Origin of the sequence: Bacteroides oleiciplenus YIT 12058, assembly GCF_000315485.1 — a bacterium.
In the GTDB taxonomy this organism is placed as follows: Bacteria; Bacteroidota; Bacteroidia; order Bacteroidales; family Bacteroidaceae; genus Bacteroides; species Bacteroides oleiciplenus.
The window spans coordinates 740740-822401 of sequence record NZ_JH992942.1 but is presented as its reverse complement, the minus strand read 5'-3'; the positions used below and the strand labels follow the sequence as shown (position 1 = coordinate 822401).

72 protein-coding genes and 1 tRNA gene (1 of these 73 running past the window's edge) are annotated in these 81662 nt (G+C 43.6%); 20 read left to right on the top strand and 53 right to left on the bottom strand.

The features are described 5' to 3' along the window. Window positions 1-213, top strand: a 213-nt coding sequence (locus HMPREF9447_RS28925; protein WP_208860739.1) for a hypothetical protein, incomplete at its 5' end; no start/stop codon positions are given. Here the strand turns inward: HMPREF9447_RS28925 and HMPREF9447_RS16585 are convergent. The 27 genes from HMPREF9447_RS16585 to HMPREF9447_RS16465 all read right to left on the bottom strand — a co-directional run bounded on the left by HMPREF9447_RS16585 (window position 200) and on the right by HMPREF9447_RS16465 (window position 29737). Further along, window positions 200-2263 carry a tetratricopeptide repeat-containing sensor histidine kinase gene (locus HMPREF9447_RS16585; RefSeq protein ID WP_167549125.1) on the bottom strand — a complete coding sequence of 688 codons (2064 nt, stop codon included), beginning with the start codon at window positions 2261-2263 and terminating at the stop codon, window positions 200-202. The two genes, HMPREF9447_RS28925 and HMPREF9447_RS16585, sit on opposite strands and share 14 nt — an antisense overlap. A gap of 139 nt (window positions 2264-2402) precedes the next feature. Beyond that, complete coding sequence (locus HMPREF9447_RS16580) at window positions 2403-2876, bottom strand: N-acetylmuramoyl-L-alanine amidase (RefSeq protein ID WP_009130908.1); 474 nt, start codon at window positions 2874-2876, stop codon at window positions 2403-2405. Window positions 2877-2889: 13 nt separating this feature from the next. Then, window positions 2890-2991, bottom strand: coding sequence for a smalltalk protein (locus HMPREF9447_RS28505; RefSeq protein WP_009130907.1), 102 nt, complete (start codon window positions 2989-2991; stop codon window positions 2890-2892). Window positions 2992-3124: 133 nt separating this feature from the next. Continuing rightward, window positions 3125-3625 (bottom strand): HU family DNA-binding protein, encoded by a 501-nt coding sequence (locus HMPREF9447_RS16575; RefSeq protein WP_009130906.1) that lies wholly within the window; start codon window positions 3623-3625, stop codon window positions 3125-3127. 145 nt (window positions 3626-3770) lie between these two features. Further along, window positions 3771-5147 (bottom strand): replicative DNA helicase, encoded by a 1377-nt coding sequence (gene dnaB / locus HMPREF9447_RS16570; RefSeq protein WP_009130905.1) that lies wholly within the window; start codon window positions 5145-5147, stop codon window positions 3771-3773. Window positions 5148-5176: 29 nt separating this feature from the next. Continuing rightward, window positions 5177-5794 carry a hypothetical protein gene (locus tag HMPREF9447_RS16565; RefSeq protein ID WP_009130904.1) on the bottom strand — a complete coding sequence of 206 codons (618 nt, stop codon included), beginning with the start codon at window positions 5792-5794 and terminating at the stop codon, window positions 5177-5179. A 296-nt stretch (window positions 5795-6090) separates the two neighbouring features. After that, a complete protein-coding gene (locus tag HMPREF9447_RS16560) occupies window positions 6091-6351 on the bottom strand; it encodes a DUF4248 domain-containing protein (protein WP_009130903.1) in 261 nt (86 codons plus the stop codon). Window positions 6352-6497: 146 nt separating this feature from the next. Then, complete coding sequence (locus tag HMPREF9447_RS16555; RefSeq protein ID WP_009130902.1) at window positions 6498-6899, bottom strand: hypothetical protein; 402 nt, start codon at window positions 6897-6899, stop codon at window positions 6498-6500. Between the two features lie 151 nt (window positions 6900-7050). Next, window positions 7051-9183: a DUF4906 domain-containing protein gene (locus tag HMPREF9447_RS16550; RefSeq protein WP_009130901.1), complete on the bottom strand. Its 2133-nt coding sequence runs from the start codon at window positions 9181-9183 to the stop codon at window positions 7051-7053. A gap of 617 nt (window positions 9184-9800) precedes the next feature. Continuing rightward, window positions 9801-10535, bottom strand: a complete 735-nt coding sequence (locus HMPREF9447_RS16545; protein ID WP_009130899.1) for a DUF3990 domain-containing protein — start codon at window positions 10533-10535, stop codon at window positions 9801-9803. Further along, a complete protein-coding gene (locus HMPREF9447_RS16540; protein WP_009130898.1) occupies window positions 10529-10804 on the bottom strand; it encodes a DUF3791 domain-containing protein in 276 nt (91 codons plus the stop codon). Before HMPREF9447_RS16540 ends, HMPREF9447_RS16545 begins: the two co-directional genes overlap by 7 nt. 307 nt (window positions 10805-11111) lie before the next feature. Continuing rightward, entirely contained in the window at window positions 11112-13367 is a 2256-nt protein-coding gene (locus tag HMPREF9447_RS16535; protein WP_009130897.1) for a DUF4906 domain-containing protein, read from the bottom strand. Continuing rightward, window positions 13354-13638, bottom strand: a complete 285-nt coding sequence (locus HMPREF9447_RS28495; RefSeq protein WP_009130896.1) for a hypothetical protein — start codon at window positions 13636-13638, stop codon at window positions 13354-13356. Before HMPREF9447_RS28495 ends, HMPREF9447_RS16535 begins: the two co-directional genes overlap by 14 nt. Window positions 13639-13788: 150 nt before the next feature. Further along, complete coding sequence (locus tag HMPREF9447_RS16530) at window positions 13789-15339, bottom strand: ATP-binding protein (RefSeq protein WP_009130895.1); 1551 nt, start codon at window positions 15337-15339, stop codon at window positions 13789-13791. Window positions 15340-15440: 101 nt separating this feature from the next. Next, on the bottom strand, window positions 15441-17777 hold the full coding sequence (locus HMPREF9447_RS16525) for a DUF4906 domain-containing protein (protein WP_009130894.1): 2337 nt from the start codon (window positions 17775-17777) through the stop codon (window positions 15441-15443). Between the two features lie 13 nt (window positions 17778-17790). Continuing rightward, window positions 17791-18954 carry a DUF4906 domain-containing protein gene (locus HMPREF9447_RS16520; protein WP_244267634.1) on the bottom strand — a complete coding sequence of 388 codons (1164 nt, stop codon included), beginning with the start codon at window positions 18952-18954 and terminating at the stop codon, window positions 17791-17793. Window positions 18955-18975: 21 nt separating this feature from the next. Beyond that, a complete protein-coding gene (locus HMPREF9447_RS16515; protein WP_009130892.1) occupies window positions 18976-20040 on the bottom strand; it encodes a fimbrillin family protein in 1065 nt (354 codons plus the stop codon). A gap of 23 nt (window positions 20041-20063) precedes the next feature. Beyond that, on the bottom strand, window positions 20064-21023 hold the full coding sequence (locus tag HMPREF9447_RS16510) for a fimbrillin family protein (RefSeq protein WP_009130891.1): 960 nt from the start codon (window positions 21021-21023) through the stop codon (window positions 20064-20066). A gap of 35 nt (window positions 21024-21058) precedes the next feature. Then, a complete protein-coding gene (locus HMPREF9447_RS16505) occupies window positions 21059-21922 on the bottom strand; it encodes a hypothetical protein (protein ID WP_009130890.1) in 864 nt (287 codons plus the stop codon). A 36-nt stretch (window positions 21923-21958) separates the two neighbouring features. Further along, window positions 21959-22810, bottom strand: a complete 852-nt coding sequence (locus tag HMPREF9447_RS16500; protein ID WP_009130889.1) for a fimbrillin family protein — start codon at window positions 22808-22810, stop codon at window positions 21959-21961. Between the two features lie 58 nt (window positions 22811-22868). Then, window positions 22869-23924, bottom strand: a complete 1056-nt coding sequence (locus tag HMPREF9447_RS16495) for a fimbrillin family protein (RefSeq protein WP_009130888.1) — start codon at window positions 23922-23924, stop codon at window positions 22869-22871. Window positions 23925-23971: 47 nt separating this feature from the next. Continuing rightward, window positions 23972-24982: a fimbrillin family protein gene (locus tag HMPREF9447_RS16490; protein WP_009130887.1), complete on the bottom strand. Its 1011-nt coding sequence runs from the start codon at window positions 24980-24982 to the stop codon at window positions 23972-23974. A gap of 33 nt (window positions 24983-25015) precedes the next feature. Then, entirely contained in the window at window positions 25016-25999 is a 984-nt protein-coding gene (locus HMPREF9447_RS16485; protein WP_009130886.1) for a fimbrillin family protein, read from the bottom strand. 20 nt (window positions 26000-26019) lie between these two features. After that, window positions 26020-27033, bottom strand: a complete 1014-nt coding sequence (locus tag HMPREF9447_RS16480) for a fimbrillin family protein (RefSeq protein ID WP_009130885.1) — start codon at window positions 27031-27033, stop codon at window positions 26020-26022. A gap of 66 nt (window positions 27034-27099) precedes the next feature. After that, window positions 27100-28041: a fimbrillin family protein gene (locus tag HMPREF9447_RS16475; RefSeq protein ID WP_009130884.1), complete on the bottom strand. Its 942-nt coding sequence runs from the start codon at window positions 28039-28041 to the stop codon at window positions 27100-27102. Beyond that, entirely contained in the window at window positions 28038-28412 is a 375-nt protein-coding gene (locus tag HMPREF9447_RS16470) for a hypothetical protein (RefSeq protein WP_009130883.1), read from the bottom strand. The genes HMPREF9447_RS16475 and HMPREF9447_RS16470 overlap by 4 nt, the downstream gene beginning before the upstream one ends. 374 nt (window positions 28413-28786) lie before the next feature. Next, the gene (locus tag HMPREF9447_RS16465; protein ID WP_009130882.1) at window positions 28787-29737 is read right to left on the bottom strand and encodes a tyrosine-type recombinase/integrase; all 951 of its coding nucleotides are present in this window, start codon (window positions 29735-29737) and stop codon (window positions 28787-28789) included. Between the two features lie 201 nt (window positions 29738-29938). On the opposite strand from HMPREF9447_RS16465, the gene sppA reads away from it, so the two are divergent. The 5 genes from sppA to HMPREF9447_RS16440 all read left to right on the top strand — a co-directional run bounded on the left by sppA (window position 29939) and on the right by HMPREF9447_RS16440 (window position 34883). Continuing rightward, the gene (gene sppA, locus HMPREF9447_RS16460) at window positions 29939-31708 is read left to right on the top strand and encodes a signal peptide peptidase SppA (RefSeq protein WP_009130881.1); all 1770 of its coding nucleotides are present in this window, start codon (window positions 29939-29941) and stop codon (window positions 31706-31708) included. 13 nt (window positions 31709-31721) lie between these two features. After that, window positions 31722-32825, top strand: a complete 1104-nt coding sequence (gene lpxK, locus HMPREF9447_RS16455) for a tetraacyldisaccharide 4'-kinase (RefSeq protein ID WP_009130880.1) — start codon at window positions 31722-31724, stop codon at window positions 32823-32825. Continuing rightward, the gene (locus HMPREF9447_RS16450; protein WP_009130879.1) at window positions 32782-33591 is read left to right on the top strand and encodes a purine-nucleoside phosphorylase; all 810 of its coding nucleotides are present in this window, start codon (window positions 32782-32784) and stop codon (window positions 33589-33591) included. The genes lpxK and HMPREF9447_RS16450 overlap by 44 nt, the downstream gene beginning before the upstream one ends. Window positions 33592-33593: 2 nt before the next feature. After that, on the top strand, window positions 33594-34667 hold the full coding sequence (gene thiL / locus HMPREF9447_RS16445) for a thiamine-phosphate kinase (RefSeq protein WP_009130878.1): 1074 nt from the start codon (window positions 33594-33596) through the stop codon (window positions 34665-34667). A gap of 143 nt (window positions 34668-34810) precedes the next feature. After that, a tRNA-Phe gene (locus HMPREF9447_RS16440) sits at window positions 34811-34883 on the top strand. Window positions 34884-34932: 49 nt separating this feature from the next. On the opposite strand, the gene HMPREF9447_RS16435 is transcribed toward HMPREF9447_RS16440, so the two are convergent. From HMPREF9447_RS16435 to HMPREF9447_RS29140, 3 genes are all read right to left on the bottom strand, one after another. Beyond that, window positions 34933-35205, bottom strand: a complete 273-nt coding sequence (locus HMPREF9447_RS16435; RefSeq protein ID WP_044138293.1) for a zinc ribbon domain-containing protein — start codon at window positions 35203-35205, stop codon at window positions 34933-34935. Window positions 35206-35262: 57 nt separating this feature from the next. Further along, window positions 35263-35475: a VOC family protein gene (locus tag HMPREF9447_RS29145; RefSeq protein ID WP_244267633.1), complete on the bottom strand. Its 213-nt coding sequence runs from the start codon at window positions 35473-35475 to the stop codon at window positions 35263-35265. A gap of 62 nt (window positions 35476-35537) precedes the next feature. After that, the gene (locus HMPREF9447_RS29140; protein WP_009130875.1) at window positions 35538-35702 is read right to left on the bottom strand and encodes a VOC family protein; all 165 of its coding nucleotides are present in this window, start codon (window positions 35700-35702) and stop codon (window positions 35538-35540) included. Window positions 35703-35909: 207 nt separating this feature from the next. Between HMPREF9447_RS29140 and HMPREF9447_RS16425 the strand changes: the two genes are divergently transcribed. Continuing rightward, window positions 35910-37913, top strand: a complete 2004-nt coding sequence (locus HMPREF9447_RS16425; RefSeq protein WP_009130874.1) for a sensor histidine kinase — start codon at window positions 35910-35912, stop codon at window positions 37911-37913. A gap of 45 nt (window positions 37914-37958) precedes the next feature. Here HMPREF9447_RS16425 and HMPREF9447_RS16420 read toward each other — a convergent pair whose 3' ends face one another. Next, window positions 37959-39248, bottom strand: a complete 1290-nt coding sequence (locus tag HMPREF9447_RS16420; protein ID WP_009130873.1) for an MATE family efflux transporter — start codon at window positions 39246-39248, stop codon at window positions 37959-37961. A 565-nt stretch (window positions 39249-39813) separates the two neighbouring features. Here HMPREF9447_RS16420 and HMPREF9447_RS16410 point away from each other — a divergent pair. Continuing rightward, window positions 39814-41442, top strand: a complete 1629-nt coding sequence (locus HMPREF9447_RS16410; protein WP_009130872.1) for a glycoside hydrolase family 43 protein — start codon at window positions 39814-39816, stop codon at window positions 41440-41442. A gap of 46 nt (window positions 41443-41488) precedes the next feature. Then, complete coding sequence (locus HMPREF9447_RS16405) at window positions 41489-42256, top strand: response regulator transcription factor (protein ID WP_009130871.1); 768 nt, start codon at window positions 41489-41491, stop codon at window positions 42254-42256. A gap of 26 nt (window positions 42257-42282) precedes the next feature. Here HMPREF9447_RS16405 and HMPREF9447_RS16400 read toward each other — a convergent pair whose 3' ends face one another. Beyond that, window positions 42283-42867 carry a nucleotidyltransferase domain-containing protein gene (locus HMPREF9447_RS16400; protein WP_009130870.1) on the bottom strand — a complete coding sequence of 195 codons (585 nt, stop codon included), beginning with the start codon at window positions 42865-42867 and terminating at the stop codon, window positions 42283-42285. A gap of 135 nt (window positions 42868-43002) precedes the next feature. On the opposite strand from HMPREF9447_RS16400, the gene HMPREF9447_RS16395 reads away from it, so the two are divergent. Both HMPREF9447_RS16395 and HMPREF9447_RS16390 read left to right on the top strand, forming a co-directional pair. Then, entirely contained in the window at window positions 43003-45069 is a 2067-nt protein-coding gene (locus HMPREF9447_RS16395; RefSeq protein WP_009130869.1) for a HelD family protein, read from the top strand. Window positions 45070-45187: 118 nt separating this feature from the next. After that, window positions 45188-45625, top strand: a complete 438-nt coding sequence (locus tag HMPREF9447_RS16390) for a PepSY-like domain-containing protein (RefSeq protein ID WP_009130868.1) — start codon at window positions 45188-45190, stop codon at window positions 45623-45625. Window positions 45626-45718: 93 nt separating this feature from the next. Here the strand turns inward: HMPREF9447_RS16390 and HMPREF9447_RS16385 are convergent, their stop codons facing one another. The 3 genes from HMPREF9447_RS16385 to HMPREF9447_RS16375 all read right to left on the bottom strand — a co-directional run bounded on the left by HMPREF9447_RS16385 (window position 45719) and on the right by HMPREF9447_RS16375 (window position 48411). Then, window positions 45719-46495, bottom strand: a complete 777-nt coding sequence (locus HMPREF9447_RS16385; RefSeq protein ID WP_009130867.1) for a GNAT family N-acetyltransferase — start codon at window positions 46493-46495, stop codon at window positions 45719-45721. A 47-nt stretch (window positions 46496-46542) separates the two neighbouring features. Then, window positions 46543-47601, bottom strand: a complete 1059-nt coding sequence (msrB, locus tag HMPREF9447_RS16380; protein ID WP_009130866.1) for a peptide-methionine (R)-S-oxide reductase MsrB — start codon at window positions 47599-47601, stop codon at window positions 46543-46545. Between the two features lie 81 nt (window positions 47602-47682). Then, the gene (locus HMPREF9447_RS16375; protein ID WP_044138289.1) at window positions 47683-48411 is read right to left on the bottom strand and encodes a DUF5131 family protein; all 729 of its coding nucleotides are present in this window, start codon (window positions 48409-48411) and stop codon (window positions 47683-47685) included. 210 nt (window positions 48412-48621) lie between these two features. Between HMPREF9447_RS16375 and HMPREF9447_RS16370 the strand changes: the two genes are divergently transcribed. From HMPREF9447_RS16370 to HMPREF9447_RS16360, 3 genes are read left to right on the top strand one after another with little or no spacing between them, the layout of a single operon-like run. Next, on the top strand, window positions 48622-49728 hold the full coding sequence (locus HMPREF9447_RS16370) for an AAA family ATPase (RefSeq protein ID WP_009130864.1): 1107 nt from the start codon (window positions 48622-48624) through the stop codon (window positions 49726-49728). Between the two features lie 33 nt (window positions 49729-49761). Continuing rightward, the gene (locus tag HMPREF9447_RS16365) at window positions 49762-50130 is read left to right on the top strand and encodes an MmcQ/YjbR family DNA-binding protein (protein WP_009130863.1); all 369 of its coding nucleotides are present in this window, start codon (window positions 49762-49764) and stop codon (window positions 50128-50130) included. Next, on the top strand, window positions 50130-50522 hold the full coding sequence (locus HMPREF9447_RS16360; protein WP_009130862.1) for a DUF3795 domain-containing protein: 393 nt from the start codon (window positions 50130-50132) through the stop codon (window positions 50520-50522). The genes HMPREF9447_RS16365 and HMPREF9447_RS16360 overlap by 1 nt, the downstream gene beginning before the upstream one ends. 139 nt (window positions 50523-50661) lie before the next feature. On the opposite strand, the gene HMPREF9447_RS16355 is transcribed toward HMPREF9447_RS16360, so the two are convergent. The 7 genes from HMPREF9447_RS16355 to HMPREF9447_RS16325 all read right to left on the bottom strand — a co-directional run bounded on the left by HMPREF9447_RS16355 (window position 50662) and on the right by HMPREF9447_RS16325 (window position 56705). After that, complete coding sequence (locus tag HMPREF9447_RS16355) at window positions 50662-52140, bottom strand: IS1182 family transposase (protein WP_009129824.1); 1479 nt, start codon at window positions 52138-52140, stop codon at window positions 50662-50664. A gap of 133 nt (window positions 52141-52273) precedes the next feature. Then, complete coding sequence (locus tag HMPREF9447_RS16350; RefSeq protein ID WP_167549128.1) at window positions 52274-53605, bottom strand: MATE family efflux transporter; 1332 nt, start codon at window positions 53603-53605, stop codon at window positions 52274-52276. 49 nt (window positions 53606-53654) lie between these two features. Next, entirely contained in the window at window positions 53655-53930 is a 276-nt protein-coding gene (locus HMPREF9447_RS16345) for a putative quinol monooxygenase (RefSeq protein ID WP_007667714.1), read from the bottom strand. A 57-nt stretch (window positions 53931-53987) separates the two neighbouring features. Continuing rightward, complete coding sequence (locus HMPREF9447_RS16340) at window positions 53988-54365, bottom strand: VOC family protein (protein WP_009130860.1); 378 nt, start codon at window positions 54363-54365, stop codon at window positions 53988-53990. Between the two features lie 94 nt (window positions 54366-54459). Continuing rightward, on the bottom strand, window positions 54460-55263 hold the full coding sequence (locus HMPREF9447_RS16335) for an AraC family transcriptional regulator (RefSeq protein ID WP_009130859.1): 804 nt from the start codon (window positions 55261-55263) through the stop codon (window positions 54460-54462). 159 nt (window positions 55264-55422) lie between these two features. Continuing rightward, window positions 55423-55986, bottom strand: coding sequence for a nitrilase-related carbon-nitrogen hydrolase (locus tag HMPREF9447_RS16330; protein WP_009130858.1), 564 nt, complete (start codon window positions 55984-55986; stop codon window positions 55423-55425). A gap of 14 nt (window positions 55987-56000) precedes the next feature. Then, window positions 56001-56705, bottom strand: coding sequence for a TIGR02757 family protein (locus HMPREF9447_RS16325; RefSeq protein WP_009130857.1), 705 nt, complete (start codon window positions 56703-56705; stop codon window positions 56001-56003). 185 nt (window positions 56706-56890) lie between these two features. Between HMPREF9447_RS16325 and HMPREF9447_RS16320 the strand changes: the two genes are divergently transcribed. Beyond that, entirely contained in the window at window positions 56891-57751 is an 861-nt protein-coding gene (locus HMPREF9447_RS16320; protein ID WP_009130856.1) for an AraC family transcriptional regulator, read from the top strand. Window positions 57752-57861: 110 nt separating this feature from the next. Here HMPREF9447_RS16320 and HMPREF9447_RS16315 read toward each other — a convergent pair whose 3' ends face one another. Further along, entirely contained in the window at window positions 57862-58296 is a 435-nt protein-coding gene (locus tag HMPREF9447_RS16315) for a GNAT family N-acetyltransferase (protein WP_009130855.1), read from the bottom strand. A 133-nt stretch (window positions 58297-58429) separates the two neighbouring features. Between HMPREF9447_RS16315 and HMPREF9447_RS16310 the strand changes: the two genes are divergently transcribed. After that, window positions 58430-58870 carry a DUF2867 domain-containing protein gene (locus HMPREF9447_RS16310; RefSeq protein ID WP_009130854.1) on the top strand — a complete coding sequence of 147 codons (441 nt, stop codon included), beginning with the start codon at window positions 58430-58432 and terminating at the stop codon, window positions 58868-58870. Here the strand turns inward: HMPREF9447_RS16310 and HMPREF9447_RS16305 are convergent. After that, a complete protein-coding gene (locus tag HMPREF9447_RS16305; protein ID WP_009130853.1) occupies window positions 58863-59717 on the bottom strand; it encodes a DUF6845 domain-containing protein in 855 nt (284 codons plus the stop codon). The two genes, HMPREF9447_RS16310 and HMPREF9447_RS16305, sit on opposite strands and share 8 nt — an antisense overlap. Window positions 59718-59883: 166 nt before the next feature. On the opposite strand from HMPREF9447_RS16305, the gene HMPREF9447_RS16300 reads away from it, so the two are divergent. Further along, window positions 59884-60765, top strand: coding sequence for a DMT family transporter (locus HMPREF9447_RS16300; RefSeq protein WP_009130852.1), 882 nt, complete (start codon window positions 59884-59886; stop codon window positions 60763-60765). Window positions 60766-60774: 9 nt separating this feature from the next. On the opposite strand, the gene HMPREF9447_RS16295 is transcribed toward HMPREF9447_RS16300, so the two are convergent. Then, a complete protein-coding gene (locus HMPREF9447_RS16295; RefSeq protein WP_009130851.1) occupies window positions 60775-61833 on the bottom strand; it encodes an N-acetylmuramoyl-L-alanine amidase family protein in 1059 nt (352 codons plus the stop codon). Window positions 61834-61951: 118 nt separating this feature from the next. On the opposite strand from HMPREF9447_RS16295, the gene HMPREF9447_RS16290 reads away from it, so the two are divergent. The 3 genes from HMPREF9447_RS16290 to HMPREF9447_RS16280 all read left to right on the top strand — a co-directional run bounded on the left by HMPREF9447_RS16290 (window position 61952) and on the right by HMPREF9447_RS16280 (window position 67585). Next, window positions 61952-63232, top strand: a complete 1281-nt coding sequence (locus HMPREF9447_RS16290) for an O-acetylhomoserine aminocarboxypropyltransferase/cysteine synthase family protein (RefSeq protein ID WP_009130850.1) — start codon at window positions 61952-61954, stop codon at window positions 63230-63232. 366 nt (window positions 63233-63598) lie between these two features. Further along, the gene (locus tag HMPREF9447_RS16285) at window positions 63599-65887 is read left to right on the top strand and encodes an NADP-dependent malic enzyme (protein WP_009130849.1); all 2289 of its coding nucleotides are present in this window, start codon (window positions 63599-63601) and stop codon (window positions 65885-65887) included. Between the two features lie 360 nt (window positions 65888-66247). Continuing rightward, window positions 66248-67585, top strand: coding sequence for an NADP-specific glutamate dehydrogenase (locus HMPREF9447_RS16280; protein WP_009130848.1), 1338 nt, complete (start codon window positions 66248-66250; stop codon window positions 67583-67585). 112 nt (window positions 67586-67697) lie between these two features. On the opposite strand, the gene HMPREF9447_RS16275 is transcribed toward HMPREF9447_RS16280, so the two are convergent. The 8 genes from HMPREF9447_RS16275 to HMPREF9447_RS16240 all read right to left on the bottom strand — a co-directional run. Further along, the gene (locus tag HMPREF9447_RS16275; RefSeq protein ID WP_009130847.1) at window positions 67698-69785 is read right to left on the bottom strand and encodes a DUF5054 domain-containing protein; all 2088 of its coding nucleotides are present in this window, start codon (window positions 69783-69785) and stop codon (window positions 67698-67700) included. A gap of 29 nt (window positions 69786-69814) precedes the next feature. After that, window positions 69815-72214 (bottom strand): glycoside hydrolase family 2 protein, encoded by a 2400-nt coding sequence (locus tag HMPREF9447_RS16270; RefSeq protein ID WP_009130846.1) that lies wholly within the window; start codon window positions 72212-72214, stop codon window positions 69815-69817. A gap of 22 nt (window positions 72215-72236) precedes the next feature. Beyond that, window positions 72237-73736, bottom strand: a complete 1500-nt coding sequence (locus HMPREF9447_RS16265) for a glycosyl hydrolase family protein (RefSeq protein WP_148374837.1) — start codon at window positions 73734-73736, stop codon at window positions 72237-72239. A gap of 46 nt (window positions 73737-73782) precedes the next feature. After that, window positions 73783-75282 (bottom strand): RagB/SusD family nutrient uptake outer membrane protein, encoded by a 1500-nt coding sequence (locus tag HMPREF9447_RS16260; RefSeq protein ID WP_167549124.1) that lies wholly within the window; start codon window positions 75280-75282, stop codon window positions 73783-73785. Between the two features lie 62 nt (window positions 75283-75344). After that, on the bottom strand, window positions 75345-78470 hold the full coding sequence (locus HMPREF9447_RS16255; protein WP_009130843.1) for a SusC/RagA family TonB-linked outer membrane protein: 3126 nt from the start codon (window positions 78468-78470) through the stop codon (window positions 75345-75347). 21 nt (window positions 78471-78491) lie between these two features. Next, entirely contained in the window at window positions 78492-79643 is a 1152-nt protein-coding gene (locus tag HMPREF9447_RS16250; RefSeq protein ID WP_009130842.1) for an MFS transporter, read from the bottom strand. Window positions 79644-79683: 40 nt separating this feature from the next. After that, complete coding sequence (locus tag HMPREF9447_RS16245) at window positions 79684-80790, bottom strand: ROK family protein (RefSeq protein ID WP_009130841.1); 1107 nt, start codon at window positions 80788-80790, stop codon at window positions 79684-79686. A gap of 33 nt (window positions 80791-80823) precedes the next feature. Then, window positions 80824-81662, bottom strand: partial view of a class I mannose-6-phosphate isomerase gene (locus HMPREF9447_RS16240; RefSeq protein ID WP_009130840.1) — the final stretch only. The gene runs 892 nt beyond the window's last position; the window shows 839 of its 1731 coding nt (coding positions 893-1731); its start codon lies off the right edge, out of view; its stop codon occupies window positions 80824-80826.

Sequence of the window (81662 nt, the reverse complement as noted above, 5' to 3'; positions counted from 1 at the left end):
ATTCGCTCCAAATATATCTACCATTTTTTCACTATATTTCGGAAACTAATTTGTAATACGCTGAGTGATAAGGATGTTGTAGAACATAATTTTAAGGAAGGACGTGAACGGGCACAAGGCACTACACATAATTATATTATGCGCGCGTGCGAAAGGCGGAAGTTACTGTGCTTCTCCCTCTACTTCCGAAACCGCAGGATTACGCCGGAATAAATGGCAATGTCAGCACAAAACGACAACCTGCAGTATATTCCGCATCAATACAAAGCGTACCACCTAATTTTGTAGCCATAGCGCAAGCAATCGAGAGCCCAAGTCCTGAACCTTGCGAAAAGTTATCCAGTTTCTTGAAACGTTCAAAGACTATTTTCTGTTGATCGACCGGAATACCAATACCCGTATCAGTTACTGAATACCGAATCACTCCTTCTGATGGAGAGATAACATAGTCGAGTGTAATGCTCCCGGACTGAGTAAATTTGGCAGCGTTATGTAATAAGTAGTCAAGTATCAGCGTCACGTAGGAAGGATTAGTATATATGCGTACCTCATCTTCCGAAGGATGGAAAATAAGTTCCACCTCACTCTTCACGAAAGATTTAGCTCCATCTATAGCAGAATTACAACTCGAATTGATATTATCTACCACATCATACAGCAAATGTTCTATCTGGTCAATATTGGAGAGTTCCAATACATCATTAAACAGTCGCAACAGGTAACTACTGTTCACAGTAATAAGTGAGGCAAATTCCTCTGTTTCAGATTCCTGATAAAACTCCACCAACACTTGAGAGAAACCAACGATAGCATTAAGCGGAGTTCGCACTTCATGCGTTATATTTTGAATAAACTGGGTTTTCATCTGGCTGGCATCTTCCGCCCTATCTCTGGCTTTACGAAGTTCCTCGCTCGACTGCAACAGTTCGCTATTCTGGCGCACTACCACCTGTTTAGACTCTTTCAGTTGGCGATTGAGCCTATATATGTGAATAATAAAGAGAGCCGCAATAATCAAAATGCCAATTAAGGTACCGATTGCCCAATAGGTTGTCGTCAGCCGGCGATCCTGAATATCAATCAGCAACTGCTGCTTCTCATGTTCCAATTGTCGCAGGTTAAACAGACCCGCTATTTCATCGGCAGACTTCTGCATGGAGAGCTTACGGACGGAGTCGTTTGCATAAATATAATTACGATAATATTCTGCAGCAGCAGCCCGGTCATTCATCTCCCAATAGATATCCCCTTTCTTATTCAGGGTGAGAAGGTTTGACTCAGAAGAAGGATTATTAGTTCTGATAGAATCGATCACAGCGAGCGCTTTATCATATTCTTTAACGCTCATATAATAGTGCAGTTGGGATTCACGCAAATAGGCTGAATAAATAGCCAATTCCTCAGAAGTGGCAAATAACTGCTCTATCTTATCAATAGTCCTTTTGGTGCGGGCAGCATCTCCCTTTTTTATATAAAGCCTCAGAAACCCCTGTGCCAGACAAAGTCTCTGATAAGCCGTAACCGTATCAAGATTAGCCAGGAAAGTTTCCGCCCTATTCAATGTTTTTCCGGCCTCATCCAGACGGCCACTCTGCATCTGGTTCTCTGCCAACGAATAATAATAGACAGGAAGATTGATATCCACGGGCTCCTCTTTTTCTGCTATTTCAATCAACTTCTGAAAATTCAAGGCAGCCTGTTCCGGATTAGATTGAATAAGATAAATATTAGCCATAGCCTTATAACATTCTGCAATCCCGAGCAAATAATTATCGCTTTGCGCCTCATGAAGCATGTTCTGCGCTTCAAGAAGTGCATGATTCGGCAATCCGCTTTTTAAGTAGAAGGTAATCAGACGGCTTCCCCAAACAAAATAATATGATTCCAGTTCATTGTATTCGCGGCTCATACGCTTCACTTCATCCACCAGTTGCAGAATCTTATCTTTATTTCCCTGAAAGTAGTAATAATCGAGCACAACAGAACGCGCAATTACCTGAAAATGCTTATTACCCAACTGACTGGCACGATTGTATAGTGTATCTGCCATTTGCAAAACATCAGCCGAATGAAGCTGCGAAGCACATTTATAAAAATACTGCCTCAACGCTGCATCCTGCTCTGTCGATACATCAGCAACAGCATTCAGGCTGGGCGACAATAGAAAAAAGAATGATAGCAATATGCGGCTGGTTAATGAAATACGCTGTTTCATCCAACCTGTCGTCTTTTGTTTGTTAGTGTTAGGACAATGTGTCATCATGATTATATAATTCACAGATATACTGATAGTTAGTTTCATCTACACATTACCGCCATACTATCGGGAGCTAAAATACTGAAATTCTACTTACCAGCGGCAAATCTCACCAAAAATATTTTTACTATCCCCCTTGGCTATCCTATCTATAAGCCGGATTCGGAGGTGGCGGATTATACAAAATTGTTGCAGCATCAAAACAAGGACATTCTTTTATCCACTCTTCCGGTTCTATTTCACCATTATGATTCAGGTCGGGACTGAGATCGCGGTGCCCCACTACCCTACTACCGGGATAATCTCTTAACAGCAGCATGACCAACACGCGCAGAGAATGCTTCTGAAAATCAGTTCTTGTATCAGCAGCCCGACCATTCACATCCAAACCGCCTTCATAACAAATGCCAATGCTGTTAGCGTTGTGACCTTTTGCATGGGCACCGGGCTTCTCAACGGAACGAAGACTTTTGATATCCCCGTTCTTCCTGATATAAAAATGATAGCCTGCGCCGGAGAAGCCCCGGCACAGGTGATCAGTGGTTAAGTCAAATTCCGTATAGCAACGGTCAGCGCGGGTGGCGCTGCAATGAATGACAAGTAAATCAATCTTTCGCATGATTATGAATTTATCAGCGGACGCCTGTCATGGCATGTGCACTCAGCACGCCAACCAAAGCAGAAGCCACAGCAATAATTACTTTCAAAATCTTGTCCCAAGTCGTTTTTTTCATAATGAGGTGAGTTTAAATATTAATTATTAATTGGCTGCGCAGTGTATATCGGGCGAAATTTGTTTCGCCCCCTACAACCTGATGCCTTCACACCGCGCAGCCATTTCTCAATTTTTAATTTTTAATTTTCAATTTACCCCAGCGGATCTTCTTCAAGCCCTCCTTCTCCATCAGAACTGCCGCCTCCGTCTGATGATCCACCGTCTTTGTCTTCCGGTTTCTCTAATGCAAACATCACATTAGCCGGGCTCCTCGTCTGCGCATGACTGTTATTCACCAGTTTTAACTCCTTGTCCGGAACAAAACGAATATTCACCCGCTTGATATTCTTCACAGTACATTCTGCCGAAGTTGCCACACCCGGACAGCAGAACGTCATGTGAAACGTACCGAACAGATTCAGTTTCACCTTGTTTCCGTTCGCCAGATTTTCCTGAACTTCCTCCACAAGTGCCTCGATCACATGTTTCACATCCCCTTTCGTCATTGCACAGCTTTTCTGTATGGCAGCGGCAAGGGTATCAATATCTACGGTCTTGCACGTACCGACCTTCTGACGAAGATAAAAGAACTTGGGAGAATCGGGATCAGTCACGATTTTTCTGCGCATATAGCGCTCTACGGTTACATCCATAAGTAAAACAAATTAAGTTAAGGTTTAAGTTATAATCGCCCTTCCGAGCACATCACAAAGATACAACATCGCGAAGCGGAAGTCAATCCTTTTGCCAATTATTTTCGTACCACATACAACCGATTTACACCCATTGGCACCCATATCATTTTGCATGCTTCATCAGCCATTCGCAAGGCGGAACATAGTCTCCCATTTTCGTCAGACTGGGGTTGTGTCCAAAGTAAACATCGCCTGTTTCTCCATTTCTATGTTTTGCCACAATCACTACTCCAAGTCCCTCGGAAGGATACTTACTCTTATGCTCCGTTTTCAAGCCATGCAGAGCAGGACGATACAGTAGCATCACCATATCCGCATCCTGTTCAATTGCCCCGCTTTCGCGCAAATCGCTCAGGAGCGGGCGGCAATCGGGACGTCCTTCACTCATGCGGTTCAACTGGCTGAGCAACAATACCGGTACATCCAGTTCCTTTGCCATCAGCTTAGCCTTTCGGGTGGCTTGTGCCACTTCCTGCTCACGGTTGCGGTTATTCTGGTCGGACTTCATATCACAAAGTTGCAGGTAATCCAAAATAATCATGTCACACTCTCCCTTGCTTTTCAGCATACGAGCCACCGAGCGCACATGATCCATACTCACCACCGGACTATCGTCCACACGGATGGAAAGTTGTGAAAGCTGCCGGGAAGCCTCACGCACCTGCCGCAATTCCCCCGTATCGAGCTGTCCGCGGCGCATATGCGAAGCATCCACATCTTCAGTAGCGGCAAGCAACCAGCGATCTCCCAAACGTTCACCCTGCATTTCCAAACTGAAAACCACCGTATGATAACCGCTTGCAGCAGCCGTCTTTGCCAAGTGCAGGGCGAAAGCCGTTTTTCCCACTGCCGGACGCGCAGCAATGATATCCAAATCTCCCCGTTGCCAGCCCGAAGTCAGCTTGTCCAAATCGGAGAAGCCAGTAGGGATACCTGTAATACCATTCCGGCTACTCTCAACACGGGCTTCCACTTGCGTCAGGGTATCTTCCATTAGTTGCCCCATAGTACGGAGATGGTCGGCAGCTCCCATTTCGCCCTCAAGGCGGTCCAGCAAATCGTGCATGCCCACCAGCACATCCGTGATGTCTACCGATTCATCGGCAGCGGCAGCCAGTTGTTTATACGAACCGAGAATCACCTCACGACGGATAAATAGTTCCCGAAGTATACACGCATGGTACTCCAGATGGGCACTCGACGCTATGCGCGAAGCAAGCCGCATCAGATTATAAGGTCCGCCCACCTTCTCCAGATTGCCGCATGAAGCCAGTTCATTCTTTACCGTAAGAATATCAATCACTTTTCCTGCACGAAACATAGCCAGAATAGCAGCATAAACCATCCGATTCTGATCGTTGTAGAACATTTCCGGCCGCAATTTATCGGCAATCAAGGATATAGCTTCGCTCTCTACCAAGCAAGCACCCAGCACAGCTTCTTCCAGTCCGGCATCCTGTGGATTTAAAGTTTCATTCATCTCTCTTTTATTCTCTGTTATACTCATCATTAATTGTCATATTCATCCTGAAACAGCTTGTTAGCCAGATATTTCGCAGCCTGACAGCAATACTTCGTATTCCGCAAATGGTAGTAATATTCTTCAATGTTCTCCTGAGCCAGCTTTCTCTCTTCGAGCGACATCTTCTTCCACTCCCTGAGAGTCTCCTCCCTGCTTTTGCGGGGCATACGGGTGATTTCATGATATTCGTCCCAGAATGTTCCGAAACCCTCCTCAAGAGTGGTGGCCGCATCCGCCTTTCCGGCCATCCTTTTGCCTACCCATGCATCGTAGCCCGGTATACGAATATGGCTGACGCAGTCTCCCTTCACCAACTCTATGCCGCCGTCGGCAATCAGTCGGTTGAAGAAACGCCGGGTACGCCCGATAGTCCAGCCCAGAATTTCCGCCCAATGACTGAAGGATATCACCGATTCTCCCCGCCGACAAGCCACCTCGGTATTGCAACATTTCGTCATCGCTTCGGCATAATTGACATAGGTCAGCACCCGCAGAAATGCATTCATATCTCCCACCGCCTCACGATGCTCCTCAAAAGTCCTCAAAAGCAGGGCACGCGGAATCATGACGTAACCTGCCACCTGCAAATCTTTATTCAAATTCATAATTCATCTTCTTTGTTTACAGCAACAAAGGTATGGCAATAAACCGGGTTCTGTTCTCGCCATGTTCCGACTGGTTACATTCGGTGGTTCATGGTGAATTATTGATACAATCCGTGTACATTTAGACCGGTCTGCGAACCGTACAGCCCGGCGAACAGAAAAACTTGCTGATAATAAACAGCTTAGTTACGGAAGCGAACAGGCAACCAGACAGCCAACCGTACACAATATAATAATATAAAGAAAAAAAGAAGGATATATAAATATATCCTTCCTGCTTTGACGGAGCCGCGTTCTTACTGTTCCATCTCTCTACGTGCCTGATTGGGAAGCCCCAGATGGCGGATCAGCACCGCAATCTGTAACGGGGTCAGAATAGTAATCTGATCAGTGTACCCCACTTCCAACAGCCCGGCATACAAGTCGACAATTTCCTTGACGTGCTTCCGGAACGAGCGCACAGCCGAACTGTTGTGCATACATGGAAAATACGCCTGTGCCACTTCGGACAAAGGATGGCAACCTTGAAGCAGCCAGTCAAAATTCACTTCTTTCATTGTTTTTCTTTAAGTTTATAATAGGGTAGCCCGTCGGGGAATAAGACCTTAATCATACTTTGCGACCCACCCGTTTGTTAATAAATCGGTTGCGAAATTATAAAAATAATATCACATATAAAGAACAAGAGTGACAAGGGTGGTATTCAACTTCCACGTTTCTTTTTAAAGTAGGAAAACACGGTGGCGAAACCAAGGAAACGGCGGTTGGGCAGACGTACACGGCTCTCGAACAGATAGCGGGTAGAGATGATGTAGCAAAAAAAGGAATAACTCAGATTCAGATGCAGGCGGGCTTGCAGACGGTCGTAGACGGCGGAAGCTCCGTCAAAGAAACTATCTACCTCAGCATGAGGGATGATGCGATGCCTGCGGTGCAGACGAATGATTCGTTCCAGTGACTGCAATGCATACTCCAGGTTTTCTATGTTTTGCCGCGTGCGCTGCATCCTGCGCAATAAAAGTTCTTCCCGTTCTTGCTGCCGGACATAGCGTTGTTTTTCATTTTCAAGGCGTTGTGCCAATCGATGTAAAGTCATTAATTCCATACTTTCTTTTTTTTGTTTTAGATGTTCATTGTTATTATTTACAGAACGCAAAAAACGCAAAGGAAACAGACGAGCGCCACCGTTATGGGGGTGGATTCGTCTGCAACCTCTGCGTTTTCCCTGGTTTCGGGGGATATGGTATGTTATTCTACTATTCTATTTTTTCCTGAACGCAACGAGTGGTGTGGGCGTCGTAATCTCTCATTGACCCTATTTCAGGTTTGGTGCCTCCCAGGCCTAGCACTCTAAAAATCGCCTCATTTTCAGACGCAGACATATATCCCATTGTCCCAACATTATTCAATTGAGTTATATTGGGCGGGTATCCGGTAAATCGCATATAAAATATACTTCCCGTGTTATCATATTTAAGTAGTACCCCGCCATCATCCTGCGCACTTACAGGAATCACGCTAGTATTACGATTCACCAGAACATAAAGTTCACTCTTCTGGGGGATACGCCACCCTGCCGGGCACGGATCATGAATAGTTTTTATGGTACCCCATGCCGGACGCGGATTATCTGAACACCAAGTAGTACCATTACCACCGGCAATGGATATCGGTACCTGATAAGCCTTCTGTAACGAAGTAGCTCCACTGCCGATAGACAAAGGTACAATCGCATGAAAGCCATCCGGTTTATACCTGTTCATGATATGCTTGGGAGGTGCATCCGCACTTAATGTAAATTGGTAGACACCTGGCAGTTTCTGCGTCGTATAACTACTTGGAAACGGATCCTTCCGCCCTTTCTGGAAGTGGAAACCATTGTTTCGGGACATAGTAAGAATATCTTTCGGAATAGCATCGAACGCGCCTTCATAGGCACCCAGATTACGGTCCATCATGATGGCCGCAACAGTACCATCAGTACTACTCACCGGCACCAGTTTCAACTTCCGCTTTTCCTCCGGCATCAGCACCGTTTCAGTTCCCGTGGCATCCGGATAATAATCCGTCACCCACACATGCCAACTCCAGAGAATATTTCCTGTACCATTCTCTCCGTCATAAGCGGCAATCACGCCGCTCCCACCAGTAGTATTGGATGCCGTGCGACAATAAATGAAGCATTGCCCTGCTCCTGTTGCAGGAACCGTCGTGATAGTGGAACCATCCGTGCGTTTCACATCCACAATATTGGTGTGATCGTCATTACTATTGGCAATGCCCATCGCCGGATCACCCACATCACCATTCTCTTTGGTCTGCCAGAGCAACTTCACAGACTTGATGCCACCGATGCTGCACCAACTCACTAATTTATCATTAGTCATTGAAGTTCCGTTGGACTGGAATACAAACGGGTCGAAGCAGAATGCACCACCCGGAGCAATCATGAAACAGTTTGCGGTAGGCAGAAGGTTGTTATTATTTTCGGAAGCTGGTATCGGATCAATATACGTCACACGACCGTCATCCGTAGGGATACCTGCGTGCTTGAAGTTTACTGTATAGTTATAATTGGTGTTACCCAGCACATTGAAGTCCGACGACTCCCTACCCCCCAGATAAACGCGATAGTCCAGTTTTTTCTTCGCATCCGTCTTGTCCACGGCAACAAAATTAACGAAAGCACTTCCCTGCGGCGCATTGGCCTTCGTGCGCAATGCCTCCGAAGTGGCGGCAGGCGAGTTTCCCCGCACATTGGCAGGTATCCAGCAGGAATAACTGCCGCTATTACCCACTGAGGGGACTTCTATTGTGGTAAATTGCTGAATAAGCGAGGGGTAAGTGCCATCTTGTTCATCCGGTGCATCCACTACAGCATAGGCTAAAGGCACGCTTTGAATCAATATTTGCTTTATATCAAAGTCACTCACGGCATATATCCATGTCATTGTAAGCCGGGTTGCCAAGCGTTTCAGCCGGAGACGGGCATCATAAGCTCCGTCTATACTCTGGATGATAAATTTACCGGAAATTGCATCTTTCACCACTTTCACATGTTTCAGATGCAGCACATAGGGCATTTTGTTCATGCTCGTTTGATTCGTCGGATCAATTTGGTTGAGTGCTGTTGCCTCTACTGTTATTTCTTCCTGCACTTTTTGCAATGTTCTTGTTCCTAATTCTGTCTTAACCGTATTGCCATCACCATGCGCTACAATCACCAGTTGGCAATCTTCACTTGCTTGCAGTGCCACGTCCAAAGTCTTGCCGATAGTGGCATTGGCAAAAGTGGAGCCTGCAAGGTGTGTGCCTGCGGAATTGTATTGTCTGATTTCTAAATTATACAGAGCGTCCGGAGTCAGTTCTGCAACATCACGAGTTGACAAGTGGGGGGACAAGCTCGCCTCGAAGGAGGCAGTATTGCCTCCTTCGAGGCGAGCCCGAGGCGAGCCCGAGGCGAGCCCGAGGCGAGCCCGAGGCGAGCCCGAGGCGAGCCCGAGGCGAGCCCGAGGCGAGCCCGAGGCACATCATAACCATTAAGTTCGGAGGCGAAGTCAAATGCCAGCGGCACCGTCACCAACCCATCATTACCCGTCAGGATTTCCTCTTCCCCGATATTGTCTTCACATGCGGCCATTCCGCCCGCAAGTGCCACTAACCCTAAAAACAGGATCAAAAAACTTCCAATTTTCATTCGTTTCATATTCATACTATAGTTATTTTTAATTCATTAAATACCATATCATTATCATAATCATTATCTTACAAACTAATTTCAAACTACTGTTTATCCTAAAACAGACCGTCCATTTACCCGAAACAGATGGTCAGTTTATAATAAACAGACGGTCTATTTGCTATGAACAGACCGTCTGTTTTTAATATATTTGCTGGAATAAATAAGGGGGAAAACAAACCGTCCCGCCTCATACAATTTTGTATATGGGGCGGGACGGAAAACTTTTTTCCTCAGAATACTAACATAACAAGATTTCAGGTGACCTCAACCTCCCTGCTTTCGTTGCAACTCAATCATAATTTCATCGGCCAGATAAGCTGCACTCATCAGATGCAAGTCCCCCCTCCGTTGCGAAAGATAGCGATACGTATCACTACTGTAAAAGACATCGAGCGCCTGTTCCTGAGAGATATTCAAGACAGATACAAGCCGTTCCACTATACCCAAATACTTGGCTTGCAATGCCGGGTCTGCATACGGTATCGGAGTTTCTGCCACACCAATCACCAAGCGGATTTTTTCAATAAAATGCAAATGACGATTGATTATCTCCTGATTAATAATGCAAATCTGATTATTCGGCTCCTGATGTACAAGTCTCGCCAATGCCTCCTCACGGGTATAGTCGCCCCGCAAATACAAATCAATCGTACGTACAACACGGTCATCCGCAATGCCACCCTCAATTAAATCGTACTCTTGCCACAAGGTACGCCCACTACGACAGGCAGTCACAAAGTCCAACCAAGCTGCATCATACGCAGTGAAATGCAGATAACGATACCCACCGTCCTCAACAATAGCATCCATATCCAAGTGATACACACTGAGCCAGGCGTCAGCATTATCACGTATTTCAGCCACACGTAAAGCCCAACGCTCCGCCTGAGAATAAATATCAGTCACATAGAATCCTACGCCAAAATCAAGACTCGGACGGCAAACTCCTGCCAACGGACTCTCTACCGGACAAATAGAGCCATGATATACGGTCAGCATTTTTCACCTCCTTCTTTCGTCAGATGGTGCGGTTGATACCCATCGGGCAACCACCGGGCATCGCGATAAAAAATGTATTCCAGCAAAGAGTCAACAATATATGTTTCCCCCTGCGTATGCAAAGTATCATAATATGGCTTCACGTAATGCTCCAACGCACCCGTTTCCTTCATTTTACGATACACATCCGAACCGCAACGTCTCAACCGGGCAGCCGTACTTTCAACGCAAAAGATAATAAACTCAAGCAATTTATCTTCTTCTTTCATTCTCTGTTTTTTTATGTTACATAGAATATTACTTGCTATATCTTTTTAAGTTAGCTTTATTTTAGGATTAAGGCTTATAGCATTATAAATATTCCGATGTAATAGTGTCGGAAATTCTATTTCGCCAACTTCTTTAAATTCAATCTCCTCCACGCGATGAGAAACTTTCTCCATTTTTCAATACCTTCTCACAAAGATACTAATTGTTTTCCGTTATTCCAGCATGTCAAAGAGCTATTTGTAAATCTTCCATTCCCTCCACATATCCGCAAATTCCTCAGTCAGCGAATAGAAAAAGGATGGAAAACTAAGGTTTCTTCTGAATATTATCTTGTACACATCTCACCGAAAAACCAAATTTCCAGTCGATGGGGTGTGTCACTGAGATTTGCTGATCCTGAATCTGATAAATCAGCATGCCACTTGTCGTCCTCGTTCCATGCTGTGAAGTCCACTGATAAACCGTATTATTCTTTTTATCCCGATAATTACCGTTCATTTCACGAAGCGAAACAGCGGGAAAGAATATGGACTTGTCTCCGTCCGGGCCTACGGAAGTTCCATAATAGATGAATCCTGAACCCACAAAGTCCGATTGCCGTATCGGGCTGCTTGCAATAGAAGTTATATCAGTTCCATTGTAATACATTACATTATTAAAGATGGGCATCTTCGATTCCAAAGATCCTGTAGTGCCGTCATTGGCTCCAAATCCCACCCACATGCAATATTTAAACGTACCGTCATCACTCAATATAGAAGAGATGTAGCCCGAAAGAGGCGACTGCGTGGTACCATTAGAAGGAACACGCCATCCCTTCGGACAAGGATCATAGATTGTTTTAGGACCATCTCCATTCCAGTTGTAAGATGAAGCAGGATATTCATTATTGGTACCCGTGCTAAATGTTAATGGTCGTTGTATAAGTTGATCTACTGTAGTCAGCTTTTGTTTAATAACATCCAGCGGTTCTCCCACTCCGTCATAAATGGTCTTCGTCTCTTTTGTCGTACCGTCCGCAGCAGCAAAGAAAGGGTCTTTCCGCCCACCCTGATATAGCAATCCAAGGGTGCGCCGACCGTCAATCTGATTATCTTGAATCCCCGCCTTGGTAGCTCCTAAGTTGCGGTCCATGATGACACATTTATAAAAGGCCCCAGCCGGATCTGTCCACGAAACACCCTGATATATTTGTACTGCTCCGCCCCGGGTGGAGTTTTGAGCTTCGGATATGGCCGTAGTCCGGCTTGAGTTATCTGTTATCTTACTTGCATCCACGCCAACCGGTAGATAATCGCTTATCCAGATATGCCAACTCCATATAGTCACACCCGAAGCATTCACGGCTTCTATCACCGCATTGCCCCCTTGTGTAACGGGAACTTTCACATGTACCAGAGCCTTGTCCTTATCCGCAATATCAGAGACATTCACCAAGTTCTTATGATTACTTTCATCGACCACATACCCCAACACCAGTTCACCGGAAGTTCCGGCATCCTTTGTCTGCCACAGAACCCGGACGTGGTCGATGGTTTTCTCTGTAGACAATGTTGTTCCATCGGTCAGATAAGTATTCCAACCATTTGTACCCGCTTCATGTTTATAGGGATTAAAACAGATATTCGTACCGGGGAGCATCATAAGACAGTTGCCGGTGGGCACAAGGTTTGTACTTACCACCGGTGTCTGATCCAGCAACTGGATACGGGCATCGCCACGATAATCGGCAGATTTGATATTCAGGGTCCAGTTGTAATCCTTATTTTCGTAGAGGTTGAAGTCCGTAGAATCATCGCCACCCAGATAGGCACGATAATAAAGGCGTTCCTGCCGGGTGGGATTATCCACTACCAGTTCCACATACGAAGCAGCAGTCGGGGCATTTTCCTTCGTACGGTAGCGGTCGGAAGTGGCGCTTGCAGAAATGCCGCGAACATTGGCTGGTAACCAAATTGTTTTTCCTCCTTTATTCAAATCCGTTGCGGATGTCAGGCGGTAAGGGTTGACGAACTCGACGATTGTAGTTGGATAAGTAATTCCCCACTCATTCTTTTCCGTGGTGGGGAGTAGACGGTAATCTTTGGGAACCTGGCAAAGCCTTACTTCTTTCAATTCATAGCCGGCATCCGTCATAGACTGACTGAAGGTCCAGTTCACCGTCAACTTGGTTGCCAGACGTTTCAAGCGAAGGCGGGTATCGTAAGCGCCCTCCGGACTTTGAAGGACATACTGCGTTGTGCCACCGGAGTTGTCCGATACCACGTTCACATGTTCCAGATGGAGCCAGTAAGGCATGGCATTCAAACTGCCGATTGAGGGGTCGATGGCTTCTATAATACTTGATGTAGCGATTGAATTCCGCACTTCATTTAATGATTTATTAGTTGCTATACTTGAGATGGCATTTCCACTTCCACGGGCGACAATCAGAAGCTGGCAGTCGTTCTTCGGATTCAGGTTGACTGTCAACGCTGTGCCCGGAGTGGTTTCAGTACCAAAAGTCTGCTTGGTTATATAATTGCCGCCCGAATCATATTGCAGAATTTCAAGATTGTACAAGTTGTCCGGTACAGCAGAGTTGGTGCTTCGTGTGTTGATGTTGGGCGTTGGGCTCGCCTCGAAGGAGGCAGTGCCTCCTTCGAGGCGAGCCCGGAACGGGAGTATAACTCCCCATTTCGTCGGCGAAGCCGAAAGACAGGGAAACAGGAACCAATCCGTCTTCATCTACAGACGGAGCCACGTCATCCACACGGTCTTCGCAACCCAACAAACCACCACAAAGGGCAATCAATCCCCAAAGCAGGGATAACTTCATTATTTGCACTTTCATATTCTTTATCATTTTATACTAATTATCTTATAATCAATTTCATATTTCAAAGCCGAAACGCCGAAAAACAAACCGTCCCGCCTCGTGGACCTTGCGGCACACAGGGCGGGACGGAAAACCTGAATTATCTTTATCTAATCAGAAGCAAGCCTATTCTTCCACAAGCCACTTCTCAATATTACGTGTCGTATTACTAAAGTTTACACCAATCTTGAACAAACGCCGAACATCCTGTTCAAAAGGGAGCGCATAGCGTTTTTCGTTTATCTGTTGCAAAGCCTCTTCAGCAGTGCCGTCCAGTTTAAACTCCATGATATAGATAAACTTGTCTGTCTGCAACACAAGGTCAATACGACCGTCTGAGGTGTGACGCTCCGCCTTGACATAGAACCCCAGCAGCTTATAAAGGATGAAAAGAACATTCTGATAGTGAAGTTCAAGCTCACTCACCAACTCGTAAGGGGTATCCGCAAAGAAACTCCGGAGACGCTTGAAGAAAGCATCGATATCACCAGCACGCAACTCTTTCACAAACCTTTGTATCTCAAAAGGAGCCTCTACCTTGTTGAAGCGGGTATAGAAGGGAATCAAGAACTTCATGAAGCCTTCTTCCACCTCCTTGTTCGGGAAGCCGAGACGATAAAGACCGAACTCCTTATCATAACCCTTTATGGTGAGATAACCACTCTGGAAAATGACAGGGATGGGATCTTCGTCACCATAGATACTATTCAGAACGTCAGCATCGGTCTCCACGTGTGCCATACGTCCCAAGTCATAATGGGTACGTTTCAATAATTCAACCAGATAAGTGGGCGTACCCGTCTCAAACCAATAGCTACCGAACTTCATCTTATAGAAAGTGTTCAGCACGCTGAAAGGATTATAGACGCCTTCGGAATCTTCTACGAAATGATAGCCATCATAACACTCTTTCAGTTCAGCAGCAGCTTGCTCATAAGTCATCTTTTGTGCAACGGCCAGCTCATGCAATTCTTCTTTCAGATTCTCATGTATTTCCCGCTCCGTCATTCCACAGATAGAGACGAACGGTTCGTACATAGAAATATCATTCAGATTATTCAAGTCACTGAACACACTTATCTTACCAAACTTCGTCACTCCCGTCAACAAAGCAAATTTGATGCAGCCATCCAGGGTTTTCAATACTCCGTAAAATGGTTTCAGTACTTCCCGAAATTGTTTTTGAAGCTCCTCATTTCCTATCGCCTGCAACATGGGTTTATCATACTCATCTACAAGAATGGCAACGCGTTGTCCCGTCTGCTCATAAGCCAAACGGATGACATGATAAAACCGTTCTTCAGGTGCACGGTCAGCATACGGACTGTTATAAGTTTGCTCCCAGATTTCAAGATTTTTATTCAATTCTTCATACAGAGAATTCTTATCTTCATAATTACGGGCATTCAAGTCCAGATGCAATACCGGATACTTTATCCAATCCTTTTCCAGCTTCTCCATCGCCAACCCGGTGAACAGTTCCTTCTTTCCCTGAAAATATGCTTCTAGGGTAGAGATTAGCAGACTCTTGCCGAAACGGCGCGGACGCCTCAGAAAGTAATAGCATCCGGTTTTCACCATTTGATAAATCAAAGCTGTTTTATCAATATAGAAATAGCCATCTCTCCGAAGACTTTCAAAATTCTGAATACCGATAGGATAAATCTTACTGCCCATATCTTTTTAGATTACGTACAGCAAAGTTACTAATTGTTTTCCGTTATTCCAGCATGTCAAAGAGCGAACTTATTCAAATTCTTTTGAATTATTTTTCATCACTAATCCGCCTTTTCCTGCACGCAACGAAGCGGAAGGGCATCAGATTGATATTTAGTTGGTATATCATAAGAATTGCTCGTATTGAACCACCCCGAATACGATTTATAAGCTTCAGAAACGACTTTACTCCTAGTTGCTATCGAACATAAATCTCCGATAAACTCAAATGTATCCATATACCTGCCATAACCTGTAAATCGAAAATAAGAAGAATACCCACCACTCAACTGTTGGAAATAAAGCAAATATCCACCGTCTTCATTCCTTGTTGCATAATTCTTTATATTATTATTAGGCAAAGCAGTGCCATCCTGACGTACAGCAGCTAAATCAACTCTGGATGCCACCCTCCATCCGGCAGGACATGGATCCCAAACCGGTTTATTGGTTTCATCCCACCCAGTGAATGATGAACTGCTGACATTTGTCCAGGCAGGCCCTACTCTATTTGCCGCATAAAACACAAGTGGTTGCTGGCAAGATGTTTGCAAACTTATAGTTCCCGATCTTCCATCGTTCACCACATACGTAATCCCATCCGCACCATAACGGTTCAACATTCCTTCGGGCGGTGTAGAAGAATTTTTATTGGTTATCGCACTAATCTTTTTAGTCGTATAACTACTTGGAAACGGGTCTTTACGCCCCCATTGATAATGGAAACCATTGGTTTTAGACATTTCCACAAACGAGGTCGGAGCTTCATCCACATATCCCGCCATAGCGCCCAAATTGCGATCCATCATCGGAAGCACATTTGCATTATTCAACGAGAAGAGCAATTTCCGTTTATTAACCGGTTCCAATACCTGTTCACTTCCGCTCGCATCCGGTTTATAATCCGTCACCCATACATGCCAACTCCAGACAATATTTCCCGTACCATCCGGTCCGTCATACGCCGCAATTACTCCGTTACCTCCGGTGGTATTGGCCGCCACACGGCAGTAGATACGGCATTGTCCCTTAGCATTGGCAGGAGTGACCTTTATATCACTCCCATCTGTTCTCTTGACATCTACAATGTTGATATGGTCAGCATTAGAATTGACTATTCCCATTACCGGATCACCCACATCACCGTTTTCACGGGTCTGCCAAAGTAACCTGACGGACTTGATACCCGTGGCACCACTGTACCAAGTAGTTAACTGGGTATTAGTTTGTTCCACACCATTTTGTTGAAATGCAAACGGATCAAAACAGAAAGCACCACCCGGCTCCACCATAAAGCAGTTGGCAGTAGGCACTAAATTATCATTATTCTCAGAAGCCGGAATCGGATCAATATACGTCACACGATTATCGTCCGTGGGAATACCGACATGGGCAAAGTTCACGGTATAAGCATAATCTTTATTACGATACATATTAAAATCAGTTGAAGTCCCTGAACCGATATAAACACGATAATCCAGTTTCTTCTTTATATCAGTATTATTCACTGCTACAAAATTGAAAAAGGTACTGCCCACAGGAGCATTTGCTTTGGTTCGTTGGGTCTCCGTAGTGGCAGCCGCACTTTCACCACGCACATTGGCAGGTACCCAACAAGAATAAGAACCATGCGCAGCGTCTGCGTCTGCAACAGGAACTTCCAATGTAGTAAACTGCGATACAATGGAAGGGAATGTGCCGTCACTTTCCGGCTTATCTACGATTGTATAATTCAACGGTACACTCTGAATCAATAATTGCTTCAACTTATAGTTCGTTACACTGTAATCCCACGTCACGGTCAGACGCGTGGCCAAACGCTTCAACAACAAGCGCGCATCATAGCTACCATCCAGACTTTGAATAACCGCTTTGCCCTCGACCGTAGCTACCTTTACGTGCTTCAAATGAAGCACATAAGGCATTGCGTTCATGCTATTTTCCTGCGAAGGGTCAATCGCATTTATTACAGATGAATTTACAATCATGCTTTGTACATCTCCTAATACTTTAGTTCCCAAAGAGGATACGGCAGGACCATTGCCACGTGCCACCAATACAAGTTGGCAATCGTTAGCCTCCTGCAAGGTGACTTCAAGGCTTTTGCCGATACCCACAGTTCCATAATCTTTCCCTGTCAAATGATTTCCGCTTGCATCATATTGCCGGATTTCAAGATTGTACAATTTGTCCGGCTTCGGAGCATCTGCCACCACCGTCCGGGTCTTCGGAGAATAAATGTAATCGTCCGTATCATCGGCAAATCCGATAGAAACGGAAACAGGCACTCCGTCTTCATTCATGGCAGTGCCGGAAGGGGCAGGGATATAGTCTTCGCAACTTGTCAGCTCTGCAAAGAGAATGACTGCTACACAAGAACGGTATATTATCTTTCTCATAACTCGTATCTTATTAAAAATCCACTACTTTATTTATCTCTTCCACCTTATCGAATACCACAACATTCCCATTAGTGATAGTGACGCGGACATCAGCACTGTTGGCACCGCTGATCTGAACAGTAATCGTATAGTGATAGCCACGCCGCACATTATAATCATTCACCAGATTACCACCTAAATACAAACGATAGCGGACAGAGATAGGACTGGTGCCCGTAGGATTGCCACCATCATAACTGTACCAATACGAGCCTATCAAATCAATATAGGTACATTTCGACAGGTCGCCTCCCGCCTCCGGTTTACCATCACTCCCCAACACAGGTGCCGTACCATCCGCTTTAGGTCCATAAGCATTGAGATTCTTTTCCTGAAAAGATTTGCCGCACCCCACTCCACGAAGATTTTCGGGCATGTAGAAAGTAGAAGTGCTATTCGAACTAAGACCATTAGGATCAGGATTAGTAGTATCCACAGCGTCAACCGGATACGTACCTGTCACTACACTCGTTGCCGGATAAGCGCCAGAAGATGTTCCGGCACGGCTTTCAATCGCAAATGAGGTAGGTAGGTTATAGGCCGTTATAGACTGGAGAGTAAATCGGGCGGGAGCAGTAACCTTATTCGTCCACTTCACATCGACCCAGCTATAGGCATAGCTCAAACCTGCCAGGAGGACAGCTTTGCCACTCGCATCAGTACCATTAAATTCCTGGTCGTCCGAAACCAGGTAATTCTGCTGACTCTTATAATTTGTATAATTGATTATAATGCCGTCCAAGTCAGCTTTCGTAGCATCACCTTTTTGGGAAAATGCAACCAACTGACTTTGGCCTTCACCGAAATTAGCGATAATACGAAAAGTTCCCTTGACATCCGAGAAGTTACCCGTTTCGACCTGCACAAGTGCTCCGCTATCTCCGAGATTACTGATTTTAGCGCTGCCATAACATACAGCATGCAACATCTTCCCGTCTGCACCAAACTGCACCACCCATACATCATTAATAGTAACAGCACCGATATTTCCAGCACGGGTATCCACAGACAAAGCGGGGGGCAAGCTCAGATAAATACTGACACCTCCACTCTCACTATCAACAGACTCCGAAGATTCGCAAGCCACAAGCAGAAAGATGGCAGCAACATAAAAAAGGGTTATTATCTTATTCATAAGCATACACTCTATTTTTGATTAATCTTTTCCCAAATCTTCACCTGTCAGACTGGAAGTGGTCCATTCACGAATAGCAAGCGTAAGGTCGGAAGGAACAATTGCACCGTAAAATGTCAGCGAAAAATCAAACTGATACGTCATACCGGGCAGCAAAGCCTTTTCAATGGTGGCGAAATAAGAATCTACAGAAGTTTTTGTTTGATTGCCATCCTTATAGTTCACCGTCAGGTTTACATCAAATTTCATTTTTTGGGTGCCAGCCACAGGCAATAGTACGCCAGGAACACTGACACGTGCATCCTTAACACTCCAATCCAAAGTATTATTTGAACCGAACTTTTCGAAAGTATAGGATGCGTCGGCAGCAGTGGCCGGCGCTTCCCAGGAAGTATTATTCAGTTTATAAACAAGATTCCCGGATAAGCCACTCACCTTGATGTAGTTCACAACCAGTGCCGTAGGGTCTACCGGCTGCATGCCGTTCCTTGCCTTCACAGTGGTTATTACCTGTGCTCCCATACGTGTGAAAGGTTTAGGCAAAGACACCAGCATGCTGTTGTCCCCCGTCTTGTCCGGTTGCACCACGATACCTTCCAGCTTGGTGTACATGAAGTCCTTGCCATTGCTCACTGTGAATGCCCCGGTGTTATCCAATTCCGGAACTTCGGTAGAAGAATTATAGGAGACCAGGTAAAGGTCGTACGTTCCACGGTACAAAGTCAAGTCTCCAGTAGCCTTGCCGGGTTTGGACGGAGTGGTCGCATCCGGCTGAACGGTATAGTTACGGCTATCCAGCGGAGAACCCAAATTCGTACTCCCTGCGGTGAAGGCATAGATACGGAACATCTTGCCAATGGCCATGTCTTCAGCGCCGGAGGCATCCGTATCACCGGCACGGGTCACCACCGTTGCGCCATACATATCGAATGTAAGCTGCACAGGCTCACCCTTATCCGGACCAACACCGGGATCGTCATCCGGCAGCATCGAGTTACCCGAACTGCATCCAGCCAGCAACACTCCCCAAAGCAACCCCGACAAAGCCAGAAGCCGGGAACAACATCTCAAAGCCCCATATTTCATAATTAATAATTCATAATTTATAATTAAATTCCGATTCCCGTATTCTGATTCGCATCACTCTTCCATGCGTCAATTTTCACATTCGTCAGACTTCCGCCCATCTTGTCCACCGTGATGAAATAGACATAGTGAAAGCCGGCTTTCCATTGTACGGCATTCACAACAGCCGTCTCAAAGCTACGGGCGGTGGTCGAACCGTCCGCCTCAGTAACCTCCACCGTAAGCCGGAACGAGAGACGTGTTTCGCTGGCACTCATGGGAGCCACCAAGGCACTCACGTTAGGATTACTTTGAAGGGTGCTGAGTTCTACTGAGCCTTCCAAAGTAATGGAATTGGTGGATGCAAGACCATTCAAGGCACCACTGGTAAGGTTCATGGTGCCGCTCATGCCGGTCTGCAAACGGTTGGTGCTACTAAGCAACTCTATCTTTTTCAGGGTCAGGGCCTCCTGCACATTGGCAGATTTAAGCACCCGGAAACTGACCTTGGCAAGCGCATGATTCATGGTGAATGTCACGGCACGGGAAGTGGCTAAAGCCGTCAGAGGAGTAGCATAGAGGTAATTGGTCTGACGGGAAGCGGTGAAATTATCCGCTACCACCTGCACGGGTACCGAATGGTTGCCGACGCCGGAGTTCGCCACAGACAAATCTGAAGGGAAAAAGGCATACAGACGGTCGGGGGTGGACGAGTTTGTCACCGTTATTTCGGGGGGAGCAACCGAGCTCCACGTTCCGTTCTGCAAGGTGTAGACCGATTGTGCGTTCCGGGTCAGGGCAGCATGGCTATAATCGGTAACGTAAACACCGATTTTATCCAACTGGGTAGCACCTAAGGCACGGGTAGCACTCGGGTCGGGCAAGTCCACCGAACGTAATTGCAACGCTCCCCCTGCAATGACAGGTTCGGACACAGGGGCATCGCCGCAGCCCCAGAGCATAAGGGCAAGCACAGGGGCGAACAAGATATACATAGGTTTCATATTCATCTTTTTTTCTTTCTTAGTTATATCAATGGTCAGGTCGCATTACCGGCATCCTCTTCACCATCGGTATCACCGAAGCCTGATTCCGTGGTAAATTCTTTCACCACCACACTGGTGAGAAGCAACTCGTCAGTAGCGGTAAACGTATACTGGTATTCGTATCCGGCCCGCAAAGTCAGACCAGAACCTTTCTCTACATAAGTCCTCGTGCCCAGAACGCTGGCCGATACACTGATAGTGTAGGCATTGGAAGCGGAAGGAGAAAAGATACCGGCATAGGTGTGGCGTCTCAGGGATTCGGAAGTTTTCAGCAAGCTGATGCTTTCAGCACTGCTGTTATTCCCGCTAGATAATCCTTTGCCCGCAACAGTGGCACTTGTAGCAGTGTTATCCGCTTTATAGATCACGACAACCGTGATTTTACAGGCTGCCGGGGCGAAGCTGAACCGGACGTAGTTTCCGGTGGAAGTAGCCACGGAAGACAGTTGATTGCTTTTCCAGAAGCCCGTAGGCGTACTCTGGTCGGCTTGTATATTGCTGAAATCGGGGGGAAAAGTCGCTGTGAAGGACTCGCTACCCGTAGTAGTCATCGGTGTGTCGGCATCGGAAGTCCAGTTACCGGCAGCAGTTCTCCGGTAATTGATACTTGTCCCCCCTTTGCTTATCTTGATTACATCACCGGTCACGAAGCTTCTCTTGTCATAGTCCGACGCATGGGAGTCCGACGCACGGGTATGGGGAGCGCCAATCCCGGCGGATACATCCAACGGCAGGGCAACACCCGCACTCTCTTGCGTGCACGATACGGAACAAACGGCCATCACGGACAGCAGTAGCAGGAACCGCAACCGGGAACACGCACATTTGCCATATATCAGATGGTTCTTTATCATCATTACTGGAGTCTTTATCATCATTACTATTCTAATTGTTTAAACGGGATCAAAGTCACCGTTATGCCTGCCCGATACCGTCCAGTCCTTGATTTCGGCCGGACCCACGGGAACAAGAGTATTATTCCGGAGTTTCAGCGTATAAGTATAGCTAGTGCCCTTTGCCATGGAACACTGCACGGCGGCCTTATAAGTGATGCCATAGCTATCGGTCACGGTAATTGCAATCTCCGTTTCCGTTGCACGCGGATAAATGACCGAGCACCAGATATATTCGGAAGCAGCCGGACGCAGCATATTGATGCTCTGCGTAACATTATCACCCGTACGCAATCCGGAGGCCTGCACCGTCATCCGGCTGAAAGCGGGCAAGGCATTCGCACCCGTGAACTTCAGCGTCAGCTTTGCATTTTCGTGCACAAAAGCATTGGAGCCGGTGAAGTTTACTTCAGCACCCGAAACGGGAACCTCGGGCGTGCGGAGATAGTTGCTTTTCAGAAAATCGGCAGGCTTCTCCTGGTTCGCCTGGATGCCATCGTAACCGATAGGGAAAGAAGCGCGGTAAACAACGGCGGGCAAAAAGCCAAGACCGTCGCCGGAGGCAGTCCAGGCATTGTCAGATCCAAGGGTGTATCCGGAGGAAGCAAGCAAGGTGGAGTTACGGCTACAGGTGACGTTGATCTGGTCGCTGGTCCTGAATGCGCCAAGGTCGTAGTCGCCGGATGACGCCGCCCGGGAGGCGGGGGAAACGGAAGCACCGATTTCAGCCGTAATGGTGAGAGGAGTGCCTTCGGCAACCACGAGGGTAGGTTGTTCGTCGCTACAGCCGGAACCCAGCAGCAGGAAACAGGAGGCCATATAAGGCAGGATGTTCAATGTCAGTTTATTCATTATCTCGTTGCGTCTGGTAGTTACTTTATTGAGTTATCAGAATACTTGGCTTGTTGGATTATTCAATCACGGGAGGTACGTTCTGTTCGCCCCCGTCTTGCTCCGTCCAACCTTTTATCGCTACGCTTTTCATGGTGATATCGTTCTTGTCGAGCAATAGATGATAGGTATAGCAGTGGCCTTTCTTCCATTCGGAATTGAACAGGGTGGCATTGGAAGCAGTCAGGGTACGGTCGTTTGTAGAAGTGCCCTTTTGTCCCAGTACCAGGTTCAATGCCACCGGGCTGGTGGTGGCAGGTTTGGGGGCGGTCAGTCCGTAGACCACAGGTTTGGGATCACCGATGTTACCGGGCAGGCAGGAAGTTCCTGTAGTGGCGGTAAAGGTAATCGTGGCAGTCTGGGCAACGGCGAGCGTACCATCGGCAAGCGTCATGGTACCGCTTGCTGCGGCACGGAAAACAGTTATGCCGGTGCCGGTGGTCAGGCTGATGCTTTTTACCCGGTCATAATCACTATCAGGAACACGGCCCGCCTTGTATTCAATGGTGAAGACAAGTTGGACAAGGGCGTGCTGCAGGTATATGGCAGGATTGCTGGCACTGCGGTGCACTGTGATGGCAGTGGCATCACCCACTGCCTGGTTTGCCGAGCCGTAGAGATAATCGGTCTGCGAACAGGCAGTAGTACTCCCTCCATCGAATGTCTGGGCGGCGGGCAGGATAATGGGGACCGTGCGGGTATTTCCGACCTCCGTGGGGATGGAATTATCAGCAACCGGATACCAGGCATAAAGCCGCGCCTGCTCCGTGCGGAGATTCACAGAAGGGGTTCCGGTCCAACTATTTCCATTCTCTGTGCTGAAAATGGAAAAAGCGGAAGCGGCATAAGCCGTATGGCCGTCGGAACGGGTGAGATAGACACCGATACGGTTCACCTGCCCGTCCGCAGTGCCCGTTTCACTCACGATGGAACGGGTGAGGGAGCCGGAGACAGGGGTGAAAGAAGGCTGCAAAGGGACAGGAATGTCCAAGTCACTGACACAGCCACTATCTGAGCAACCGCCTGCAAGCAAGAGGGCACAGAAGACGGGAAGGTAAACTATAAAGGATCTCATACTTACAAAATTTATATTATTATTCAAAAGCTTACACCTGCACAGTCTTATTGGATTGTCAAATCACCACCGGCAACTCCCACCCACTGGGCAATCGTAACACTACTTATGGTAAGTTCCGTACCGCTCAATTTCACTGAATAAAGGTGATTCTTACCGGCAAGCCACTTACCGCTATTATCGGTAGGAGGGGTCAGGTTTACCGAATAGTCAGCCCCGTCAATGGTGAAAACCGCTTGGATATTACCAGTTCCGATACTGGCAGAGGTAGGTAATACCAGGATGCTGAACCTTTTGGCATTGGCATCAGCAGTACCTAATGTATAACCGCTACTAATGGCGCGGGTATAGGTTGCATCCTGCGCGGCACCTTCCGTGATAGTACCGTTAGTGATATTCATTTTAGGAGAAGTGCCTTTACTCAAGGTGGTGCCAACTGCATTGATATCTTTCATCACTATCTTAGTTAAGTTGCCCGCGCCTTTATAGTCCGCAGCTTTGTAGACACGGAAACTTACCATGGAAAGGGCATGGTTCATGTTAAGTGTCACACCGTTATTTACCTTGTTGGATACATTCGGCACTGACGTGGCATACATGCAATCCACTTCGCCATCGGCAGCAGCTATGGGAGTACCGCTTGAAGCATTATCCTGAGAAGTGATAGTGGTGGATTCGGTTCCTTCCAACAAGGTAATGGGAATGGTAAAGTCTGCGCCATACTTATTGGTTGTGGGGTAATAAGCATAAATAGTGGCAGGTTTGCCTGTCAGGAAAATCTTATCAGCCCCGGTATTACTCCAACCGGAGTTGTTCGCATATACCGCGTAATTATTAGAAGCCGCATAATCATCCCCCGTAGCATACACCGCGATGGAAGTGCCATTACTGAAAGCAGTGCCATCCACTACACCACGAGTCAGCACCACTCTGGGTGAGATTTGTAATTCCACCGGTTCATTATTATCAGTAGTTCCGGTGTGTTGGTCATCGCTGCACCCGGCAGCAAGCAGCAGACCGGAAAGAAAAGCGAGATTAATGAGTTGTTTGGTTTTCATTGTTATTTCTTATCTATATAATTCATAAATTAATCAAGGTACTAATTCCAGATCATCATCCACATTCACTAACTCCCAGGGGGTAGCCGTCACAGACAGGACGCCCAGAAAAGTATCGGAGATATAGAAAGTGATTTCATGGGACATGCCGGGCAACAGTTTCCCACTGGAAGCGGCATTATCAGAGAACACAATCGGGATATTGTCGAAAGCACCAATTGACGTTTCAACATTCAATGTATAGTTATGCTCCGGCGATAGAGGCGGTAATAGTAAATCGCCCAATGCCACGGTAGTTCCACCGGCAGGCACGTCTTTGCCTGCACCGCCATCTCCGGGATGCAGGGTAAGTCCTGCCGTCCCCCTGAAAGACGGTTCACCTGTGGACAAGGGCACAGTGACTTCCGTCAATGCCTCATTCACCTTTACAGCCGTAATTTTTACCGACATACCATCTGCCTGACGCTTGCGTGCCTTGAACTGCAAGCGGGTGAGCAGATGGGCAAATTCCAACGGCTTGTCGCGCCCGGAATTCCCATTACCAGAGAAACGGTCTCCCTCCCACTTGTTACCACGGATTTCCGGGGCATACAGCAAGTCTTCCTTGCCGATCAAGGTATAAGAGACGTTTCCGCTATTATCAGGAACTGCCACCGGAGAGACTGAAACGGCATACAGCCAGGCACCCGTTTCGGGATAAACCGGCTCTACACTGCCCGATTGAAGTTGCCAAGAGACGCTGCCGTCTGTATCCACGCCTACTTCATGGCTGCTTTCATATAAGGCAGAAAGCGAATAATCCCCCTGTTTCATGGAGAGTACCACCGTGGCATCAAAAGCCGATTCCGGAAGATTGTCAGCACGGGTGGCAGAAGTATGCAACAAAGCAGTGCCTCCCGCACTGAATTCCAAAGGAACCGTAGTTTCCACAGGAAGGGAAACGTCGGAGGAACAGGATACGAGAAAAGCCGCGAAGGCAGAAAAGGCGAAACGGAACAAACGGTAAATGCGTCTCATCGGTTAGTTAGTTATATGTTTTATAATTCAGCACTGCCTGAAGTACCCTGTTCCCAAGGTTTCACAGTAGCGGTGGTCTTTATCGTTACAGCACCCTCAGCACTGGCAGGTTCCTGGATGGTAAGCGTAACCAGGTGGGATTTACCCTCCTCGCGGGCAAGGTCGGAGCCACCGGCAGCAGTGACACGAACGTTGTTGAAAATCTTCTCGGCACCGTCCACGGTAATCACTACATTCAGTATCACCTCGGTATAGGGGTTGATCATAAACGCCTCGCCCACAGCCGTAGCTGTTTCTGCAATGGCAGCTTCCGAAATGCCGGGTACTTTAAGGGTTACAGCAGTGCTCCAGCTTACCTCGCCGTTAGCCACATTGACAGATTGGGGAACGGAAGCCTGCTGCACGGCAATACTCTTCAACGCTACTTTCTTGCCTTGCCATTCGCCACCGCCGGCGGTACGCTTCAAACCGATGGCAAAGTTGAGCTGGGTAGTCTTGTGGACGAACGCCAGATTATATTTGGAAGTTCCTGCAGCATTACCGGCATCTTGCGCGTTACCGACAGCCACCGTTTCGGCCCACATCACATCCTGGGTACCGTCTTCTTGGGTGAAAGCGACAGAAGAGCCGGCATCGGAAACCTTACCCGCAGGGGATACCCCGGCGATGAAAGAATTGATACCGTCACTCAATGAATAATAAAGTAACTGGTTCAAGGAAATATCATTGGCAGGAGTAGCAGCCACAGTGAAGGAGGCGGCAGAGATGCTGGCACGGCTCTTCAATTGACCGCCCTCTATTACATTCTTGTCTACCTTGACGAATTTGCTCCAATCGGCATCGTCGCACATCAGCAAAGTTGCGCTCACGTTCACACCGTCAGAGGCCACAGCACGCGACACAGCATTCACTTGTTGGCCCAGTTGGATGGCCACCGCATTCACAGGAGTTTCAGGAAAAGTGATCTGTTCATTTTCAGTGCATCCAGCCGAGATCAATAAGGTCAGTAATGCCACGCTCATTTTTGTTTTCATATTCAAGTCTTAATTAAATGATTAATAAATTATTTGTTCTTTCTATATATATATTATTTTTACTATTTACTTCGCATCGCCGGAAGTATCCCATCCCGGAATATGACCGCTACCCGAATCACCCGCCTGCCAAGAGACAACGGTGGTGGTGACCTTAACGGGTAAAGGATCAGCCTGCGTCGGTGAGGGAAGTTCCACCTTCACTGTATAGGCAGCACCACCTTCACCACCACCGCCTTCGAAACTGACAGCCAGATCGTGGTAGGCAAGGTCATGGGAACGGTCGTCGTCAACGGAAAGCACCATATCCAGCGTAAATTCAGCCTGCGGCTGTACAAGCACATAGCCGGGCAGTTGAAGGACACCCTCTACGAATGGAAGGCCCTCGGAATCATCCGGAGTGGAATGGATAGTGACAGGGACGGTGGATTCCCCATAAGACAAGGAACCGGTGGTCAACGTCAGCGTGACCTGCCCGGCAAGCCCATTAAGTTGCAGGGAACGGACACGCAGGGAAGGAACATCGTCACCTTCGAGATGGATGATGAAGCTCAATTTCGTAAGCAGATGGCCGTAAATCAGTTGCTTGTTACCGGCAGGTGTGAAAGGGGAAGAAAGCGAGCCGTTCTGCTCGTCACTGAGCAAAAGGTCTTCATCTCCGGTAAGGGTATAGGAAAGGGTACCGTCGGCAGACATAGGGGCAGGCGGATAATAACCGCGCAGGTAAACACCACTACCGTCTTCAGGGTAATAGCGCACAGGAGTGAGGGTGATTTCATCGGCGGTGGCGATGCCCTCCCAAGTCTGGGTATATGCACCGGAGGATATGCCGCAGGCAATACACACAGGGGTAGCATGGAAGACATCCACAGCAGAACGGGTCAAGATACCGGTATAAAGACGAATGGCAACAGGATCGGCAGGAGTGTCGCGCTTGGAACAGGAGCTAACCAGTAGAAACAGGAGCAACCCGATGCTATATATATATTGTATTTTTCTGTTCATCATAGATCAATTAACTTAATTTCAGACAAATAGAGGCGGGTCATTTGGTTAATGACCCCCAAACGATGAGCAGCAGCACGGTATTGATGATACATCTTCTCCTTAGTGGGAAAATTGCAATTCAGATGTTCATCGAGAGCTTCCAGTATATCGAGTAGGGATACATCTATATAAGAACGGGGTAGCTCATATGAAGAGAGAAGTTCAGAAGTCGGGAGTTCTTTACGTCGGATCAAACCACCTGACTCTAACTTAGTAAGGAGGTCGATTAACTCCTGCGGCGCAATTGTTAGTTGTGCTGTACGATAAGGCTTGCCACCGGCATGAATGTCGTATAATACGGCAATAGCTGTTTGTGTCAATTGTGTGAGCATAATTGTTCTTTTTAACCGTTACTTCGTAAGTAACGGAAGCACGCAAATACGGAAAATATAAGGCGTTATAGGAACACGGCGGGCATCTTAAGTTGAAATCACGTGAGAATAGAGCGTAGAATAGACGGGTCCATGTAGAAGGGAAAACGTGGATAGGGAGAATGCTGTGTGTTCTCATAGCCGGAGAGGCAGTAATATGTCGATTTGTTGTTTGTCTTGGTTATTGGAGCCGTGTTTTCAGTTAAATATTATTCAAAATTATTTTTTATAATTTGTTTTTATCAAATTTTTAATATCTTTGCAGCAAGATTACGTTTCCGTTACTTACGAAGTAATGCACTCTGCATTCCGTTACTTACGAAGTAATAGAAAACTCAAGCCCTACTCCACACATTTTTATTTCCGGTAGATATGTAATCAATTATTATCCGATTTGCTTTTTCGAGTTCATCTCCTCCGAAACTTTTCAGATATGTACGGGTGACTTCTAATGAAGAATGTCCTAATCCCTCGGAAATGACTTCCTCCGGTACCTGACAGTACTTGGCAAGCGTGGCCCACGTATGGCGGGCGGTATATGAACTGACTTTTATACCTTCTACCCCACACAATGCAGGAAGTTTGGATAGTTGCAGATTCAAATCGCGAAGTTTCCTTTGATATTCTTCGAAAGCCGCTTTTTCAGAGCAAGTACTACTCAGAATATTCAGAAGATAAGGTGAAGCCGCTTCACGATTACGATAGCGTTCAATCAGCTCCATCGCTTCGGGAACTACTTTCACACAGAGTTCCGTGCCCGTCTTCTGACGGTGGCACGTCAGCAAAGTCCCATTCAAATCACTCTTATGAAGATGTGCCAGATCGGTATAAGGCATTCCTTGCAGGAGCACCATCAACGAAAGAATATCCTGTGCCTGACGCACCTTGGTAGGAAGTTGTTCTGCTTCGGGAGCATGCACCAACTTTTTCATCTGTGAGGCCGTAACAGCCAGTTTCTTCTCCGAAGCAACTCCTGTTTTCAGCTTTGCAAACAGACGAAATTCACCTTTCACCAACCCGAGATCTACTGCCCGATTATACACCGCACGCAAGGCACGAATGTAAGTGGAGATAGTGTTATAACTCTTTTGCTGCCCTTCCATATAAGTCTGGAAATGCCGCAAAGCCTGTCTGCTGAGTCCTCCCCAGAAGATTTCGCCACCTCCTACGGATTGCGTAAATGCCCGTAAGGCATACTTGTAGATGTTAGCAGTGGCAAAACGTCCCTCTTGCTGCAACCCTACAATGACTTCGTTCACGAAGCCAGTCAAACTGTTTTGTTTCATAATCAATAGTATTACAAATAAAAAAGCACTACACGAACAGTGTCGTGTAGTGCTATGCTTAAAACGACACAAAGATAACAATGTTTTTGTGATAGACAGTGTGACAAAATGAAAAACCTTGCGACAGATAGGGTAAATATCAACTCAATTATTTATCTTTGTTAGCTTTTATAAGTTAGCATACAAAAAACAATAAATGCAATGAAAGATTTTTTTAAATTTACGCTGGCCACCATTACCGGTATAATCGTGTCAAGCGTCGTGTTGTTTTTCGTCAGTATCCTGATACTATTTAGTATGCTGTCCACCTCAGAATCTGAGACACAAGTACGTAAGAACTCTGTGATGATGCTCGACCTGAGAGGCATGCTCTCTGAACGCAGCCAGGACAATCCGTTTGACATCTTCCTGAGTGAAGATGAAACAACGTACGGATTAGATGACGTTCTTTCGTCTATCCAAAAGGCTAAGGAGAATGAAAATATCAAGGGCATTTACCTGCAAGCCGGAGCCATGGGCATAGGATTTGCTTCACTGGAAGAAATTCGTAAAGCACTGGCTGACTTCAAAACCAGTGGTAAGTTTATAGTAGCTTATGGCGACCAATATACACAACGCCTGTATTATTTAGCAAGTGTGGCCGACAAGGTGCTACTAAATCCCCAAGGTTCAATCGGTTGGTATGGTCTGGCTTCTACCCCGACTTTCTATAAAGATTTGCTGGATAAAATCGGTGTTGAAATGCAGGTGTTCAAAGTGGGGACTTACAAATCGGCAGTTGAACCGTTCATCTCTACAGAAATGAGTCCCGCTAACCGTGAACAGGTAACTGTATTCCTGAATGGTATCTGGGGACAGATGGTGAGCGATGTTTCCGAATCAAGAGGCGTGAGCAAAGAAAAGCTGAATGAAGCTGCGGACAAGATGCTGATGTTCTATCCGGCGAAAGAGAGCTTGGAATACGGACTTGCTGACACATTAATATATAAGAATGATGTACGCAATTATCTGAAAACTATGATCGGCATTGATAAGGATGACCGCATGCCGGTGCTGAGCCTGAAAGATATGATAAATGTAAAGAAGAACGTTCCGAAGGATAAAAGCGGAAATATCGTTGCCGTATATTATGCATACGGAGCCATCGATGGCGGCAGTTCTCGTGCAGGTGCCGAAGAGGGAATCAATTCTGAAAAGGTAATCCGCGACTTACGTAAGTTGAAAGACGATAAAGACGTGAAAGCTGTAGTGCTGCGCGTGAATTCTCCGGGCGGCAGTGCTTTCGGTTCGGAACAAATCTGGTATGCAGTGACCGAACTGAAGAAAGAAAAACCGGTGATTGTCTCTATGGGTGATTATGCTGCTTCAGGCGGTTACTACATTTCTTGTAATGCAGACAGCATTGTGGCCGACCCGACTACTCTGACAGGATCTATCGGTATCTTCGGCATGTTCCCCAATGTGAAGGGGTTGACAGATAAAATCGGACTTTCATTCGATGCAGTGAAGACAAATACTTATGCTGACTTCGGAATGATAGGACGTCCGCTGAACGACGGTGAAAAGGCTTTGATGCAGAATATGGTGAACGAGGGTTATGAACTGTTCGTGAAACGTTGTGCAGAGGGTCGTGGTATGACTACGGATGAAATCAAGAAAATTGCAGAAGGTCGTGTATGGACAGGTGCCAAAGCCAAAGAACTGGGCTTAGTGGACGAACTGGGCGGACTGGACAAAGCACTGGAAATGGCTATCGGAAAAGCAGGACTGGAAGCTTATACCGTGATGTCTTATCCGGGCAAGAAGAGTTTCTTTGAAACGCTGATGGATACGAATCCGGGTGGATATATCCAATCTCATCTGCTGAAAGGCAAAGTTGGCGAACTCTATAATCAATTTGACTGGCTGAACAATTTTGAAAATTGCGATAAGATTCAGGCACGTGTTCCGTTTGAGTTGAACATCAATTAAAAGAAAGGAGTGGATGGAAGAACCGCTAGTTAAGATACACTATTGGCTATACCCCGTCTCGTGGCTTTACGGGATGGGGGTACGCCTACGAAACAAACTCTTTGATTGGGGATACTACCGGTCAAAGAGTTTTGACGTACCTGTGGTATGCGTCGGAAACCTCGCCGTGGGCGGAACGGGCAAGACGCCACACACGGAGTATCTTATCAAGCTGTTGCAACAAACAGGAGCGAACGTCGCCATGCTGAGCCGGGGTTACAAACGGAAAAGTAAGGGATATGTGCTGGCCACGGAGGAAACAAGTGTAAAGCGCATCGGTGACGAGCCTTATCAGATAAAAACTAAATTTCCCGGCATACGGGTGGCTGTAGATGAAAATCGTTGCCACGGCATCGAACAATTGATGAAGCTGGAAAATCCTAAAGTGGATGTGGTATTGCTGGATGATGCCTTTCAACATCGCTACGTGAAAGCGGGACTGAACATATTGCTGACGGATTTCCACAGACTGTTCTCAGACGACACCCTGCTTCCGGCAGGGCGGCTACGTGAACCGGAAGATGGAAAGAACCGGGCACATATCGTAATCGTGACGAAATGCCCGGAGGACATCAAACCGATAGATTTCAATATCATCACGAAAAGGCTGAAGCTATATCCGTATCAGCAGCTTTATTTTTCATCGTTCAGGTATGGTGCACTGACTCCGCTCTTCGGAGAGAAACGACGGGCACTTGCTTCACTCGGAAAAGATGAACAGGTGTTGCTGGTGACAGGAATTGCCTCGCCTGCCACATTGGTGGAGAAACTGAAAGCACATACGCCCCACGTGGATTTATGCCAGTTTGACGATCATCACGATTTCAGCAATAAAGATCTGCAAGTGATAAAGGAACGCTTTGAACATCTGGAAGGAGAAAAAAAGCTCATTGTCACCACAGAAAAGGATGCGACAAGGCTGCAACATCATCCGGCACTGGCCGAAGCGCTGAAACCGTACTTGTACGTTTTGCCGATAGAGATAGAATTTTTACAAAATCAACAACATATATTTAACCAAAATATTATTGGCTATGTTAGAGCTCATTCAAGAAACAGCGGCTTACCTGAAAGGTAAGATGCACACACAACCAGAGACAGCGATTATCCTCGGAACCGGTTTAGGCAGCCTTGCCACTGAAATCACCGAGAAGTACGAAATAAAGTATGAGGAAATACCCAACTTCCCCGTATCGACGGTGGAAGGACACAGCGGAAAGCTGATATTCGGTAAGCTGGGCAACAAGGATATTATGGCAATGCAAGGCCGTTTCCATTACTATGAAGGTTACTCGATGAAGGAAGTGACGTTCCCCGTACGTGTGATGCGTGAGTTAGGCATCAAGACCCTGTTCGTTTCCAATGCGAGCGGCGCCACGAATCCTGATTTTGAAATCGGCGACCTGATGATTATTACAGACCACATCAACTACTTCCCGGAACATCCGTTGCGTGGCAAGAATATCCCGTACGGACCACGTTTCCCGGATATGAGTGAAGCGTACAATAAAGAACTGATTCGCAAGGCTGATGCAATTGCTGCGGAGAAGGGTATCAAAGTGCAACATGGCGTGTACGTCGGCACACAAGGTCCGACGTTTGAAACTCCGGCTGAATACAAATTATTCCATATCTTCGGAGCGGATGCAGTGGGCATGTCTACAGTGCCGGAAGTGATTGTGGCGAACCATTGTGGAATCAAAGTGTTTGGTATTTCTGTAATCACCGACCTCGGTGTGGAAGGCAAAATTGTGGAAGTGACGCACGAAGAAGTGCAGAAAGCTGCCGATGCTGCCCAGCCGAAAATGACGGAGATTATGAGAGAATTGATAAACAGAGCGTAATCATGAGAACAGAAATTGCAAGCCTCGGTGAATTTGGCCTCATACGCCGACTGACCGAAGGCATTGAACTGAAAAATGAATCGAGCCGGTATGGTGTAGGCGATGATGCCGCCGTACTCTCCTACCCTGCCGAAAAGCAAGTGCTGATTACCACAGACTTGCTGATGGAAGGTGTACATTTTGATTTAGTTTATGTCCCGCTGAAACATCTGGGTTATAAAGCTGCTGTCGTGAACTTCTCCGATATCTATGCCATGAACGGCACGCCGAAGCAGATAACGGTTTCCCTGGCCTTGTCCAAACGTTTCTCTGTAGAAGATATAGAGGAATTGTATGCCGGTATCCGTCTGGCATGTGAGGAATATAATGTAGACATCGTAGGTGGAGACACTTCTTCTTCACTCACAGGGCTGACAATCAGCATTACTTGTATTGGCGAAGCGGACAAAGATAAAGTAGTTTACCGGAATGGCGCCAAAGAGACAGACTTGGTTTGTGTGACCGGTGACTTGGGCGCAGCATACATGGGGTTGCAATTATTGGAGCGGGAGAAGATTGCTCTCAAAGGCAATACCGAGTTACAGCCTGATTTTTCCGGAAAAGAATATCTTCTGGAACGCCAATTGAAACCGGAAGCTCGTCGTGATATTATTGAAAAGCTGGCAGAAGAGGGCATTCAGCCTACTTCCATGATGGATATTTCCGATGGTTTATCTTCTGAATTGCTGCATATCTGTACGCAAAGCAAGGTGGGTTGCCGTGTTTATGAGGAGCATATTCCCATTGATTACCAGACGGCTGTCATGGCGGAAGAATTCAATATGAATCTAACCACTTGTGCTCTGAATGGTGGTGAGGATTACGAATTGTTGTTCACCGTCCCCATCGCCGACCATGAGAAGATTTCAGAGATGGAGGGTGTAAAGCTTATCGGGCATATCACCAAACCGGAGTTAGGTTGTGCGTTAATTACCCGCGACGGTCAGGAGTTTGAACTGAAAGCACAAGGCTGGAATCCCCTGAAAGGGGAAACATCCGAAGAGGAAAAAACAGACGAAAACGGAGAAACAGAGTAGGAATCAACTTTTTCTCTCTTTTTTTCTTAAAAGATAAACGCTGATACTTAGCCACATAGGCATTTATCAGCGTTTTTTATTTTCAAAGCTCTTGCATAGTCCAAAACTTTCACTACCTTTGCAACCGCAAAAGAGAAAAATAGGGTGCCATAGCTCAGTTGGTAGAGCAAAGGACTGAAAATCCTTGTGTCCCCGGTTCGATTCCTGGTGGCACCACTTTCAACAGAAAAAACGTTGTAAATAGATTATTTACAACGTTTTTTGTTTATATATTCTTCCACCTTTTCAGTTCAGGGAAAAAGCTTCTCATCTTATTTAAAGCTTCCTGTTCACTAAAGTTAGGATCATCCTTGAAGATTTCTTTCATATGCACCAAACTAACATCAATCATCTCTTCCATACTGATATCCGAAGTGAAAGCTCCGCCCTTGTAGCAGTAAATGCAATAATCGTGTATGAGGGAACCATCCTTGTTCGTTGCTACCTCTTCTTTCTTAGTCAGCGACATGCCACAACTTTGACAATACATATTTTCCATAATCATTCTATTTGTGGTTAAGCTTCAGTTATACATCTATTTAATGATTGCTATGAACTATCCCATATGCTGACGCGCACAATTTAGCAGCCAGTTAACACCAAACTTATCTGTGAACATCCCGAAATAATCGCCCCAATGGGCTACACTCATAGGCATCATCACTTGCCCATCTGCCGACAATCCGGCAAACAGCCGGTCGGCTTCTTCTTTATTGACAGCTTCGATATAAATAGAGAAGTTATTGCCAAAAACAGTTCTCTCAGCCATATAACCCGTGACATCTGCACCCATCAGAAAAGTGTCCTCATTTACAGGCAGACAGATATTTTCTATTTTGCCTTTTCATTTTCGGAGATGGCAGGCATGCCACCTTGCGGAGGAATATCTCCATATCTGCCTATAAAAGTAAACTCTGTTCCGAATGCTGATTTGTAGAAATTGAAAGCTTCTTCACAATTACCATTGAAAAGGAGGGAAAGGTTAATTTTCGCCATATCTTGATGTTTTTAAGTCTAAATCAGAAGACGCTAAGTTCATCTTCTATGATTATTTCACAAATATAATTGTTTTTCTCTGATTTGCAAGAATCTGCAAATCAGAGAAGAATCAAGAATCGCTTTAGCATCAAAAGATTTTTCCTAAAAAATAGAAAATCAAGAAAAAAACTGTAGATTTGCATTAACATAATGATGCAATACAATATGCGATACATACTGACTACTATTTTTATATTCATTAGTTCCACCCTATTTGCCCAGAACACGACACAGGCAACCGATAGCCTTTTGCAACTTCTGAATACAACCGCTTCTTCTGAAAAGAAAATTCAAATATACAGAAATTTAGCAGATATTTCCATAGATACTCCAGACGCAAAAACTTATCTTCTGAAAATGTACCGGGAAGCATCGAAGGTCAATGATAAAAAGAATATGCTGAATGCACTCAATGACATCGCAGTTGAGGAATCCAATTATTATAGAAAAGATTCTGTCATCAAATACATCGGATACATAAAAAAAATAGCAACTCCGGAAGAAGTAAATAGTCTATTACCTATCTATCGCATGCGTATCTTCGATTCACAATGTTTTTCGGACCAAAAAGAGGAAGCCATAAAGGAGGAACTAAGTTTCCTGAATGCGGAAACAGACGGGTCGAACGACCCTTACAATAAGGTAGCCTCAGCTTACATAATGGGTTCCAGCTTCTATATGAACAACCAGTTTGAGAGTGCTTTGCCTCATCTGCAGAATGCAATAAAGCTTGTAGAATCACTTCCTGAAAAGAAGAAATTCGAATATAAGCGTTTTGTAACCTGGAGATTATGTTTTAGCTATGCCCAAGCAGGAAAGACCAAAGAGTCCGTAAAAATTATGGAGAATCTTATCAATCTGGTAGAACAAAAATATAAAACCGACTATCAGAAGCAACGCCCTTTCTATAGAATAGAGTTATATCTGCTCCAGTACTATTCTTTTATGATTGGCAGTTTATCCTATCTCACAGTAGAGCAAACGCAAGAGTACTGGAACAAAATCCAGACAATTGGCAAAACGCTTACCAACGACTTGGATAGATACAATTATTATCTGTGTGCCAATAATTACTACTCCAACAACCACATAAAAAAAGATTATCCAAGGGCTATAGAAGCTAATGATTCACTCATTAGAATTGCGAAAATATTAGCTCCTATAAACCTGCCGGGATTATATAATATCAATTCGCTGCTTTATGAAGAGAGCAAAGATTATCCGAATGCATTGAAATACCTGAAGATTTCACATCAGATTCAGGACTCACTGACTACAGACGTCGCTCATAAACAACTCAACGAATTGCAGGTGAAATATGACCTCAATGCGCTCAATAACGAAAAGACGATGCTGGAAATAAAGAATAAGCAAACTCTGCTTATCTCTCTCAGCATTTTATTGATTATTGTAATCTCTATTTGTACCTACCTCTATTTCTCCTGGAAGAAGGAAAAGAAGATGAAGATGGAACTAAAAGTTCTGCATGGCAAAGCACAGGAAAGCGAAAAGATGAAGCAGGCATTCATCAACTCCATCTGCCACGAGATACGCACTCCGCTCAACGCAATCGTCGGATTCTCCGATCTGATAATGAACGATGAAATAGACATGGAGATGCGCCGTGAGTTTCCGGCAGAGATACAAAAGAGCACGGTGCTACTCACCGAGCTTGTCAACAGTATGCTGGAAGTAGCCAACCTGGACGTTTCCGAAGAAAAACTACCTTGCGAGCCTGCCGATTTAAGGAATATTTGCACGCAGGAAATGGAACAGCTCAACAAGAAGCCGGAAATAGAATACATACTGGACATCGCGCCCGAAAGTATGATAATCCAGACGAATGTCCAGTATCTGACACAGGTAATCGGACATTTGCTGAATAACGCGAATAAATTCACGGAAAAGGGATGTATCACCCTGAGTTATGAAGCTGACAAGCAGCAGGAGCATATATCCATCAGCGTGACGGATACAGGCCGCGGAATCCCCGAAGAGAAATACGAAGAGGTATTCAACCGTTTCTCCAAACTCGACACCTTCGTTCCCGGCAACGGACTGGGATTATATCTCTGCCGGCTCATCGTGAAACGACTGGCCGGAGAGATTAAGATTGACCCTGATTATACGGAGGGCACGCGGATGATTGTTACTCTGCCGATGCATTAACCACCCTTTCGCTGATTATGACTTTTGAAATCTGCTCGAAATATCTTACCTCCGTTTCAAGTAGATATAAGACTGTACACCCAATAATATCACAAAAAGGTATTCGGCCGTTAAATAAACCGACAGGGAAACGGTGAGGCAGTAGCTCAACAGATAGAGATAGCCCAGGTAAATGATAATTGTGGAGACTTGGAATATAAATGCCATCCGGGTATTCCCTGTTCCGGTCACCGCATTGACATACACGTATCCGGGCAAGGCAAATCCGTAATTCAGCAACATAACGATAAAAGGATAATGGGCAAACTCAATTAATTGGGCATTATCCGTGTAAAATCCAACAATCTGGCGGTTGAATAATAAGGCGATAACAATCAAAGGTCCCCCTACTGCATACCCCAATCTGAGTACTTTACTACAAAGCCGAAACAGATTTTGTCCTTCTCCCGCACCAATCAGGTTACTCACCAAAGAGCCGCTTGTTGCCGCAAAGGAATTGACTATCACAAAGAAAACCGTCGATACGCTTCTGGTGATATTGGACGCTGCCAACTGCACCTCTCCCAAACGCTCTATCGCCACAAAGAAAAGGAACCATGGGGCAACACTGATAAAAGCGTGCATCATGCTCCATACGGATAGACGCAGGAGTGCCGCCAATAGTTTTCCATCATAGACAGCTTTCAATCCAAAGTGATTTTTATCCACTTTCTTCTGAAAAGTATAACACACCAATATAAGCAAAGAACCCGCCTCAGCCAATGATGAAGCCATTGCCGCACCCGATATACCCAGATTAAAACAGAAGATAAACAAATAATTACAAGGTATATTAATGAGAACCGCCATCATTGCAGCCCACGACAACACTCTCGTTTTTGTGATTCCGACAAAGAACGAACGGAATGCCAGAAACGGGAAAGAGAATATCAGCCCGAAACATCTCCATTTCAAATAATCGACCGCAGCCTGATAAATTTCGGGCGAATGAATGAAATATTTCAGAATAACGGGGGATAGCGCATAGGATGCCAGACTTAAAACAATAGCCAAGCCGCTCAGAAATAGTAATCCTTGATAGAACGTCCGGCCAGTTTCCTTGTACCGTTGTTCCCCGTTTCTACGGGCAATCATCACCTGCAAGCCCAGGCTGAAACCAAATCCAAGCATATAGATAGCCAGATAATAGACACTTGCAAGGGCGGAGGCGCCTAATTCCACCTCGCCCACATGCCCAAGAAAAACTGCATCGGTGATATTGATTAATTGTTCCATCAGGATGCTCATCATCACGGGAAAGTTGATGAGCCAGATTTGCTTATACGTATAATTCATTGTTCAATTTTAATAAGTGATGAATAAAGCTTATCCGGGAAATGAAGAGAACCGGGCTACAAGTTAATGTCAGCTATACTGTTGCTACGACTGAGAGTATCATCATCCGTATTGATGATAGGCATCATCGGCATTGATGATAGGCATCATTGGCATTGATGGTAGGAATCATCGGCATTGATGGTAGGAATCATTGGCATTGATTCTATCCTCAGTCTCAGAGTCATCCCACGTCAGTTGCTGACATTGGCTATTACTCAGTTACTCCCTCCCTGGGAAAAGCATAAATAAAACGGGGTATAAAATCTCTGTGACGAATTGCGTGAATCCGTCCGATAGCTGAATAGCTTTTATACGAGGAGGTGCTATTCGTGAAGCGTAGCTATATACAGAGTTGATGTTTCATGAATTGAACAATTTGATCTTTATCTCTTGATTGGGTAGCAAATATAGGGAAATTTATTAAAAGCCGATAGAATTGAGCTATTTTTAGACAAATAACTGCTACTTTATTTCCCAATCTACACCTACATTTGCACTCAGACCCAATTATGTAAATGACCATATGAAAAACCTATTTCTCTTTTTAGTATTTATCGGATGGTTCACGAGCTATCCTGCATCGGCTCAAAGCCAAAACCATGAAACCGCTACTTTCAGAAATCCCATTATCTCCGGATTTCATCCCGACCCCAGCATTTGCCGGGTAGGAAATGATTATTATCTGGTGACCTCCAGCTTCGAGTGGTTTCCGGGAATCCCCATCTACCACAGCAAAGACCTGATGCACTGGCAGCAGATAGGCCATGTCCTCACCCGCCCCAGCCAGTTGCAAATGACGGATGGACTCAGACATTCCAACGGTTTGTGGGCTCCCACCATCCGCCATCACAAGGGAAAATACTACGTCATCTGCACCGCACAACAAGCCGGAGGCAACTTCTACGTCACTGCCGACAGGCCGGAAGGTCCCTATTCCGAACCCATATTTCTGACTGACGCTCCGGGCATCGACCCGTCTCTTTTCTTCGATGAGGACGGAACGTGCTGGTATACAGGCTCCATCAACGACACTCCCGAACAGGATAAGTACCAGAATGAAGACCGCATCTACCTCCAACAACTGGACCTGACGCAGGGAAAGCTCATCGGTGAGCGCCACATCCTGACAAGCGGCCATGCCATCAATGCTCCTTATTGCGAAGCGCCCCATCTCTATAAAATCAATACTAAATATTATCTGATAGTCGCCGAAGGTGGAACCTGGGAGAATCACGCCATTACCGTCTTTACAGCCGATAAGGTGACCGGACCTTATACTCCCGGTTATGCAAATCCGGTCATGACACACCGCCATTTGGGAAAAGACATTGACATAACGACCATCGGTCATGCCGACCTGGTACAGACTCCCCAAGGAGATTGGTGGGCAGTGATGTTGGGTGTTCGTCCACTGAAGGGATACACGATGCTGGGACGCGAGACTTTCCTCACTCCGGTCAGTTTTCAGGAAGGTTGGCCTGTGTTCAATCCGGGAGTGGGGCGCGTGCTGGCTACTGAGAAAGCAACCGGATTGTCTCCCGTGTTATTTGAGAAAGAGGCGGCAAGAGATGATTTCAACGAAGATTCACTGCGCCTATGCTGGAACTTCCTGCGGACGCCTTTCGAGAAATGGTATAGTTTGGAGAATGGCATGCTAACCATGAATGTACGCCCCAACTCCATCCACGAAGACACCAACCCTTCACTGATAGCACGCCGCATTGAACACTTCAACTTCACCGCGCAATTGTGCATGGAGTTCAATCCCCGCAAATCGGAAGAAGCCGGTATGATTGTTCTGCAAAACAGCAGCCATCATTACAAAGTCGTTCTTTGCAGGGAAGCAAACAGACAGGTAGTGAAGCTAATCAAAAGAGAAAGAGGACAGGAAGCGACAGTTGCCAGCCTTCCATGGAAAGCGAGAAAGTGCTTCATCAAACTGGTGGCCCAAGGACTGGATTACCACTTCTATGCAGGTGATTCCGAAGAAAAGATGCAGGCATTGGGCGGAACACAGGATGCAAGTATCAACAGTTCCAACAAAGCAGGTGGTTTCATCGGGCCTTTCATTGGTATGTACACCAGTAGCAACGGACAGAAATCATCCAATAAAGTCAGCTTTGATTTCTTCGAATATCAAGCCAATGAATAGGGTATATTGTTTTTTATCCTATTTTTGCAGGAAATAATTCCATCCGATGAAATCAACCGATACTACAAGAGAAGAAATGTGGGCCAAGCAGCACCTGTCTGCCACCCACATCGACTATGCCATATGGGAACGTGACAAGCAGATGCTCCATCGGATGTCCGCAATCAGCCGAAGTTGTACCTTTGTGGTTGATGTCTATAAACTCAGATATGCGTTTGCTTCTACTAACTTTGTCGATTTGCTGGGCTACGACAGCCATAAGATAGCGACTTTGGAAAGGCAGGGGGATTACCTGGAATCACGCTTTCATCCGGACGACTCCACCCAACTGGAACGGTTGCAGGTTGAGTTGGGTAAGTTTATATACAGTTTGCCCATTGAAGAAAGAAACGATTATTGCAATATTTATAGCTTCCGGGTGCTCAATGCCAGAAAGCAATACGTACGCGTCATCAGCCGGCAACAGGTTTTGGAGCAAAGCCGCAATGGAAAAGCCTGGCTTATACTCGGTAATATGGAGATTGCCCCCAATCAGAAGGAGTCCGACCAGGTGGAATGCACCGTATTGAATCTTAAAAACGGGGAAATGTTTTCTCCTGTGCTGCCATCACCTGCACCTATCAGTCTGACCCAACGCGAACTGGAGATTCTTCAACTTATCCAGAAAGGATTATTGAGTAAGGAAATCGCCCATAAACTCTGCATCAGCATTCATACCGTCAACATCCATCGGCAGAACCTGTTGCACAAACTGGGAGTGCAAAACTCCATCGAAGCCATCAATGCAGGGTTAGCATCAGGATTATTGGATTAAGCTGCTATGATGGCTTGAACAGTCTGTTATGGCATCCATTCCACAATATCTGCAACCGGATGCTGGCTTCTCCATTCCATGAATTCATCATAGCTCCGGACGCCATCGCGGATGACTGCCTGATAATACTCCACTCCCATTATCTTTTCCGTTTCGGGCGTCTCGTTTTTCAAGCTTAGAATAACTCTCCGCGTCTCATCCGTCAGAACAGCAGTAAGGCGTTCGGCAAACTTTTCGAAAAAACCATCATAACGGGAGCCTTTCAGGATATGGATCATATCTATCTGCCAGAGTTCATTCCGTGCATCCCTATACCAGGCATGCCACTCCAGACATGCTTCGGGAGTATCCAGCAAGTTCACATGTTCTATCTTCCTGATAGACTTATTTTCCCCCAGCTTCATCATCGCCTGGAAACTGTCGGACAGGCTGAACGATGGAGTATAAATATGAAAATCTATGTCCAGGTGCTTCATCAGTAACCCGGTTTTCAAGGAACCCACCAGGTTAACTTCCGCACCAATACTCTCCCATATCGGGATGATACGGGCATTCTCTATTACTTCCCAAGCTCTCTGCTGGTTCCATTCGGCAATATCAAGGATATCCATTTTCTTTCTTTTCGAGTCAGTTTGCAAAAGTAAAAAAAAGGATGGATATATAGCTATAAATAACTATTTAATACTTCAATAAACCGGACTAACTTTGCCACCCTTTCTGAACTTCTTATTCAATAACAGGGACTTATGACATTCAATCAAACAGAAAAACAAGAGAAAGAGTATTTACAGCGAGTTATTGGTATCATTCATGATACAATCAACCATACCGACAGCTCGGTAAAAGAACATGTAGAAACCTTGCAGGAGTACAAAGACTATATCTGGTCCAATAAGGATATTGATCCGCATGAAATACGGTCCATGCGCGAAAGTATCCTGAACCACTATGCACTGGGCGAGAGTGTCATCCATAAACGCAACCGGTTGGGCAGGATATTGGATATCCCCTATTTCGGAAGAATCGATTTCAGGGAACAGAAGGATGGAAGCGGCCCAATGCCTGTTTATATAGGAATACATACCTTCTATGATGCCAAAAACAAGATGAACCTGATTTATGACTGGAGGGCTCCCATATCGGGAATGTTCTACGATTATGAATTGGGAAAAGCGAATTATTCGTCTCCGTCGGGCGAGGTGAACGGAGATATTTCGCTTAAACGTCAATACCGCATTCGCAGTGGTAAGATGGAGTATATGATTGAGAGTTCCCTGACCGTCCATGATGATATTCTGCAAAAGGAACTTAGCAGTAATTCCGACGATAAGATGAAGAACATCGTCACCACCATTCAGCGGGAGCAGAACCGGATTATTCGTAACGAAGATGCACACGTGCTTATCATACAGGGAGTTGCAGGTTCCGGAAAGACATCTATAGCCCTGCACCGCATCGCTTACCTGCTCTATACACTGAAGGGAAAGATTTCTTCAAAAGATATACTGATTATTTCTCCCAATAAAGTTTTTGCTGATTACATATCGAATGTACTTCCCGAACTTGGCGAGGAAAGCGTACCCGAAGTCAGCATGGAACAGATTCTTTCGAAAGTACTCGACGATAAATACAAATACCAGAATTTCTTCGGACAGATGACAGAATTGCTTGAGAAACCTAATCATGATTTTATCGAACGGATCAGATATAAATCTTCATTTGAGTTCATTTCACAGCTCGACAAGTTTATTCTTTATATGGAAAATAATTACTTTAAAGCGGTAGATGTAAAACTCACCAAACATATCACGATTCCATCCGAATTCATTGACGAACAGTTCAGGCGGTTCAATCGCTATCCGATGCGGCAACGGTTTGAAACGATGACAGATTATATACTGGATATGCTGACAGTGAAATATTACTTCACGGTTACCACTGCGGTGAGAAACTTGTTGAAGAAGGAAATAAAGAATATGTTTGCAGGCAATAATGATATTCAAATCTATAAAGACTTCTTTGAATGGATAGGTAAGCCTCAACTATTCAAATTACGCAAAAAACGGACATTGGAGTATGCTGACTTAGCTCCACTGGCATATTTACGTATGGCATTGGATGGAAATATCGTGCAGTCGGGTGTCAAACATCTTTTGATAGACGAAATGCAGGATTACTCTCCTATCCAGTACAAAGTCATTCAGAAACTTTATCCTTGTCGAAAAACAGTTCTCGGAGACGCCTCCCAGTCAGTCAATCCCTATGGTTCGTCAACGGCGGATATGATTCGGAAAGTATTTGGCACAGGAGAGATTATGAAACTTTGCAAAAGCTATCGCTCTACTATCGAGATTACAGGCTTTGCACAGAAGATTCAAGCCAATAATGAACTTGAACCCGTTGTGCGCCATGGGGAACAGCCTCAGATTCTGTCATTCGGAAATAGGGAAGACGAACTTTCCGGTATTGTCAATTTAATATCTATCTTCAGAACATCAAACCATAAATCACTTGGAATAGTATGCAAAACAGAAGCGCAAGCACAAGAACTTGCTGCAAAACTTCAAGTGCATGCCCAGGAGGTCTATTTTCTATCCAGCCAAAGTTCCGCTTTTGTGAAGGGTATCATTGTCACTTCATCCCACATGGCAAAGGGATTGGAATTTGATGAGGTAATTGTTCCTCAGGTTGATGCTGGGAATTATAATTCAACGATTGATAAAAGTATGCTTTATGTGGCTGTGACAAGGGCGATGCATAGGTTGACGCTGACTTATAACGGAAAAGAAAGTGAGTTTATCATAGAATCATAATCAATAAATGACGATTAAAAGTAAAAATTGAAGTTTTTTCCAGTTTCTTTCCAGATTCTCCCTCTACATTTGCAACATCATAATAAACCAAAGTATTAATTATTAAAGATAGAAGAATATGAAAAAATTAATTTTGTTATTAGTATGTATGTTCACAATGCACACAATGGTTATGGCGGATAATGATAAACCCATCCAGATAAACCAACTCCCTGCAAAGGCACAGACGTTTATCAACACTTATTTTAAAGATCATAAGGTGGCATTGGCAAAAGAAGAAAGCGGAGTGTTCTATAAGAGCTACGATGTAGTCTTTACCAACGGTGAAGAAATAGAGTTTGATAAAACAGGAGAATGGAAAGAAGTGAAATGCCGCCAAAGTGAAGTTCCTGCCGAAATCATCCCGGAAGCTATCCGTAATTATGTAAAGGCAAACTATCCGGATGCAAGAATCCTACAGATTGAGCTTGACAAGAAAGAGTATGAAATCAGACTATCTAATCGTTTGGAAATCACGTTCGATTCAAAGATGAGGGTGATTGATATTGATGACTAAATCAAAGATATACTCCCGTTTCGTTACTGCTGTAACAGTTACAGCGGTATCGAAACGAAATAGCAACAGTTTGTATTAAGTGTCAAAGCTGTTTCAAAACTCAAATACAACAGCACAATGTTTCGTCATAAATCCACACTGCTCCAAAGTTCTGCGTGAAGCCACATTATCGGCAGCACAACCGGCAACAGGCACATATCCAGCCTTCAAGCACATCTCTTTCAAATGAGAAATAATCATCACGGCATACCCTTGCCTACGAAATGCCGGATTCACCCACATACCTACATCAAAAATGTTCTTATCAGAAAGTATCCGGATAAGATAACCACAGCCTATGAGTGCTCCATCCTTCTCATACATCAGTATCATACGGTTTGAAACGGTATAATTCAACTCTTCGGGAGATTCGTACAAATCACTGTCATGAGTCAGCAGCAACGGAATATCAATTTCTTTTGCTTTACGAACGGTTACGCCAGCCGGCAAAGGCATCACAATTTCGTCAGTGAAGAAGCGGAACAAAATACCGCCTATTTTACAGGACCGGCAGAATGTATGGCAACAAGTCATAAACAAATCATCGAAGGACTTACAGAAAGCATTTTTAATCTGAAACTCTCCCAACATTCGTCCGAAGATTTCTTCTTTTCGGGCAAACATCTTGTCGAGTAGATAGAATTCAACCAATTGTCCTTCTTCCGAACAGACAAAATATCCCACCCTTTCTCCATCCGTTTCAATACTGACACAAGTCCCTTTCGCAACAAGCCACTCGCAATGTAACTCTTGCGGATAACACAAAGAAGCTAAATATTGCTCCCGCAAATCACGAAGTGATGCCAACGGTACATTTTTAAATTCAATCATAGTTCCATTTTTGCTAAAGATACGAAAGTTTTCCTGATACAGAAAAATCACTTCACTAAATCAATGTAATCTCCGTATCCTTCCGCCTGCATCTTGTCCTTTGGAATGAACCGCAGGGAAGCACTGTTAATGCAATAGCGCAAACCGCCTTTATCTGTCGGACCGTCTGTAAAAACATGGCCTAAATGAGCATCACCCGTAGAACTGCGAACTTCCGTGCGCACCATACCGTGAGAAGTATCCACTTTCTCCTGAATGAGTTTACGGTCGATAGGCTTGGAAAAGCTGGGCCAGCCACAACCGGAATCGAACTTATCGGTAGAGACAAACAAAGGCTCGCCTGTAGTCACATCCACATAAATGCCGGGACGATGTTCATTCCAATAAGGGTTATGGAAAGCAGGTTCAGTGGCATTCTTTTGAGTCACGGCATATTGTTCTGTTGTAAGCTGCGAACGCAAAGCGGCATCATCCGGTTTATGATAAACAGTTGCAGGCTTCTTCGGCATTTTTGCTTTACGCGCCAGTTCGAATAATTCCGGATGGATATGGCAATAACCTCCAGGATTCTTATCTAAATAATCCTGATGATAGTCTTCTGCCGGATAGAAGTTTTCCAAAGGCTTAATTTCTACTGCCAACGGACGGGTATAAGCCGCAGCCAGGCGGTTGACAGCTTCCCGAATGAGCGGCAAATCTGCCGAATCGGTGTAATAGATGCCTGTACGATACTGGGTGCCACGATCATTTCCCTGACGGTTCACACTGGTAGGATCTATCGTTTTGAAATAGAGGTCTATCAGAAAAGGTAAATCCACTTTCGCCGGATCGTACTGAACCTTTACGGTTTCTGCAAAATCCGTGGTTCCGGTACACACCTGTTTATAGGTTGGATTGGCAATATTTCCATTGGCATAGCCTACTTGCGTAGCTTCCACACCTTCAATCAGTTTCAGGAAATGTTCGGTTCCCCAAAAGCATCCTCCTGCCAGATAAATTTCTTTAGTTGACTTCATATCTTTTCTCCTTTCTGCCTGCCCGGCCCGGTTATTGGCACAAGCAAGACAACTTATTAACAATACAAAAGCGAATATTATTTGTTTCATATCCTACCCCCTCTCCTGACGGTTCTTATGTTTCCGTTATATAATAACAATGCAACGGGCCGTATAGTTGAAAGCAGTAAGTCAGGGAGTGTAATTTATTTCTGCCTTCCGTGCCTGTGAGTGCTGGAACTGACGGGCTATTTTAAACTCCTTACCTTCTTTCAGCAAATAGGAGCCTGTCTGCTTGAACCAGAAGCCGACATGGGCGTCGATGCATTGCCGACGGATATCCAGCACCCAGTTATAATCGCATACACGGACTTCCCTGCCGGATTCTCCCCCGGCTACTACTTGTTCTACCCACGTGCCCAGTTCCCCACGGAAATCTATCCGGCTAAGGAGAGGTTCGCAGATGATAATCTTATGTTTTATGGAAGCCGCTTTATAGATAGGCAGGCGATAGTCAATCCTATCTTGGTTCTCCATGGTGCAGCAGATGGTGACATTATCATATCCCTCACCCCAGTCAGCGGGCAGGCAGTCACTCAACCTGTCGATACGTTTCGTGATAAAAAGAAAATGAAGGTCCTGGCGTATCCGCATCATCTCCCACGCTTCAGGACGCCACTCGTCGGCATCCTCCACCAGAAAATCAGAAGTGAAACAAGTATAAACCATATGGCCCGAAGGTATCTTATAAGTCTTGTTCTTTTTCTGCTGCAAAGGCAGGTCAAACTTCTCCGTCTTCGTCACAACGGAACTATCCTTGCCATATTTACCATCTGTACGGTAGACATAACAGTGCTGGCAACCTGTGCTGAACTTATGACAGCCATGCCAGGGATTCCACATGGATGATTTCTTAGCTATTTGTAACATCTGTCAGTTATCATTTCTTTTTAAATTAGAATGTATCACAAAGTTATGCATTGCCTGCATTCAAAACAGAAACCGGGTTCTTTTTTATGGAACTTTTGCATGCCCACACAAAAGCGATGAAAAATGATGTATCATTACTTCTTCATATTCTTTTTAAGTATTATTTATTTTCTACCTTTGTCGCTCATAACATAAAAAGAAATGAGTAGAGAATATACACTTCCGGATCTAACAGATATTTTTGATTACTCCAATGGATGGTTCAGTGATACCAGCATTGGCAGTTTATTCTATCAAACATTCAAACACTTTCCTTCAATGAGAAAAGTGAAATACAAAATCAATCGTAGTTTCGTAGAAGCCATAAAAGAATTATATCAGCAAGAAAGCTCATTCGATCTGATTGATCATACTTACTATAACTATTTTGATAATGAAGAACAGGAAGATGATGAAGAAAGATCGGAAACTCCCAATAAGGAATTATATGATTGCATCCTATTTTGCAAAGACAACCTGTTGATTAGTTATTTTGACGAATGTGTAAGAATTGCCTATGCCGATATTAGTGAAGAGGAAATATTCCATATCCTGCATATTTGCGAAGACCATAAAAAAGACTGCGAGCAATTAAATAACTTATTTATCGTGACATTTGCACATAATTATTTCAGTCTGAAGCAATCGCATGTTAACAAAACATCCATCAAAATAGATCTTCATTATAATGAAGATTTCTCTCCTGTTGCAACCGAAATAGAAAAATTCCTGATGGAAGACAACAAAAGCGGGTTAGTCATTCTCCACGGCAAGCAAGGGACGGGCAAGACAACTTACATCCGACATCTCATCAATATAGGAAAAAAGAAAATGATTTATATGGGTGGTGATCTGGTAGATAAGCTTTCCGACCCATCTTTCATTACTTTTATCCGCCAACAGAAGAACTCAATTCTTATCGTAGAAGACTGCGAAGAATTGCTCACAAGCCGAAATGGGAGTAACCGTATGAATGCCGGACTGGTAAACATACTAAATATCAGTGATGGATTACTGAGTGATGAATTGTGCATCAAGTTTATCTGTACGTTCAATGCTCCGCTCAAAGATATGGACCAAGCCCTTCTCAGAAAAGGCCGTTTAGCCGCACGGTATGAGTTCAAAGAATTAGCGACGGAGAAAGTAAACAAACTTATTCAGGAAGAAGGTTTAGATATTCCGGAACAGAAAACTCCCTTGACATTAGCGGAAATATATAATTATGACGACATGGACTTTTCTTTAGGGAGAAGCAGAGTTGGTTTCTAAAGAGTCCACCTTCCGTAAACACCAAAGTCGATTATGAACATTGAAGAATACAGGGAATATTGTTTAAGCATCAAAGGGGTAACGGAGAGTTTTCCTTTTGATGAGCATACACTTGTCTATAAAATTATGGATAAGATGTTTACTTTTGCCCCATTGAATCCTAAAGAGGGACGTTTCTGGGCGGATACGAAGTGCGACACCATCAAATCGGCGGAACTGTTGGAGCAGTATAGCGGCATTTCATTCGGCCCCTACTCCGACAAGAAATACTGGATTACCATTTACCTGGAAAGTGATGTACCGGACAGTCTTATAAAAGAATTAATCAATCATTCCATAGAAGAGGTGGTTAAGAAATTGCCAAAGAAGAAGCAGGAAGAATATTATGCCACATTAAGATAATGGGAACCATAACTACAATTGCTCCTTGTGGTATCAACTGCACGTTATGCCACGCCTTTCAGGACGTAAAAAAGAAGTGCCCCGGTTGCAGAAGCACAACCGGGATAATTCGTAAAAGCTGCCTGAACTGCGCCATATCCAACTGCGATAAGAAAGAAGACTACTGCTTTGAATGCATGGAATATCCCTGTAAGCGACTGAAGTATTTAGATAAGCAATATCGGCTAAAATACAAGATGAGTATTCTTGAAAACCTCGATTACATCAGACAGAAAGGAGAAGAGGCATTTATTATCAGCCAAAACAAGAAATATACTTGTCCGGATTGCGGCAAACTAAGAACCGTACATTATGATTATTGCATCTATTGCAAACAGGAAAAGAAGAAATAACCTTCTGTATCCCCCTTCCGGATGAGGTTGTGTAAAAAGTAAGAATCAAGTGTTCTTTGACATTTTGTATTAAAAAGGAAATGCTCTTTATCTCTTTATTTTGGAATTTCTATTGTTGTCCTTTGGCAAATGACCGCTATTAGGTATACTTAATACCCCAATAGTGGACTTGTTGCAATAGTACCTGTATGCTTTGAATGTTAGTCACCCTTCTTAGGTTATAGCATGTTGCGTACAAATCTATTTCAGCCTGTACCTTTTCCTTTCCTCTGAGTAGGAGTGGTATTTGCCCCATCCAGTATTTAAGAGTTCCGAAGGGATGTTCTACCAATGTTTTTCGTAAATGTATAAGCGCTTTGTATTTCATCCCCTTACACTTCTTCATATACTGTCTTATGGGTTCGGCATCTGCCCTTCGGTAGATAATCCGACCTTTTTTCGATGTGGTGCAGAACTTTATCAGGGGACAACCCTTGCAGTCTCTTCCCTGATATTTTCTATAAAGCTTTCCATGTTTACGAACTTGCCTGTCTTTAATAGGTAATATCTTTTCTTGGGAGCATATATAATAGTCATTGTCTGCATCATAGGTAAAAAAGATTCCGTGCTCCCGATCTTCTTTAGGAGAATGGTCTCCTTCATTGAAAGGAACGGCAATCACTTTGCCTTCTTCTTCAAGGGCCAGGATCTGTTCTTCATTGGCATAACCGGTGTCGGCAACGGCTTGGGTTACTTCTACCTGAAGGTCTTCCTGCATGGCATGAATCGAAGATTGAAGGTCTTCAAAGTCATTTGGGTGGTCGGTAACCTGCATGGCACCTATCAGATGATGTTGGGAATCTACCACTGATTGGACATTGTAAGCCGGAAGAAAACCGTTGCGGGTCTTCATCAGGCGAGCTTCGCGGTCAGAGGGAAAGCTTCTTTTGGAACCTTCATCCAGCATACGCTGTTTTTCCGCCTGAAGTTCTTCAACCTGTTGGCTCAAATGGGCTATCTTCTCCAGTAGGGAGCTCTCCACACCGAGCTCGTCCGAGAGTTCGGATAATTGTTCCTGGGCTGTTTCCACCAGATCATTTTCATTAAGCTGGTGCAGATACTTCTCTAAACGGGTATCCAACAAGGCTAACTGTCGATTAATACCATCTAAAGTAAGACCGTCACGATTGGTATTGGCTTTGATTTTACTGCCATCAACAGCTACCAATTTGCCTGAAATATAACCGGAACTGACCAGAAAGCGGCGGAAATCAAGGCAACATTCATGAATGCCCGAAGTTTGTTTGGAACGGAAATCGGCAATAGTCTTATGATCGGGATGGAGATTACCCAGAAGCCAGATCAACTCCATATTACGCAGAGTCTCGCGCTCCAGTTTACGGGAAGAACTGATACTGTTTAAATAGCCGTAGACATACAGCTTGAGTAAAGTACCAAAGCTATAAGCCGAACGGCCTGTAGGACTGTTACCTTTATAAGATGAAAAATCAGGGTGCAATTTGATAAACTGATCGACAAAAACATCAATCAGACGAACAGGGTTCTCACAAGAGATATAAGAATCTAAAGACTCGGGAAGAGTCAGTTGATTGCGATCAAAAGGTTGAATATAGCCCATAAAATTAATCCTATTGTTATCAAAGCAAAGATATAAAATCCTTTTTATACAATATGTCAAAGAACACTTGATTCTTACTTTTTACACAACCTCCGGATGCCTGGGGTAGTTTCAAGTCTTTTCTCTATAACTATCAGATACGTTTATTCCAATCGCGATTCTTCAAATAGAAATAGGAAAGAAGCAACAACATACCTCCATAAATATACTCGCTGGTCCAGGCTACGGCCACATCTACCTTGAAGTACATAACCATGACGACGACATAAACGACATAGACGGCAATCGTTATCAGCATGATTCTCATGGATTGGTTCGTGTTTCCTGTTCCTGAAACTGCATTGAACAGAACTAATCCTGGGGCCGAAAGAAAATATCCCACCAACATGACGTAGGTAGTAGGCAAAGCTGCCTGCACCAATTCCTCATTGTTCGTATAAATCTGCAACACGGCAGATGGAAATAAAACAGATAGCAGCAAGAATGGGGTTCCAATCAGATAAGCCAGCTTTATCGCCTGACTGCATGCAAAGCGGATTTCACTTTTATCTTTACCACTTCCCATGAGATTACTAACCATAGAACTGGCCGTATCGGCAAATGCAAAAATCACCATAAAGAAGCAGGTGTTGATGCTGCGCATAATATTGGCTATAGCCAGAGAACGCTCACCCAAATGCTCTATAGCAATGAAAAACAGAAACCATTGCGATGGAAATAGTATGGATTGGAGCATCGTCCAACAAGAAATACTCCAAATCCGTTTGAACTCCGACAACCGGAAAGCGAACCGCTGAAATAAGGCATATTTCTTTTTATCCACTTTCAACCAAGTATATACTACATAAAACAGCAAAGACACCAGTTCGGCCAGCGACGAACCAATAGCTGCCCCCGCAATGCCTAATGCCGGAAAACCAAACTTTCCGAATATAAGAATATAATTGAAAACAACGTTACTGAGCACCATCACAACAGAGTTAAGCGTCAGCGTGCGTGTTTCGGTAATGCCGATGTAGAAAGCGCGAAACAGGATAGCGATAAAAGAGAAGAAAAGCCCGTATCTTCTCCACTCCAGATAAGAAGCTGCGGCAGCATAAACCTGATCGGAAGAAATCAGTCGGCCGAGAATATGCGTTGTGATATAATCACACAAGAAAAACATGACAGTGGCCAATGCCAACAAGAAAAAGGCACCTTGCATGAATATTCCGCCAATTTCACCATACTTCTGTTCGCCATTTCTACGTGCTATCAGTATCTGAACCCCAATACTAAATCCAAACCCAAGCATATAAATAGCCATATAGAGCACACCCGCCAGTGCTGATGCCCCCAATTCCACTTCGCCTACATGACCTAAGAATGCCGTATCCGTAACATTTATCATATGTTCCATCAGCAAGCTGATGAGAATAGGATACGCAATTAACCAGATTTGCTTATAGCTGAAATTCATATATATAAGAAAAGTTCAGAGGATATACCCTTGTGGAGCATATCCTCTGTTGATATCAGAAATCAAACTTTTCGAGCTTCATGGAAGCCAATCCCTGTATTTTGGGAACCAACGTCACGAAATGTTCCGCTTTCTCATGGGCAGACAACGATTCTGCATCCTGCCATGTTTCGCAAATCATCAGGACATCATTACGGGTAGCGCTTTCAAAAACATCATAGGCAATGCAGCCTTTGTCCTTCAAAGAAGATGCTACCAACTCTTTTGCAGCTTCCAACACCGCAGCACGGTTACTTTCGCTTACTTGAATAAAAACATTCAGTCTAATCATATTTGTAGAATTTTAAAAGTATGCTGCAAATGTAAACAGAAAAGTCGGAACTCTGATTCACTTGTCTGCATAAATACCGATGCGGTTACCTTCCGAATCGGCGAATACAGCAAAATAACCTTTACCATCAGCTTCTATCTTTGTACAGGGAATGAGTACTTTTCCACCCTTCTGCAACACACGTTCAAGGGTAGTCGCTATATTATCCGTATTGAAATGGATAAGTACCCCCTTCTCAGAAGGCAGGAAATCGGGCAGAAGGTCAAAAGATTGTGAGATGGCTCCTACAGTCTCACCGTCTTCGGTGAAACATGCCATCTTCTCCTGTTCACACTCAAAGACCGGAAGTTTCATGTTCAGTACGGTTTCATAAAAATCTACAGCCCGATGGAAGTCAGTAGCGGGAATCTCAAAAAATGCAATCAACTTTTTCATTTTGGTTTCTTTTTAGGGTTATTACTATGCCTTTGCAAAGACAGGACAAAAGTAGGGCAAGACGGGAAACCTCCATAGAAGAAAACGGACATCTTTAGAGAGTGGAGAAATAATCGGAGACGGGAGCGCATACAGACAGGTATTCCGCAGGGGTGTAACCGGAAAAGAGTTTAAACTCTTTAATCATGTGCGACTGGTCGGAGAAACCACATTCATAGGCCACTTGTGCAAAAGGTAAACCGGGATTTTGTTGCAGAACGTACAAGGCACGCTGCATACGCACAATGCGGAGAAATTCTTTTGGGGTAGTACCGATATAATCGGTAAAGACACGGCCGAATTGTTTGATGCTGAGACAAGCTGCATCGGAAAGTTGCAAGGTGTTTACCTGCGGATGAAGATTGATTTCGTCCAGAACTGTCGATAATCGTTTCAGATTATATTCGAAACCGGAAGCTAGGCGATGGAAAAAGAATTGTTCAATCAGCCGGATGCACTGGTCGTTATCCGGAGTATCCGTTATCCGGCAAGATAAATCGGAAAGTTCCCTGTCTTCCACTTCATCCGTGGAAACATTCTGTCCGTTGAAAAAATGCAGGGGAATTTGCAGAAAGACTTTTGCCGTATAGGGCTGAAAGACGACCGTTATCATTTCTATAACTCCCGTCGACATGACATCGGAGAAACCGAACGTTTGTCCGCTAATAAAGGATTGCGGTTGCAACTGCGACTCTTGCAGGCACATCAACCGTTTGCCTTTATGAAACACCAGTTGCACACAGCCGACAGGCAGGGTTCGTTCCGATACCGGCATAGCGGCATCATCCCGCAATATCCAGTAATAACGGATATAAGGAGACAATGCAGGAGCAGGTTTTACGATACGGAAAGTTTGCATAGTGCAAATATAAAGGATTTGATTATTGCGGCAAAGGTAGACAAAGGGTTTTAGGGGGAATAGTAAAAAAGGGACATAGTTTACAGAATTTATCAGTTTGCGGTTAAAAAGAGTGCCGTTAGCCGCAAACTACCTAATATTCTACAATCACAATATCATCTACGCTGTATCATATTGGTCGCTGTTCCTACTCCATTCCGGGAAGCGGAGATCATAACAGATATAAGTAGCAAAGCGATGTCCTTTCCAGGAAAATACCAGTTGTTTGTTACCCGGAGAAAAGCCACCTTTCTTAAAACAATTATGCTTATCATAATACTGATAATCTCCATTGGGGAAGATTGTCAAAAGACAATTATAGTATTTTCTTTCCTCTTTATAAATGGTAGAACCGATAATCAACGCCTTAGATTGGGCCGCCCACTTCTGCATCTTCCTTATAATAGCCGGATAGTGAGAAGCAATTTCATCTTTAGTACGTATAGCCTCAGCCTTGTCCTTTTTCTTCATTTCGCACCCCGAAGTGAACAGTTCCGGGAAGACAATCAAATCGCAACCTTTGCATTGCTGAACACGTTTATCAAAAGCTGATAAATTAGCTTTCACATCTCCCCAAACCAAATGAGGCTGTACAAGTGCAACTTTACAGGAAGATTTATCCTGCGCTTTCACAGAAAACAAGGATATAAAAGCAAAGAACAGAATATAAAAAATTGATTTCATACCTGATGCGACTACTATTTATTATTCACTCCATACCCGAACAAAGCGAAGTCTCCAAAGCACGGATCATCCGGAAAGACTTCCGCCAACGCGGCAGTTATCCTTTGTGCGTTCTTCAAAGAAAAAGTTTCTGTCTCGGTCAGTTCCAGCAAACGGGCTACACGGCAGACGTGTGTATCCAAAGGAATAATCAATTCCCGGCAATCAAAACTTTCCCAAATGCCAAAATCAACTTCCGGTCCCTTCCGTATCATCCAGCGCAGGAACATATTCAGTTTCTTCTGCGGACTTTTGGACGAAACTTCCAGAAACCGGCAAAGCTTCTCCATCGGCTTTCCCGGATATACCTGCAATGCATCTTCCAGACTGTCATAATCCGAATAAGCCGTATGCAGGCGTTCAAAATAAAAATGGAAATCCGCATACGAAAGCATCCGGTAAAAACTGCGCCGCTCTTCCACCGGGAAATCCTTCTCCCACCGACGCGAAAGAACATATTGATAAGGAGACGCCCCCATGCATGCATGCAATTCATCTGCTTTCTTCAGAATCTGCCTGCGGTTACCAAAACTCATGATGGCGGTCAGCAGGCCGCTGATTTCTATATCCTGCTTCAGCGTATAGCGATGAGGGAACTGTACCGGGTCATTCTGAATAAAATCGGCACAATGATAGGTCGCAGCCCACTCTTGTAGTTTCTTTTTTATATCTTTGGTCATTTCTTTAAAATCAGGAGGACACAAAGATAATGCAAATCGAATGCAGAACTTTCATGCTTGCATAAAAAAATTATGCTGAGATGCCGCTTATCTTATTCTAAAGATATTGAATTTATAGCAACTTTGGACAAGTCCCCTATTCTATTTCCCCTTATTTTTGCATCGTGAAATTCAATAAAGAACCTATGGAACATAGTAAGAAGACAACGCGTGAAGAGTATCAGAAGTGTGTAAATGCAGTGGTGGACTACATCAACCTCCATCTTGGAGAAGAGATAGATTTGAAATCGTTGGCCAAGATTTCTCATTTCTCTCCGTTCTACTTCCACCGCATCATGAAAGCATTTCTGGGTGAGCCCATCGGGACGTTCATAGTCCGGACACGAACTGAAGCCGCCGCCCGCTTGTTGCGCTACTCGGATTTGCCGATAGCGGACATCGCTTACCGCATCGGGTATTCCTCACCGTCATCACTGTCGAAAATATTCAAACAGTTCTACGGGATTTCACCAATAGAGTACCGTAACAATAAAAAATTTGTAATTATGAAACCAGCAATTATCAGACCCAATTTAGAGTTAAAGAAAGAAATAAGAGAAGTGCCCGCCAGAAATGTGATCTATATCCGCTTGTTCGGAGATTACAAACTGAATGATTACGGTGGCACATGGATGCGTTTGTTCCAGTTCATCAAAGAGGAAAAGCTGCCGATGGGCGATATGTCTCCGTACTGCATTTATCATGATGACCCCAAAGTGACGCCTGCCGATAAATTGCGTACCGACGTTTGTATGGTGATGCCTGCCACCATAACTCCGAAAAGTGATATCGGCTTCAAGCAATTGCCTGCCGGACGTTATGCCGTGTTTACCTACAAAGGCTCTTATGAACATCTGCAAAGCGTATACGACACGATTTACAGTAAGTTTCTCCCGGAAATGGAATGTACGTTGAGGGATGAACCGAGCGCAGAACGCTATTTGAATGATCCGTGCGAGACGAAACCGGAAGATTTGTTGACGGAAATTTATATTCCGGTGGAATAATAGTCTGTCATGCTGAGTGTAGTCGAGGTATCTCTCCTCATAGACGCAAGAGAGGAGATCCTTCGACAAGCTCAGGATGATGGAGCAAAATGACAATAAAATAAGTTTCTTTATTCCCTTTTCATCGGTACATACCTCAGCCCATTCGTCACTTGCGGCTCCTTCACTTCCCTAAAGCCCAGACTCCTGTAGAAAGGAACAGCATACGAAGATGAGTTCACCGTCATTCCGGATACGGGGTCATCTCCAATAAGGGCATCAAACAGTTTCCGCCCTATACCTTTCCGATGATATTCTTTTTTAATAAAGAAGAGAGAAATATGTTCACCTTCGTTCTTCGTTGCCAGCACTCCCACAAGATTATCTCCATCGAACGCACCGTAAATAACCAATCGGTTCACCACTTCTTTATCATTGACAAAGCTTTTGAAACTTTCCAGACCCTGTTCGTCAAAATCTTCTTCGCCACACTGAAGATACACTTCCAATGAAAGTGTTACGGCATTCTCATATTCAAGCTGTTCTAATCTTCGGTTAACTATCATGGGAATATATTATTACGGTATATCGCAAAGATATTGAATTTATGAATTGATTACCCAAATATCACGATTATTTCGCCCGGAAACACTACATTTGCAGAAATAAACATCTTAACTAATCCCCTCTATTCTGATTATGGAAAAGCTTATCGACAAATACCTCCCGGCAGATTATCATGATACATTCGTTATCAAAGCCAGCAAACCTGCGGAACAGATTGTTCCTAAAGAACTAATCAAGAAGATATTCACCCATTCCCCGGCATGGCTTAGTTTCCTTTACAAAGTCAGGAATATCCTTGTGAAACCTTTCGGCATTGAAGGCGGAGATATTCTGAAATCGGAAGACGAAGACTATCTAAAAGACTATATAATAGAAGATACGGAGAACGAAGCCATCATGAGGAAAGACGACAAGCATCTGTTGTTTTATGTTTCCATTGCCAAGATAGAAAACAACCTGATAGACGTGACGACAGTAGTTCAGTATCACAATGCGTTAGGAAAGGTTTATTTCTTCTTTATTAAACCTTTCCACAAGATGATTGTGCCGCGAGTGGTGAAAGATATTATATAATACTCAATCCATAACTACTGATAGTCTCGAAATCTTCATCTGCATACGAATTCTTTTGGCGGATATCCTGCACTATCTTCATAAACTCTTCAGTTTTCGACAAGAAATCCTTGAATTTCTCCGTTTGCTCCTCATGCTCTTTTATGGCGGGCAGTTTCTCGGCTGCATCCAGTTGCAGTCTCAGTTCCACAATCTTCAGGTCCAGACGGGCTTTGTCTTCCACATGCTTGCGGGCATAGAGGTTGATAATGCTCTGCATCGTCAGGCTCATCTTTTTCATTGCAATAATCTGCTCTTTCACCGGATTCTCGACCAGCAAAACTTGCTGAGCTTGTGCAGCTATAGGACTCAGAATATCAAATATGTTCTGCTTGCATTCGGACATCTCCACACTCAGTTCATAATTGTCGTTCAGCAAATCCGCTATTCCTTCCGTTTTCTTCTCTTTCAGCAGAGACAGGTATTTATTGAAATTAGCATAGAACTGCCCCCTTGACTGGAAAAGTTCGGTATAATTCTGTATCAGGTTCTGCCGTACATCGTCGCCAAAGTAGTCACCCGGCTGTATCACCGCCGCAGAATCTTTCTTTGAAATGACAGGAGACATGATATGCGAAAACATCTGCACTTTAGACTGCTGTTCCATATACCCCAGAACCGCATTTACGTCTCTCTCTTTCACCACATTCTTCAACAGAGCCAATGAAGTATCGTAATATTTCACCACTTGCCCTGCATTTGCAATCTCTTCGGGGGTATAAGTCACCGCCTCCTTCTTACTGCCCGTACAGGACACAAACATAACAACGCTTACAAATGCGCCCAAGACTAATAATTTCTTTCCCATACAATTTTTCATTTTAAAGTAAACCATCATTCGCCCAATTATAGTCGGCGTTGAGCTTATAACAATATAAAAGCGATTTTGCTCTCGATTATGGATTTTTTCACCTTTGTATTTCGTACTTTTGCAGCGGATTTCAGAATCCTGTATAAAAATTTGAATCGGAACCATGAGCAATATAAAAGGTTATATATACGCGGCAGCTTCTTCCTCCACATTCGGATTAGCCCCTTTTTTCACCATATCCTTATTGGCTTCAGGCTTTTCCTCTTTTGAAGTGCTTGCTTACCGTTGGGGAATCGCTTCGCTCACCCTGGGAATATTCGGCGTACTATTAAGAGAAACTTTCCGTATCAGCCGGAAAGATTGGGGAACCATATTCGTATTGAGCCTGCTCCGGGCAGCAACTTCACTAAGCCTTGTCATTGCTTACCAACATATCGCTAGCGGAGTGGCCTCCACCATTCATTTCATGTATCCGCTGGCTGTTGCCCTCGCTATGATGTTCTTCTTCCGGGAAAAGAAATCATTCTCCATTCTGTTTGCCGTACTGGTTTCGCTGGCAGGTGCGGCATTGTTATCATCGGGAGAGATTGACTTTAAAGGTGGAAATACAACGACAGGGTTGATTGCTGCCACGCTGTCCGTATTCTTTTACGGTGGATACATCGTCGGAGTACGTAAGAGCCGTGCCGTTCATATCCCATCTACCGCACTGACTTGTTACGTCATGGGGTTGGGCGCTTTATTCTTTATTATAGGGGGAAGTCTGACAGGTGGTATTCAGTTGGCAACAGGCGGACAAACATGGCTGAATATCTTCGGGCTGGCACTACCGGCAACAGCCATTTCAAACATTACGCTCGTGAAAGCCATCAAGTACATCGGTCCTACACTGACCTCCATCTTCGGAGCTTTAGAGCCGCTTACTGCGGTAACTATCGGATGTCTGGTCTTCAAAGAGAGTTTCACGCTGGGCAGTGGTTTGGGCATATTGCTGATATTGATGGCAGTTACCGTAGTCATTATGCACGAGAAGAAAACAAGCTGATAAGAGTGATTACTTACTCTTTTTATAATCAGTGATAAAACCTTCCATCATCCATTTCGCTAAAGCCTGGCGATTAGAATTGATTACGAAACGGCGTTGGTCGAAGGTATTCTGAATATTCCCCAGTTCTACGAAAACACCGGCAGGAGTAGAATTAGCCAACACATACAGATTACGCGGACCGACTGTACCCGTAAAACCACGATTGGGCTGATGTTTATCATACTTGGACTCAAAAGTATTCTTCATTGTAGTTGCCAGACGTTTACTGTTAGCACTATTGGGGGCATGATAAAAGAAGACATCCGTCTGATGTCCCTTGCTACGGCTATCCACATGCAGGAAGATGGAACGGCAATAGGTGTAGTTCCTGCGGTCTTTCTTATAAAGTTCGTTGATTTTGTTGCAGCGCTGGCGAAGTCGCGCCACCTGGTTCAGAGGGATAGCGTCTCCCATACAAGTTTCCCGCTTACTATTATTAAGGTAACGGTCATCACGGATACCGTCTTTGGCATCCTGAATAATGATATAAACCTTCGCCCCTTCTTCCATCAGATTACGGGCAAGACGCAGGGCGACATCATAAGCATATTCATCCTCATGCAGTTCGACGTTTCCTATCCTACCGATAGCACCGGGGTCGGGCCCCCCATGCCCACTGACCACATAGAAGCAAGCACCCTTCAGACGATTACCGGTCACCTGGACTTTAGCCAGTTCTTTTCCGAAAAGAGGTTCATGAATTGTTTTGCCGGAGCCGACAGTGGAGGTAGCAGTGGAAGCAGCAGAAGAGGAAGTAGATGAATCAGCAGCAGTTTCTGTCCCGGATTTCAGTGGCGGAAGAAGGTATTTTACCCCTAAGCGCAATTCCTGTTTCCCGCGTAGCTGCTTTTTATTCAGTTTCAGAAACTCCTGATAATAGGCTTTGCCGGGACGCTTATTGCGCTGCAAGAAGGCCGAAATGCCCTCACCAGATCTCGGTGTTGCCCTTTCCTCCTGCGCCGAGGCGTGGAAAGGAGTGAGAAACAGGAAAGAAGATACAAACAACAAAAATAATATCCGAACCATAATTACTCTGCTTTTAGCAAACATACTTCAACTGTTGCGGACAAAAATACAATTATTTTCCCTACTTTTGCGCCCATAAATGCGTTAATTGATAAGAAACTATAAAATAGATAGCGTTATGGCCAAACAATTTAAACCGGAGACCCTCTGCGTACAAGCCGGATGGACTCCTAAAAAGGGTGAACCCCGCGTACTCCCCATCTATCAAAGTACAACTTTCAAGTACGAAACGAGTGAACAAATGGCACGTCTTTTCGACCTTGAAGAGAACGGTTATTTCTACACCCGTCTGCAAAACCCGACGAACGACGCCGTTGCCGCCAAGATAGCTGCCCTCGAAGGTGGTGTGGCTGCCATGCTGACATCCAGCGGACAATCTGCCAACTTCTACGCTATTTTTAATATCTGCCAGGCAGGCGACCACTTCGTTTGTTCATCTACCATCTACGGCGGAACCTTCAACCTCTTCGGCGTGACCATGAAGAAGTTAGGTATTGATGTTACTTTCGTCAACCCGGATGCACCGGAGGAAGAAATCTCCGCTGCTTTCCGCCCGAACACCAAGGCTTTGTTCGGTGAAACCATCTCCAACCCGACGCTGGAAGTGCTCGATATCGAGAAGTTCGCCCGCATCGCCCACAGCCACGGCGTGCCTTTGATTGTAGACAATACTTTCCCCACCCCGATTAACTGCCGCCCATTCGAATGGGGCGCCGATATCGTGGTGCATTCCACTACCAAATATATGGACGGCCACGCCACCAGCGTAGGCGGTGCCATCGTGGACAGCGGAAACTTCAATTGGGATGCTTATGCCGACAAATTCCCCGGATTATGCACGCCTGACGAATCCTATCACGGGCTGACTTATACAAAAGCTTTCGGCAAAATGGCTTATATCACCAAAGCTACCGCACAGTTGATGCGCGACCTCGGCAGCATTCAGTCTCCGCAGAATGCATTCCTGCTGAATATCGGTCTTGAAACGCTCCACCTGCGTATGCCGCAACATTGCAAGAATGCACAGGCAGTTGCCGAATATCTCTCTAAAAACGATAAGGTGGCATGGGTTAATTACTGTGGTCTGCCCGGAGACAAATATCACGAACTGGCACAAAAATACATGCCGAACGGTTCTTGTGGTGTTGTCACCTTCGGCTTGAAGGGAGGTCGCGAAGTATCCATCAAATTCATGGACTCACTGAAACTGGCAGCTATCGTCACCCATGTGGCTGACGCCCGCACCTGCGTGCTTCACCCCGCCAGCCATACGCACCGCCAGCTTTCGGACGAACAGTTGATGAAAGCCGGTATACGTCCTGATTTGATCCGTTTCTCGGTGGGTATAGAGAATGCGGATGATATCATTGCAGATATTGAACAAGCTCTGAACGCATAATGACACCGAGTTGGGCAAACAATGCAACCGCTGTGCACAAATCATCATCACCCACGACTCGACCTGTTCTTGGAACTGATAAACAAAGCACCGGAAGCAAAAGAGAAAGCCCAATAAAAGGAGATAGCCCGTAACCATTTTCTCCATAGGCTAAAGTATCCGAAAGAATGATATTTAATATTCTGAAAATAAACAAGGCGAAAGACAGAAAAGTCTTTCGCCTTGTTTATTCCTTCTCCTTATCACAAGCCCTAAATAAGTACAATTTAATAGTTTTTATCGCACACACACTTACATTTTATCACATTTATTCCTACCTTTGCGGCCAAATTATAACTTTTAACTAACAACTCATAATCAACTACCATGGCTAAGATAACCAAAGAAGCTGCCTTGTTGTATCACTCACAGGGCAAACCAGGTAAGATAGAAGTAGTGCCTACCAAGCCCTACAGTACCCAAACCGATCTTTCGCTTGCATACTCCCCCGGCGTGGCGGAGCCATGTCTTGAAATAGAAAAGAACCCGCAGGACGCATACAAATATACAGCGAAGGGTAATCTGGTAGCTGTAATCTCCAACGGTACGGCAGTGCTCGGTCTGGGCGATATAGGCGCATTGAGCGGCAAGCCCGTAATGGAAGGTAAAGGATTGCTTTTCAAAATTTACGCCGGCATCGACGTATTCGACATCGAAGTGAACGAGAAAGACCCTGAAAAGTTTATCGAAGCAGTCAAAGCCATTGCTCCTACTTTCGGTGGTATCAACCTGGAAGATATCAAAGCTCCTGAATGTTTCGAAATAGAGCGCCGCCTGAAAGAAGAACTCGACATCCCCGTGATGCATGATGACCAGCACGGAACAGCTATCATTTCCAGTGCCGGATTGGTGAATGCTCTGCAAGTGGCAGGCAAGAAGATTGAAGAAGTGAAAATCGTAGTGAATGGTGCCGGTGCCTCGGCTGTATCTTGTACGAAACTTTATGTTTCACTGGGTGCTCGCCTAGAAAACATCGTGATGCTGGACAGCAAAGGCGTTATTAGCAAGACACGTACCGACCTCAACGAACAGAAGCGTTACTTCGCTACCGACCGTACTGATATCCATACTTTGGAAGAAGCCATCAAAGGCGCCGACGTATTTCTGGGATTATCCAAAGGAAATGTGTTATCACAAGATATGGTACGCAGCATGGCTCCGTCGCCCATCGTCTTTGCATTGGCCAACCCAACACCAGAAATCTCTTACGAAGAAGCTATGTCAGCCCGCCCCGACGTATTGATGGCAACCGGACGTTCAGATTATCCGAATCAGATTAATAATGTGATTGGTTTCCCGTATATCTTCCGTGGCGCGCTCGATACTCAGGCAAAAGCCATCAATGAGGAAATGAAAATTGCTGCCGTACACGCCATCGCTAATCTAGCAAAACAGCCTGTGCCTGATGTAGTGAACGAGGCCTACCATGTAAATAACTTCACTTTCGGTCCGGAATACTTCATCCCGAAACCGGTTGACCCGCGCCTTATCACCGAAGTATCCATGGCAGTGGCTAAAGCTGCAATGGAAAGCGGTGTAGCCCGCAAAAACATTGAAGACTGGGATGCTTACTGCGTACAACTTCGTGAACTCATGGGTTACGAAAGTAAACTGACCCGCCAGCTTTACGACACCGCCCGCCGCAATCCGCAACGTGTAGTATTTGCCGAAGGTTCTCACCCCAATATGCTGAAAGCTGCCGTAGAAGCAAAATCCGAAGGTATCTGCCACCCTATCGTATTAGGTAATGATGAGGCCATCGAGAAACTGGCAAAAGAGCTCGACCTCAGCCTGGAAGGCATTGAAATCGTAAACCTGCGCCACCCGGACGAAGCTCCACGCCGCGAACGTTATGCCCGTATCCTTTCCGAAAAGCGTGCCCGCGAAGGTGCCACCTACGAGGAAGCCAACGACAAGATGTTCGAGCGCAACTACTTCGGTATGATGATGGTAGAAACTGGAGAAGCAGATGCTTTCATTACCGGATTGTACACCAAATACAGCAATACTATCAAGGTTGCCAAAGAAGTAATAGGGATACAGCCGGAATATAAACACTTCGGTACTATGCATATCCTGAACTCCAAAAAAGGTACATACTTCCTGGCAGACACACTAATTAACCGCCATCCCAATGCCGAAACCCTGATTGATGTGGCCAAGTTGGCTGCCAACACAGTACGTTTCTTCAACCACACACCCGTGATGGCCATGCTGAGTTACTCCAACTTTGGCGCAGACAAAGAAGGAAGCCCGGTAAGCGTACATGAAGCTGTGGACTACATGCAGCAAAACTATCCCGAACTTGCCATTGATGGCGAGATGCAGGTAAACTTCGCCATGAACCGTGAAATGCGCGATGCCAAATATCCATTTACCCGTCTGAAAGGCAAAGATGTGAATACACTTGTCTTCCCGAACCTAAGTTCCGCCAACTCTGGATACAAACTACTGCAAGCCATGAATACGGATATGGAGCTAATCGGTCCTATACAAATGGGATTGAACAAACCTATTCACTTCACCGACTTTGAAAGCTCTGTACGCGACATCGTAAACATCACCGCAGTAGCAGTCATCGACGCCATCGTGGAAAAAAAGAAGGCAGGTAAATGAGACGACCATTATCGAAATCACAAAGTGTTTGCATTGTGCTGCTCTGGGCGGCACTTTGTTACATAGTTCTAACAACTGCCGAACGAATTGACGGACCAGTAGTAGTAACACTTATCATTTCGGCAGCATTAGTGTTCATTCCGGTAATAAAATCATTAAAGAGAGAATAAATAATATCTTTTTATTCCTTTTTGCGGCATAAAACAATATTTTTGTTGTTTTATGCCGCATTTTATTTATAAATTGTTTGCTTGTTTGATTTTTATGTGTACTTTTGCAACCGCAACAGAGAAAAAACAAACTTAGAAATACTTTGTTAAGACAATTATATTTAGTAGCAACCAATAAAAGAAATAAATTATGAATGCAGCTAAGGTATTAGAAGATTTGAAGAGACGGTTCCCCAACGAACCAGAGTATCATCAGGCAGTGGAAGAAGTACTTTCTACAATTGAAGAAGAGTACAACAAACACCCGGAGTTTGACAAAGTCAATCTGATTGAACGTCTTTGCATCCCCGATCGTGTTTACCAGTTCCGCGTGACTTGGATGGACGATAAGGGTAACATTCAGACCAACATGGGTTACCGCGTTCAACACAACAATGCTATCGGCCCGTACAAAGGTGGTATCCGTTTCCACGCTTCTGTAAACCTTTCAATCCTGAAGTTCCTTGCGTTCGAACAAACCTTCAAAAACTCTCTGACTACTCTGCCTATGGGTGGTGGTAAAGGTGGTTCCGACTTCTCTCCGCGCGGTAAATCCAATGCCGAAGTAATGCGTTTCGTACAAGCATTCATGCTGGAATTGTGGCGTCATATTGGTCCTGAGACTGACGTACCTGCTGGCGATATCGGTGTAGGTGGCCGTGAAGTAGGTTTCATGTTCGGTATGTACAAGAAACTGACTCGTGAATTCACCGGTACATTCACTGGTAAAGGCCGTGAGTTCGGCGGTTCACTGATTCGTCCGGAAGCTACCGGTTACGGTAACATCTACTTCCTGATGGAAATGCTGAAATCCAAAGGCACCGACTTGAAAGGCAAGACTTGTTTGATCTCCGGTTCTGGTAACGTAGCTCAATATACTGCTGAAAAAGTATTAGAACTGGGTGGTAAAGTGCTCACCATGTCTGACTCTGACGGTTACGTTTACGACCCGGCAGGTATCGACCGCGAGAAACTGGATTACATCATGGAATTGAAGAACCTCTACCGTGGACGTATCCGCGAGTATGCAGAGCAATATCCGGGTGTGAAATATGTAGAAGGAGCTAAGCCTTGGGGTGAAAAAGCTGACATCGCTCTGCCTTCTGCAACTCAGAACGAACTGAACGGTGACCACGCCCGTCAATTAGTTGCCAACGGTGTAATGGCAGTATCCGAAGGTGCTAACATGCCTTCTACTCCGGAAGCTATCAAAGTATTCCAGGATGCCAAAATTCTGTATGCTCCGGGCAAGGCTGCCAATGCAGGTGGTGTATCAGTATCTGGTCTGGAAATGACTCAGAACTCTATCAAATTGAGCTGGAGTGCAGAAGAGGTAGACGAGAAACTGAAGAGCATCATGAAAAATATTCACGAAGCTTGCGTACAGTATGGTACAGAAGCTGACGGTTATGTGAACTACGTGAAGGGTGCTAACGTTGCCGGATTCATGAAGGTAGCAAAGGCTATGATGGCACAAGGTATCGTGTAAAACCATAGTAATACATATGAATAAAGGCGGAAAGTTCTTATGACTTTCCGCCTTTATTGCATTTAATGAAACCACATGAACGCTTTATATTTTACCTATCGAGAACTGTCATTTACAATTTTACAACAAAGCGATATTGCATATCTTCATCAAACCACATTGTAAAATTCGTACCCCACACATTGTTATGAAGACAAAACTGCACACCGTCTTCAACATTAGGCAATTTATTGTTAAAATCCAATAAAGAACTGTTTCCAAACATAGACAAAGGTGCATCCAAGGAACCGACTGACATTGTTGCACTATCAATTGTTTTCAATTGTACACCATTGATACAAGAATGCATTTTTCTGTTTCCGTGGCTTTCTACATCTCGGAAATTAACGATGCCTCCCATTTTATCTACAGTCCAATCTCCTTTTCCCACAATTGGAGTGAATGAGAACCAAGAAGCTTCAGGTAATCTATACGCCTGTTTACCAAACCATTTCAATGTAGCCTGTATTTCCTTAGTGTCATTCGGGAAAGTTAATTCAACATAGATTTCTGCCGGACTCCCCCCCACTATTTGCCGTTTATCATCGAGAACACTCATCTTCAATAATACAGATGTTCCTAATTTATCTTCTTTACAATGAGCTGAAACCAGAGTAGGATTCCATACTTTCGACACCACATTTAATTTTTCTAATCCGGGTTTGCCAAAATCCTCTAACGCCCACTGTACTTTTTTAATAAGATATTGATTCAAGAACCTTTCATAATCCGCATTTGAAAATGTTTGATAAGAATACAGGAATAACGGATGCTCCCCATTAGCCCAATTTTGACCGCTTTTCTTATCTTTCAAATAAATAATTGAACCATTGGAAGGGTTTATCTTAATTTCATAATATTTCGTTTTAACTATCTTACTGAAATCCTTCAACTCTGAATACCCGGAGACAGAGGACAAAGAAGGTTTCAATGATTTCAAAATATCCCAAGCCTCCTTTTTCTCTTTTAAAGGTAGATTATCAATAGCACGGCTAATATACCTTCTCTTTTCATTCCATGATTGCTCCATTTGTTTAAAATTAGACTTTAAACGTGCAGCTTTAAAATCAGCAGGAAGATATATATTCCAATCTTTCAGATAGACCTTTACATCTCTTCCCCAAGTATGTTCAGCCACCATTAACAAAGGCAATCCAAAAGAGAGATCCTGTTCGTCACCAAATGCAAATTTCCCTTCATTTATCCATTTCAGTCTCAAACGGGAAAGAGCACGAAAATCAGACACTAATGCCGGATCACTACCTACACCGTGAATCCAAGTATCACCCAATTCTTTCGTTATGACAGGAAGAGTACTTTCTATTTTCAACGTTTCATACGCAACGTCATTCAATGTAGATGTTACAATTTCAGCATTTGGATATTTTTCGTGCAACTCCTTATAAATAGATTTAATTTGTGCAAGAGAATGGGGTCCATGATTATCATTTGTAAAACGAATATCTACCATAACATCTGTTCCTGGCAGAACAATTTGGTTACCATATCCCTGTTGGTACATCACAATAACACTTGTTCCATCAGGAGCTTGCCATCTGAATAAAGGAGGAACATCGGGAGCAGTACTAGCAGAATTTACCCCAATATGCAAAAATTTAATTCCGTTTCTTGCTAAAATAGGAACGACAGAACGTGTATGCCCAGGGACGTCAGTCATTTTTGCAGAAATCGTATTCTTACCAAAACGTTTATCCAGCTGTTTGGATATTTGAATTCCAAGTTCATACAATGAAGGATCAGCTAATTCTGTATGTGTAGAAAAAGGTAAAGCATGCCAAGTTATATCTCCATTTTTTATAGCCTTTTCCATTCTCTTTACCATAACAGGATCCGATTGTTTCAAAAACTCATATATTAACCATGAACCGGTAGTCCATAAATAACGCTCACTTGTTCCACCTTGTCGAAGTGATTCTGTCAAAGACAAAGTTCTGGGAATAAAATCATCCATATAAGTTTTAATCACAGAATCACCAAAATTCGTGAAACCAACATCAAGATGCGTTTTAAATATCAAATGTATTTTTTTTATGGAGCTTGGATTAACAGAATCACTTTTCAATATTGGCTTTGCAGATACTTCAGCCCCCAATAAGATACCAATCATCAAAAAGAATAAATATCTAACTCTTACTTTCATAATTTATCATTTCATTTAAATCAACTTATTTACTTCACATTAATCTTTACTGCCTTAACACCATGGCATAAACTCTTTGCCCGCAAAGTTATAATACCGGATGAATTTTGCTTAGACCTAATCCAGACAGCACCACATCCACCATTTTCAGACAAATCGAAGGGATTATCACCTATTATCTCCCCAGGTCCATCAATGCAAAACTCCACCAATCCATCTCCATACGGCCTAAGCGAACCATATTTATCGGTAACACCAAATACCACTCTGGTTGCATCAATACCATCACCAACTATTTCATCGCTATCTGCCTGCAACAAGAAATCATTCCATTTGACATCCGAAGAATAATGTTTCTCTATTACTTTCATTCCTTTAATATAGCCTTCCAAACGCAATTCTACGGGCTTAACATCCCCATCGAACTCAAGATCAACATAAAAGGGAGGATACTTAACATTAGGCAGTTTTGAATTATCCGGATTCAGAGTTGCATAAAGCCCACCATCAATATATAATCTTAATTGTTCACAATTAGAGAAAATGGCAGCTTTCTTACCAGGTCCATTCGGTGACTTTTCAGAAAAGCTCCAATAGAAGTTAGGTTCCAAAGTAACCTTCTTTTTCGGGTCGCATTGCGACAGATAGAAAGAAGCACCCAATTTAGGAATACGGAACACATCAGCAATACCAGGCGTTTTAACCGTTTTGAATGCATTAATCAAACTTCCATAATCAAAAGCGCACCATGCTACAACACCACTATTACGTTTTGTGGCTGCTGACTTACTGTGCGCCTCAGCATGCCTAAGCGCTTGCGATTCCAATGTTTCCAAATCGACCTGCCGACTATAATAGCAATTAAAATCTTTAAGTGCCGCATAATTGAACTGCCCTACTGCTTCAGCTAACATATACGGATAACCTGGTGTAGGCTCATGAATACCCACACTGCCATCAGGATCTGCATGATAATCATCATAAGCAAACACGTCCTGACTCCAGTCTTTTTCCCATGTCTTTCGTGTACCAGAGGTCATTGAACCGGAAGTAGGACGAGTATCGTCTAATTTACCAGCAAGAGCACGTGTCTCTTTATACAATTCAATATCACTCTTAGATTCGTTGACACGTGTTCCCCAAATAATGACTGATGGATGGTTTCTATCTCTGATAATCATGCCTTCCACATCGCGTACAAGCAATTTTTTCCATTCTTTATCTCCAATATATCCCCAACCGGGAACTTCATCCCAAACCAACAATCCGAGTTCGTCACAAGCATCTAAAAATGCTTCTGTTTGCGGATAGTGAGAACAGCGAACTATGTTACAATTATAATCATTTTTAAGTATCTCCGCATCTCTACGCATAACTCTATCGGGCATGGCATATCCTACATAAGGATATAACTCATGTCTGTTCAAACCAAAAAGTTGAAGCCTTTTCCCATTTAAATAAAACCCATCTAATTTGAATTCAGCAGAACGAAATCCAATTCTTGTTTTACTACTATGCACCGCTTTTCCATTGTCATGCAAAGTAACAAATACATCATACAATTTAGGATTATCAATATCCCACAGTATTATATTACTGAGATCAGAGAGAGTAACAGATGTTTCTACATTTCCCTTCTTTACATCAACTTCTTTTATCCCTTCCGAAATAACACACCCCTTATCTTCTAATCTTACTTTTAATGTCAACTGATTCTTTACAGACTTTACTGCATCAAGCGTACATAATACATTCATTTTTCGTGAGGGCTTTAAAACCTCTTCTGTTTTACAGAAAATATTTTTAATATAAGTTTGAGGAACTATCTTTAGATATACCGAACGATGAATGCCTCCCGGTTCCAAATAATCGATACGTTTGGGCCCCATTGATGCACCTTGAGGTGGAACATTACTCCATCTTGAGTCAACCGCAACTGTTAAAATATTCTCCTCCTTCACCAAAGAAGTAATGTCATACTCAAAGGGAAGATATCCGCCTAGATGGGTTTTCAACTTATGACCATTAATACAAGGGGTCGCCCCAACCATAACTCCATCAAAATGAAGAATTACTCGTGAATCATTTTCAATTTGTGGTAATGAAAAATGCTTGCGATATCCATATACTTTCTGCCAAGAATCCACATCCCAGTTTTGCCAAGACAATTTGCTAACGCAATGCGGTATAGTAATTTTCTCAAAATTGGAGTCATTAAAATTGGAGTCGAAATATTCTGTTTGAAATTCACCACCAAACAACCAATCTTGATTCAATGAAATCGTATACGACTTCTTTGTAGGGATATTATCAGCATAACTATTTACCGAAAACAGATACAAAGAGATAACGAATAAACCATATATACAGTTACATAATTGATGTAATAGCCCTTTGCCTATATATGATTTTCTAAAATTTATTCTCATATAATTATTGGTAATTTAAAGATTACTTCATTGATACTTTTACAATTAGTGCAGAAGTTGCATTAACTTCAAATGTCATATTATCAGCACTATGTGATTCCCATTTTCCATTCCAATCTTCAGAATTGCTAATTGCAACACCGCCCAAAGTGACTTTCCTTGATGCCGGATTACTTTCAGGTGAAGTCAACGTTAAAGTTTCAACTTTTTGTACTGTTGCATCCAGATTAATTGTAACTTTTGCTTTTTCAGCATTAGTTCCATACTCTTTATTAATCAATGTGACATAAATATTCTTACCATTCCTTACTGCGTAAGCTGTTACATTCAAAGCTTCATTCTTATCCACAGTTATTGGCTGAATCCGTCCATTTCCACTTAAATTGAAAGCTGCAATGCCATATCCTACTGGGTTTACCAATAAATCTCCCGTCACCTCATTCATTGTAATAGGTGCATTCAACACCCATTGTTTATTATGGAAGTTTACACCTATACATTTATGCTCAGACCACCAATGCATATAATCCAATGCAAATAGTGCTGTCGCAAAACAATTGCTTCCACCGTCACATCCACTACTAAAGCTATTAGATTCTGCCAAACGATAAGGGAAACCTTCATCAAGGACCGGTTTCAGTGTCGCATTATACAAAGTAGGATATTCATTATCAACCCACGATGAAGAAAGCATTTTATCTATCATTTGCTTGGGAGTTAATCCTAATGCTGCCACATCCTGACCTACATAATTATGCTGCGACAATTTTGAAATAAGCCCAGTATTCTTTAAATCTTTAGCAAAATTTACAGTCCAGGACGAACCATTGTAGTCAGTATCCTTTGCACCTGTAACCGGATAGTTAGAACCAGTATTCGGACCCGTAAATTTAGCTCCAGGTATTGCTTCTGCTATTGCTTCTGCAAATTTTTTCCATTTATCACGATAAGTAGGATAATCTGTGATTTCCGGATCCTCTTTATGATAGGAATTCCAATCAGGCTCATTTCCCACAGAAAAACAATCAATGTATTCTTTGTATTTTCCCCAGATATATTTCGCAAGTTCTACATTATGTTCCATATCCCCATTTAGCAGACGAAAAGAGTAGACTATCTTCACACCACTCTTCTTTGCAAAGGAAAACAGTTCATCAATATCTTTATAAGTGGGCTCTGTCTGATTCATATCTACCGAACCGCCTCCTACTCTTAAATGCTTCAATCCCAAATTTTTAAAAATTTGCAGAGTTTGTGCATTTTCCCCACTAAAAAAATAGCCATTATAATGTGCATTATTTATTCTAATACTACCTGTTTCAACACTTAATCCACTAAAATCCTCAGGAATCAAATCACCTGTCAAAGCAGTATTGATATTTATCTCCACTTCAGAAGTCGGTTCGTCATTATTATTGCCCCCACCTCCTTGATTGTTATCCGAATTACTACATGCAAACATGGGTAGTATACAAAGTGCGATAATGGACAGCAATTTCTTAAAAGAATTTATTTTCATCATTTTATCTATTAAGGGTTTATATTTGATATTTATTTATGCACTATCTTTAATATCCAGGGTTCTGAACAATCAACGGATTAATTTGCATTTCCGACATAGGAATAGGCATCAATTCGCTTTTTCCTACAACAAAATTTTCAGCGCCGCCATCTCCGTGTTCTTCAAATACTTCTTTGATATTCTTCGTACCTAAAATATTACCATTCCATCTTAATAAGTCGAAATAACGATTCATTTCGCACGCTAACTCTATCACTCTTTGATGTTCAATTTCAACTAACAAATCATTTTCAGATATATTTGTTGGTAAGTCTGATAGTTCAGCACGATTACGAACCATATTTACATAGGAAACAGCTTCACCTACTCTATTCAATCTACATAAGCATTCTGCCTGCAGCAACAAAATATCAGAATAACGCAATAATCGTTGATTTTTGCCGGAGTTATTCTTAATTTTATCATTAAGTACTTCCCATTCAGCATATTTACCAAACCCTAAAGCTTTTGAATTTTTGCCAAACCAGCTTTCATAAGATTTGCCATAATATTTCATCTTCGTATTAGGGAATATGATTGTGGTATATAACCTGGGATCATATTCACCATCAACGGTTAACTCTTTTTTTATTTCACTAAAGAGCCAATCCGTAGGCCAATACATATACCAACCTCCCACTTTTGACATAGCCTCTCGTTTATTATCGCTCGTGGACAAATCTTTTCCATCTACTTTAGCATTCGAAAACGGAATTTCCAATAATATTTCCTTATTAAAGTCTTTCGATTCCAAAAACACCTCTTGAAATGTAGGCATCAGACTATAAGTCTTAGATTGCACTATTTGGTCAAGTGCATCCGATGCTTTTTGCCATTGTTTTTGGAACATTCTCACTTTAGCTAGATAACCTAAAGCAGCACCACGCGTAGCGCGTCCTAAATCACCGGCCGGATAAGTAGCAGGCAAAGCTAAGGAGGCATCTTCAAAATCTCTTGCTATTTGTTCCAATACTAATTCGGGATTAGCTTGAGGCTGGTTATATTCATCCTTTGATTCGATAATATCAATTATAAGCGGAATATTCTTAAATTCCATATACAACGTAAAATAGAAATATCCACGTAAGAATTTCGCTTCTCCAATATAGCGTTCTTTCAGAGTTTCATCCATATTAATTCTCGGCACATAGTGAATTACCTGATTGGCATAATAAATGCCCTTGAAATTCTGATTCCATGCTGTAGAACAAGTGGTGTTCGCATCTGAAAGTAAGAAGGTATCAAATTGCGAATAGTTTGCATTAGAAGCTGTACCTTGTACGTCATCACCACGCCATGCCATCGGAATGAATCTATGGAAATATTGATCTCTAAAAGAGGAATACACGGCTGTCAGATTAGCTTTCGCATCTTCCGCCGTTTGCCAAAAACTATCTTTTGTAAGGGCATTAGGATTATCCTGATCTAAAAGGGATAAACTACAACTGCTCATAGAAAATAATGCAGAGGCCAATAGTACTGCCATTTTTATATTATTCTTTTTCATATCTGTAAATTTCATATAGTCTATAATAAATATTTTATTTCTCCGGTAAAACAGTTTCCTTATTAAAAGCGGACAGTAAAACCACAAGTTACGTTTTTCGCAAGCGGATAAATACTCTGATCAAGACCTGCGTTCAACAACCCACTGGATGTATAACTCGGATCGTAACCATCATATCCTGTTATAGTAAAAAGATTGTTAGCACTTAGATATACTCTCAATGAATTCAATCCTATCTTTTTAATCAACCCAGCCGGGAAAGTATATCCCACCTGAAGCGTCTTCACTCTCAAATAAGAGGCATCACTCAAAAAGCGGGTTGAAGGATCTGTATTATGGTTCGGATCAGTCAAAATCAATCGAGGAATATTAGTATTTGTATTTTCCGGAGTCCAAGCATTAAGTAAATCTTTGCTCAAATTGAAATCGGTTGTACTGTTGTGCAAACGGTGCGTGTTGGCATCGAACATCTTATTACCATAAGTTCCTTGCAAGAATATAGTGAAATCGAAATCTTTGTAACTGCCTGAGAAATTAAGGCCATAAGAAAAATCGGGGAAAGGACTTCCGCTAAAAATTGCATCGGAACCATTTATAACTCCATCTTTATTAGCATCTAAATACTTAATATCACCAGGTGCAGCATTAGGCTGAATTAGTTTACCTTCTTCATCCTTATAGTTATCAATTTCCTCTTGCGATTGGAAAATTCCCAATGAATGTTTCAAAAAGAACGAACCAATAGGATAACCTTCACGAGCACCTGTAATAGACTGATTGGAACTATTAAGTTTAGCACCATATAAAGTTTCTCCAGCCGTACCCATCTTCAAGACTTCATTGCTGACTGTTGACAAGTTAGCCGATATATTGTATTGAAAATCGTGTGAAGAGGAAGAATGGTAAGAAGCGTTAAACTCAAAACCTTTATTGCGCATCTTACCCGTGTTAGTTATAGGAGAACCACCGCCAATTGAAGGAGCAATAGGAACACCCATCAATAACTTATCTGTCTTATTATAAAAATAATTGGCTGTCAATGATATACAATCAAGAAGATTAGCATCAAAACCTACGTTAGTACTCTTTGTTCTTTCCCATTGTATGTTGGTATCTGTATAGCCATTGATTGAAGCACCTCTAATAAAGTCAGAACCATTTCCAAACAGATATCCTAAGTTGGTGGCATATCCACCGGTAGCGATATATGCATAGTTACCTCCGGGTTGATTCCCCAAAACACCATAACTTGCACGGATTTTCAAATCATTTACAACGGAACGGATAGGTTCAAAGAAAGATTCCGAACTTACTCTCCAAGCCACTGAAAATGAGGGAAAAGTACCCCATCTATTATTCTTCGCAAAACGAGAAGAACCGTCTCGACGCACATTAGCAGTCAGATAATATTTACTCTTATAGTTATATAAGAATCTTGCAAGTACAGAAATCATATCCCATTCTCCAGCACCACCGGTAGCATTAATACCATATTTTGTAGAAGCATCAATTACTCTAATCCAATTATTAGGAAATCCTTCGGCCGAACCGCCAAGATCTCTTGCCTTCTCTCTTTCGAATGTATAACCCAAAAGAGCGTCAAATGAATGACCTGCAACTACTTTCTTATACATCAAAGTATTCTCTACAATTAAATGAGCGGTTTCAGAACGAGTTTCACTCAATGTAGCACGTTCTTTTTGCACATTAGTCGACATATAATATGAAGGAGTATAACTATAGCTATGTCCCCACCAATTCTTATAACCAACATTGATTTTATAATTGAAATCTTTGAGGAAATTCACCTGCGCATAAACATCAAAATTCAGATTAGCATTGATATTATGATTATCCACCAATTTAGCCATACCATACACATTGGTTCCTTGATTGGCTATTTCTGACGGTACACCACCGAAACCGCATTCATTCTCTGAATCATATAAAGGAATAATAGGTTGCGCCACTAATAGCCCTTGTATTAACCAATCGGGAACTGAATTTTTCTTGAATTTAGTGAAACCGATATTCTCACCAAAAGTAAACGCTCCCTTCTTCTGCTGTCCTGCATAACTCAAAACAAACTTTTGATATTTTGAAGTTACAGCAATACCTTGTTGGTCAATAAATGAGCCTGACAATCGGTAGGTTGAGTTGTCATTACCACCTGAAATACTTAAATAGGTATTGATCAGAGGAGCAGCATCGTAAAATTCATCTTGAAAATCAGTACCCTTACCCAATGAAGCAGGGTTGGACAAACAATCATAAATCGGCTTACCAGCAGCTTGTCGTGCAGTATTATTAAGAATGGCATATTCTTCAGCATTTGCAATGTCCATTTTCTTTCCGGGCATCTGCATAGTAAGCGAAGTATTGAATTCTACATTGACTTTTCCGGCTTTTCCCTTTTTGGTTGTTACGATAATTACTCCATTGGCAGCTCTTGAACCATAAATTGCTGCTGAGGCGGCATCTTTCAAAACCTGCAATGATTCAATATCACCCGAGTTAACATCATTCAAATTTCCCGGAGCTCCATCCACAATTACTAACGGTTCACTATCAGAAAATGAACTGATACCACGGATTCTAATATTAACACCAGCACCCGGAGCACCTGATGAAGTAGTGACACTGACACCCGGAGTCGTTCCCTCCAACGCATTGGCAACATTCGGTAGAACAGAACTGGCTTTCACTTGATTTACATCTATAACCGAAATCGAACTACTCAAATCACTTTTCTTTTGTTGTCCATATCCAACAACAATAACTTCCTCTAAGTTCTGAGAGTCTTCTTCCAAAGTCACCATCATCTGGTTTTTAGCTTTAATTACTTGTGGTTTATAACCAATATACGAAAATAACAATGATGAAGAAGCTGATACATTAATCGTAAAATTTCCATCAATATCCGTCACTGTTCCCGCAACCGTTTCATTAGCATTCTTTACCTGCACTGTAACACCAATCAATGGTTCACCCTTCAAATCGACTACTCTTCCCTTACAAACCGTATTTCTATCTTGCTGGAGAGAATAAACGGCATCTTCCGAAACAACAGCCTTAGCATTAACAAACGGAACAGCCATAAAACCTGTTGTTAAAGCAAAAGACAAAAACAAAACTCTATCTACGAAAAAATGGTTTCGCATAGAGAGATTAAACTTAAAATTTTTCATTACGTATTAGTTTTTAAAATATTATTTAATAGTGAATGCACAATATGTAAGATACGCAACACAAAGAAACACGATGAAAACTCCTGCCGTGATTCCAATATTGGCAATGGAGAAACCGATAGCTGGTGTCACAATTCCTCCGCCTGAAATTGCTGTTATTAGTAAACCTGAAATTTGGTTTGCTTTATCCGGTCTTTTTTTCAATGCAACAGAATAAAGAATTGGGAATACTGAGGAAGCAAAAAAACCGACAGCTCCAATAAGAGCCAAGTCTATCACATCTGAAACTACAAATATCAACAAAAGTAAAGACACACTACACGCTACAATATTAACCTTAAAATATTTTATTTCATCAACCTTTGCCAACATGAAGGCTCCCAACAAAGCACCTATCGTCCTGCACAAGAAATACACTTGAGGAGCAAATTTTACTTGTGTTTCCGTCCAACCAAACCGGATAGCCATAAGCTTAGAGCTTATATAATTAGTGGCAACATCTACACCTACAATAAAGAAAACACCTAAGAACAGTAGTAAAATCATCTTATTACTTAATAGCGAAAAAGTATCCTTTACTGAAATATGGTCTTCTATTCTATCTTCCCTTGGTATTGGTGTAAACATCAACCATGCAGCAGACAATAAAGTAATAACACCCAATACCGGAAAGCAATAATACCACTTATCCTCACTAAAATGTGACACTGTAAACAATACTATTTCAGGACCTAGAAGAGATGAAATGGCTTTTACAACTTGTCCTGCTGTGAGGCTGCTAGTCAACATTTTGCCACTTCTTATAACATTATTCAATAGCGGATTCAACGAGACTTGCAATATGGCATTGCCGATGCCAAGTAGAGCATAGGCAGCAACGCAAGTCATGCTATTATAAGAGAAAAGCGGCAAAAACATACCAACTATGGTTATTGCCATACTTAAAAGGACTGTGTTTTTCCGTCCCCACTGATTCATTTTATTTCCTATTGGAATACCAAGAAATAGAAACCAAATAAAGACCATTGACGGAACAAATCCTGTCAATGCCGGAGACCAGTCAAACATACGTTGCACATAATCCGATGATATGCCAACTATATCACAAAAGCCCATTACAAAGAACCCTAAAAGCACCGGTAATGACAATAATAATGATTTTTGTTTTTTCATGTATTGAATATAATATGGTGTAATCTAAACATGATTTAATTCAAGAGCAAGAAGCTTCGTCCAGTTTATGAAGGGCAAATGCATAAGCGCCCAAAGAAATTGCTTGACTAGCTCCAATATGAGATAAAATAATTCCCGTTTTCTTCTTGGAAAAATAAGTGACTTTCTTCTTACTATCAGGAACTATAACCGTTTCATACTCCTTCTTTAAAAACGACTCAAGATCAGCCTCTTCGTCCAGATAATATGTTTCCATTTGTACCATTGGGAAAGACAAACCCGAGAATGAATGCAATTGCTTTTTAAATGTAGCCATCAAGGATGGCATTATATACTTCGCTGCTCCAGAAAGACCTCCACCAATAACAACCACACCATCTATCAAAAACAAAACATAAGTAAGAGCATTTGCAACCGCTATTCCAAGAGAAGCAAAACTTTTAGCAGCAGCCTCGATATCACCTTCTATTTTACGTTCAGCAATATCAAATATAGCTTTAGGAGTCAAGTCCCGATTGTCTTTGGACAATTCTTTATAAACTCTTTGTACGGCACGTATGCTTACACTTTCTTCAATAATCATATCATCGAAAAAGCAATTGCGAAAACCGAACAAATCACCACCACAACTATTATCACCTACAAGGAGTTCCCCGTTTATAACAATACCACATCCAAAACCAGTACCTAAAGTTACGCCAATGAGATTCCTATAGCGTTTAATGTTACCTGTCTTTTCTAACATTCCATTAATTTCAGGTAATGCTCCGGCTAACGCTTCACCATAAGCAAAAAGATTTCCATCATTATTTATAAAAGTAGGAACTCCCAATTTCTCTTCTAAATATGGCCCCAAAGCAACACCACCATTGAATGCAGGAAAATTATGCAAATTTCCTAAAACACCATTTTCATAATCCGCTGGTCCAGGGAAAGCAAAGCTTATAGCTACAGGTTCTTCTCTCAGCACTTCTTTCACTTTACTAAAACCTGCAATCAATACAGACAAACATTTATCCAAGTCATCTGGTACCGCTGACAAGCATACGGGTTCTACAATAGATGCACAACCTTTTATTGCCGAAAAAACGAAGTTTGTTCCCCCGGCATCCAAGGTCATCACTACCCTTTCATCATGTTTATACATATAATATCAGATTTAAATTAAACTATTCTTTTTTCAAAATCTTACATAAGCCTTGATGGTTCCGCATTCCATTCCTAAAGACTTGCCATAAGGAGCAATTGTATATTCGCCCACACCTGCCGGAATTATAAATGTTTCAGCATAATGCACTACAAAAGGTTTGAAAGCATTTGTCGGACTTTCAATAATAGCTTCTTCACCTTCCACCAAATTCAAGACATTCACACTACCACCTGTATGATGTGTAACTGACTTAGAGAACCAATGACGGCGTGTCTCAATAAATTCATTCGGATGTAGTCCCGTACATTCTTCTCTCCAGCCGTCACCATCCGCCACTTGAGTAAAATGATTCACCAGATGTTCATTCACATATTCCGTATCACGCTGCCAGTCTATCACACACTTTCCTCTTTCCACATTAATTGGACGCGGCTGTCCATCCAAACCCAAACGTTGCCAATCCCAAAGTTTAAAAGTAAACAAATTGGGAGTAGAACTAATTTCCAATACAAGTGCTTCTGAACCGGAACAATGTATTGTACCTCCGGGAATCAAATAATGATCATGTTTCTGAGCCGGTAACTTATTCACATACTTCTCTGCATCGAAAATCAACTTTCCTTTTTGTGCTTCACGCAAATCATGAATCATTTCGCACTTATTGATGCCAGTCTTCAAGCCAAGATAAACAGATGCCCCTTCTTTAGCATCCAACAAATAATAGCTTTCATCTTGAGTATAATACATACCAAAGTTTTCACGGATAAACTGTGTGGTAGGATGCACTTGCAAGCTCAGGTTTCCACCGCCTACCGTATCCAAAAAGTCGAAACGAATAGGAAAATCCTTACCGAAGCGAGCTTCCACCG

Coding starts and splice junctions, on each gene's coding strand:
- HMPREF9447_RS16585 (WP_167549125.1), bottom strand. CDS start 2,263: ATGATGACACATTGTCCTAACACTAACAAACAAAAGACGACAGGTTGG.
- HMPREF9447_RS16580 (WP_009130908.1), bottom strand. CDS start 2,876: ATGCGAAAGATTGATTTACTTGTCATTCATTGCAGCGCCACCCGCGCT.
- HMPREF9447_RS28505 (WP_009130907.1), bottom strand. CDS start 2,991: ATGAAAAAAACGACTTGGGACAAGATTTTGAAAGTAATTATTGCTGTG.
- HMPREF9447_RS16575 (WP_009130906.1), bottom strand. CDS start 3,625: ATGGATGTAACCGTAGAGCGCTATATGCGCAGAAAAATCGTGACTGAT.
- dnaB (WP_009130905.1), bottom strand. CDS start 5,147: ATGAATGAAACTTTAAATCCACAGGATGCCGGACTGGAAGAAGCTGTG.
- HMPREF9447_RS16565 (WP_009130904.1), bottom strand. CDS start 5,794: ATGAATTTGAATAAAGATTTGCAGGTGGCAGGTTACGTCATGATTCCG.
- HMPREF9447_RS16560 (WP_009130903.1), bottom strand. CDS start 6,351: ATGAAAGAAGTGAATTTTGACTGGCTGCTTCAAGGTTGCCATCCTTTG.
- HMPREF9447_RS16555 (WP_009130902.1), bottom strand. CDS start 6,899: ATGGAATTAATGACTTTACATCGATTGGCACAACGCCTTGAAAATGAA.
- HMPREF9447_RS16545 (WP_009130899.1), bottom strand. CDS start 10,535: ATGCTGACCGTATATCATGGCTCTATTTGTCCGGTAGAGAGTCCGTTG.
- HMPREF9447_RS16540 (WP_009130898.1), bottom strand. CDS start 10,804: ATGAAAGAAGAAGATAAATTGCTTGAGTTTATTATCTTTTGCGTTGAA.
- HMPREF9447_RS28495 (WP_009130896.1), bottom strand. CDS start 13,638: ATGAAAGTGCAAATAATGAAGTTATCCCTGCTTTGGGGATTGATTGCC.
- HMPREF9447_RS16530 (WP_009130895.1), bottom strand. CDS start 15,339: ATGGGCAGTAAGATTTATCCTATCGGTATTCAGAATTTTGAAAGTCTT.
- HMPREF9447_RS16525 (WP_009130894.1), bottom strand. CDS start 17,777: ATGAGAAAGATAATATACCGTTCTTGTGTAGCAGTCATTCTCTTTGCA.
- HMPREF9447_RS16520 (WP_244267634.1), bottom strand. CDS start 18,954: ATGAATAAGATAATAACCCTTTTTTATGTTGCTGCCATCTTTCTGCTT.
- HMPREF9447_RS16515 (WP_009130892.1), bottom strand. CDS start 20,040: ATGAAATATGGGGCTTTGAGATGTTGTTCCCGGCTTCTGGCTTTGTCG.
- HMPREF9447_RS16510 (WP_009130891.1), bottom strand. CDS start 21,023: ATGAAACCTATGTATATCTTGTTCGCCCCTGTGCTTGCCCTTATGCTC.
- HMPREF9447_RS16505 (WP_009130890.1), bottom strand. CDS start 21,922: ATGATGATAAAGAACCATCTGATATATGGCAAATGTGCGTGTTCCCGG.
- HMPREF9447_RS16500 (WP_009130889.1), bottom strand. CDS start 22,810: ATGAATAAACTGACATTGAACATCCTGCCTTATATGGCCTCCTGTTTC.
- HMPREF9447_RS16495 (WP_009130888.1), bottom strand. CDS start 23,924: ATGAGATCCTTTATAGTTTACCTTCCCGTCTTCTGTGCCCTCTTGCTT.
- HMPREF9447_RS16490 (WP_009130887.1), bottom strand. CDS start 24,982: ATGAAAACCAAACAACTCATTAATCTCGCTTTTCTTTCCGGTCTGCTG.
- HMPREF9447_RS16485 (WP_009130886.1), bottom strand. CDS start 25,999: ATGAGACGCATTTACCGTTTGTTCCGTTTCGCCTTTTCTGCCTTCGCG.
- HMPREF9447_RS16480 (WP_009130885.1), bottom strand. CDS start 27,033: ATGAAAACAAAAATGAGCGTGGCATTACTGACCTTATTGATCTCGGCT.
- HMPREF9447_RS16475 (WP_009130884.1), bottom strand. CDS start 28,041: ATGATGAACAGAAAAATACAATATATATATAGCATCGGGTTGCTCCTG.
- HMPREF9447_RS16470 (WP_009130883.1), bottom strand. CDS start 28,412: ATGCTCACACAATTGACACAAACAGCTATTGCCGTATTATACGACATT.
- HMPREF9447_RS16465 (WP_009130882.1), bottom strand. CDS start 29,737: ATGAAACAAAACAGTTTGACTGGCTTCGTGAACGAAGTCATTGTAGGG.
- sppA (WP_009130881.1), top strand. CDS start 29,939: ATGAAAGATTTTTTTAAATTTACGCTGGCCACCATTACCGGTATAATC.
- lpxK (WP_009130880.1), top strand. CDS start 31,722: ATGGAAGAACCGCTAGTTAAGATACACTATTGGCTATACCCCGTCTCG.
- HMPREF9447_RS16450 (WP_009130879.1), top strand. CDS start 32,782: ATGTTAGAGCTCATTCAAGAAACAGCGGCTTACCTGAAAGGTAAGATG.
- thiL (WP_009130878.1), top strand. CDS start 33,594: ATGAGAACAGAAATTGCAAGCCTCGGTGAATTTGGCCTCATACGCCGA.
- HMPREF9447_RS16435 (WP_044138293.1), bottom strand. CDS start 35,205: ATGGAAAATATGTATTGTCAAAGTTGTGGCATGTCGCTGACTAAGAAA.
- HMPREF9447_RS29145 (WP_244267633.1), bottom strand. CDS start 35,475: ATGGCTGAGAGAACTGTTTTTGGCAATAACTTCTCTATTTATATCGAA.
- HMPREF9447_RS29140 (WP_009130875.1), bottom strand. CDS start 35,702: ATGGCGAAAATTAACCTTTCCCTCCTTTTCAATGGTAATTGTGAAGAA.
- HMPREF9447_RS16425 (WP_009130874.1), top strand. CDS start 35,910: ATGCGATACATACTGACTACTATTTTTATATTCATTAGTTCCACCCTA.
- HMPREF9447_RS16420 (WP_009130873.1), bottom strand. CDS start 39,248: ATGAATTATACGTATAAGCAAATCTGGCTCATCAACTTTCCCGTGATG.
- HMPREF9447_RS16410 (WP_009130872.1), top strand. CDS start 39,814: ATGAAAAACCTATTTCTCTTTTTAGTATTTATCGGATGGTTCACGAGC.
- HMPREF9447_RS16405 (WP_009130871.1), top strand. CDS start 41,489: ATGAAATCAACCGATACTACAAGAGAAGAAATGTGGGCCAAGCAGCAC.
- HMPREF9447_RS16400 (WP_009130870.1), bottom strand. CDS start 42,867: ATGGATATCCTTGATATTGCCGAATGGAACCAGCAGAGAGCTTGGGAA.
- HMPREF9447_RS16395 (WP_009130869.1), top strand. CDS start 43,003: ATGACATTCAATCAAACAGAAAAACAAGAGAAAGAGTATTTACAGCGA.
- HMPREF9447_RS16390 (WP_009130868.1), top strand. CDS start 45,188: ATGAAAAAATTAATTTTGTTATTAGTATGTATGTTCACAATGCACACA.
- HMPREF9447_RS16385 (WP_009130867.1), bottom strand. CDS start 46,495: ATGATTGAATTTAAAAATGTACCGTTGGCATCACTTCGTGATTTGCGG.
- msrB (WP_009130866.1), bottom strand. CDS start 47,601: ATGAAACAAATAATATTCGCTTTTGTATTGTTAATAAGTTGTCTTGCT.
- HMPREF9447_RS16370 (WP_009130864.1), top strand. CDS start 48,622: ATGAGTAGAGAATATACACTTCCGGATCTAACAGATATTTTTGATTAC.
- HMPREF9447_RS16365 (WP_009130863.1), top strand. CDS start 49,762: ATGAACATTGAAGAATACAGGGAATATTGTTTAAGCATCAAAGGGGTA.
- HMPREF9447_RS16360 (WP_009130862.1), top strand. CDS start 50,130: ATGGGAACCATAACTACAATTGCTCCTTGTGGTATCAACTGCACGTTA.
- HMPREF9447_RS16355 (WP_009129824.1), bottom strand. CDS start 52,140: ATGGGCTATATTCAACCTTTTGATCGCAATCAACTGACTCTTCCCGAG.
- HMPREF9447_RS16345 (WP_007667714.1), bottom strand. CDS start 53,930: ATGATTAGACTGAATGTTTTTATTCAAGTAAGCGAAAGTAACCGTGCT.
- HMPREF9447_RS16340 (WP_009130860.1), bottom strand. CDS start 54,365: ATGAAAAAGTTGATTGCATTTTTTGAGATTCCCGCTACTGACTTCCAT.
- HMPREF9447_RS16335 (WP_009130859.1), bottom strand. CDS start 55,263: ATGCAAACTTTCCGTATCGTAAAACCTGCTCCTGCATTGTCTCCTTAT.
- HMPREF9447_RS16330 (WP_009130858.1), bottom strand. CDS start 55,986: ATGAAATCAATTTTTTATATTCTGTTCTTTGCTTTTATATCCTTGTTT.
- HMPREF9447_RS16325 (WP_009130857.1), bottom strand. CDS start 56,705: ATGACCAAAGATATAAAAAAGAAACTACAAGAGTGGGCTGCGACCTAT.
- HMPREF9447_RS16320 (WP_009130856.1), top strand. CDS start 56,891: ATGGAACATAGTAAGAAGACAACGCGTGAAGAGTATCAGAAGTGTGTA.
- HMPREF9447_RS16315 (WP_009130855.1), bottom strand. CDS start 58,296: ATGATAGTTAACCGAAGATTAGAACAGCTTGAATATGAGAATGCCGTA.
- HMPREF9447_RS16310 (WP_009130854.1), top strand. CDS start 58,430: ATGGAAAAGCTTATCGACAAATACCTCCCGGCAGATTATCATGATACA.
- HMPREF9447_RS16305 (WP_009130853.1), bottom strand. CDS start 59,717: ATGGGAAAGAAATTATTAGTCTTGGGCGCATTTGTAAGCGTTGTTATG.
- HMPREF9447_RS16300 (WP_009130852.1), top strand. CDS start 59,884: ATGAGCAATATAAAAGGTTATATATACGCGGCAGCTTCTTCCTCCACA.
- HMPREF9447_RS16295 (WP_009130851.1), bottom strand. CDS start 61,833: ATGGTTCGGATATTATTTTTGTTGTTTGTATCTTCTTTCCTGTTTCTC.
- HMPREF9447_RS16290 (WP_009130850.1), top strand. CDS start 61,952: ATGGCCAAACAATTTAAACCGGAGACCCTCTGCGTACAAGCCGGATGG.
- HMPREF9447_RS16285 (WP_009130849.1), top strand. CDS start 63,599: ATGGCTAAGATAACCAAAGAAGCTGCCTTGTTGTATCACTCACAGGGC.
- HMPREF9447_RS16280 (WP_009130848.1), top strand. CDS start 66,248: ATGAATGCAGCTAAGGTATTAGAAGATTTGAAGAGACGGTTCCCCAAC.
- HMPREF9447_RS16275 (WP_009130847.1), bottom strand. CDS start 69,785: ATGAAAGTAAGAGTTAGATATTTATTCTTTTTGATGATTGGTATCTTA.
- HMPREF9447_RS16270 (WP_009130846.1), bottom strand. CDS start 72,214: ATGAGAATAAATTTTAGAAAATCATATATAGGCAAAGGGCTATTACAT.
- HMPREF9447_RS16265 (WP_148374837.1), bottom strand. CDS start 73,736: ATGATGAAAATAAATTCTTTTAAGAAATTGCTGTCCATTATCGCACTT.
- HMPREF9447_RS16260 (WP_167549124.1), bottom strand. CDS start 75,282: ATGAAAAAGAATAATATAAAAATGGCAGTACTATTGGCCTCTGCATTA.
- HMPREF9447_RS16255 (WP_009130843.1), bottom strand. CDS start 78,470: ATGAAAAATTTTAAGTTTAATCTCTCTATGCGAAACCATTTTTTCGTA.
- HMPREF9447_RS16250 (WP_009130842.1), bottom strand. CDS start 79,643: ATGAAAAAACAAAAATCATTATTATTGTCATTACCGGTGCTTTTAGGG.
- HMPREF9447_RS16245 (WP_009130841.1), bottom strand. CDS start 80,790: ATGTATAAACATGATGAAAGGGTAGTGATGACCTTGGATGCCGGGGGA.